We start from the raw sequence: 113032 nt of genomic DNA on the forward strand, positions 1-113032 counted from the left end.
AAGCGGTACTCGACAGAGATTTTGGGCTTCGTTCAGAAAGCATCCTTTCACATACTGCTGTGTTTGAAGTACCTGGCTATAACAGACCGATTTTAGTCACCGATGCAGCCATGAACATTGCACCTGACTTGGCAGAAAAAGCCGCCATTGTTAAAAATGCGTCCCTATTGGCTCAATCAATCGGGATTTCCGTTCCGAAAGTGGCGCCGATTTGCGCAGTAGAAACCGTAAATTCGAAGATGCAAGCAACACTTGACGCGGCATCACTTGCTGCAATGAATCAGAGAGGCCAGATTAGCGGATGCATTATTGATGGGCCTCTGGCACTTGATAATGCAGTATCATCCCTCGCTGCTGAACATAAAGGCATAACTAGTGATGTCGCTGGTAAAGCGGATATCCTGCTTGTCCCTACCGTTGAAGCAGGGAATATTCTATACAAATCACTTGTTTATTTTGCAAGGGCGAAAGTCGGGGCCGTTATTTGCGGAGCAAAGGCACCAATCATCTTAACATCAAGGTCCGATTCTTCGGAAAGCAAGCTTTATTCACTAGCCGTCGCACTTTGCTCATCAACACATATACGAGACTAAGGAGGAACAAACATGGAAATCTTTAAATATTTGGAACAATATGATTACGAGCAAGTAGTATTCTGCCAGGACAAGCAATCAGGTTTAAAAGCCATCATTGCCATTCACGATACAACATTGGGACCTGCTTTGGGCGGAACCAGGATGTGGACATATGAGTCTGAAGAAGCGGCAATTGAAGATGCATTGCGCCTTGCACGCGGGATGACCTATAAGAACGCAGCAGCCGGACTTAACCTTGGCGGCGGAAAAACAGTCATCATCGGAGATCCTAGAAAAGATAAAAATGAAGAAATGTTCCGTGCCTTTGGCCGATATATCCAAGGGTTGAACGGCCGCTACATAACTGCCGAAGATGTGGGTACAACAGTCGCGGATATGGATTTAATCCATGAAGAAACAGATTATGTCACCGGTATATCACCAGCATTCGGCTCTTCCGGCAATCCGTCTCCTGCTACTGCTTATGGGGTATACAGGGGAATGAAAGCTGCTGCCAAAGAAGCCTACGGCTCAGATTCTCTTGAAGGAAAAACAGTCGCAATCCAGGGAGTCGGGAATGTAGCCTACAATCTTTGCCGCCACCTTCATGAGGAAGGAGCAACTTTAATTGTAACGGATATCAATAAAGAGGCCGTCCAAAGAGCGGTTGAGGAATTTGGTGCCAAGGCTGTTGAACCGGATGAAATTTATGGTGTTGACTGTGACATTTACGCCCCGTGTGCTCTGGGAGCTGTCATCAATGACGAGACCATTCCGCAATTGAAAGCAAAAGTCATTGCGGGTTCAGCAAATAACCAGTTGAAGGATACACGTCATGGGGACATGATTCATGAACTCGGTATTGTTTATGCTCCCGATTATGTGATCAATGCAGGCGGGGTCATTAATGTTGCAGATGAACTATATGGCTATAACCATGAACGGGCTATGAAAAAGATTGAAACGATTTATACAAACATTGAAAAAGTCATTGAAATCGCAAAACGGGATGAAATTCCTACTTACAAAGCCGCAGATAGGTTGGCGGAAGAGCGGATTGAAAGAATGCGCAATTCCAGGAGCCAGTTTTTGCAAAATGGCCACCATATTTTAAGCAGGCGCTAATGGGGGAACAAGGCCGATTTTATGAACCCATATTAGGCGGCCTTGCTTCTCGCCAAATACGTAGGAAACTGGGGTTTCCGAATTATTGCTATACAAACCGAACGAAAGAATGGTACATAGTTGATTGGAACGGAAGGCGCGAAGACTCCTCGAAAATGCCTATTCGAGGAAGCTGTTTGTCCTGCGGGATGCAGCGGCAAGGTGGAGACCCCACAGGCGCCTAAGCGCCGAGGAGGCTCCACTGACGCCCCGCGGAAAGCGAAGCGCCTCGTGACAGGCAAAAAGCTGCCTGTCCCTGCGATGTCTATTCAAGGAAGCTTCCCTTTGTGGAGTGTAAATCAACACGTTCGTAAACTAAGTTTGTTTTATATATACTTGGAGGTCCGAATGGTGCAGAACAAAGATTATCGGATCCTGGTCATCAATCCGGGCTCTACTTCAACCAAGATTGGCATCTATGACAACGAGCAGCCGATACTGAAAAAAACGATCCGCCACGACTCTGAAAAGATAAATTCCTTTGACAGCATCATTGATCAATACGCATTCCGTAAAGATACCATTCTGGAAACGCTTGATAATGAAGGAATCAATATTTCAAAATTAAGTGCCGTTTGCGGACGTGGCGGCCTGCTCAGGCCAATCGAAGGCGGAACGTATGCTGTCAACGAAAGGATGCTGGAGGATTTAAAATCAGGCTTTTCCGGACAGCATGCTTCAAATTTGGGCGGAATCATTGCCTATGAAATCGCGTCAGGCCTTAATATCCCGTCCTTTATTGTCGATCCAGTTGTCGTAGATGAACTGGATGAGGTCGCAAGAATTTCAGGATTCGCCCTCATAGAAAGAAAAAGCATCTTTCATGCCCTAAATCAAAAAGCCGTTGCAAGAAGGGTGGCAAAGGAGCTTGGCAAGCACTATCGCGAGCTCAATTTGATTGTTGTGCATATGGGAGGCGGAATTACGGTAGGCGCCCATAAAGGCGGCAGGGTCGTTGATGTAAATAATGGACTGCACGGGGATGGCCCGTTCAGCCCGGAACGCGCGGGAACAGTTCCTGCTGGCGACCTTGTCAGCCTTTGCTATTCGGGTGAGTATTACCGGGATGAAATCATGAAAAAGTTGGTTGGAAGAGGCGGTCTCTTCGGCTATCTCGGGACAAATGACGCCGTAAAGGTCGAAAAGATGATTAATAAAGGGGATAAAAATGCGAAACTAGTTTACGAGGCGATGGCTTACCAGGTTGCCAAGGAAATTGGATCAGCAGGCGCTATTCTAGCGGGAAGAGTGGATGCCATTATCCTGACCGGAGGGCTTGCTTATGGGAAGTCCTTTGTGAATATGATTACTGAACGAGTCAATTGGATATCAGATGTCATCGTCCATCCCGGCGAAAATGAACTTCAGGCCCTTGCCGAAGGCGCTCTGAGGGTCCTGCGGGGCGAAGAAGACGCCAGGCAATATCCAAATAAAATAAAAACAGCAACTACATAACAGGGGGAAAAAATCATGGCTCAGGAATACGATTTGGTCATTTTAGGCGGGGGAACCGGGGGATATGTGGCGGCCATCCGCGCTTCACAGTTAGGCCTAAAAACAGCGATTGTAGAAAAGGGGAAACTTGGAGGTACATGTCTCCATAATGGCTGCATCCCTTCCAAGGCTCTTCTTCGGAGCGCGGAAGTATATGCGACCACGAAGAAGAGTGAGAAGTTTGGCATTTTCGCTTCCGATGTGACTTTTGATTTTGGGAAAGTCCAGGAACGGAAAGAAGCAATCGTTTCCCAGCTCCATAAAGGAGTCCAGCATCTGATGAAACAAGGGAAAATCGATGTTTATGAAGGTACTGGCCGGATTCTTGGGCCTTCGATTTTTTCTCCAATGCCTGGAACCATCTCTGTTGAAATGAATAATGGTGATGATAATGAGATGTTGATTCCGAAAAATGTCATCGTTGCCACCGGATCAAGGCCACGTTCCCTGCCCGGTCTTGAAATAGATGGAGAAATGGTTCTTTCATCGGATGAAGCACTGAGGCTTCAGTCTCTTCCTTCTTCAATCATTATTGTGGGCGGAGGGGTAATCGGAATGGAATGGGCGTCCTTGCTTGCGGATTTTGGCGTTGAGGTGACGGTCCTTGAATACGCGCCGAGGATTATTCCAACAGAGGACCACGAGGTTTCAAGGGAAATGCAGCGTTTAATGAAGAAGCGCGGCGTGAAGGTTGTGACCGGTGCGAAGGTGCTTCCTGAAACACTTTCCAAAGATGAGGGAGCTGCCATTTCGGCTGAGGTAAAAGGGACTGACAAGGAATATAAAGCAGATAAAATACTTGTTTCTGTCGGCCGTCAGGCGAATGTTGAAGGATTCGGTATTGAAAATACAGAAATCGAAATCGAAAAGGGCTTTATTGCTGTAAATGAATTCTTCCAAACGAAGGAGTCACATATTTATGCGATTGGGGATGTGATTGGCGGACTGCAGCTTGCCCATGTTGCATCACATGAAGGTATCATAGCGGTCGAGCATATCGCGGGTAAAAATCCGCAGCCGATTGACTATACACTCGTTTCCAAATGCATCTACAGCAGTCCGGAAGCAGCGAGCGTCGGCTTGACCGAGGAAGAAGCGAAGGCCCTTGGCCATAAGGTGAAGACTGGAAAATTCTCCTTCAGGGCTATCGGTAAGGCGCTTGTTTTCGGAGAATCGGATGGATTTGTGAAAATTGTCGCCGATGAAGAAACTAATGACCTTCTAGGCGTCCACATGATTGGGCCGCATGTGACGGATATGATTTCCGAAGCAGGTCTGGCCAAAGTATTGGATGCAACACCATGGGAAATTGCCCATACGATCCACCCTCACCCAACACTGTCGGAGGCTATAGGGGAAGCCGCGCTGGCTGTCGATGGCCGGGCGCTCCACTCCTGATCGGCAGAGGGTTAAAAGCGAACCTAAACTGAATGTTGAATACGAACATAGGAGGTATTTGTTTCATGGCAGAAAATCGCCACCAATCTTTAGGGTTAAGTGACAAAACTGTTCTAGAGATGTACGAAACCATGTTATTGTCACGCCGCCTTGATGAGCGGATGTGGCTTTTGAACCGTTCCGGAAAAATTCCGTTTGTAATTTCTTGCCAAGGGCAGGAGGCCGCTCAAGTAGGTGCAGCATTCGCCCTTGACAGGGACATGGACTATGTCCTTCCATATTACAGGGATATGGGGGTTGTCCTGACTTTTGGGATGACGCCAACTGAACTGATGCTATCGGGTTTCGCGAAAGCCGAAGACCCGAACTCCGGCGGGCGCCAGATGCCTGGCCATTTCGGGCAAAAGAAAAACCGGATTGTCACCGGATCTTCTCCCGTTACAACCCAAGTTCCACACGCTGTCGGAATTGCACTCGCCGGCAAAATGGAAAAAAAGGACTTTCTTACATTCGTCACTTTTGGCGAAGGTTCCTCCAACCAGGGAGACTTTCATGAAGGCGCCAATTTTGCAGGAGTCCATAAGCTTCCTGTCATCTTTATGTGTGAAAACAATAAATATGCCATTTCGGTGCCAATTGAAAAACAGCTTGCCTGTGAAAAAGTTTCCGACCGGGCGATTGGCTATGGAATGCCTGGTGTTACTGTGGATGGAAATGATCCAATTGAAGTTTACCGCGTAGTGAAAGAAGCAGCCGACCGAGCGCGGCGCGGCGAAGGCCCTACACTCGTCGAGACGATAACATACCGTCTGACTGCCCACTCTTCGGATGATGATGATCGGGCTTACCGGGCACCAGATGAAGTGGCGGAAGCAAAAACAAAGGATCCGATTATTACGTTCGGCGCTTACTTGAAGGAAACGGGTGTCATGGACGATGAATTAGAGAAAGAGATCAACGACCGGATTATGAAGCAAGTCAATGAAGCGACTGATTATGCCGAGAAAGCGCCTTATGCCGATCCGGAGCATGCGTTAAAATATGTTTACGCGGAAAGTCAGGGGGATGCATAAATGGCAGTAATTTCTTATATTGATGCAGTGACAATGGCGATTCGTGAAGAGATGGAAAGGGATCCAAGGGTATTTGTCCTAGGAGAGGACGTCGGTCTTAAAGGCGGGGTTTTTAAAGCAACGCAAGGATTATATAATCAGTTCGGGGAAGAACGCGTCATTGACGCGCCCCTTGCCGAATCTGCGATTGCGGGTGTAGGGATTGGCGCGGCCATGTATGGAATGCGGCCGATTGCGGAAATGCAGTTTGCCGATTTCATCATGCCGGCTGTGAACCAGATTATTTCAGAAGCTGCCAAGATCAGATACCGTTCGAACAATGACTGGAGTTGCCCGATGGTCATCAGAGCTCCTTACGGCGGCGGCGTCCACGGCGCTTTATACCATTCCCAGTCGGTGGAGGCCATTTTTGCAAACCAGCCGGGGCTGAAAATTGTCATGCCGTCCACTCCATATGATGTAAAAGGCCTGCTAAAGGCGGCTATTCGGGATGAAGACCCGGTGCTATTCTTTGAACATAAACGCGCATACCGTCTCATTAAAGGCGAAGTTCCCGAAGATGATTATACTCTTCCGATTGGAAAGGCGGATGTGAAGAGGGAAGGCGAGGATATTACCGTTATCACTTACGGCCTTTGCGTCCACTTTGCGCTCCAGGCGGCCGAAAAGCTTGCTAAAGATGGGATTTCCACCCATATTCTTGATTTGAGAACGGTTTACCCGCTAGATAAGGAAGCAATCATTGAAGCTGCTTCGAAAACAGGGAAAGTTCTGCTAGTAACCGAAGACAATAAAGAAGGCAGCATCATGAGCGAAGTTTCGGCAATCATTGCCGAGCATTGCCTGTTTGAGCTTGATGCACCGATCAAGCGGCTTGCGGGTCCAGATGTGCCGTCGATGCCGTATGCACCTACAATGGAAAAGTTCTTTATGCTGAATCCTGAAAAAGTTGAAAAAGCGATGCGGGAGCTGGCTGAATTTTAATGGCCGTTCCCCCTGAAATAAGAATGAAGGAGTGACCTCATTTGGCAGTTGAACAAATTAAAATGCCGCAGCTGGGAGAGAGCGTGACAGAAGGCACAATCAGCAAATGGCTTGTTTCCCCTGGTGACAAAGTAAATAAATATGATCCACTCGCAGAGGTCATGACAGATAAAGTAAATGCTGAAATTCCGTCTTCGTTCACCGGCACCATCAAGGAGCTTGTGGCCGGTGAGGGAGATACACTGGCAGTCGGCGAAGTTATTTGTACGATTGACGCTGGAGGCGACGGAGAAGCGGCTGAAAGCCCAGAACCGGTTCAAGCAGATGTACCAAAGGAAGAAGCGCAAGCATCCGAAGCGCCAAGCCAAGAGAGTGCGCCAGCGGAAAAAGGGAGTAAACTCCGTTATTCACCCGCGGTTCTCAAGCTCTCACAGGAACACGGCATTGACCTTGCCCAAGTATCAGGTACAGGAGCTGGCGGGCGCATTACCCGCAAGGATTTATTAAAACTGATTGAATCCGGCAATATCCCGGTTGCAGGGAAGGAAGAAAAGGCTCAGCGTGAGCAGGCAGCACAAGCAGCTTCTGAACCAGCAGCCGTTTCTGCCGCCAAGCCTTCCGCACCAGTTTCAATTCCTTCAATGCCCGGCGATATAGAAATTCCTGTTACTGGGGTCAGGAAAGCAATTGCGGCCAATATGCTGCGAAGCAAGCATGAAGCACCGCACGCCTGGACAATGGTTGAGGTTGATGCCACAGGCCTTGTCGAATACAGGAATGCCATTAAAGATGAATTTAAAAACAAGGAAGGTTTTAACCTTACATTCTTTGCATTCTTCGTTAAGGCAGTTGCCCAGGCCTTGAAGGAGTTCCCGCAAATCAATTCGATGTGGGCAGGCGACAAAATCATCCAGAAAAAAGATGTGAACATTTCCATCGCTGTGGCAACAGAGGATGCCCTCTTTGTCCCGGTCATCAAGCATGCCGATGAAAAGACGATTAAAGGGATTGCACGTGAAATTACCGAGCTCGCTGCCAAGGCGCGCGCGGGAAAGCTGACAATGGATGAAATGCAGGGTGGCACTTTTACAGTCAATAACACCGGCTCATTCGGCTCAGTCCAGTCGATGGGCATCATCAATTATCCGCAAGCTGCCATTCTTCAAGTTGAGTCAATTGTGAAAAGGCCTGTGGTCATGGATAATGGGATGATCGCGGTCCGTGACATGGTCAACCTGTGCCTGTCGCTCGACCACCGCGTCCTTGACGGCCTAATTTGCGGCCGCTTCCTGCAGCGCGTCAAGGAAATCATCGAACACACATCCAAGTCAACTACATCTGTTTATTAAATAAAATCAAGCCCGCTTCCGGATGGAGGCGGGCATTGTTCGCTTTGCTTTCACATTGCGCCAAAGCGGGGGGCTATACTACAATAATAGCAGTGAGTTGATTGAATTTTCTATATTAAACTTGTCAAGTTAATTGAGTGGCAATCAACCGCCTAGTTTAAAAGCGAAAGGGGGGAGCTGTCTCTCGAGGGAGACAGAATCAATGGGAATAGACGAAATAATGGCTTACCGCTTTCCGGCAAAAACATTTGAAGACTGGAAAGAAAAAGCCGGGCAATCACTGAAAGGCAAATCAGTCGAAACCCTCAAAAGCACTACATACGAAACGATAAAATTGAAACCGCTTTACACATTAGAGGATGGCAAACATGCATGCATCCCTGGAAGCCCGGATTTTCGGAGAGGTTCAAACCCACTTGGCTATCAGGGAAAAGCTTGGCGAGTCGCTCAAGAGATTTCCTGGACAACGGGAGCGAAACTTGCCGAAAAATTGGCAGACAGTTTTGAAAAAGGGCAAACAGCGATTTCGTTTGAACTAAAGAATCAACCAGCAGCCGATGCAGCCCGCATTGCGTCTCGCTTTGCTCCGGAATGGCCATTCGCGATCCATGCGGAAAGCTTGCAGAGCGAATTCATTCACACACTTGATGCGACGGCTGAAGCGGTCGAATTAACCGGTTATATTACTTCTGATCCCATCTCCAGCCTTGCGAAAACTGGGAACGGAGAAGCCGATTTAACGGAATGGGGGAAAACCATTTCGGCATTCGCCAAAAAGCATCCTGCACTGCGGACCGTAATGGTCGATACAAGCGTTTTCCATCATGGAGGTGCCAGCGCCACGCAGGAACTTGCTGCAGCTGCAGCATCTGGTGTCTATTATATTGAACAGCTTCTCGAAGCCGGAATGCAGCTCAATGAAATTTTCCGAAACATTGTGTTCAAATTTTCAATTGGCGCAAATTTCTTTATGGAAATCGCCAAGTTGCGGGCTGCTAGGATCATTTGGAATAGGATTGGTGAACTGTACGGCGTCGATGAAAGTAGCCGCGGCATGATCATAGCAGCCGAAACATCGAAGTTTACAGTCACACAGGCCGATCCGCACGTAAATCTTCTGAGGGCCGGAAATGAAGCGTTCGCCGCTGTGCTCGGCGGCATCCATTACTTACATGTCGAGCCATTCAACGCCCTCGGGGGAGCCACGCCTTTTTCTGAAAGGATAGCGAGGAATGTCCAGTTGATCCTTAGGGAGGAAGCTCTTCTTGACAAAGTAGCCGATCCTGCCGGCGGTTCCTGGTTTATAGAGAATCTTACTGAACAATTGGCCGAAAAAACATGGGCGCTTTTTGGCAAAATTGACTCCCTTGGCGGAATACTCAGTGTCCTCGAATCAGGGTGGCTTCAAAAAGAAATAAACGAGACAATGAACCAGAGGGTTTCGGATGTTAAATCCGGAAAACAAACTATTGTTGGGACGAATCACTATGCAAAATGGTCTGAGAAAATTGAAAAAGTCCCAGACTCCTATCAGGTTGAGGGGAATGAAATTCCCCAAACAAGACTTTCCGTCACATTTGAGGAACTCCGCTTGCGGACAGTTGCCTTGGAGAATGCCGGCAAACAAACCGGGGTAGGGCTAATCTGCTTGGGCAGCCTGAAGGAAAGCAAGCCTCCCGCCGACTTCATTGAAGGCTTCCTTGTACCTGGCGGCATCCATTCAAAAAGAAGTGGCGAGATCCATTCCAAGTCTGAAGCAGAGAAATTTGTAACGGAAACGGGCCTTACCCGTTTTTGCCTATGCTCTAGCGATGAGCAGTACAAGGAAGTAGGTTTTGAGATTTTGCAAGAATTGAAAAAGCGTTTTCCGGGTTTTTCTTTTTATTTGGCCGGGCTGCCGGAGAAAAAAGAAGAATGGCTCGCTGCTGGTATAGAGGAGTTTATTTATCTGAAAAGCAATTGTTTTGAATTTCTTGATCGTTTGATTGGGGAAATGGAGGCTAGGGGACATGACGCAAAAGCCTGACTTTCAGAATTCGGCTCTTTTTGGCGATACCGGACCATCGATGAGCGAAGAATCGAAGGCGCAAATAGGAAAGCTAGATGAGGAAAAAATTGAAGACCTTCTTTTTGAAACGAATGAAGGAATCAGCCTGAAGCCTGTCTATACCGAAAAGGATTTAGAAGGCCTTGAGCATCTTGACGATAAACCAGGCCTTCCGCCATTTACACGCGGGCCTTATCCAACGATGTATGTCAATAGGCCATGGACGGTCCGCCAATATGCCGGCTTTTCAACTGCCGAGGAAAGCAATGCTTTTTATAGAAGAAATCTGGCGATGGGGCAAAAAGGGTTGTCTGTCGCTTTTGATCTGGCAACGCACCGGGGCTATGACTCAGATCATCCGCGTGTAATTGGGGATGTAGGGAAAGCAGGAGTGGCCATTGATTCAATTGCGGATATGAAAATCCTTTTTGACGGGATTCCGCTTGACCAGATGTCTGTTTCCATGACAATGAACGGGGCTGTTCTTCCTATTCTTGCCTTCTTCATTGTCACTGCCGAGGAACAGGGCGTCAGGAAGGAACAGTTAGCCGGAACGATTCAAAACGATATTTTGAAAGAATACATGGTTCGCAATACGTATATTTATCCGCCGGAGATGTCGATGAAAATCATCACGGATATTTTTGCTTATACGTCAAAATACATGCCGAAATACAATTCCATTTCCATTTCCGGCTATCATATGCAGGAAGCTGGCGCCCCTGCGGATATCGAGCTTGCCTACACGTTAGCGGACGGTTTGGAGTATGTAAGGACAGGATTGAAGGCAGGTATTGATATTGATTCTTTTGCGCCTAGGCTGAGCTTTTTCTGGGGCATCGGCATGAATTACTTTATGGAAGTCGCCAAAATGCGGGCTGCCAGGTTCATTTGGGCAAAAATGATCAAAAGCTTTAACCCTAAAAATGAAAAGTCATTGGCTCTTAGGACCCATTCGCAAACGTCAGGATGGAGCCTGACGGAACAGGATCCGTTCAACAATGTAACCCGAACCTTGCTGGAAGCACATGCTGCCGCAATGGGTCATACACAATCTCTCCATACAAATGCACTGGATGAAGCCATTGCATTGCCAACAGATTTCTCTGCACGGATAGCCCGGAACACACAGCTTTATCTCCAGGAGGAAACTGGGATTACGAAAACAATCGACCCGTGGGCCGGCTCTTATTATGTTGAGGCTCTTACAGGCGAGCTTATTAAGAGGGCAACCGTCCATATTAGTGAAATAGAAAGTCTTGGCGGCATGGCCAAGGCAATTGAAACCGGCTTGCCGAAGATGAAAATAGAAGAAGCAGCCGCTAAAAGGCAAGCCCAAATCGACTCGGGCAAGGAAGTCATCGTAGGAGTAAACAAATATAAAGTTGAGGAAGAAGAACCCCTTGAAATTCTTGATATCGATAACACAGCGGTTCGGAAAAAACAGATTGAAAGACTAAATGAATTGAAGGCCGGCCGGAATGCCCAGGCTGTGGAAGAGGCTTTGGCGAGGCTGGAAGATGCAGCGCGGACCGGTGAAGGGAATCTTCTTGAATTTGCCGTTGAAGCGGCCAGGGCCAGGGCAACACTCGGTGAAATATCGGACGCGGTCGAAAAAGCTGCTGGACGCCACCGCGCGCAGGTCCGTTCAGTAAGTGGGGTATATAGCTCCTCCTTCTCAAATGAAGAGGAAATCACGAAGGTTAAAGAAATGACTGATGAATTCCTAGAAAACGAAGGTAGAAGACCAAGAATCCTGATTGCGAAGATGGGGCAGGACGGCCATGACCGCGGCGCAAAAGTCATTTCGACCGCTTTTGCCGATTTGGGCTTTGATGTCGATATCGGTCCGCTTTTCCAGACACCGGCAGAGACGGCTATGCAGGCTGTCGAAAATGATGTCCATGTTGTCGGATTCAGTTCCCTTGCGGCAGGGCATAAAACCTTGCTTCCAGAGCTCGTGGCGGAGTTACAAAAACTTGGGCGGCCAGATATCCTCGTCATCGTCGGAGGTGTCATTCCCGCCCAGGATTATTCATATTTGTATGAACAGGGAGCTGCTGCTATTTTCGGTCCTGGCACTGTTATTCCAGTTGCGGCCCAAAAAGTCATCGAGTCCATTTATGAAGCGCTTGGCTATGAGGAAGTTGACCTGTGATGGAATTTGATGGATCGATGGAAAAGAAAAAGCGGTTCAAGAAAAAGCCTGGTTCTGTTTTGCAAGTCGATGCATTGACGGATGAAATTTTGCAGGGAAATAGAAGTGCGCTTGCAAAGGGGATCACTCTTGTTGAAAGCAATGCCGCCCATCATTTTCGGGAGGCACAGTCCCTTTTGCAAAAATTGCTGCCTTCCAGCGGCAAATCAATCCGGATTGGCATTACCGGTGTCCCTGGAGCGGGAAAAAGTACGTTCATTGAAGCATTTGGCGTCTTTTTATGCGGGCTTGGGCATAAGGTAGCGGTCCTGGCGATCGACCCTAGCTCAACGGTAAGCGGGGGCAGCATCCTCGGCGATAAAACGAGGATGGAAAGGCTCTCCCGCCAGCCGAATGCCTTCATCCGGCCGTCTCCGTCTGGAGGAAAACTTGGCGGTGTCCACAGAAAGACAAGGGAATCGATGCTATTATGTGAAGCTGCTGGCTTCGATGTCATTCTCATTGAAACTGTCGGGGTTGGCCAAAGTGAAGTGGCTGTCAGGGAAATGGTCGACTTTTTCATGCTTCTTGTCCTAACTGGCGCAGGAGATGAGCTGCAGGGAATGAAAAAGGGGATTATGGAACTGGCTGATGCCATTGTCGTGAATAAAGCGGATGGGGCGAATGAGCCTGTTGCGGAAAAAACTCGGCTTGAGTATAAGCGAATCATCCATTTCCTGCAACGGTCGACTCCAGGGTGGGATACGAAAGCTCTCTCCTGTTCCGCTCTAACCGGCAAGGGAATTCCGGAAATCTGGACGGTTGTGAGGAACTTTCGGGATGCTGTTGAAGAATCCGGAGTTTTTGGCGAACGGCGCAAGGAACAGATTCGAGACTGGTTACACACTGTTATCTCTGACCATCTTCATTTCAGTTTCTATCAGAACGTGGGAGTGAAAAGCCTGCTGCCAAAGCTTGAAAAAGATGTCCTGAATGGAGAGAAAACGGCAGCGGGTGCTGCGGATGAGTTATTTGAGGTGTTTTATAAACGGTAGGCCTGTTTTTAAGGAGGGGCGTTTTTTAGCAGTCCGTCCTTCCTTTTCTTTTTTGGGCTGTTGTTAACAAAAATTCCACATCTTTTAAGCCGAATATTTTATAAAATCAAGATAGATTGGGAAAGGATGTGATGTGGCATATGATTTTAAAAAACAGATGTGAATCAAAAGAATTGTTAATTTTGAGAGCTTTAAACAATCGCACCGTGCTTTCGCAGAGTGAAAAGAACCATCTATCGAACTTGGAAAGGGGGTATGAGGGAGAGCTTATACTTGATGAAAAATGTAAAAACATTGAAGGGGAACGGTACATTATTAATGACTTGCTGTTTCAAGTAAATAATTCCTATTTTCAAATTGATTCCATGATTATTTCTCGGGGAGTGATTTATTTATTGGATGCGAAGAATTATCAAAATGATTTTATAATGAAAGGAGACCAATTTATTTGCGTACGGTCCGGCCAGGAATACAAAAATCCGATTGACCAGTTAAAGAGATGTATCCTCCTTCTTAACCAACTGCTACATAATTACAACCTGGATTATCTTGTGGAAGGCTTTGTTGTTTTTGTTAACCCCGAATTCACCTTATATCAGGCATCTATCGATGACCCCATTATTTTACCAACCCAGATAAACAGTTTTATGAGAGACTTGAATAAAACCCCATCTCAGCTAAACGAAGCCCATCGCAAACTTGCGCAAACCATTCTATCACTTCAACAATCCACTAACCCTTTCGCTGTACTTCCTAATTACAACTTCGAAAAGACAAAAAAAGGACTATGTTGTAAGACATGCAATTCTTTTCAACTAGTCAAAAACTATTATGATTTTATTTGCGGTAATTGTGGTGAGCGGGAAACAATTCAATCCGTTATAATACGGCATACTGAGGAGTTTAAGCTTTTGTTTCCTGAACGATTAGTCACGTCAGCTAGCATTCAGGATTGGTGTCAAACAAATTTAACAAAACGCACATTCACCAGAAATTTAAAAAAGCATTATAAGGCGTTGGGGAGTACAAAAGATACTTATTATGAGTAATTTCTTATGTGTTTTGAGGAAGTAGTGGAAGGGCGGGACCGAGCATTTGTTTTTTGAGGAGTATTCGGACACTACCCGGGATTCTGAGGCTCCGGGAGTCCGAATCACCCCCGTATTCGGACACTACCCGGGATTCTGGGGCTGCGGGAGTCCGAATCACCCCGTATTCGGACACTACCTGGGATTCTGGGGCTGCGGGAGTCCGAATCACCCCTGTATTCGGACACTACCCGGGATTCTGATGCTGCGGGAGTCCGAATCACCCCCGTATTCGGACACTACCCGGGATTCTGAGGCTCCGGGAGTCCGAATCACCCCTGTATTCGGACACTACCCAGGATTCTGGGGCTGCGGGAGTCCGAATCACCCCTGTATTCGGACACTACCCGGGATTCTGAGGCATCGGAAGTCCGAATCACCACCTGTTCAGAATTATAAGCATAGGATAGATCCGTATAAAGGACCAAAACTCAAGCAATCACCCTAAAAGATCCCCGAGCAAAAAAAAAGCGGATAGCACTTGATGTGCTATCCAAAAAATTAGGGAGTTTAGGGGTATGGATCTAGCTGTAATTCTACCTTTCCCCATATGAAAAAGAAGTAAACCTATTTGGGATAAATTTCTCTTTGATTGAAAACATGGCTCCTGCCCTGTATGATAGAGTTAGAATTTTTATTCTAGCAAACTAGGGAGTGATTCCATTGAATATGGATTTTAATTTATTTATGAATGATGTTGTCCGCCAAGCCCGCCAGGAAATAGCTTCTTCAGGCTACACTGAGTTGACAACACCTGAGGAAGTGGATGAGGCGTTCAAGAAAGAAGGAACAACGCTTGTGATGATCAATTCAGTTTGCGGCTGCGCAGGCGGGGTTGCCAGGCCCGCTGCTGCACATGCCATTCACTATGATAAGCGGCCGGATCACCTCGTTACAGTCTTTGCCGGCCAGGATAAGGAAGCAACTGAAAGGGCGCGGAGCTACTTTAAAGGTTTTCCGCCATCTTCTCCATCATTTGCCCTTTTGAAAGACGGCGAAATTTGCACAATGGTTGAACGCCATGACATTGAGGGATTTGACCCGATGTCTGTAGTCCAAAAGCTGCAACAAACTTTTGACAAGCACTGCGAAGAACTTTAATCGGTTTTACATGCCATTCATGCTATGCGTGAGTGGCTTTTTTCATTTCTGGATATACTGAGGTTCATAGACTCTTTTGTTTTGCCAGTAAGCATATGTAAAGAATTTTGATGCTCAGTTTTTATTAAAAACTTTCAAAAATAGTATTGCAAAATTATTCATACGTGTTAAAATTCATAAATATGAATATTTATTAGCAAGGCAGCATGCTGATAAAGAGGGATTATCCCTAGGTAAATAGGGTAGGTATCCAGTAGATATGAAATATTCTGTAAATTATAGGAGGAAAGCTTCAATGAAAAAGGGGATTGTTTTATTTTTAACAACAGTTTTACTGGCGGGCATTCTCTCTGCTTGCGGATCAAAGGACGACAATGCCAAAGGCGGCAAAGAAGGAGATAAGAAAACTTTAACGATGGCTACTTCTGCCGATTACCCGCCTTTTGAGTATATCGAAACTGAAAAAAGCAATGAAATTATTGGTTTTGACGTTGATTTGGCAAAAGCTCTTGGTGAAAAGCTAGGTTATGAAATTAAGGTTAAGGATATGGACTTTAATGGCCTTGTCCAGGCGCTTAAATCCGGCCAGGCCGACCTTGTTCTTGCCGGCATGACACCAAATGAGAAACGCAAGAAGAATGTGGATTTTTCTGATATTTATTACACCGCCTCGCACATGATTATTACTAAAAAGGACAGCGGCATTAAAGCACTCGAAGACCTTGAGGGCAAAACGGTTGGCGTCCAGCTTGGCTCGATCCAAAACGACAAGGCAAAGGATATTCAAAAAGAAGTGAAAATCAAAATTGAGGACCGCAACCGAATCCCTGATTTGATCCAGGAGCTTAAATCAGGCAGATTTGATGCTGTTATCATTGAAGATACTGTTGCAAAAGGATTCCTTGAGAAGGAAACCAATCTTGGAGGATTCACCATTTCCGAACAACCTGAAGAAGCAGGATCAGCGATTGCGTTTAAAAAGAACAGTGAGCTGACGAAAAAGTTCAACGATGAGTTGAAGAAAATGAAGGAAAATGGCGAACTCGACAAACTGATTGTAAAATGGTTTGGCGGGAAAGAGTAAGGGGAAAGCAACTAAACGTTCAGGAAGCTTGCCTTTCTGAACGTTTTATAGTTCAAGTAGAGAGGAAGGGTCGTTAGAATGGGATTGGATTTTAGTCAAATTGTCCCTTCAATTCCTTATATATTAGAGGGAATATGGGTTACACTGCGGATTGTGTTTTTTGCGGGTGTCATTGGTTTTGCGCTTGGCATCATTCTTTCTTTATTTAAAATTAGTTCGGTTAAGCCTTTAGGGTGGCTTGCTGACGCCTATACGAGTGTGTTCAGAGGAACGCCGCTCGTGCTTCAGCTAATGATTATCTACTTCGGCTCACCGCAAATATTAGGGTTTCAAATTGAGCCATATGCAGCGGCGATTATTTCATTTGGCCTTAACTCGGCCGCCTATATTTCTGAAATTATCAGGGCTGGGATTCTTGCGGTTGATAAGGGGCAAAGGGAAGCAGCGGAGGCGCTTGGTGTTTCCTATTGGCAAATGATGTGGGATATCATTCTTCCTCAGGCATTAAAGAATATCCTGCCCGCACTCATGAACGAATTTATCACTCTTACAAAAGAGTCAGCCATTGTTACGACCATCGGGGTTATGGATATCATGCGCCGCTCTTACCAGGTAGGAGCAGAGTATTATTCATATTTTGAGCCGCTCCTTTTTGCCGGCTTGATCTATTACTTGATGGTTATTACATTGACCTTCCTCGGCAAGCTGCTTGAAAGGAGGATGAGGCGCAGTGATTAAAGTGGAAGATTTGCGGAAAAATTTTGGCAAGCTTGAGGTTCTAAAAGGCATCACCACCTCGATTAGAGAAGGGGAGGTTGTCGCCATTATCGGTCCTTCCGGTTCGGGAAAATCAACTTTCCTCCGCTGCATGAATTTACTCGAAGTGCCGACTAGCGGACGGATTTGGATTGGTTCGAGTGAAATAACGAATAAGAAAACAAATATCATGAAGGTCCGTGAAAATGTCGGGATGGTGTTTCAGCATTTTCACTTATTTCCACACAAAACGGTCCTCCAGAACTTAACATATGCCCCAATGAAGGTTAAAGGGCTTTCAAAGGCCGAAGCAGAAGAAAGCGGCATGAAGCTGCTGGAACGGGTTGGTTTATCTGATAAGGCATCCGAGTATCCTGGGCGACTATCAGGGGGCCAGAAACAGCGTGTAGCGATTGCAAGGGCACTGGCAATGAAGCCGGACGTCATGCTGTTTGATGAACCGACATCGGCTCTTGACCCGGAAATGGTCAAGGAAGTACTGGATGTCATGAAAGACCTTGCGCAAACAGGGATGACAATGGCAATCGTGACACATGAGATGGGCTTTGCAAAAGAAGTCGCTGACAGGGTCCTGTTTTTGGATGGGGGCGTCCTTGTTGAGGATGCGCCGCCAGAACAATTCTTCACCAATCCACAAAGCAGCAGGGCGCGGGATTTCTTGCAAAAAATGCTCTAATAGGGATATGCTAGAAAAGATGGTCGGGTGATCATCTTTTTCTTTTGCCATTTTTTTCAGGAGGAGAGCTTTTATGAAATACAGGATAGGATACAGGACAACGAAAACAGCGATTGGAACAGCTGCCGCCATCATCATTGCCCAGCAGCTCGGCGCCACTAATTTTGCTGCGGCTGGTATTCTGACAATTCTATGTATTAAACCCACTCAAAGAAAATCATTGAGGACGGCCTGGGACCGTTTCCTTGCCTGCATGCTTGCAATGCCTTTTTCCGCCGCCTTTTTTGAGATATTGGGCTACCATCCTACCATCATTGGACTGATGTTATTTTTCTTTATTCCAACCCTTGTTATGCTGAAGGCCAATGATGGCATAGTTACAAGTTCAGTCATTATTTTGCATATATATTCAGCTGGCCATGTTTCGAAGGATCTTTTTCTGAACGAATTCCTGGTTATTTCGGTCGGGATCGGCGTGGCTCTGTTGATGAATTTGTATATGCCGAGCCTGGACAAAAAGCTGTTTGAATACAGCGCTAAAATCGAGGAAAACTTTCAGAAGATTTTTATGGAAATGGCGAACTATTTACGGACGAATGAAGGTGAGTGGGACGGCAGGGAAATATCCGAAACGGCCAGGCTTTTGAATGAGGCAAAATCACTTGCCTACCGCGATGTAGAAAACCATTTGGTCAGGGAGGAAAACCTGTATTACCACTATTTCACAATCAGGGAAAAACAATTTGACATTATCAAACGCATCTTGCCTATTTCCGCTTCACTGGGCCGCTCTTTTGAACAGGGGAAAATGGTCGCTGACTTTATTGAAGAGTTATCCAAAAATATTCATGAGGGCAATCCCGCGTTCATTCATCTGCATAAACTTAGACAAATGAAAATGGAATTTGAAGAGATGGATCTCCCAAAAACGAGGGAGGAATTTGAAGCAAGAGCGGCACTCGTCCAATTGACGAATGAATTAGAACAATATCTCGTAATTAAAAGCCCGTTCAGAGGATTACATAAGCCCGAAGAGAAGAATCGAAAGGCGAAGATTGGCACAAACTAGGAAAAAAACAAGGGTGATTTGAATGGCAAATGTACTCAATTTCCTGCTAGCAGTGCTGTTTGTCTCGCCAATCTGGCCGCTAGGTCCAAACCCGCTTCCCGGGGATACGTTTCTCATCGTCAATAAAAAGACGAATGAAATGGCTTTCATTGATGAAAATAGGGTGCAGACTGTCCTTTCCGTTGGGACAGGGAAAAGTAATGAACTGACTCCGGAGGGGCTGTTCACGGTCACAGTGAAAGCGGAACATCCATATTACCGAAAAGGGAATATTCCGGGCTCGCATCCAACTAACCCGCTTGGGACGAGATGGATTGGCTTTGATGCGCTCAATACAGACGGAAGGATATACGGTCTCCACGGAACGAACGATCCTTCCTCAATCGGAAAATATGTTTCCAATGGCTGCATCCGGCTGCAAAATGAAGGGATTGAGTCACTGTACCCGTTTATCCCGCTTGGGACAAAATTGCTGATTACCTCATCAGACAGACCGTTTACGGAATTGGCGAATGAATACGGAGCCATCCGGTAATTAGGAAAAGGACTGCCCGGCAACAGGCAGTCCTTTTCGTGGAATCATTTATAGGAAAGTTGCAAGCCCCATTAGAAGTGTTGAGGCGAGCATGGCAAAGAGCATCAAATAAACGATAATTTTTCGAGTATTACGTTTTTTCATGGCTAAATAGTCTCCTCCCTGTAAGAGTTATGGGATACTATTATTGTACCGGGAAAAGGCGCAGTGGACAACCTCTCAAATTAGGAAGGATTTATGACACTTTTAGAGAATACAATAATTGTCGAAATTTTTCCGAGACAAAATGGAAATGGGCAAAGAAAAGGGGCTGTGCCCATTCAAAAACGAAAATAGGGGGTTGAAAGAGATGATTAAGAAGGTGGACCATATCGGGATTGCTGTACAATCCCTTGGGAAAGCGCTTCCTTTCTACACAGACATTCTTAAACTTCCCCTAGTTGGCATTGAAGAAGTCGAAAGTGAAAAAGTGATCGTTGCCTTCCTAGATGCTGGGGGTACAAAGCTTGAACTACTGGAACCCGCTTCGCCAGAAAGTGCGATTGCGAAATTTATTGAAAAGCGCGGCGAAGGAATCCACCATGTCGCATTCGGGGTGACTTCCATCCAGGACAGGATTAATGAGATGAAGGAAAGCGGCATTCGAATGCTGCAGGATGAGCCAAAACCGGGTGCGGGCGGTGCACAGGTGGCGTTCATGCATCCTAAATCGACTGGGGGAGTATTGTTCGAGTTTTGTGAGAAAAAGGGGATGGGCAAGTAATGGCTGACATTTTTGAAAAAATAAATGAATTGTATGACAAGCGCCGTGAAATTGAGCTGGGCGGCGGCGATGAAAAAATAGCCCGCCAGCATGCAAAAGGGAAGCTGACGGCGAGGGAACGTATCAGCCTCCTCGTAGATGAGGATTCGTTTATTGAACTCAATCCGTTTATTGAGCATCGAAGCACCGATTTCGGCATGGACCGCCAAAAAGGACCCGGTGATGGGGTCGTAACCGGTTATGGAAAGATAAATGGCCGTCCGGTTTATGTTTTCTCACAGGATTTTACCGTGTTTGGCGGCGCGCTTGGGGAAATGCATGCGAAAAAGATCGCCCATCTGATGGATTTGGCAGCCAACAGCGGGGCGCCTGTGATTGGGCTCAATGATTCAGGCGGGGCAAGAATTCAGGAAGGCGTCGTTTCATTGGACGGGTATGGCCAGATTTTTTACCGGAATGCGATTTATTCTGGCGTTGTCCCGCAAATTTCTGTCATCATGGGGCCATGTGCTGGCGGAGCGGTTTATTCACCGGCGATTACGGATTTCGTGTTCATGGTGGAAGGAACGAGCCAAATGTTTATCACCGGCCCGAAAGTAATTGAAACGGTGACAGGTGAGAAGATATCCGCTGAAGACCTTGGAGGAGCAAAAGTACATAACTCGATTTCAGGAAATGCCCATTTTATGGGGGAGACAGAGGAAGAAGTGTTGCAGTCCGTCAGAAAACTATTAAGCTACCTGCCGCAGAGTTCGAGGGAAAGGCCGCCTCATGTGGAGAATGAAGAGACTGGGGATGACTACCGTCCTAATCTTGTCGACTGCATTCCATTTGACCCAATCAGGCCTTACGACGTAAGAGTGGTCATTGACCAAGTTGTGGATAAAGACAGCTTCATGGAAATCCACCGCGATTTTGCCAAAAATATCGTTGTTGGGCTCGCTAGAATGAAAGGCGATACTGTAGGCCTTGTCTGCAATCAGCCGAAATTCTTGGCTGGCGGCCTTGATATTGACTCTTCCGATAAGGCAGCAAGGTTTATCCGCTTCTGTGACTCCTTTAATATCCCGATTATTACATTTGAAGATGTGACCGGGTTCTTCCCGGGAGTCAAGCAGGAACACGGGGGAATCATCCGCCATGGCGCGAAAATTCTGTTCGCCTATTCGGAGGCGACCGTCCCGAAAATGACGGTCATTACCCGAAAGGCCTACGGGGGCGCGTACGTTGCCCTGAACAGCAAATCAATTGGCGCCGACCTCGTTTTTGCGTGGCCGAATGCTGAAATCGCTGTCATGGGACCACAAGGCGCGGCGAACATTATTTTTGCAAAAGAGATTGCGAATAGTCCGGATCCTGACAAGGTACGCCAACAAAAAATTGAAGAATACCGCGAAAAGTTCGCAAACCCGTATGTCGCGGCAGCGCGCGGCATGGTCGACGATGTCATTGACCCGCGCGAAACGAGGATTAAGCTTCTCCAGGCACTGGAAATGCTAAGGAATAAGCATGAAACCCGCCCTCCGAAAAAGCACGGTAATATTCCACTCTAATTCGCTATATTGAAGATGGAGAAATGGAAAGGTATACTAAAATAGCGAGTACATCTATTTCCGACGGAGGTTCGAAAAAATGATTAATAGCGAAAGATTGTTAAATGAATTTCTTGAGCTTGTGCAAATCGATTCCGAAACAAAATTCGAAGCTGAAATTGCCAAAGTATTGAAGGAGAAGTTCAGCCAACTTGGCCTTGATGTTTTTGAAGATGATACGACTTCCATTACCGGCCACGGGGCGGGCAACCTGATTTGTACGTTGCCAGCGACAAAGGACGAGGTGGACCCGATTTATTTCACAAGCCATATGGATACCGTGACCCCTGGCAAGGGCATAAAGCCTTCCGTTCAGGATGGGTACGTCGTTTCGGACGGTACCACCATTCTTGGCGCGGATGACAAAGCGGGATTAGCCGCAATGTTCGAAATGATTCGGATTCTAAAGGAAAAGTCGTTTCCACACGGAGAAATCCAGTTTATTATCACTGTGGGCGAGGAATCGGGGCTGATGGGCGCCAAAGCACTCGATCCATCTAAAATCACAGCCAAATTTGGCTATGCACTTGATAGCGATGGAAAGGTAGGGAACGTTGTCGTTGCGGCGCCAACCCAAGCCCGGATTAGCGCTGTGATTTATGGAAAAACAGCTCATGCGGGTGTCGCGCCTGAAAAGGGCGTCTCCGCTATTACGATTGCAGCTAAGGCCATTGCAAAAATGCCTTTAGGCAGGATTGATAGTGAGACGACCGCAAATATTGGGAGGTTTGCAGGCGGACAGGCAACCAATATCGTTGCTGACCGTGTGGACATTCTGGCTGAGGCAAGATCACTCATTCCGGAAAAAATGGAAGCCCAGGTTGCAAAAATGAAGGATGCGTTTGAAACCGTTGCCGAACAGATGGGCGGCAGGGCAGAGGTTGACGTCGAGGTGATGTACCCTGGCTTTAAATTTGGCGAAGGCGACCATGTGGTCGAGGTGGCCAGGAAAGCCGCTGCAAGAATCGGGCGCAGCTGCGAACTCCAGCAAAGCGGTGGAGGAAGCGACGCGAATGTGATTGCTGGCTTCGGTATCCCGACCGTCAACTTAGCGGTAGGCTATGAAGAAATCCATACAACGAACGAGCGAATTCCGGTAGAAGAACTGAATAAGCTTGCCGAAATGGCGATTGCAATTGTTGAGGAAGTCGCAACTTTATAAGAGTTTTACCTAAAAACAGCAAAGGGAGCCCAGTGGGTTCCCTTTTGTCTTAAAATATAAACTTAATCAGCTGCTTCCACTTTTTCAAGCTCTGTCGTGACCACCGTTTCATTTCCGGAATCGTCTTTCAGGTAAAAGGACTTTTTAACAATTCCAAGGCCGGGGGCCCAGTAATTTTGAATGGTACTGCCATCTTCCCCGGTTTTCTCCAGAACAATTACCTTGTTTATTTTGCCATATGGGACGGCAACGGCCGCATCAACCATCTTCACGATCCAATCATCAAATCGTTGATTGAGTGTGACCGGATTTGGAAGAATGACTTTCGGTCTGAAAGCTTGCTTCAACGAGCCAATATCCGGCGCGTCCTCATCATAATATTCCGGCTCTTCATAAACAATTGAGATTCCTTTGTTATCCAACTGGAAGATTCTAAGGATTCTCGTGCCGCCGTTATCACTTACTGTTGCAAGATAATTTCCTTCCCGGGTAAAGGCCGTTTCCACCTCGCTAGCAAACTCATTTCCTGATCCCTTGTAAGTCTTTATTTGCTGCGCTTTAGGGAAATACGTGGTGGTCTGAATGGAGGTTTCAGCCCCTGAGGCGGAATTCGAACCGTTTTTTGACTCTTGCTTTCCGCCATCACCGCCACCGCAGCCAGCTAAAAGAATGAATACTGTGAGACAAGCCGTTAGTACCTTCATCATTGACATCGGCCTTTCTTGTTAAAATATTGTTAGTGAATTTAACAATTTTTATCAGCAAATGATCCCTGTCCCCAAAAAAGAGTTACCTGTTTATCCTTCTTATTATGATATTCGATTTTTCTTATCCCTATCCAAGCTGACAAAAAATTAGGGGAGGAGGGTGCTTCCAGCCTCTAATTTTGCTAAACTGAAAGAATGAGGGGGTGATGGCCATGAAAGAAATGTATCCAAAAAAGGGAAGGGTTATTTTGCATGTGGATATGAATAGTTTTTATGCATCTGTTGAAACAGCGTATGATCCCTCCCTTAAAGGGAAGCCGCTGGCCATCGCCGGAAATCCGGAAGAGCGGCGCGGAATCATTGTGACGTGCAGCTATGAAGCGAGGAAGCGGGGCGTGAAGACGACCATGCCTTTATGGGAGGCAAAAAAGCTTTGTCCCGAACTGATTGTCATGAAGCCGAATTTTGACCGGTATCGGGCAGCTTCAACGGCCATGTTTGAAATTTTGGCCCAGTTTACCGAGCTTGTTGAGCCTGTTTCAATTGATGAAGGATATTTGGACATTACAGACAGCTATGAGTTGGGAAGCCCGCTCGATATAGCCCGGACGATTCAGAAACGGATTCTGAATCAACTTGACCTTCCATGCAGCATTGGCATTGCACCGAATAAATTTTTGGCAAAAACAGCGTCGGACATGAAAAAGCCGATGGGGATCACGGTCTTAAGAAAGCGGGATATACCGTCAATTCTCTGGCCAAGGCCTGTAGGCGAAATGCATGGAGTCGGGTCGAAAACTGCGGAAAAGCTAAAAGGGATTGGAATTGAAACGATTGGGGATTTGGCTGCGGGAAATGAAGTACAGCTTAAAATGGTGCTTGGCATAAACGGCCAAAGGCTGAAGGACCGAGCGAATGGAATCGATTCGCGGCAAGTTGACCCAGACTCGATTTCCGATTTCAAGAGTGTTGGCAACTCCACAACGTTGCCAAGGGATATTTCCAATCAGCGGGAGTTATTTAAAGTGCTAGACGGCCTGGCAGATAAAGTGGCGACCAGGCTGAAGCGCAAAAACGTCGTTGCCCACTCGCTTGGAATCACAATTCGCTATAAGGACAGGAAAACCGTCAATCGGGGGAGAAAGCTAAGAAATCCGGTCGGTGGGAAAGAGGAAATAGCCGAATTGGCTAAGCAGTTCCTTGTCAGTAACTGGAATGGAAATCCAGTCAGGCTGCGTTAAAGGAGAAATACGGAAAAAATATTATCTCCAATGCCGCTTCCAAAAAAGTGCTTGACGCAAATAAAGGGACCCAAACGAGCTTCAATAAAGATTTCCTGCGTGGATTTAGGCCTGGTGGCAAGGTTAATTCTACGGAAGTGGATTAGAAAAACAAATGCCGCCCCGGCCGGGACGGCATTTTTATCTATTATTTTAGTCCTTCAAGCAGCAGGATCCTAGCAGGTGAAGCGTCGGTTCCTTGCAGTTTCAGCGGTGCGGCAACCATGAAATACTCGCCTGCTTCAACATCTTTCAGGCGGAGGCCTTCGATAATAATAATATCGCGGGTCATCAACGTCTTATGGGTCGGATGGCCTTCCTGGGCACGTTCAATGCCAAGCGAGTCAATACCAACCCCGGCGACGCCAATTTCGGCAAGCCGCTCTGCGGCATCCTGGGCAACATAAACAAATTCAAAATTAAACTCCTCATCATAAGAGTTTTTTGTTTTGAAAAGGACAAAGTCGCCTTTCACAAGATCGAGACCTTCGAGTTCCGCTGCTGTAATCTTATCTGAAACCCCTGTCATGTCAAACACTTTAGTTGACCTGACAAGCTCTTCAATTGCAATCGTTTCAAATGTTTTTCCATCATTGATCATGTGGAGTGGCGCATCAATATGAGTGCCTGTGTGAACATCGAGGCTGAGTCTTGATTCAGTCACATGAGCGTTCGTTACCGTTTCAAGCTTCGGCTGTTTCTCGGGCTTGTTTTTGTAAACGGGCATCCCATCAAAAATTGGTGCAGTAATGTCATAAATCTTCACTACATTCCCTCCGCTTTTAACAGTTCTCTACGTTTAAATCCCTTACACGCCACCAGAAGAAGCCGTCCTTTTCGAGAAGCTGCTCTGCTGCTTCCGGGCCTCTGGAACCTGGCGCGTAATTCGGGAAGCTTTCTTCCTTCGTGCTTTCCCAGTAATCGGAAATCTTATCCACGAAGCTCCATGACAGAGCCACTTCATCCCAGTGCGCAAAGTTTGTTGCGTCACCGCGCATGCAGTCATAAAGGAGCAATTCATACGCTTCGGGCGTGTTCATTTCATTTACGCTCGTATTGGCAAAACTTAATTTTACCTCAGTCGCATCCATGCCTTGGCCAGCTTTCTTTGCGTTCAGATGAAGGGTAATCCCTTCCTCAGGCTGAATATGAATGACTAGCAAATTCGGATTCAGCGGCTTATTCGGCTGATAATAAAGGTTCATCGGAATATCCTTGAACTGGACAACGATTTTCGTCGATTTTGCGCCAAGCCTCTTTCCTGTCCTGATATAGAAGGGAACGCCTGCCCACCGGGCGTTGTCAATCATCAGCTTCCCTGCCACATACGTTTCCGTGTTGGAATGAGGATCGACCATCGGTTCATCCCTGTAGGCAGGAACCGGCAGACCGTTCATTTCTCCGGCACCGTATTGGCCGCGGACGAAGTATTTCGCTACTTCATCCCCTTCGATTTCCCTGAGAGAACGGAAAACGCGGATCTTTTCCGAGCGGATTTCATCGGTGGTGAGCTTAATAGGCGGTTCCATTGCCAAAAGCGCGACCATCTGGAGCATATGGTTTTGGACCATATCTCTGAGTGCGCCGCTATTTTCGTAATAGCGGCCGCGCTCCTCGACCCCGAGCGTTTCACTCGATGTCACTTGAATATTGGAAATATAGCGATTGTTCCAGAGTGGTTCAAAGAGAGCGTTGGCAAAACGGATAACCTCGATATTTTGGACCATCTGCTTGCCAAGGTAATGGTCAATCCGGTAAATTTCATCTTCGCTGAAGGCTTTTCGGATTTTCTCGTTTAGTTCTACCGCAGATGCAAGATCATGGCCGAATGGTTTTTCAATGACGAGCCTCTTAAAGCCTGGAACATCAGTAAGCCCATCCGATTTCAGGTGCAGGGCAATGGTACCGAAAAATTCAGGCGCCATGGCTAGGTAAAAGATTCTGTTGCCCCCAAGTCCGTATTGATTGTCGAGATCCTCTGCCATTCTTTTTAACACTGTATAAGAACCCGAGTCAGTGACATCATGGGAGTGGTAATAAAAATGGGAGGCGAACTCCTCGATATTGTTTCCGGTTTCTTTCGCTTCAAGAACCGAGTTTTTTACGTTTTCCTGAAATTGTTCATTCGTCAGCGGCCTTCTGGCAACACCAATGACGGCAAAACGTTCCGATAGTAGACCTTTTCTAAACAGCCTGTATAAAGACGGGTACAGCTTCCGGTTTGCAAGGTCGCCGGTCGCCCCAAAAATCATAATTAGCGAGGTTTGTTCCTTATATTTTGCCAAGGATAAAGACTCCTTTACGTATAGATAGTATCTGATGTGAAAAATTTACCTGTCAAATACAAAATTGTAGCGGTTATTCTTAGCTTTCGCAAATGTTATGCAATTAATGTAAGATGCTGGAAAACGGTTCGTTCATTGTATCTGGTCTTTTTCTCCATCCTATGAAGGCGGCTGCAGGTAATTATGGTATAGTAGAAAAAACAGACAATGATCCAGCCGGGATAGGCAGGATAACGATTTAGGCTTACTTTTGCAAAAGAAAGAGGTTTTCACGTTGGAACTATTATTCCTTGGAACAGGAGCAGGCGTGCCGGCCAAACTCCGCAATGTCACATCGATGGCATTGAAGCTTCTTGACGAGCGCGGCGCCATTTGGCTTTTCGACTGCGGAGAAGCGACCCAGCATCAAATTCTTCATACATCGCTTAAGCCGCGGCGGATTGAAAAAATTTTTATCACGCATCTTCATGGTGACCATATATATGGGCTTCCTGGGCTTTTATCGAGCCGTTCCTTCCAGGGCGGGGAGTCGGAGGTTGAAGTCATCGGCCCTAAAGGAATTGGCCAATATATTAAAACAAGCCTGTCCATCAGTGGAACGTACTTAAAATATCCGATTACGATCACTGAATTGGAGGAAGGGGTTGTTTTTGACGACGGCGAATTCCGGGTGGAGGCTCTCCTCCTTGACCATGGAATTCCGTCATATGGATATAGAATTACCGAAGCCGACCGGCCAGGGACACTGCTTGCGGATAAATTGGCGGAGGCAGGGGTGCGGCCAGGCCCGATTTACAAAAAAATTAAAAACGGAGAGCCGGTCATTCTTGAAAATGGGACGGTCATCAATCCCGAGGAGTTTCTCGGTCCACGGCAAAAGGGCAGGGTAGTCACCATATTAGGTGATACACGCTATTGTGAAAATGCTGTCAACCTCGCCAAGAAAGCCGACCTTCTCGTTCACGAAGCAACCTTTGCCGCTGGTGAAGAAGCGATGGCTTATGAATATTTTCACTCAACAACCGCCCAGGCCGTCGAGGTGGCAAAATTGGCGAATGTAAAAAAGCTTTGCCTCACCCATATTAGTTCGCGCTATGACCGTCAGGCTGCAAAGGAACTTCTTAAAGAAGCGCAAGGATTTTTTGCAGAGACGGAAATAGCCGAGGATTTTAAGGAGATTGAGATTCCCTTGCCAAATTCAAAGGATTGAGCCGGTCCATTTTGGGGCCGGTTTTTTATTTTTCTTTTCTATACGCTTTCCAAGAGGTTTTCATGGCTGCGTAACTGCCAATGGCCGCATAGCCGTAGAACCAGCCCATAAACAGTCCTGAAAGGACGCTGTATTGGTGGCTGACCAGGACGGATAATAAAAGTCCTGCTGCCAGCGCTATTGTTGGGACAATGGGTTTAGAGATTTTAAAATACAGTTTCAGCAGTTGGGTAATGCCGATTATCGCCGGAACCGCAATTATTACATCCCAGATATTTGTATGAATAACAGGAAACTCCAACATGGCTACCCTCCAGAGAAAGGTCTTTTTATTTAGTGTTGCCAATTCTCCTCAGGTCAACCGACTAGACAGTCCTGCATGGCTCACACCCGTGGTTAGTGTAAGGAAAAAATGTATACCCGGTTTAAAACTGGAAAATAGGGTAAAGGAACAAATAAAAATACATATTTTCCAGGGGGAGACGAGCATGGAATTTTTGATTCTTACAGGCATATTACTTTTCATCATGGGATCGCTCGTGTTATTAGTTAGCGGCCTTATTACGTTCTTTTTTTCAAAAGTCCATTTTCTGTACATATTGGCCGGCAGCGCTACAGTCGGCGCCGCGGTTGGAATGTTTTACGGATTCGGCGGATTCACCGTCGTTGCGGTAGTAGTGAATATTATTCTGTCATCGATTGCGATTGGCCTCGCAAAATACGGTTTATACTTGAAAGCAAAAACGGATATTGAACCGGAGAGTTTGCTGAGTTAAAAAAGTGGCGCCTTTCATTATGAAAGGCGCCGTTTTTTGATTGGTGGATGATCAATCAGGGCTTTGCGTATAAATGTCCGGGATGCGTGGCAGCAAACGGCCAAAAATCCGGTTTAGTTGTCACTCAAAGCCCGGATGCGTGACAACAAACGGCCAAAATCCGGTCTAGTTGTCACGCAAAGCGCCCGGCTTAGCGGACAGCGGCAAACCAGTCTTGCCTAGCTTCCTTATCTCCACCCGCGTTCGTATTGCTTTGGTGCTTCGATTTCAACGCCAAGCTCTTTTGCAGCGGTCCTCGGCCAGTATGGATCGCGGAGGAATTCACGGCCAATCAGCACAAGGTCCGCGCGCTCGTTTTGGAGAATTTCCTCTGCCTGGATGCCTGAAGTAATCAGCCCGACAGCGCTGGTCGCTATTCCGGCTCCTTCCCGGATCGTTTCCGCAAATTTAACCTGATAGCCAGGGTAAACATTTATCCTTGCAGGGACAACAGCGCCGGAGCTGACATCAATCAAATCGACACCCTGATCCTTCATCCATTTTGCAAGAGGGATATAATCTTCAACCGTCAATCCGCCCTCTGTGTAATCATTGGCTGAAACCCTCACAAACAGCGGCCCGTCCCAAACCGTTTTCACTGCATCAATAATCTCGCGGAGGAAGCGATAGCGGTTTTCGGCCGAACCTCCGTATTCATCTGTCCGCTGATTTGAAAGAGGGGAGAGGAACTCATTAATCAGATAGCCATGGGCTCCGTGTAATTCGATTACATCAAAGCCGGCTTCTTTGGCGCGCTGGGCTCCTTTTTTGAACGCCTCGATCGTTTCCTCAATATCCGCCTTCGTCATTTCCTTTGGCGTCTTTGATTTTTCATTAAAGGCCAACGCGGAAGGGGCAAGGATTTCACCTTCAAGCACAGCCTTCCTGCCCGCATGCGCAAGCTGGATGCCAATTGCAGTACCGTGTTCCTTCACAAGGCCGGTCAACTCTTTCAATCCCGCAACGTGATCGTCACTCCAAATTCCAAGATCCTGCGGAGAAATCCTTCCTTGTGGAGTGACGGCAGTCGCCTCGACAATAATAAGCCCAGCCTGCCCAACCGCCCGGCTCGTATAATGAGTCCGATGCCAATCCTCAACCATCCCATCCTCACGATGGCAAGAATACATACACATCGGCGACATCACAATCCTGTTCTTAAACGTTACCCCCTTAACCGAAAACGGAGTAAATAACTTTGCCATTTTGCAGCCTCCCTTTCTGAAGCAGGGGACGGTTCCACTGCCTTACTCGTCCCCCTTATGTGTAGAATCAACAAATTTAGTATAGCAAAGCCCGGTCTTTTTTATCTAAATTACGGCTTGCGCAATTCCTTCAGGCTGTATTTCGTGCCCCGCCAGATGATACCGCCGCGTTTGAGCGTCAGGTAGCTCGCACGGATGATACTGTAAATGAAAATCGAGGCTGTCAGCGGGAAGGCAGCAAACAAAACAGGGGAAAAACGGGTCATCTTCCGCAATACAAGCATGTAAAGTACGGCAATTCCAATGATATTCCCAAGGCTCAGTAAAACAATAGTCCGGTCGGGTATAAAGAGGGTAAAAAACGGCAGTACCTGTGAAACAAACGTACCGAAAACAGCGAACACAACCATGGAAAGTCGGTAATGGAGTCCGGCAAACGTATTCTTTTCAAGCCCGGCAAGTGCTTCCCTAAGTGTCCCGTACCATTCCACTTCAATAAGCGTAAGGGCGCTGGCAATCCGCTGCTTCAATCCTGCTTGTTTCATTTTCAGGCCGAGCTGCAAGTCGTCGTCCGGCCTCATTTTAATTGCTTCGTGGGTTCCGAATGATTCGTAACCAGCTTTCGAAACGAGGTTAAAGGCTCCGATACCAATCCCAATTTTCGATTTTGGGTTATTTGCCGCCCACGGACGCTTATAGTAAGAAAAGCCGAACAGAAAAAACGCTACAAATGACTTTAGCCAGAAGCCGTCTGCTCTCATATTCGGAGCTGCAGTCAGGTGGTCGAGCCCGTTTCGTTCGAAATAGCCAAGCGCTTTTGCAAACGCATACTTGTTAGACTCAACATCTGCATCGGTAAACAGAATCCGGTCACCTTTAGAAGCGAGATACCCTTGATACAGAGCATGATTTTTGCCAAGCCAGCCTTCGGGCAACTCTTCAATGTGGATAACCTGTACCCGGTCATCCATCAATTTTAGCTCTTCCATCACTTTACCAGTCTGGTCCGTGGACCTGTCATTCACAAGCAGCCACTCCACATTCCGGTATGTCTGGTTCAACTGGCTCAAAACACTTTTCTTAATATGGGCCTCCTCATTCCTCGCCGCCACCACAACCGAAAGCAGCGGCCCCTCCCCAAGAGGCACCTCATCCTCCAACCGATCAAGCGATCTAAACCCAATCAAAGCATCAATTAAAAACACAATCCAAATCAACAAACTCAACGACAATAAAAATATAAGCATACAAAAATCCCCATCGCTTTTTTCTTTCATTGTACCATTCGGGTGATGCAGGGGACGGTTCTACTGCTTCATTTTGATAATCCCCTAGCTATGCGGAAATAATGACAATAAGTTCCTAAAACAGTAAACTTAAACCTAGGCAGCAAATGAAAAAAGCTGCATCTTTATCGGAAAATAATTTTGCGGGGGAAAAGGTATGCCTGAATGGAAAAATAATATAGCAAAAATCACCATCCCAACTCCATTTGCGGTAGGGGATGTAAATGCATATTTAATTAAAGGGGACAGACTCGCACTTGTCGACACGGGCCCCAAAACGGACGAAGCGTGGGCTGCGTTAAATAAACAACTGGCCGATCTCGGTTATGCGCCAGATGATATTGAAATGGCCGTCCTTACCCATGACCATCCAGACCATGCGGGACTGCTTGATTATTTTCCGCAAACACTTGATGTGCACGGGCACCGGCTGAATGAGCGATGGATCAATCGGACAGACGAGTTCCTGACAATGCACGACCGGTTTTATTTAGGCCTGTTCGACGAGTTTGGAATTCCGGAGAGCTTTCACCGGCTCGCTGGACAGCTGAAAAAATCACTTAAATTTTCATGTAATCGTTCACTCACTGGGGAACTTTCCGAAGGAGACACACTCCCTGGGCTCGAGGACTGGCGGGTCATTGAAACTCCTGGCCATGCGCAGAGCCATGTTTCCCTATACCGGGAAAAGGATGGGGTGCTGCTAGCAGGTGATCATGTCCTGGCCCATATCTCGCCGAATCCTTTGCTTGAGCCTCCTATTAACGAGGGGGAGGAAAGGCCAATGCCGCAGCTCCAGTACAACCACTCTCTTGCAAAACTCCGCGACTATCCAATCGGCCTTGTTTATACCGGGCATGGAACAGAAGTATCCAAGCTGCCGGAGCTGATTGAGCGGCGGCTTACACGCCAGCATGAAAGAGCGATGAGTGTAAAGGAAATGCTAAAAGACGGACCAAAGACGGTATTTGACTTATGCCGACAGCTGTTCCCGGCCGCTTTTGAACGGGAACTGGGCCTGACTTTATCTGAAACTGCTGGCCAGCTTGATTATTTGCAGTCATTAGGGGAAATCGAATTTTCCTTCGAAAGCAAAACGAAATATTATCGGGTTAGGTGAGGTGAAACAATGGAGAATTTATCTGGCAAAAATGTTGTCATCACGGGCGCATCTGGCGGCATTGGTGCCGAAATCGCGAAACTGGCGGCAGCCAGAGGGGCGAACCTTGCACTGCTTGCGAGAAGCCGGGATAAGCTTGAAAAGCTAAAAGCAAAGCTGGAGTCCTCTTACAGCAGCAAAATACTGATATACAAACTTGATGTTTCTGAAACAGATAACGTGAGCGCCACATTTGCCCGGGTCTATCACGAACTCGGGGAAATCGACCTTCTTGTCAATAATGCTGGGTTTGGCATATTCCGCCATGCGCATGAGGCGGATATTGAGGAAATCAAGGCAATGTTCGATGTCAATGTCATTGGCCTGATCGCCTGCACGAGTGCGGTATTGCCAAAAATGCGGGCCCGCCGGTCTGGCCATATTATCAACATCGCTTCCCAGGCAGGGAAAATCGCCACTCCGAAATCGAGCGTCTATTCGGCAACAAAGCATGCCGTCCTCGGCTATACGAACAGCCTTCGGATGGAGCTGTCCGATTACAATGTTTATGTAACTTCCGTCAATCCCGGGCCGATTGCCACGAACTTTTTCAACATCGCCGATGAAAGCGGGTCATATGTGAAAAATGTCAAGCGCTGGATGTTGAAGCCTGAATATGTCGCCGAAAAGGTTGTTGGCAGCATGCTGAAGCCGGTGCGCGAAGTCAACCTGCCTGGCTGGATGAACGCGGGGAGCATTTTTTATGCACTGTTCCCACGGATGTTTGAAAGGCTTGGCAAAAAGGCTTTTAATCAGAAATAGTCGTTATAAGCGCAAAAAACAATGCCCATTCGTAAGTTTCGGAATGGGCGTTTCATATTTTGTTCTAATAGGCTCATTTGTTAGTTTGATGCAAAATTCATTCCTCGCCTTGATACCCGTTTGTTTCCCTCCCGGCTTCAAGCTTCCACTTAAACCATCTGCCACGGCCGTCCGTTGGGGCAACGAGCTGGCGGCTTCTTTGTCCATCCATAAAAGAATCTCCATGAAGATCCCGATCCTCCATATTATTCTTTAGATAAAAAATATCCTGATTCAGCAATCGCTTCAATCGTTTCGCGCAGCTTCAGCTTTGTTTCGAACGGCAGTTGATTGACGACATGGGTATGATAGACCACAATCGGCTTTTGCATTTTATAGAAAATATCACACTGTTATTTAGGTTGTTAAATTGATTGTTAATTGACTTTCAACTTGAAAGGGTAAAAGGGAAATTCTACTTATATGTTAAAATAAGTATATAGATTTTGAAGAGTTGAAACGAAGTAGTTTAGCTTTAAATTGATTGAAAAGGGGGTTTAATAATGAAAAGGATTTGCAATCAATGCCAAACTGAAATGATAAATGATTGTAAAGTAAATGTTGAATATGACTTGTCTGGAATTACGATTAGTCAAAAGCGTAAAGGACTTTTCAAAAATGTTTCCGCAAAGACTAAAGCAGCTGTATGTCCAAATTGCGGTAATGTAGCTTTCTATATTGATGATTACCAAATATTTAACAAATAATTACTTCTTTTTCACTCAATTTTGACCTTGGAATAAGCTCGATCAACGTAATGATGAAGTTGTGGTAATACCGCTTTTTGGAGCATAAAAAAGAGTACCGGCCATTCCGGTACCCTCGTTCTATTTCACTGCCAGCTCGGCCTCATCAAGAAATCCGGCCACGACTTCCCTGTACTCTTCCGGCTGCTCGCGGTAAGGCGAATGCGCGCTTTTCTCAAAAATATGCAGCTTTGAGCCTGGCACAATGCTGCTGAAATAACTGGTCGATTCCGGGGTCGCCTCGTCATAGCGGCCGCACAGGAACAGGGATGGGACCTCGATTTCGTGGAGTTTTGGCGTGCAGTCGAACTCTTTCAGGTTGCCGGTTACGCAAAATTCGGACGGACCCCACATCGTGTTGTATACTTCCAGGTTGCCAAGTTTCGACGTTGCTTCTCTTTCCTCAGCGCTTATCTCAATCCGGCAGACGAAATTTTTGGCAAATACCTGCATCGCCTGTTTGTATTCCTCGGAATTAGTTGTACCGTCCGCTTCGCAGCGCGCGATTGTCTCCTGTGTTTCTTCTGGCAGCTGTTTTAAGAGGCGCTCCTGGTCTTTTGCCCAGCGGGGCGCACTCAGGCAGGGGCTTGAGAAAATCGCGCTTTTTACGCCAGCCGGCTTTGTCAGCAAATAGGAAGCAAGCAAGGTGGTTCCCCAGGAATGACCAAGGATATGTACTTCATCAAGCCCCAACCGCTCGCGTACCTGTCCAAGCTCTTCCACATAGCGGTCCAAATTCCATAGCGCTTGATCTGTCGGACCCTTCGAACGGCCCGCACCGAGCTGATCATAATAGACAACCATCCGCCCGTCCGGCCCGTTTGCAAGCTTGTCCAGACGCTGCAAAGGATAGCATGAGCCGCCCGGCCCGCCATGCAAAACCAATAAAGGAGCAGTTTCAGCCGCGCCTTTTACTCTTCGGTACCAAACTTTGCCCCACGTTACATCCACAAACCCTTCTTCCTTGTTCAAAATCCGTCTCCCCCTTGTTTAAAGTAAATTCATTTTTTGTTCCTTGCATTATTTTCATGCTGTTAAGAACTCATACACAACATCATTAACAAGTTCAAATAGACGTGCTTCAGGTTCTAGTTCTTTCAGCCTATATACCCGCTCGCAAATTTCCTTCAAGTCACTTTCACTGAGCGGCTGACTCTCTTCTCCGTAATATTGCTTCAGGCAGTTATTGACCATTTTTCTTACCAATTTTTCTTCCATGAAAAGCACCTCAAGCCCTATTATATCTCTTTTTCTTGCAGCCTGAACTGGAAACAGCCCCTTTTTCTATGAAACCTTCGTAAAATTTCCATTGAATACGAACGCATATTCGCTTAAGATATGGGTATAATGATACGGAACAAACGTTCTTATTTTGGGAGGGTGGTGATTCTCATGGTCGATTACAGCACATTGCCGCAGCACAAAATTCTGTGCGTGGATATGAAAAGCTTTTACGCCAGCTGTGCGGCAGTCATGGAGGGGCTTGATCCACTCGGCTGCTATCTGGCTGTAGTCGGCGACACGAACCGGGAAGGAAGTGTTGTCCTTGCCGCTTCACCGCTTTTAAAAAGAGAATTTGGCATCAAGACGGGTTCGCGTAAATTTGAAATTCCGAAAGATCCAAAAATCCTTGTTGTCGAGCCCAAGATGGGCATGTTTCTCAGGATTTCCACCGAAATCAGCCGCGTTTTCCACCGCTACGTCCCGAAAGAGGCCATTCATACATACAGCGTCGATGAAAGCTTCATTAAAGTCGACGGCGCGGTCAATTTGTGGGGGGATGCCCAGACGATTGCTAAAAAAATTAGGGATGATATTGAACGTGAATTTCAGCTTCCATGCGCGATCGGTATTGGCCCGAACATGCTCCTGTCCAAGCTCTGCCTGGATCTTGAGGCAAAGAAACACGGAATTGCCGAATGGACGTACGAGGATGTCCAGAAAAAGCTTTGGAAGGTTTCGCCGCTCCGGGAAATGTGGGGAATCGGCCGCAGGGTCGAGCGGACGCTGAACGGAATGGGGATTTTTACGGTTGGCCAGCTTGCCCGCTATGACCTTGAAAAGCTTGAGAAGAAATTCGGCATCATGGGCAACCAGCTTTATTACCATGCCTGGGGTGTTGACCTTTCGGAAATGGGCGCGCCAATCATCGAGGGCCAGATCAGTTTTGGCAAAAGCCAGATTCTTCTAAGGGATTATAAGGATGAAGAAGAAATTAAACACGTTATTCTTGAGATGTGCGAGGAGGTGGCGCGGAGGGCGCGGACGCACCGGAAGGCGGGGAGGACCATCACGCTTGGCATCGGCTACAGCCAGGATGAATTCGGCGGAGGATTCCACCGGGCGAAAACCATTTTCGAACCGACCAATGTGACGATGGATCTTTATCGTGTCTGCCTTGATTTGTTCCAACAGCATTATTCTGGCAAAACAGTCCGGCAGATTTCCATCTCGCTCGGGAATATTGTCGATGATGTCGAACTGCAGATGAGCCTTTTTGATATGGGAGCGGGAAAAAGAAGGGAGCTCGGTTATGTGGTGGACCGCATCCGCAGCCGGTTTGGGTCAGGGGCGCTGCTCCGCGCTGTTTCCTATACTGCAGCAGGAACCGCCAAGCACCGCGCATCACTGCTCGGCGGACATAAAAAGTAACCGGAAGAGAGGGAGAAAACGTGATTCGAGACCGCGGCAGAATAAAATGGACCTCCATGATGCTCCCTGAGCACGTGAAGATGCTCCGGGACTGGGTGAAGGAGGATTCCTATGAACAAAAGAAGGAACTTGATGAGCAGCAGCTCGAAATGATGAACGAAACCCTTATGGAAGCAATGGAATTTAACCAGGCAGTGGCAATCACCTACTACCGCGGCCGCAACTACGAACGTTGCACTGGAAACGTCCACTACTGGGACGAACTCGCACACAAGCTCCACATGATCGACTCCTCGGGCAACGCCCATCTGATCCCAATTAACACCATCGCCGACATCCGGCTGGCGGAGAAATAACCCGCCGGCTATAGGCAAAAGACAAGCAGGTTCGCATGTGAACCTGCTGTTTAAATGATTCCTAAGCTAAAACCACGAATTATAACCTACCTTCAATCCAATCGCCAAAAAAATTGTCGAAAACAAATGTAACCAAAAAGGAACTTTTAGTGTAAAATTACACTAAAATATGGTGAGAGGTGAAAAAATGAAGCGGAAAACAATTTTTTCAATTACCGCAATTGCTTTGCTGGCGGCAGGGTTATTTATGCTTGGAAATCCTATCACACGCGTTAAGAGCAAACAGGCAGCAGAACAATACCTCAAGAATACGTATCGAGACCAAACCTATGAAATAGAGAAAGTAGGCTATTATCCGGGCGAGGGAACCTATGTCATCCATGTGAAATTCGAGGATGGGCAAAGGGTAAACCTTGATGTCAAAAACGGCAAAGTAATCGGTCAGGAACCATGAATACTTGGAGGTGCTTCAGATGAACCGAAAAGTGACATTCACAATCATCGTCATAACCGTATTAATCATAATAAGCATTCCGGCAGGCTTCCTGTATGTCCTCAATAACGGCAATCCGTACACAAAACTCATCACTTCGCATTATGTACCATCGTATTTGGAAGAAAAGGGCTATACAGAAAAAGATATTCTGGACAGCCACTTTGTCGAACCAAAACATTTAATCAATCAGGACGTGTACCATGGCCATTACATGGTCATTTTTAAAGATGAACCCACGACCACTTATTATTACGGAGTGACGAAACGGGGGAAAAAGGTCGTCCAGTTTTGTGAAAAAGATGTTCAATTATCAGATGGAACAATGAACATATCGACCGAAAGAACAATGCATAGCGAGGAAGAGTGCCTACAGTCTTTGGAAAACAGATAGTCGCTATTAATGCTGTTAAAATGCGGTTTTAAGTGCCTCGTATTCCCTGTCCAAAATGCTCATGATGACATCTGTTTCAAAGCGCCCTTCGATAAGGGCGCCTTCCCGCTCTTTCCCTTCAATAACAAACCCGCATTTCTGATAGCAGGCAATGGCACGGTGGTTATATTCTAAAACCCGTAAATCCACTCGGTGGAGATTCAGCTCTTCAAATGCATACTGTAGAACAAGCTGGGTTATTTCGGTTCCAAGCCCTATTCCCCAAACAGAAGAATCAAATAGCCCGACTGCATAGCGGGCCCGGCAATCCGCTTCACTTACAGTCAGCCGCGCCTGGCCAATACAGCGACCGTCATATTCCACGCACCACTCAAGATTATTTCTTAAAATATTATCGATGAAGTTTCTGGCATCCTCCATTGTCAGTGGCTGAAGGTTCCGTGTATCCCCACCATACATTCTTACAAGCTCTGCATTTCGCCCGCATTTAAAAAAATCGAGCGCATCTGTTTCAATCGGTTTTCTTAACAAAACTCTCTTTCCTTGGATAGCAGGAGATTGGTTCATGGCGTATACCTCTTTCAAAAATATCTTGTATTTTAATAAAACTTTGATAGGATAATTTTAACAAAAAGATGTGGGGGGCGCCCGATGGAGATTGAGAAAATTTATGGCGATTTGCCAGTCCTGGAAACAGACAGGCTAATTTTGAGAAAAATGACGATGGAAGATGCCGAGGATATGTTTTCCTATGGCTCAAAAGAGGAAGTTGCAAAATATGTGACCAAAACAAAACAACCGCAAGCCCCTGTATTCATGCATGGGGTTAGGTTGTTATTTTCTTTTTTAGAACAAACGTTCCTAAAATAATTGTATTCGATTTATCCATTTGTTATTATAGAAGTATGAAAAGTCTAATAATTATAAAGGCAATTATAACGTAGTATACTCTTGAAAATTAAAAAGGAGTGTAAGGCCATGGGTGCACCAAAAGACCGGACTCCCTCTTTTATTGCCACGATCCGGCTAAAAACGGATAAAAAAGCAGAAAAGCAGCTTTTGGTGTTGTCAGAATGCGCCCGACAACTTTATAATGCCTGTCTCGGGGAAAGTTTGAAGAGACTGAAAGCGATCCAATCCACTGAATTGTATAAAGAGACGGTTCAATTATCAAAAACTGCGGAGGAAGAGATTGAAAAACGCCGGGCAAATTTTAAATATCTTAATGAAACATTTGGTTTTACCGATTATTCGATTCAATCCTTCGGGACAAAAACGAAAAATGATTCAAAGTTTATTGCCGAGCATTTAGGGACGCACATCTGCCAAAAAATCTCGACCAGAGCTTTTAAAGCGGTGCAAAAATTGGCCTTTAAGAAAGCGAAAAAGGTATGGTTTAAACGAAAAGGAGAGTTTGTCTCTTTAGAGGGCAAAAACAACAAAACCTTTCTTACGTACGCCAATGGTTATCTCTTCATCGGTAAGATCCTTTCATTCAAGTGCTTAATCGACCCCAAAGACCAATGGATGCAGCACGCCTTAAAGCAAAGAATAAAGTATTGTCGACTGATTAAAAAGGAAGTAAAGGGGAAAAATCGGTTTTATGTCCAATTAATCCTTGAAGGACACCCCTACCGGAAATATCAATTGGGAAAAGAAAAAGTCGGGCTGGATATCGGTCCATCCACAATCGCGATTGTTGGGGAAACCAAAGCAGAATTAAAGGAATTTTGTGAGGAAGTGGTTTACCTTGATAAAGAAAATAGAAAACTCCATCGTAAGTTGGACCGCCAGCGCCGGGCAAACAACCCAAACAATTACCAAAGTAATGGCGTTGTGAAAAAAGGAAAAAAGAAATGGACCAACTCCCATCGTTACATCAGGACCCGTTCAGCATACAGGGAATTGGAACGCAAGATAAAAGAAGTGAGAAAACAGCTCCATGGACGGGATACCAATCAAATCCTTCAACTAGCCTCCTCCATCCACACAGAAAAACTCTCTTATAAAGCATTTCAGAAGATGTTCGGCAAAAGTATTGGCAGGAAAGCACCAAGTATGTTTTTGAGCATGTTAAAGAGAAAAGTACAATTGCAAGGTGGAAGTTTCAGAGAATTCCCTACCTACTCAACAAAGTTGTCCCAGTCATGCCATTGCGGTGCAGTGAAGAAAAAAGGACTAAGAGAACGTTGGCATAATTGTGCATGCGGTGTTGAAGCACAACGCGATTTGTACAGTGCGTTTCTAGCCAGGTATGTTACCACAACTAATAGTCTGGGGATCAAACAGGCGAAAAGGGAATGGGATCGATTCTCCACGGTTTTGAAAGAGTGTATAACTAAAATGAAAAAAATAAAGCCAGAAAAGAAGTACATCTCTACATTTGGATTATAACCTTTGAGAACAGGTTAACTCTTTCGGTGCAGACGTACCCCGAAACAGTCAATAAGTTGTGAGCGGCAAGGGAATCCAAGCCCGTGTAAATAGTCCTGTTTCGATTATTTGCATTAGAACGATTTCGGCTGTCGAAGCCTTTTAGACCAAAGTGAAGTTCTGCTTCTGGATGTTTTCCAGGAGTGGGAAAAGCCGAGGTTGTTTAAAGGTGGAACCCCCTCCATTTAAGGATGGGAGAGCGTCAGATGGGAAGCACACAAAACCATTGAAGATACACGCGCCTTTATCGACTTTGTTTTAAATCAATACGAAAACAAAAAAGTCGCCCCATGGGCAATCGAGTTCAAAGAAAACGGCCGGATGATCGGCACAATCGACTTTGTCTGGTGGCAGCCAAGGCACCATAGCGCCGAAATCGGGTATGTCATTGCCCCGGAGTATTGGGGGCAGGGGCTCATGACCGAAGCAGCCTCGGCGATCATAAAACTTGGCTTTGAAAAGATGGAACTTGTTCGGATCCAGGCGAAGTGCTTTGTCGAAAACTTCGGATCGGCCCGAGTTATGGAAAAGGCGAGGATGTCATTTGAGGGGATCAACCGGAAGGCCATGTACATTAAAGGTAAGCACCGCGACCTGAAGACATACTCAATCCTCAAAGAAGAATTTGTTCTTTTGCAAAAGAAAGAAGAAGACAAAGCATTATAAAAGGTGGCACACATGGATATAAAACAAATTGACATTACTCGCTTCGAGAAGTGGAAGAGAGGTTAAAAGCAAAAGCCACGCATCAAACGGTGGCTTTCGCTGCGAAACGGCTGTTTTTAAGCAAATGGGAAACTCCCCATGCAAGCAGGCCTGCACTCACAGACATATACCATGGGAACTCGATAGCAGGGCCTGAATCCGGCAAAAGAATAATGGCGGCCATAATAATCGCCATTACAGCTGCACCGGCTGTTCCTACTACAATCATATTTTTCCTATGGTTTTGTTCTTCAGTAAAAAGAGTATTCCTGGCGATTTTAAAAATAAGCCAGGTAACAAAAAACGTCCCAAGAGCAATCATCAGAAAAGTCAGCCCGCTCTTTAGTAGATAGAGGACGTTTTCTTTTTTGCCAAAGAAGGAGACAATCAGGGAAATGATTCCGTTAGCCAACAAAAAGTAACTCAGCAGCTGGAAAACGAGTCCGGAAATAAACGACACTGCATTTTTCCTGTTTTCTTTCGGAATATCGGCAATCAGCTCATCCGTGAATTTCTTCGGATCATTGCCGAACAGGACATTGGCGGGCTTTCCTTCGGTTTGCGCTTCAATTAAATGGTCAAGGATCTCCATTAGCAATTCCTCGGACTGTTGTTCCGAAAGAGTAAGCTGAAGCCTAATATAAACCATAAAGTCAGAATAGATTTTTTCGTTTTCCTTTGTAAGCTCCCCGCGTTTTTGATTGTTAAGCTCGATTAATTGTTTAGCTTCCATGATTAAAGCCCCCCTTTTTTAAAAGATTGCTGACCGGACCCGCAATTTGATCCCATTCCTCTTTAATGAGCGCCAATGCTTCAATTCCAGCGTCCGTTAAATAATAATACTTGCGGTTCGGACCGGCAGGTGACGGCTGCATTTCACCGCGGATTAAACCGTTTTTTTGCAGGCGAAGGAGAACAGGGTATATCGTACCCTCGCTTACGTCCATGAGCCCCGCTTCCTGGAGCTTGGCAGACAGCTCATACCCGTAAACAGACTTCACAGCTATGACAGAGAGTACACAACCATCCAGGATTCCCTTTAAAAGCTGGGAACGTATCGACATAGCAACACCTCCAAACCGCTACATTGTATAACAAGATAGTGACGATAAACTCAGCTACCTTGTATTACAAAGTAGCTAAATTTACTATAAATCTTTTCACGAGCATCTGTCAACTAAAAAATGGGTAATTTTCAAAAAAATCACTCGTACTCTTTTATCTTCTTGCCACTTTTTAATAGCGTATATAAGGCTTTCCCATCACTCGGGTTGTCTTTTCCGTATTCGATTGGCAGCAGGGCAAAAAAGATAAAGTAAACCGAAAAATAGACAAACTGGTAAAAAAACAAGTGTTTCGGCCAGATGCCCATATGGATCAGTGAGTTCACAACTAAAATGGAAAGGGCATTAAAGATGACGCCTCCGGCATAAATAAGCGCATATTTCCAACGCGCTTCTTTTTTGATTTTATCGTACTGGCAGGAGGCATCGATAAAGTAAAGACTATGAACATGGAAAGTCCCAAGAGAAAAGAGCTTTCGCCCCCGGCCCATGGTCATTACGGGCTTGCCGCCAAAAAGGACAACGAAGAAGGTATGACCCGTAGCATGGACGAAAGATGTTAAAGGCAGGACAATAAAAAAAGCCCAGCAAAAGGTAACTAAGTCATTCCAAGAAAACATACTTTCACCTCACATATCCGTACATAGGGCTAATTCCTCAAAAACGGCGATTAAAACGTGTTAATATCTGCTAACGGCAGGCAAAACAGAAGGCACCCGCCGAATGGATCTCGGCAGGTGCCTTTTAGTTTTGTTCGTTATTGTCCCTAAACTTCCTTAGGAACACGGACCGGGGAGTCGAATTTGCCTTTATGCGTTCCATCGCAGAACGGCTTGTTTGAAGACAGGCCGCAGCGGCAGAGCGAAAAAGCCGGCTTTGTTGGGTAAGCATTCCCCTCGCCATCGAGCAATTCCACATCTCCGGTAATCCGGATTGAGCCGTTGTCATTTACTTTTATTGTTACCTTTGACATTATAAATCCCCCTTTGGAACTTTCTAACCTAAATGGTAGAGCGTTAAGATGGAAAACGCAACTATTTAGGAAACGATAAAGGCCCGGCATAGAGCCCGAAAGACCGTAAGCGCGATGCTATTCGGTCGCTAAATCTTCTTTTAGGCCCGTCTGCTTGTTAGTTGTGCGGATTCCCCAAGCAAAATTGATTAAGCCTTTTCAGTCATTTTCCAGAACTGGATCCGGATTATCCATCCGCGGCCGGACAACGAGATTTTCCAAAAACTCGTCTACCGCTTTTTCATATTCCTTCTGGTTTTCATTAAACGACTGGGCGTGAAGGCCTTTGTCGGCCATGAAAAGCATCTTCGGCCCTTTTTTCTTTTCGTATAGCGCTTCCGTCATGTAAGGGAGGATGAAATCATCTTTGGCGCTATGGATGAACAAGATCGGATTTCGAATATTATCGATAACTGAAATAGGGGAAACCTCCCTGATCGAATATTTGTCCCGGAAACGGAGAAAAACATCTCCTAAAGGCAATACAATTCCAGCCGGCAAGTTCATCTCTTCCTTGAGGTGGTAGGCAAGCTGCTCCCTAAAATCCGAAAAAGGACAGTCGGCGATATAAAAGTCCGCACCGTCTTCAAGCATGCCGGCATAAAGGATCATTGTCGCCGCACCCATTGATTCACCGTGGATCCCAAGTAAAAGTTCCGGCCGAATCTCGTTTTTCAGCCAGTCGACAACGGCTTTCAGATCGAATTTTTCATAATGTCCATAGCTCGTTGTTTTGCCTCCCGATTCACCGTGGCGGCGATGGTCGAATATAAGGACATTGAAGCCCCGCTCAAGAAACAGATTCATATATTTGATTGAACTATATTTGCTTTCTGTCACGCCATGGCTGATGATAATGTATCGGTTTGTTTCATGGGGTTCGGCCAAAACACCCTTTAGGTCATAACCGAAAGGCGAAGGAATGAGGACATCCCTTTTTTTCAATGATTCATACTCTTCATCAATAATCCTTCCAGCCTCACGTTCCCGCTTCAGGATGAATTCATCTTCTTTTTTCTTCATATACATAAGGCGATTTGTAAAGTAAACCCCGATTGCCGAAACAATCGCGAGAATAGAAACGAAAACCCTTACTGCTTTTCGCAAAAAAATCCCTCCGCTCTATTTGCATCCCTTTCATTATTTTACCAAACGGACTGTTTTAAAACACGAATGGCAGAAAAAAACCGCCCAATCTGGACGGTTAATATCCTTCACTGTTTGGAGTTCTGCCTGTTCGTTGGATGAATCTCTTTTTCCAACTCTTCTTTTGCAATCATCCCGCGTCCGTCCTTGGCAGACGGCTGCCCCTTTTGGCTGTATCCTTTGTCGCGTTTCTGGCTCATTGTCCGTATCTCCCTTCAGCTCATTAAGTATAAGATGAGCGTTACCAGGGAGGCTTATGCACCGGCACCAATATGCATCTTGTAATACATGCTCTCAATTGACCTGCTGACGTGCGGGCGGACAAGCTCAACCGCACCCATTAACTTTTCAAGCGAAATCCCTGTTTCAATCCCCATCCGTTCAAGCATGTATACAACATCCTCGGTGGCGACATTGCCGGTTGCACCTGGGGCAAACGGACATCCGCCAAGCCCTCCGGCGGAACTATCGAACCTGTCAATCCCCGCCTGCATCGAGGCAAGGATATTGGCAAGCGCCAGCTTCCTTGTGTCGTGGAAATGCGCGGTCAGCAGGATTTCCGGGAGGCAGGCTTTTAATTTTGCAAAAAGGGAATAGGCTTCCGTCGGTACAGCCATGCCAATTGTATCGGCGACACTCAGTTCGTCAACTCCAGATTCTGCAAAATCGCTGCAAAGCCTTAAAGTATCTTCCTCGGAAATTTTACCTTCGTACGGGCAATGCCACGCTGTCGAGATACAAGCCCTGACAAAATAGCCCTTTGCCTTCAACTCACCGATCAGCGGCCGGAGCTCATCCATACTTTCGGCAGTTGTCTTATTGATGTTCTTTTTATTAAATGTGTTGCTGACGCCAACGAAAACGGCCACAGCTTTACATGAGGTTTCCTGAACTCGCTCAATTCCTTTTTTATTTGGTGCCAAAACAATTGAACGCAAAAGCCCTTCCGGGGAACCGCTTACAATTTCCGCTGCATCTGCCATTTGCGGCACCCATTTCGGCGAAACAAACGAAGTAAGCTCCATCTCCCAGATGCCGGCATCCCGCAGTGCCCCGATAAACTGTTTTTTTACCTCAGTCGGTATGAACCCTTTTTCATTTTGCAGCCCATCCCTTGGGCCAACTTCAATAATTGTAACGTTTCCAGGCAAGTTTATTGCCATAAAACTCCCCCTCCATTCATACTCATTTTAAGTGGAATTTTTTAAAAAATGCAAGTAATGGTTCGATTTTGACAATTTTAAAGGATTTTCGCATTAAATCGAGAAATAAGTTAAGGAAAGCAATAAAGAAAGGGGCAATAAAATGGAAGTAGTGATTGTTGCAGCCGCCAGGACGGCCATCGGCAGTTTTAATGGAAGCCTGAAGGGAATCGCGGCTCCACAACTTGGGGCTGAAGCGATTAAGGGAGCGCTGAGCCAGGCGGGGCTTAAACCGGAGCAGGTGGATGAAGTGATTTTAGGGAATGTGCTGCAAGCAGGGCTTGGGCAGAATCCAGCAAGGCAGGCTGCTATTCGAGCGGGCGTTCCTGAAAGCGCTTCCTCTATGACGATCAATAAAGTATGTGGCTCGGGATTGAAAGCGGTCCAGCTTGCAGCCCAGGCAATTATCGCCGGAGATGCCGAAGTCGTCGTGGCTGGCGGAATGGAAAATATGAGCCAGTCACCCTATCTTTTGAAAAATGGCCGGGAAGGGTTCAAAATGGGCGATCAGAAGCTGATCGACAGTATGATTAGCGATGGCCTTTGGTGTGCGTTCAATGATTATCATATGGGCGTCACGGCTGAAAATCTGTGTGAGCGTTATGAGTTGACCCGCGAGGAGCAGGATGCATTTGCCGCGGCAAGCCAGGAAAAAGCGGCCCGGGCTATTGAGGAAGGAAGGTTCAAGGATGAAATCGTTCCGATACATATTCCGCAGCGGAGAGGCGAGCCAATCGTTTTTGATACGGATGAATATCCGAAAAAAGGAACAACAACCGAAAAGCTTGCCGGGCTTCGGGCCGCCTTTAAAAAGGACGGGAGCGTGACAGCCGGAAATGCGTCAGGAATCAATGATGGGGCAGCAGTTGTTATTGTGATGAGCAGGGCAAGAGCTGATGAACTTGGCATTAAGCCGCTCGTTGCAATTAGAGGAAATGGCAGCGCGGGAGTCGACCCGAGTGTGATGGGGATTGGCCCGGTCGAGGCGGTAAGGAAAGCGTTGAAAAAAGCAGGCACATCGATGGAGGAAATCGACTTGATCGAGGCCAACGAAGCATTTGCCGCACAGTCGCTGGCAGTCAGCCGCGATCTGCAGTTCGATCAGGAAAAGGTAAATGTGAACGGCGGAGCGATTGCGCTTGGCCACCCAATTGGCGCCAGCGGGGCAAGGATCCTTGTTACGCTCATCCATGAAATGAAACGCCGGGAAGCGAAAAAAGGTTTGGCAACGCTGTGCATTGGCGGCGGGCAGGGTGTCGCGACTGTTGTGGAGTTAGTTTAATTTAGCCAGAGAGAGGAGAAGTTCAATGAAGATGATTAGTACGTCTTTCCAGGAGGCAGTAGCGGATATTCAGGACGGAGCCACCTTGATGGTTGGCGGTTTCGGCCTGTGTGGAATTCCGGAAAACCTCATTCTCGCCCTCGTTGATAAAGGCGTGAAGGACTTAACGGTGATTTCCAATAACTGCGGGATTGATGAGTGGGGATTGGGCCTGCTTTTGCACAACAGGCAGATTAAAAAGATGGTCGGTTCGTATGTTGGCGAGAACAAAGAATTCGAGCGCCAGGTGCTGGCCGGCGAGCTTGAAGTGGAATTGCTGCCACAAGGAACACTTGCTGAAAAAATCCGCGCGGGCGGAGCGGGAATTCCGGCGTTTTATACACCTGCGGGGGTCGGGACACCCATTGCAGATGGCAAGGAAACTCGGGTATTCAACGGCAAGGAATATTTGCTTGAAGAAGCGCTTGTTGCTGACTTCAGCCTAGTGCGGGCGTGGAAGGGAGACAAGATGGGGAACCTTGTCTATCGGAAAACGGCCCGAAACTTCAATCCAATGATTGCCGCAGCCGGTAAGGTGACGATTGCTGAAGTGGAAAATCTTGTGGAGACCGGGGAGCTTGATCCGAATACGATCCACACACCGAGCATTTATGTCCAGGCCATCATCCAGGGTGACCAGGAAAAGCGGATTGAACGGCTGACAGTGAGGAAATAGGGGAAAGGAGAGACAAAGATGTCCAACGATAAAGCAAATGTGCGTGAAAAAATTGCGAGAAGGGCAGAGCGTGAGATTCAGGACGGATACTATGTGAATCTCGGAATCGGCATGCCTACGCTTGTAGCAAACTATATTTCTGACAATAAACAGGTTGTGCTCCAATCGGAAAATGGTCTGTTGGGAATTGGCCCGTATCCAGTGGAAGAAGAGGCAGATGCGGATCTGATCAACGCCGGGAAGGAAACGGTCACGGCGATTCCGGGCGCGGCTTATTTTGACAGTGCTGAATCATTCGCGATGATTCGCGGGAGCCATGTCGATATTGCCATCCTAGGTGGAATGGAAGTTTCCGAGAATGGCGATCTGGCCAACTGGATGATTCCCGGTAAAATGATCAAAGGGATGGGCGGTGCAATGGACCTTGTCCACGGTGCCAGAAAAATCATCGTCATCATGGAGCATACAAACAAAAAAGGTGAATCCAAAGTGCTAAAGGAATGCACCCTGCCGCTGACAGGCAAAGGGGTCGTCACCCGCATCATTACCGAGCGGGCTGTCATGGACGTGACCGATTCCGGCCTGAAGCTTGTTGAGGTAGCCGAGGGTTTCAGTGTTGAAGATGTAGTTAACGCAACGGAAGCACGCCTTGATACAAGCGGGGATGTTCAGTTGAATGCTTTTTAATGAAAGGGCGGAAGCAGTGGTGCTTCCGTCTTTTTGTCCGGTAAAAATGATGTATAATAGGGATATCTGTTTAGAGGAGAGGTTATATATGGCGAAGAAAAGACAGCCGCAAAAGGCAAGACAAACGAGAGAAGATAAACCGCTGACCCTCGGGGACATGATTAACCAGGATTTGTTCAACCAGCTGAAAAACCGCCAGCAGGAATTAAAGGCGGAAGAAGCACGCAAAGCGGAAGAAGAAGAAAAGCGCAAACGCGAGGAGCGCCGGCTGAAGGAGAAAAATAAGAGCTTCGAGGAGCTTCTGAATGAGAGTGGCATGAATTGGAAGGAATTCAAATAAGAATTCCTCCCGTTCAACATAAAAAAGCCTGTCCCCAAATGAACTGCACCCCAATTGTTAGACACACCTAACAATTGGAGGTGCAGTTTTTTTATGGCTAAGTTTACTTCAAAAGAAAAGTTAAATGCAGTTAAAAGATATCTAAATGGCAATGAGGGGCACAAAACAGTGGCTAAATCCATTGGGGTTCATCATAGTGTTCTTTCCAATTGGATCAAACAATATGAATTCACTGGCGAAGCTGCTTTTGAAAAACCCTATACAACCTACTCCCTAGAGTATAAACTGGACGTACTCAATTATATGAACGACCAAGGGACATCCTTTAGGGAAACAGCTGCCATTTTTAATATTTCCTCTCATGAAACACTCCGGAAATGGAAGCTTGCCTTTGATACAGGAGGACTGGATGCCCTTAAACCATTGAAAAAGGGGCGTCCAGGCATGAATAAAGATTCAAAGAAATCAACACCTGCAGAAGGATCTGTAGAAGCACTCCAAGCTGAATTAGAACGTTTACGTATGGAGAATGCGTATTTAAAAAAGTTGAATGCCTTAGTTCAAAATAAGGAAAAATCACCAAAGAAGACAAAGCGCAAGTAGTCTATGAATTAAGGCATGAATTTCCGGTGAAAGCACTTTTGAAGTTCGCAAAAATCCCTAGAAGCACGTATTATTATTGGGTGAAAAACATGGGAAAGCCCGATCCAGATGCAGAATTGAAGAAAATGATCCAATCGATTTATGATGAACATGAAGGCCGTTTTGGCTATCGCCGTATTCGGGATGAATTAAGGAATCGGGAGCTCAAGGTAAACCACAAAAAGGTACAGCGCATCATGAAGGAATTAGGCCTAAAATGCCTGGTACGTATGAAGAAATACCGTTCATATAAGGGAACTGTAGGTAAGATTGCCCCCAACATCCTAGACCGCAACTTCAAGGCTGATAAACCAAATGCGAAATGGGTAACCGATATCACTGAATTTAAACTGTTTGGCGAGAAGCTTTACCTATCACCGATTCTCGATTTATATAACGGTGAAATCATCACCTATACATTAGGTTCAAGACCAACATATTCCCTTGTTTCCACTATGTTGGATCAAGCTTTTGAGAAATTGACAGGGGAGGAAACTCTTCTCATTCACTCAGATCAAGGCTGGCATTACCAGATGAAGAAATACCAGCTTTCTCTAAGCGAACGAAAAATCACGCAAAGCATGTCCCGTAAGGGAAACTGCTACGATAATGCCGTGATTGAAAATTTCTTCGGAATTATGAAATCTGAGTTTCTCTACTTCAAAGAATTTGATAGTGTCGAGCACTTTAAACAGGAACTGGAAAAATATATAGAATACTATAACCATAAACGGATTAAGGCAAAATTAAAGGGCATGAGCCCGGTGCAATACCGAGTTCATGCCCAGTTAGCTGCCTGATGAAATACCCGTGTCTAACTTTATGGGGTCACTTCAAAAGGGCAGGCTTTTTCCAATTCTATCGATGCTCCGCATAAACATTCGCTTTCGTCAGCTCGCGAATCAGGCTAATTTCTTCATAAGAAAGCGGCTCAGCCCTTACCGCGCTGGCATTTTTCTTTACCTGTTCCACACTGCTCGCGCCAGCTACAACCGCGGCAACGGCCGGATGCGCCAAATTGTATTGAATGGCAGCCTCTTCCAATGGACGGGCAGCGAGTTTCTCCTTAAGTGCCGGCAGCAATTCTCTAAGCTCCTCATACTGATAGTCGAGAAAGCCTTTTTCAGAAGCCTTTTCAAGCATCCGGCCGCTCAAAAGCCCTTTCGCGACAGTTCCTCTCGTCACCGCGCTCATTCCGCTCCGCTCCAGCAATGGTAGAATTTCTTCTTCAGGCCGCCTATCGAGCATGCTGTACTGGACCATGACAGAAACCATTCCACTTCTGTCGACATATTCTCTGACGACGTTTGGCCGGATGGAAGAAATGCCGTAATAACGAATCAAGCCTTCGGCTTTCAATTCCTCGAACGCTTCAATCGTCTCGTCGATTGGATCGTTTATCGTCCCGCCATGAAGCTGATACAAATCAATATAATCTGTTTGCAGCCGTTTCAGACTATCCTTCACAGCCTGTTTAATATGTTCTTTTGAAGGATCCCAGTTCCAGCCACTCTGATCAGCACTCCAACGATTACCGGCCTTCGTGGCAATAATGACTTTGTCGCGCCGCCCCTTCAGGCACTCACCGACAATTCTTTCATTTTCACCGAAATCATAGAGATCCGCTGTGTCAAAATAAGTGATCCCCTCATCAAGCGCAGCGTCAATGATTAAGCGGGCCTTGTCCAAATCTGTGCCAAGTGACATGCAGCCCAATCCAAGCGCGCTTACCTCCAGGCTTGAATTGCCAAGCTTATTTTTTCTCACCGTCATCCACTCCTTCTGGGTCCTATTCTACCCGTACGGAGGAATTAGCGGCAACTCGCATGCTTTTTGGTTTCTGTTTTAATTAATTCAGCGACAGTTAGATGAACTGTGCTGCATTCTTTTAATAAATAAAGGATTTCCGAAGCCTTCCCAGTTAAAACAAACCCTTTATCATGCATATATGCCTTCATGTCCAAGCGCCCCCAATAAAAAGTATGATAAAATGTATGAGCAAATAATTGGGAATAGAACAGGAGTGGCATAGATGGAACGACTCGAGGAAAAAACGATTAGCAGTAAAGAAATTTTTAATGGCAAAATCATTTCCGTCAGGGTGGACGATGTTGAGCTCCCGAACGGAAAAACGTCGAAACGGGAAATCGTTAAACACCCTGGTGCGGTAGCAGTTATCGCAGTGACCGACGACAACAAAATTATTTTGGTTGAGCAATATCGAAAGGCAATGGAAAGAACAATGGTTGAAATTCCCGCCGGAAAGCTTGAAAAAGGGGAAGATCCTAAAGAATGCGCGCACCGGGAGCTTGAAGAAGAAACGGGGTATGAATGCAAGGAGCTGGAATGGCTCACTTCATTCTATACCTCTCCGGGCTTTGCGGATGAAATCATCCATCTTTATATCGCAAAAGGGCTTTCGAAAAAGGAAAATGCGGCTAGCCTCGATGAGGATGAGTTCGTAAACCTGGAGGAAGTGACACTCGAACAGGCACTCGAATATGTAAAAGAGAAGAAAATTTACGATGCCAAAACAGCTTATGCCATTCAATATCTTCAACTCCAGGAGGCGCTGTCTAAATAATGGAACGTTATTTTGCCGACTTGCATATCCACATCGGGCGGACCCGGACCGGAAAGCCAGTTAAAATAACCGGAGCAAAAACGCTGACATTTACGAATATAATTGAACATGCGAGAGATGAAAAGGGCCTCAACATCATCGGGATTATCGATTGCCATTCACCCGAAGTCATCGCCGAGATGGAGAGCCTGATTGCTTCAGGCGACATGGCTGAACACCCGGAAGGCGGCCTCCTCTACGGAGAAATGGCGGTCATACCGGGCTCGGAACTGGAAATTTATGATGAACAATGCCGCGGGCCGATCCACGTGTTATGTTTTTTGCCGACGCTTGAAAGAATGAAAGAATTCTCCATGTGGCTGTCAAGCCGAATGAAGAATATAACCCTTAGTTCCCAGCGAATTTATGCGTCTGGGAAGGAACTTCAGAAAATCGTGAAACGACTTGGCGGTCTGTTTATCCCGGCCCATGTTTTCACTCCTTTCAAAAGCCTTTTTGGTAAAGGGGTCAATCAATCACTGACAGAAGTGTTCAACCCGGACATGATTGACGCAATTGAGCTTGGATTAAGCTCAAATACAAGGATGGCGGATGGACTGGAGGAATTGCACCGTTATCCTTTTTTGACGAACTCTGATGCCCATTCCCTGGCTAAAATCGCCCGCGAATATCAGGCGCTCAAACTTAGTGAACCGTCATTCACGGAACTGGCACTTGCATTAAAAGGGGAAGGGGGCAGAGAAATACTCGCGAATTATGGACTTGATCCGTTGCTAGGGAAATACCATGGGACCGTATGCGCTGAGTGCCTAACCCCCTTAGTTACAGCTGGTCTGCCATGCACTCATTGTGGTTCAGTGAAAACGGTCAAAGGAGTAGCGGACCGGATTGCCGAGCTCTCTTCTTCAAAAGAAAGACCGGAGGACAGGCCGCCTTACGTCCACCAGGTTCCGCTTGAGTTTATTCCAGGCCTTGGGCCGAAGATGCTTGAGAAACTGCTTTCCCACTTTGGGACGGAAATGGACATCCTTCATCATGTCCCCGAGGAGGCGATGGAAAAGGTGATTCCGCCCAAATTAGCCGGACTCATTATCAAGGCAAGGGAAGGGCGCCTGAACCTAAAAGCCGGTGGAGGCGGGAAATACGGGAAAGTAGACATATAATACAATGTCAAACCGGTTTTTCAGTCATATTGAAAGTGGACAGGCATACAATGGTACAAACTACCATAGGGGGAAATGCCATGAAAAAACGTTTGAACCAGTCCATCGCAGCTGCATATTTAGGTGAGCACTCCTCAATTTTTTTATTTGTATCGATTTTGTTTATGATGGGAGTCATATTCGGGGCGGTCATCGTAAACAGTATGAGCTTTACGCAAAAGGAAGATTTATTTTATTATTTGTCCCAGTTCTTCGGCCAAATCGCCATTGGAAAAACTGAGGGTTCAAGGGACATTTTTGTCCAAAGCCTTCTCCATAACAGCAAATTCATCGGGTTGATGTGGGTGCTAGGCATCTCAATCATCGGTTTGCCTGTGATCCTCGTACTTTTGTTTATTAAAGGAATGGTCGTAGGCTTTACCGTCGGTTTCCTGGTGAGTCAAATGGGCTGGGACGGATTTGTGTTTGCCTTTGTGTCGATTTTTCCGCAAAATGTCTTCATTATCCCTGTGTTTATCATGATGGCTGCTGTTTCGGTTGTTTTTTCTTTAAAAATGATTAGAAGGCAGTTCTTCAAAAAATATGGACAGCCTGTCCTGCCGCTCTTTGGACGATATTTTCTCTTTTTGGCCGCGGCGATTTTACTTCTTTCAGCAGCATCAGCCATTGAGGCTTACTTGTCTCCAGGCTTTATGAAATCGGTAGCGGAAGGTTTTAAATGATAATCAATTCCACTTAATAATCATTATTAACTCTTATTTATAATGATTTTAGTTTTCATCCTTCTTTCTATCTGTTATAATGAGAAATGACAGTTGCGAGGGAGGACGACCGCATGGAAACGAGAATCGAGAGAATAAAAAAACAATTGCATTCATCGAGCTATAAGCTTACTCCGCAACGTGAAGCTACCGTTCGAGTACTACTTGAGAATGAAGAGGATCATTTAAGCGCTGAAGATGTCTACCTGCTCGTAAAGGAAAAGTCACCTGAAATAGGATTGGCAACTGTTTATCGGACACTTGAACTGCTTACTGAACTTAAAATAGTCGATAAAATCAATTTCGGAGACGGGGTTTCGAGATACGACCTTCGCCAGGAAGGCGCGGCCCATTTCCATCACCATCTCGTTTGCATTGAATGCGGAGCGGTCGATGAAATACAAGAAGACCTCCTCGAGGATGTCGAAGAAATTGTTGAAAGGCGCTGGAACTTCAAAATCAAAGACCACCGCCTGACATTCCACGGAATCTGCCACCGCTGCCAGGACAAAGTTGAAGCGGCAGAATCCTGACACAAACAAAATTAAACCGTAAGTAACGGCCCTTTCAAAAATTGAAAGGGTCTTTTTAAGTTCTCACTAAGCTAAAGAGGTATAAAATACAGCAAAATTGGCATACCTTGTACTAACATCTGCTTTTTTGGGAGGTTAATATGGTTTCATTTTGCAAAGCCGTCTATCATACGCTGAAAGTATTAATCCTTTTTATTGCCTCCACGCTGCTCTTTTATTATGGTATGATGTGGATACATGAGGAGTATCAGAGCTACCACCGGTACGATAAGCCGAAGGGGGCAGCTGTAAAAGTTTTCAATTCAGAGGAAACAGGCAACCCCGAATGGCTGGACCGGCTGTTATTGTTCTATATGAGCGGGGAGTAATGCACAATGATAGAAGATCATTTAAAGGATTTTATCCACTTTTTAATGGTGGAAAAAGGTCTCTCGCAAAATACGCTAATCGCTTATGAGAGGGATCTAAAAAACTATTTGCGGCACTTGAAGTCTTCAAATGAAGTTTCAGCAATAGATGAAGTTCAAAGAACCCATATTTTGCAATTTCTGGGCGCCCTGAAGGCTGAAGGGAAATCAGCAAGGACGCTTGCCAGGCATGTGGCTTCAATCCGATCGTTCCACCAGTTTCTGCTGAGGGACAGAGCGGCAACCCATGACCCGACGGTCCACATTGAGTCGCCCCAACTGGAGAGGACTCTGCCAAAGGTTTTGAGTATGCAGGAGGTAGAAACCCTGCTGGAAGCACCGGCAAAACAGGACCATTTTGGATTAAGGGATAAAGCGATGATTGAAACCCTTTATGCCACGGGCATCAGGGTTAGTGAACTAATCGGCTTGAATATGGATGATCTGCATTTAAGCATGGGATTTTTACGCTGCATAGGAAAAGGAAATAAAGAAAGAATCATTCCGGTGGGAAGAACCGCGGCCGAGGCACTGGAGTTGTATTTAGCGAAAGGAAGGCCGCATTTTATCAGCAAAAAAGTTAGAGAAGATGCATTGTTCCTGAATCATCAGGGAAAACGATTGACAAGACAAGGTTTTTGGAAAATTCTGAAAAAACTCGCCACAGAAGCGGGAATTGAAAAAGAATTGACTCCACATACACTTCGACATTCTTTTGCCACCCATTTGCTTGAAAATGGCGCGGACCTCAGGGCTGTCCAGGAAATGCTCGGGCATTCCGATATCTCCACGACACAGATTTATACCCATGTGACGAAGGTACGACTAAGGGATGTTTACAGCAAATTTCATCCAAGAGCTTAATAAATTCATTGTTTACCAGAGCCAGACAAAACGTCTGGCTTATTTATATTTAATGCCTTTCTTAAAGCATTATTATAATAATTAAACATCTTATTTTTTCTCTGAATTGCTTGTATTTTTATGTTGATTTAGTAAAATAAAGATGTCAGACTTCTGACGTTTACACTATGGTTAATGGAATTTCATAAGAGGGTATACTATCTTTATTATTGTTGTCTCCATCATAAAGGAGGAAGGAAGAATTGAGTAAAGCTAATGCATTTAAACGCATTTTTTTGGTTGTAATGGATTCGGTCGGGATTGGTGAAGCTCCTGATGCCGAAAAATTCGGTGATAAAGGGTCTGACACTTTCGGCCATATTGCTGAAGCAATGAATGGACTGAATATGCCGAACATGGAAAAGCTTGGTTTAAGCAACATCAAGGAAATCAAGGGCATAAATAAGCAAGAAAAGCCGTTGGCTTTCTATACGAAGATGCAGGAAGCATCGAATGGAAAGGACACAATGACAGGTCATTGGGAAATCATGGGCTTGAACATCCAGACACCTTTCCGAGTATTTCCGGAAGGATTCCCGGATGAGTTACTATCCGACCTTGAATCCCGTACAGGCAGAAAAATCATTGGTAACAAGCCTGCAAGTGGCACAGCCATCCTTGATGAGCTTGGCGAGGAACATATGAAAACCGGTGCGCTGATCGTTTATACCTCTGCCGATTCAGTCCTCCAAATTGCCGCGCATGAGGAGGTCGTTCCTATTGATGAATTGTACAAAATTTGTGAAATCGCCAGGGAACTGACACTGGATGAAAAATACATGGTCGGACGAATTATTGCGAGGCCTTTTGTTGGCGAACCTGGTAACTTTAAAAGGACGGCAAACAGGCATGACTATGCCTTGAAGCCATTTGGGCGCACGGTCATGAATGAACTGAAGGATGCTGGCTTAGACGTCATTGCAATAGGCAAAATTTCGGATATTTATGATGGCGAGGGTGTGACACAATCACTTCGGACTGTTTCCAATATGGATGGCATGGATAAACTCATCCAAACATTGGATATGGACTTTACGGGGCTCAGCTTCCTAAATTTGGTTGACTTTGATGCACTTTACGGGCACCGCCGCGACCCAATCGGATATGGAAAAGCGCTCGAGGAATATGACGCCCGCCTAACGGAAGTGTTTGATAAGCTCCAAGACGATGATTTATTAATTATCACAGCGGACCACGGGAACGATCCAGTACACCCTGGAACAGATCACACAAGGGAATACGTACCGCTTCTCGTTTATTCAAAGAAAATGAATGGCGGAAAAGAACTTCCAATCCGCGACACATTCGCTGACATAGGGGCAACCGTTGCAGAAAACTTCAACACAAAATTGCCTGAATTCGGCAAAAGCTTCTTGCAGGAAATCAAGTAAAATAGAACAAAGAACCGATGATTTAGCAGGCGGGAAAAAGGGAAAAACAGAAAAGGGAACTTTAATAAGGCTTTCTGAAATGGAAATTCACAGTCGAGTTGAAGCTTTCCCTTTCTGTTTAAATTTGCAGTAAAAATACATGAATTGTGGGTGAATCATATGAGAATGGTAGATTTAATTGAAAAAAAGCGGGACGGATTGGAGCTATCAACAGAAGAGGTCAATTATTTTATTAAAGGATACACGGAAGGTTCCATACCTGACTATCAAGTAAGCGCAATCATGATGGCGATCTACTTTAACGGAATGACAGAAAGAGAACGGGCCGATTTAACAATGGCTATGGTCGAGTCTGGTGATCAAATCGATCTGTCAGAGATTGAGGGTGTGAAAGTCGATAAACACTCTACAGGAGGAGTCGGCGATACGACAACACTCGTCCTTGGCCCGCTTGTTGCGGCAGTTGACGTTCCTGTAGCAAAAATGTCCGGGCGCGGCCTCGGTCATACAGGGGGCACCATTGATAAATTGGAATCAGTTTCCGGTTTTCATGTGGAAATTGAGAATGCCGAATTTATTGACTTAGTAAACAAAAATAAAATTGCAGTCATCGGCCAGAGTGGAAATCTAACACCAGCAGATAAAAAACTTTACGCCCTTCGTGACGTGACTGCTACAGTTAACAGCATCCCACTCATTGCAAGCTCAATTATGAGTAAAAAAATTGCCGCCGGCGCCGATGCAATTGTCCTGGATGTAAAAACAGGCGCGGGCGCATTTATGAAAACGCTTGATGATTCGAGGGAACTGGCAAAAGCAATGGTGCGAATCGGCAATAATGTAGGCCGCAAAACAATGGCGGTGATTTCTGACATGAGCCAGCCGCTCGGGTTTGCGATTGGCAATGCACTTGAAGTAAAAGAAGCGATTGATACATTAAGAGGGGAAGGGCCTAAAGACCTTACCGAACTCTGCCTGACCCTTGGCAGTCATATGGTTTATGTCTCCGGGAAAGCTTCTTCTCTTGCCGAGGCAAGAGCGATGCTTGAAAATGCAATTAAAGATGGTTCGGCCCTTGAAAAGATGAAACAATTTCTTTCCTCACAAGGCGGGGACGGTTCGATTGTCGATGATTTATCAAAGCTCCCGCAAGCGAAATATATTTTTGAATTGGAAGCTGAAGAAGATGGCTATGTTTCAGAAATCATAGCCGATCAAGTTGGAACAGCCGCGATGCTTCTCGGAGCGGGCCGTGCGACAAAGGAGTCGGAAATCGACCTTGCTGTTGGGATTCTCTTAAGGAAAAAGATTGGCGACCAAGTTAAAAAAGGAGAATCGCTCGCAACCATCCATAGTAACTTCGAAGATATCGCACAAGTGAAACAAAAGCTCACCCAAAGCATTAAACTGTCCGAAACCAAACCAGAAACACCAACTCTCATCCACGAAGAAATTACAGAATAAACACCAAGACTCCGATAGTTCACTTTCAAAGCAGAAGCAAACTGCCGTTTTCGGTCGCTTGCTTCTGCTTTTTTGTGTTTCCTCATTGTATAAAACAACCATTTTTGGAAAAAATGGAGCGTATAAAGAATGGAGGGTTATGTACATGAAACGATTAAGTTCAATAATGCTGGCAGGAATCCTTTCACTTACAATTGTTTTGCCGGGGGTGTCCGCGCAGGAAACAAAAAATACGGACCTTGCCAAGGATGTCAGGTCGGCCATTCTGATAGAAAGGGATACCGGTACTGTCCTTTATGAGAAAAACAGCCAGGAGGCGCTTCCCCCCGCTAGCATGACAAAGGTTATGACGATGCTCCTCATTATGGAGGCAATGGATCGGGGCAAGCTTGATATTAATGAAAAAATCAGGGCAAGCGAATATGCAGCTTCGATGGGAGGTTCACAGATTTTCCTTGAGGCCGGCGAAGAGATGACGACAAGGGAATTGCTAAAAGGGATCGCGATTGGTTCGGGGAATGATGCTTCCGTAGCCATGGCTGAAAGAATTGCCGGATCGGAAGAAGCATTTGTCGATATGATGAATAAAAAGAGTAAGGAGCTCGGGCTAAAAAATACGGTTTTCAAGAACACGACAGGGCTGCCAGCTGAAGGCCATGTCAGCACAGCCGCCGATATGGCTGTAATGGCAAAAGAACTTTTAAAATATGAGGATATCACCAAATATACCGGAATGTATGAAGCGTATTTGCGCGAAAATACAGATAAAAAGTTCTGGCTTGTGAACACAAATAAGCTCGTCCGCTTTTATCCCGGGGTGGATGGATTAAAAACGGGTTTTACTGCTGAAGCGAAATATTGCCTTACCGCTTCAGCACAAAAGAATGGTATGAGGGTAATAGCTGTTGTGTTTGGGGCGCCAACTTCAAAAGCGCGCAACGCGCAAATTTCAAAAATGTTCGATTATGCTTTCGGCCATTATGAGACACATCCTTTATTTCAAAGGAATGTAGCAGTAGGCCAGGCTCAAATTAGTAAAGGCAGCATGAAAAAGATTGAGGCTGTCACAAGTGAGCCAATTTCAATTTTGACAAAAAAAGGGGAAAAAACAGCGGATATACAAAAAGTTATATCGATTAAGAAAAACTTGAATGCCCCTCTAAACAAAGGTGACAAGGTGGGTACGATCAAAATAATAAAAGATGGAAAGGTACTCCAGGAACGTGCGTTAGTATCGAACCAAACTGTTAAAAAGGCGGACTGGTGGACGCTCTATAAAAGGACGATGGGAATGTTTACGAGAGCCGGCCAATAGGCGTCTGTCGAATTAAAAATATATTCCACTTTCTTTAGCGAATAGCCACTAGTTTTGTCCGTGGTGAAGGATTTAGGCGTAGTGATATCGAATTGACTCACTGTAAGGCAGCCAGCCCGGAATTAAGCGGGCTACATTGGCCTGGGTAAACAGGCAAATAGGCATAGTTTATGATAGGAGGCCGGGACAGTGAGTCTGAACATTGAAATGGAAGTGAAAGGCGAAGTACTATGCATCCGGTTAAGCGGGGAGCTTGATCACCATACTGCGGAGGGGCTGCGCACAAACGCAACCGAAGCAATCGAGGCGCATGGCATTCGTCATATTGTATTGAACCTTGAAGGGCTGTCATTTATGGACAGTTCAGGGCTAGGGGTTATATTGGGCCGGTACAAACAGTTGAAGCAGCTTCACGGGGAATTGGTCGTATGCGCAGTTACCCCTTCTGTTGAAAGGCTGCTTGAAATGTCGGGACTCTTTAAAATTATCAGAATGGAACCAACAGAAGAGTATGCACTTCTGAGACTGGGGGTTGCCTAATGAGAAATGAAATGAGCCTGCAGTTCCGTGCGTTAAGCCAGAACGAGTCGTTCGCAAGGGTCACCGTCGCTGCTTTCATTGCCCAGCTGGATCCTACCATGGATCAGTTAACTGAACTGAAAACAGTTGTTTCAGAAGCAGTGACAAATGCAATCATTCATGGATATGACAATCATCCCGACGGTATCGTCCATATTGATGTCGCTATTGAAGGTGAATGGGCCGAAATTACTATTTGGGATAAAGGAAAAGGTATCGGCGATGTGGAAGAAGCCCGCCAGCCTCTTTTTACAACCAAGCCTGAATTGGAAAGGTCGGGTATGGGTTTTACGATTATGGAAAATTTTATGGATGAGGTAGAAATTCAATCTGAAGAGGGCAAAGGAACAACCGTCCGCATGCGCAAGAACTTATCCCGAAGCAAGATGCTTTGCAATTAAGGAGACCCGCCTATGGATGTTGAGGTCAAAAAAGATCGTAGCCAACCGTTTCTTAAGGACCATGAGGTAAAAGACTTAATTAAGAGGAGCCATGAGGGAGACCAGGGCGCACGGGATATGATTGTCGAAAAAAACATGAGGCTTGTCTGGTCTGTCGTTCAGCGATTTATCAATCGGGGATATGACCCCGATGATCTTTTTCAAATTGGCTGTATCGGCTTGTTGAAATCAGTTGATAAATTCGATTTGTCCTTCGATGTTAAGTTTTCTACCTATGCTGTTCCGATGATTATTGGAGAAATTCAGCGCTTTATCAGAGATGATGGAACGGTTAAAGTAAGCCGCTCCTTAAAGGAAACTGGCAATAAGATCCGCCGTGCCAGGGAAGAATTATCGAAAGACCTTGGCAGAACACCGACTGTAAATGAACTGTCAGCCCATCTTGGTCTTACGCCGGAGGAAATTGTTCTTGCGCAGGAAGCCGCGAGAACTCCTGCATCCATCCACGAAACAGTTTATGAAAATGACGGTGATCCTATTACTCTGCTCGACCAGATTGATGACGGCAATGAAGGTAAATGGTTTGATAAAATTGCCCTCAAGGAAGCGATTGCCGAACTCGATGAGCGGGAAAAATTGATCGTTTATTTAAGGTATTACAAAGACCAAACACAGTCTGAAGTAGCCCAGCGGCTGGGGATTTCCCAGGTACAGGTTTCAAGGCTGGAAAAGAAAATATTGCAGCAAATGAAGAGCCATATGGATCAATGAATCCATATGGCTTTATTTTTTGAGACATAATAAATTTTGTATATCTCGAAAAGTTTGTAATCTAGCTCCAGCGCCTAGCCCCTCGAGGTCTTAAGCCGATTCCCTCCGGAGGGCAGGCCCGTCCTCGGAAATGCTCGCATTTCCTTCGTGCGTGGGTGAATTCTGGGATGCCATTCAGTGTCCTGCGGGACTCGTCTTAAGCTTGGCTACGCTTCGCTCGCATTAAGGGCGACTAAGGTTTTGCTAGGGCAAAACCAAGTCTTTCTATATCGGGGCTGAACAAGGCGCTTGTGCTTTTTAATCGGTAATTATTGGCTATCATGAGTGGGTGCCATTAGTACCATACTAGCAATACAAGGAAAACAATGTCTGGAAGTGAGTGTTTTGGAAAAAACGGTCTACATTCGCATGAGAAACAGAATTCTCGTCCAGCCTGGCCAGGACTTATCCATTGGCGATATCGCGCAAGTCCTTGCGCCCGAAAGTCTTGTGGCAGCAATAAAAAAAATGGACATTTATCAAGTTACTCAAAAAGATAGCAATTTTGTCGTTATTGATGCCATGAAGGTAATTAAAAAGATAACAGGAGCCTTCCCGGATGCCGATATACAAGCAGTAGGCCCGGCACAAACATTGATAGAAGTTGTGGTGAAAAATAGAAAAAGGCTTTCCTTCTCTTTCTTTATTTTGATTTGGCTTTTATTATTTTTCGGCTCGGCCATGGCGATTATGAACTTTCATGATGATGTAAGCATGAAAAGTGTCCAATCTAAGCTCTATACCATCATTACTGGTGAAAAGTCCGAAAAGCCGCTATTATTTCAAATTCCTTACTCCTTAGGTCTAGGGGTGGGGATGGTTTTATTTTTCAACCATATTTTCAAAAAGAGGATAAATGAAGAGCCCAGCCCACTTGAAGTCGAGATGTTTAATTATCAGCAGGCGCTCGATTCGTATGTCATCCTCCACGAAAATAAGGAGAGCATGAAACGGCTTGACAACGATTGAGGTCGTTTTCACGTTATTTATCGCTTTTAGCGGCGGCTTGGCGGTAGGTTCGGGCTATGTAGCATTCCTTACAGTGCTTGGCATTCTCCCGCGTCTGGCACAAATTTCAAAGACAGCAGACAAAATTGTCTGGTATGAAGCGGCGATCATTTTAGGAACGATGGCTGGCATATACGGAGGGCTTAGAGACCCGGTTTTAGGGATATCCCCCTATTTCCTCCTAATTATGGGGCTGGCAGGCGGAATTTTTGTTGGATTGATTGCGGGAGCGCTAGCGGAGGTTCTAAATGTAATTCCTATATTGGCAAAAAGGCTGAATATTGATGGGAAAATTATTGTCCTTTTAATGGCAGTTGTTTTTGGCAAAATATTTGGTTCTCTTTTTCAATGGCTTTACTTTATTAGACAGTAAAAACCCATGGAAGGAGTGATCTTGCTTCATGACTAGGCGGGTTATTCTCGTTACCGATGGCGATGACTATGCAAAACGGGCTGTGGAATGTGTGGCTGAAGAAATCGGAGGGCGGGCCATTTCCCTTTCTGCGGGGAATCCATCCGTGCTTAGTGGGCCAGAAATAGTCCGATTAATTAAAATGGCGAAAAACGATCCTGTCTTTGTCATGTTTGACGATAGCGGCCAGGCCGGGGAAGGGCCCGGAGAAACAGCCTTGAAATATGTAGCCGGCCATCCTGATATAGAGGTACTGGGCGTAATAGCCGTTGCCTCTAACGCACACCACTTGGAATGGACCAAGGTGGATGTGTGTATTGATAGGGAGGGAGAATTGACCTCAAGGGGAGTGGATAAATTCGGGATACAAGAGTTTGAAACCGGAAGAATTAATGGCGATACGGTCTACTGTCTGGACAGCCTGAAAGTGCCGATTATTGTGGGAATTGGGGATATAGGAAAAATGGCTCGGAAGGACCATTACGAGTACGGTGCCCCTATTACAAAAAAAGCGGCCAAGCTTATTCTTGAAAGGAGCGGTTATTATGATAGGAAATGAGGAAAATAAAAAGCTGCTTCCAAAGTCTTTAACAGAAATTGAAAACTATATGAAGGAACGCGCGGGGCTCGGGAAAAGCTTCGACCTAGGGGTAAGAAAGCTCAAAATCCTTCGAAAAGATGTCCATTTTTACTATGTGAACGGCCTATGTGAAACCGCTTTTATTATAGAGATCCTAGAGGAACTAAATGAATCACATTCAAACGGGAAGCTAGCGACAGGAATAATGGGCTATCTTGAACAAAATTTGGCCCATCAATCAGTGGAAAAACTCTATACGATGGAAAAACTTGTTCTGTCTGTTCTATCCGGCCTGATTGTTTTCGTGATGGAGGGAGAAGGAATTGGGCTCTCGGTCGACACGAGGGGATATCCTGGGAGGCAACCCCAAGAACCCGATACTGAGAAAGTGGTCAGAGGATCAAGGGATGGTTTTGTTGAAAATATTATTCTTAATACTGCGCTGACAAGAAGGCGGATTCGGGATGAGCGTCTCCGCTTTGAATTAATTCATGTAGGGAAAAGATCCAAAACAGATATCGCCATCGGCTATATTGAAAACGTCGCAAATCCACTGCTTGTTTCAAGCATTCGCAAAGAGCTGGAAGGCATAAAAGTGGATGGCTTACCGATGGCGGATAAAACGATTGAAGAATTTATTGTAAGGCAAGGTTTCAATCCATATCCCCTTGTAAGGTATACAGAACGCGCGGATGTTGCATCTGTTCATCTTTTGGAGGGACATGTTTTGATTTACGTAGACACTTCACCGAGCGTTATTATTACGCCTGCAACCTATTTCCATCACGTACAGCATGCTGAGGAATACAGGCAGTCACCAGCCGTCGGAACATTTGTCCGCTGGTGCAGGTTTCTGGGAATACTATCTTCCATTGTCCTGCTGCCGTTATGGTACTTATTTGTTGTTGAACCGGGGATGCTGCCTGAACACCTATCCTATATCGGCCCAAATGAAAAAAGCAGCATTCCGATCTTTGTACAGCTTTTGCTTGCGGACTTGGGCATTGAATTTTTGAGAATCGCTGCAATCCATACGCCAACCCCTTTATCAACCGCCATGGGTTTAATTGCTGCGATACTGATTGGCCAAATTGCTATAGATGTTGGTCTGTTCGTTCCAGAGGTCATCCTTTATGTTGCCGTTTCTGGGATAGGAACTTTTACAACGCCTAGCTATGAGCTGAGTGTCGCGAATAAAATAGTCAGATTCATGCTGTTAATAGTCGTTGCTATTTTTCATACCCCTGGCTTTGTCATAGCCACGACAATTTATTTATTGTTTCTTATCCAAATAAAAACGTTTGGTACGCCTTACTTTTGGCCTTTTGTCCCGTTTGAACCAAAGGCTTGTATGCAGATCTTAATTAGAAGGGCTGTCCCGGGATCCATTCTCCGACCAAAAATTATGAAGGCGGACAACCGCACCCGCCAGTCTGCCAAATAACGATTATTGCGGATTGGCACATGCTATGGTAAAGTATTTTTAATTAAAAGGGACGGGAATCTTTATCAGACAGAACCATCCTGGGGCCTGTCTTTTTTCTTTATCCCGAATATCCATATGACACTTTACTTGATGCGATTCTTAACAGGGAGAGGGATTATATGCACTTTTATGGAACAATCGGGGTCAACCAGGCGGGAAACCTGGAAATAGGCGGATTGGACGCAATAGAACTTGCGGAGGAATATGGAACTCCGCTCTATGTGTATGATGTTGCATTGATCAGGGAAAGGGCAAGAGGATTTAAACGTGAGTTCGATGAGCAAGGAGTTAAAGCCCAGGTCGCCTATGCGAGCAAAGCCTTCTCTACCATTGCAATGATTCAGCTTGCGGCTGAGGAAGGCCTTTCCCTTGACGTTGTGTCAGGAGGAGAGCTGTATACAGCTAAAGCTGCTGGCTTTCCGATGGAAAAAATCCACTTCCATGGGAATAACAAAAGCAGAGAAGAGCTTGAAATGGCTGTAAGTTATGGTATTGGCTGTATCGTTGTGGACAACTTTCACGAGCTTGAAATGCTGAAAGAAATTTGCGGAAGCAAAAGGAGAACTGTGGGCATTCTTTTAAGGGTAACTCCAGGAATTGAAGCCCATACACACGACTATATCCTGACCGGACAAGAAGATTCAAAGTTCGGCTTTGACTTGCAAAACGGCCAGGCTGAGCAAGCATTAAGCTCATCACTGGAGTGCCCTTTCTTAAATGTGCTGGGCGTCCATTGCCATATCGGTTCCCAAATATTTGAAACAACAGGGTTCCTCCTGGCAGCCAGGAAAATTGTTGGAAAACTGGCGGAATGGAAAGATAAACTTGCCTATAAAACGAAAGTTCTAAATTTGGGCGGTGGTTTTGGAATTAGATATACGGATGAGGATAAACCTCTTCCTCCAGCCCATTATGTAAATGAGATAATAAGCGAAGTGAAGATCCTCACCGCCATGTATGCTCTTGATATGCCTGAAATATGGATTGAGCCAGGCCGCTCACTTGTCGGGGACGCGGGGATTACCTTATACAAAACCGGCTCCCGTAAGGACGTGCCTGGGGTCAGGAAGTATCTGGCTGTAGATGGAGGAATGACTGATAATATCAGGCCCGCGCTTTACCAGGCTAAATATGAGGCTGTTTTAGCAAGCCGTCCTTTGGCTGAGCCGCAGGAAACAGTTTCAATTGCAGGCAAATGCTGCGAATCAGGGGATATGCTCATTTGGGATTTGCCGCTGCCGGAGTCCGGCCACGATGAAGTGCTGGCTGTATTTTGTACAGGTGCCTATGGATATTCAATGGCCAACAATTATAACCGGCTTCCAAGACCAGCCGTCGTATTTGTAGAAAATGGACAGGCAACCCTTGTTGTTAAAAGAGAAACCTATGAAGATTTACTTCAATATGATTTGCCGTATGTTACAACAAATAACAGAGAAGCTGCCCGTAAATAGGGCAGCTTCGTTTTTTATAAGTTTTTGCAAAAACGTTGTTGATTTGCGCTCCAGGCACTTCGCTTTCCGCGGGGCGTCAGTGAAGCCTCCTCGGCGCTTTAGCGCCTGCGGGGTCTCCACCTTGCCGCTACATCCCGCAGGACAAACAGCTTCCTCGAATAGGCATTACACGAAGGAAATGCGTAGCATTTTCGAGGAGTCTTCGTGCCTTCCGCTCCAATCACTAAGCATAACTCTTTAGTTCAACCTATTTAAACAGGCCTACTCGAAGAAGCTGCGGATTGCGTCGGCTATACTTGTGAAGAATTTTTTTAGACTGGCCAAAATTCCTTTTCCTTCCTCGGACTCGAGAAATTTGGAAAACTTGTCTTTTGCCTTGTTTAATTGGTCGCCTACCTGGTTCCAGTCAATATTTAAATCCTTAAGCTTATTGAATAGAGCTGTCAGTGATTGAAGTTCTTCATTTGTCAGGTCTACTTTTAAGTCTTTTGCAGCTTGTTCGATGACAGATTTCATTTCGGCTTCATTCTTTGGTTTGTCTTTTGCAATTTCCTGTTTTACCTTTGCAATTAGGGCGGCTGCATTTTCTTTGCCGATGGAGTCTCCTAGCTTGGCCGTTTCGACCATTTCTTCATTTGCAGCCTGCTTAATTTCCTCTGGAATGGTTTCATCTGCTGAAATTTCATATGCCTTGATAATCCCGGTCAGGGCCGCTGTTCCGGAAACAGGGATAGGAGCAGTAATATAGATATTTGCATCCTTTACACCGGCCGTCATCAGGGCATTTAAATACATTTCGTCTGTTACCCAAGTAATATTTTTTGTTTTGACAGTCAGGCCTGTATCCTTCTTGCTCACTGTTGTCGCCGAGGAGGAAATCGCCCTTGTACCAATCATGGCTTTCGGGACATATTTTCCTAAGTATTGATGTTCTTCTTTATTGCTGACTGTGATTACCTGCACATCGCCAGGTGCCTCCATTTCCTTCAATAACTCGGCTTTTTGAGCTTCGGTTAGGTTTTCCCCTAAAGTAACAATCATATCTCCCTCGGCCAAATCGGCGAAAGCGCGGCCAGGAATAAAGACCATGCTTGCAGCAAGGAATAGGCTTAATATTTTTTTCATAGTTCCTCCCATGTAAAAACTGATTTTTCTATATAACATGAAGTTTTACCTGTTTTCATTGTATCAAGTTAGCGCGAGTTGGCAATAGTGTAGATAATTTAACCGATATAGTGTAGAATGTTCTGCATTGGCATCCATTATCACCTGGAGGTGCAGTCTCCTTTGCAGGACAAAAGCAATTTGCTACTGCTCGCCATCTTAGTCGCTATAGCGTTAGGATGGGGGATCATTTACTGGTTATTCATTGTTTAAAACCAATTCCCCTGGATTGTTGAATACATACACGTGCGATATGAATAACTAAGCTCTTGCCCCGTCGTTTTAAATTCTGTATGATGGTTGATAGCGTAACTTCTATGTAAGGTTAACATATAATAGTCATGTAGCCATTCTTTATATGGATGGGCTTATTACAATAATGAGGGATCAAAATGTTAATTCGCTATAAAAAACAGTTTGAGAAAATTGCTATGGGCCTAATGTCATTCATGCCCGGCGAAAAAGATATTAAGAAATTGCAACAATCCATGAAGCAATATGAAACCGATGAAGCATGGCAGCTTTTTCTCTGGAAGGAAGAGGATATCATTGGCCTCATCGGGATTGTTCATACGAGCGAAAACGTGGCCGAGATTCAGCATATTTCGGTGAATCCTTCGCATCGCAGGCAAGGAGTTGGGCGGAATATGGTGCTGTCAATCCGTGAAATGTTCCCTGAAAAGACGATTGATGCGAATGAAGTCACCGCTCCATTTTTTGAAAAGTGCGCAGAAGAAGAAAGTGCAGGAAGTGAATGTTAATCATTCCCCGCACTTTCTTTTTGTTTATTCCCCAGTTCCTGTATCTGATTTTTCCTCTTTAATGCCATTTCCCTTTCCTCGATCACTGAGGTACGATCCCGTGTTTTATGGCGGTCTATTATGGCTTCTGTGGGGAAATAGTCACTTCTACACCAGTTAAAACCTTTTTCAACACAGGCATCTAAGCACAGTTCTTTCAGTTTAGGGTCTTTGATGGGAATGATAAAACTTTTATAAGCCCGGCCTGCCGACAAAGAGGATATGAATTCCTCTAGTTCTGACAGCAGTTCATCTGTATGGATGCCCAAGCTGTCCAGCTTCTTTTTTTGCCCATGAAAAATGGCCAATGCTTTATGAAGCGTCCTTTGAGCCCCCGGAGCGTTACCCCTCCGGTAATGATAACAGCCGACAGCAAGTTGAATGAATGCGGCCCAGATGGAGTTCTTATTGCCAGGCTCATGGTCCTTCCAGTAATCTTCGAGAATTTCGTGGCATTCAAAATAATCCCGGTCACCATGGAAATGGACCAGATAGTCTACATAGCTTTTAGGGTACATGTATTCCTCCGGTAAAATAGATTATTTCATTAATAAGTTTACCATAGGAAACAGCTGGAAGCCCGCAAGTCTAATTGCGGGCTACAACAGTCTAAATTATCGGTTCCTAATACCAGGATGCACCAACAATGACCAACAGAATAAACAAGACGACGATTAAAGCAAAGCCCCCTCCAAATCCAAAACGTCCACCACTCATTTATAAAACCTCCAATTCGTTTCGTATCTATTTTCCATACATGGTATGAAGGAAGGGACCTAAATGTCTGGGCGGATGACCTAGTTAGCTCGATATCGATTGAAAGAAGGGCACAAGGCAGCAAAAACAAGCGTTTTTCAACCTGAACCCGTTAATTTCTTGTTGGAATAACCTGATTCAATCCTCTATACTAAGAGTAGCCTACGAAAAAAAGCAGAACTTTGGTGAATAAGATATGCAATATAATGTGAAAATTGATACATTTGAAGGTCCTTTGGATTTGCTGCTCCATCTAATCAACACACTTGAAATCGACATTTACGATATCCCGGTAGCGCAAATAACTGAGCAGTATCTTCTCTATATCCATACGATGAAAGAACTTAAGCTTGACCTGGCCAGCGAATATTTAGTCATGGCGGCAACTCTTTTGGCGATAAAAAGTAACATGCTCCTTCCTAAACAGGAAGAGGAATTGTTTGATGAGGGGTTTGAAAGCGACTATGAAGCCGATCCGCGTTCCGAACTTGTTGAAAGGCTGATTGAATACAGAAAGTATAAAGAAGCCGCAATTGATTTAAAAAGTCTGGAGGAAGAGCGCAGCCTTATTTATACGAAGGCCCCGAGTGATTTATCCGAATTATCCAAGGGAAAGGCGGGTCCGAAAACTGCCGGACCATCTGCATCACTATATGATATGCTTGGTGCTTTTCAAAAATTGATGAGAAGGAAGAGACTGAAAAAGCCTCTTGCCACTAAAATTGCCCGCCAGGAAATTTCTATTGAAAAGAGAATGGAAGAAATTATTGATCTATTGAAAAATCGAACGGATGTTGTTGATTTTAATGAACTCTTTCCTTATCCGGAAAAGGAGTACATTGTCGTAACGTTCCTGGCTGTACTTGAGCTAATGAAGCGGAACGAAATCATTGCACAGCAGACCGAGAATTTCGGGGGAATCCAGGTCATTCCGGTACAGAGAGGAGCAGCAGCGGTTGGATACTATTAATTATTTCAGCATCTTGGAGAGCTTATTATTTGCTGCTGGGGATGAAGGGCTTTCCATCAAGCAGATTGCCGGTGCTTTGGAGGTTGACGAACAGAAGGCTTCATCACTAATTGAAGAACTTAAATCAAGGTTTGACCAAGATGAAAACAGGGGGCTTATGGTTATTTTGCTGGCGGGAACAGTTCAGCTTGCTACAAAAAAGGGTAATGCGCCTTTTTTAAGGAAGCTTGTAGAATCACCTGAATCCTCCAATCTGTCTCAGGCAGCTTTGGAAACATTGGCCATCATTGCCTATAGGCAGCCAATAACGAGGGCTGAAATTGAGGAGATCCGCGGCGTGAAAACCGAGAGGGCCCTACAAACACTAATGGGAAGAGCTTTAATTAAAGAAGCAAGCAGGGCGGAAGGGTCAGGCAGGGCTTATCTATATGGCACGACGAAAGAATTCCTTGATTACTTTGGGTTGAAGAGCCTTAAAGAGCTGCCGCCATTGCCGGAAAAAAATGAAGATGAATTCATTCAGGAAGAAGCAGACCTGTTTTTTGGGAAATTCCAGGAATTATAATTGGATGTTTTTATAGGGCCTATTCCAAAATGACTTTATATTCAAACTAAAGAGAGGGGAGTTTGCTATGATTATCAAAAAATGCACCGGATATGAGCTTGAAAAAGAAAAATCCAACACGTCGGAGGATTTCTTTAACAGAAGCGAGTTAACCTTTATCGACGAGGGTGTTGAAAAAACACTGCATGTTTTATACTTGCGCTATTTTGATGAGAACTTTTCTCAGTTCGTCCCTTTTGAAAAAGACCCGCTTTTTCAGGCCGATGGCAAAGACATTTATTTTAAGGATATTGTCGCGCTTGTCTGCATGATAAAAAATCCGGGCCTCCGGAGCAGAAAGCGCCTTTATGTACATACGCAAAAAGAATTCGCTGCCTTTTTTAACGGTATCGATTTTGCGAAAATCCCGGAAATCTTCCAATCACTTGAGACAAAAGGAAGTTATGATATGCAGTCCCCGCTTGAGTTTGTGCTGCAGCACAAGTAAAGCTGTCAGAACAGAAATAATATGATGACGATAGATTAACATCGCGGAGGCCTGGCTTCCGTGATTTTTTTTGGATGAGAAGTGTTTACATGTCAGGGTTTCGGTCATATTGAAAGCGAAAAAGCATAAACTTGTACAAATAAAAGAAGGAGACCGAGCCCTCGATGAAAAAGTTACTTCATTCTATTCTTTGGCTTCTCAGTCTGGCCTTAATCATGGGCGCTGTCCCTGCCAAAGCGTCTTCAAACCTTTCGGTAAGCGGAAGGGCGGCTGTTTTAATGGAACAAAAAACGGGCCGAGTTTTATTTGAAAAGCAGGCCCACACGCCAATGAGGATTGCCAGCATTACTAAAATAATGACTGCTATTCTAGCGATTGAATCAGGAAAAATGGAAAAAGAAGTACTGGTCACTGAACGGGCAGTAAGAACGGAAGGATCTTCAATCTATCTAAAGCCGGGGGAAAAAATTAAACTAAAAGATCTCGTATATGGGTTAATGCTTCGTTCAGGAAATGATGCAGCAGCTGCAATTGCAGAGTATGTGGGAGGAAGCGAAGAAGGATTTGCTTTTTTGATGAACCAAAAAGCAGCTGAAATTGGCATGCTGAATACGTATTTTTCGAATCCTCATGGGCTGGACAATAAAGAAAAACATTTTTCAACAGCATATGATATGGCACTGTTGACTAGATACGCGATGGGAAATGATGAGTATAAAAAAATTGCAGGAACAAAGGTTCACCATTTCCCCGATCCTGAAGAAAACTGGGACAGGGAATGGAGAAATAAAAACAGGCTGCTCTCTATGTATCGTTTTTGTACAGGTGGAAAAACCGGCTATACAAAACGGGCAAAACGAACCTTAGTTACGACTGCAAAAAAAGGGGACATGGAATTAATTGCAGTGACCCTTAATGCGCCGGATGACTGGAATGACCATATTCAACTGTTCGAATCAGGATTTGCTAGCTTCAGGATGGCTGAAATTCTTCCAAAGGGAAAACTGGATTTTCAAAAACAGCCCTATAAAGATGGGGAGTTATATATTGACAGCCCAGTTTTATATCCTGTGACGAGCGGAGAAGAAAGTAAGCTGACAATAGATTATAAGCTTTTAGAACCAACAGAAAACAAATTTCCAGGAGGCTCAAAAAAGCAAGGTGCATTGGCAGGAAAAGCGATTATCTTATTGGATGGACGTGCTATTAAAACGGTGCCGGTTTATTTCAACCCAAAAAAAAATAGAAAAACAGGTTATCTAGATGAATTTAAGCATTTCATAACACTTGCGATTGGCATAAAAGGCAATGGTTAATTATATTTGGGTTTTTCTTACCGTAATCGGGATTGTTTTTGCGATGTTTAATGGTACGATGCACGAAGTAAACCAGGCCATTTTCCAAGGAGCGAAGGACGCTGTAACATTATGCATCGGCCTCATCAGCATCCTTGTTTTCTGGCTGGGCATGATGAGAATTGCAGAAGAAGCGGGCATCCTTAAAGGGCTGGCTAAATTATTTAAACCGATCGTAAAACCTCTTTTCCCTGAGGTGCCAGAAAATCATCCTGCCATGGGGTACATCCTCTCGAACATAATTGCCAATATGTTCGGTCTAGGGAATGCCGCTACACCGCTTGGGCTCAAAGCCATGGAACAATTGCAGCATTTAAATAAAAAAAAAGACATGGCAAGCCGCTCAATGGTTACCTTTCTCGCTATTAATACGGCGAGTGTAACCATTTTGCCGACCACTGTCATTGCGATTCGGATGAATTATCATTCGGTGTCACCGGCAGAAATCGTCGTTCCAACGCTCATCGTGACACTCCTCTCGGCAATCGGCGCGGTCGCAATAGATAGGTACTATTTCTGGCGGAGAAGCCGCAAGGGGTGAATGCATGGGAATCATTGCTGACATTTCACTTTGGTTTATCCCTTTGACTATAGCAGCCATTCTTTTAGTGGGTACCTTTAAAAAGGTACCTACTTATGAGAGTTTCGTAGATGGCGGCAAAGAGGGAATTAAAATAGCTGTTTCGATTATCCCCTTCCTTGTAGGCATGCTCGTTTCGGTCTCCATCTTTCGGGCTTCAGGTGCATTGGATGCTCTTACAGGCTGGATCAGACCGTGGCTGGCTGAAGCCGGCATTCCGCCAGAGATTGTTCCGCTCGCCCTGATTCGGCCGATTTCCGGAACCGCGGCTCTTGGAATGACAAGTGATATTATCGCTGTTTATGGTCCCGACTCGTTCGCCGGAAGGCTTGCTTCCATTTTGCAAGGAAGCACAGACACAACCTTCTACGTGCTGACTGTTTATTTCGGATCAGTCGGCATCAGGAAAATGGGAGACGCCCTCAAGGTAGGGCTTCTGGCAGATGTATTTGGCATCATCGTCGCCATCGTCGCCGCCATCCTTATTTTTTAAAAATATCTATATAGGCTAAATTAAAGAATAGAACATTAGTTGATTGGAGCTGAAGGCACGAAGACTCCTCGAAAATCGTGAATTATGCTATCGCATAATTCCTGCGAGGCCAATTCACGGAAGCTTTCCTTGTGCTATCGCATTTCCTTCGTGCAAAGCCCATTCGAGGAAGCTATTTGTCCTGCGGGATGAAGCGGCAAGGTGGAGACCCCACAGGCGCCATAGCGCCGAGGAGGCTCCACTGACGCCCCGCGGAAAGCGAAGTGCCTCGTGACAGGCAAAAGCCGCCTGTCCCTGCGATGATAATTCTCAGAAGCTTTCCATTGTGAAGCGCAGATCAACGGCAATGTACGAAAATTAAGTTGGTTTTATATAGAATAGAAAATCCGCCCTCATCCATCAAGGGCGGATTTTTTTTCTTGACAGGAAAACACCGGGAAGGCTGGGTGGTTTATGCAAAAAGGCTCTGATACTTTGAAATTAGGCATAATTGTGTCATAATTCATTAGAAAACAATTTCAACATAATTATGAACCAATTAACTGAGGTGGCAGAAATGGAAAGACTGCAAAAGGTAATTGCCCAGGCCGGTATCGCGTCAAGAAGAAAAGCGGAAGACCTGATTAGAGAAGGAAAGGTTAAAGTTAACGGCAAGGTCGTGACGGAACTTGGGACGAAAGTTTCACCCAATGATAGAGTAGAGGTAAATGAAATTCAGATAGAGCGCGAAGAACCGGTATACCTGCTTTTTTATAAGCCCAGAGGTGTCATTTCAACAGTGAAGGATGAAAAAGGCAGGAAGGCCGTTACTGATTTTTTTCCTGAGATCAAAGAAAGAATCTTTCCAGTTGGAAGGCTGGACTACGATACATCAGGCCTGCTGTTGCTGACAAACGACGGTGATTTCGCAAATTTACTCATGCATCCAAGGAGTGAAATAGAAAAAGTATATGTTGCCAAAACAGAAGGCATACCTCAACGGGAAGATTTGAGGAAACTCGAACGTGGAATCAAGCTCGAAGACGGGAAAACGGCTCCTGCGAGAGTAAAGCTGCTTTCAAGCGAGAGAAAAAAGCAAACAGCCATTATTGAGATGTCCATACATGAAGGAAGGAATAGGCAGGTAAGGAGAATGTTCGATGCTATTGGCTATCCGGTCAGCAAATTAAAGCGCGAACGATATGCATTCCTGACACTTGGAAACTTGAGACCAGGTGAAATGCGGGAACTGACTCCCCACGAAGTCAAGCAGCTAAGGGCGCTGGCCATGCAGTCGAACAGTAAAAAGTCATAAAAACGTCACAATTACTATGGCGTTTACAATGTGACTATGTTGAAAAGTGTTATAATTTAGCAGAACATTGCGTTGAATTTGGGGGAAAGGAAATGAAGAAAAAGCGATTGGCAATTAGAACAGTTATTTTAGTTCTTCTGGCTGCAGCGGTTGCTTATACATTGTATGCGAGTCTTACAAAAGAAAAGCGATCCCGTGCCGGAGTAGGTGAAATCGCGCCTGATTTTGTTCTGATGGATTTGGACGGAACGAAACACAGGCTCTCCGATTACAAGGGGCAAGGCGTTTTTCTTAACTTCTGGGGAACGTGGTGCAAACCATGTGAAAAGGAAATGCCTTATATGAATAATCAATATAAACAATTTAAAGATAGAGGCGTCCAAGTTCTCGCAGTTAATATTGGTGAATCAAACCTTGCAGTCCAGGCTTTTTCCGACAAGTATCAACTCAGCTTTCCAATTGTTCTTGATAAGGACAGGCAAGTGATGAATGCTTACGGTGTCGGCCAGCTGCCGGCAACTTTCCTTGTAAACAAAGAGGGGAAAATTGTCAGGTACCATACAGGCCAACTTACGGAACAAGCGGTAAAGCAATTTATGGAGAGTATAGAACCTTAAATGAAATTAGGGAGTTTTTATAATGAAGGATGTAAAGTGTGAGTGCGGTCATGTAAATCCACATGGCACTGTACTTTGTGAAGCGTGCGGAAAAGCACTTGAAGAGTCGGCTGCTTCTGAAAAGCTTCATGATATGCGGTATGAAGGAAGCTCCCGCCGCTCGCAAACTTACAACAAAACAATCGTTGATAAAATATGGAACTTTTTCTCTTCGGTCAAAGTCGGGATTTGGCTTATTATTATTACGTTAGTTGCATCTGCTGTCGGGACAATTTTTCCACAGGAAATGTATATCCCCCCGGTGATGCCTGCTGAAGAATATTATGCAGACCAGTATGGCTGGCTTGGGGAAATGTATTACCAGCTTGGTTTTCATAACCTGTACAGCTCCTGGTGGTACTTGATCCTCATTGCAATGATCGGGATTTCCCTTGTTATCTGCAGTCTTGACCGGGTGATTCCATTATATAGAGCCCTGAAAGCGCAACGAGTGATTAGGAATGACGGATTCCTGAAAAGACAAAGGGTTTTTGGGATTACCGAGGATGTTGCTAAACCTGAAGTAACAGATGAAGTGAGAAAGAGGCTACTTTCAAAAAAATATCATGTCCGCGAAGAAAATGGAAACCTGCTTGCTGAAAAGGGCAGGTTCTCAAGATGGGGTCCATATGTGAACCACGTTGGGCTAATCATCTTCTTAATCGGAGGCATGCTCCGCTTCGTTCCGGGGATGTATCTAGACAAGATCCTATGGGTTCGGGAGGGGGAAACGGCGGAAATTCCGGGTACAGACAGTCAATATTACCTGGAAAACAAACAGTTCATCCTTGAACTATATGATAAGGACAAAGATGACGAAGTATTTAAGCAGGCTCTGGAACGGGCAGGGACTGTCGCTAAAAACTTCCAATCAAATGTAATATTATATAAAAAATCGTCTGACTCGCTTCCGGGAGAAGAAGCGAAATTGGAAAAAGTAAAAGATTATGAGATTAAAGTGAACGAACCTTTGAAATTCGAGGGCTTTGCCTTGTATCAGTCTAGTTACAAACTTGACGAACTTAGCAGCATGTCCTTTTCATTAACCGATAAACAAACAAAACAGTCATATGGCGATATAAAAGTAAATTTATATGAGCCTGAAAAAAAATATGATCTTGGCAAAGGTTACTCTGTCCAGATTCTCGGATATTACCCCGATTTTGAGTTTGGGGAAAACGGGGAGCCGATTACGAAATCACGTATCCCAAATAATCCGGCATTTGTCTTTAAAATGAAAACCCCTGATAAACCGGATGGTGAGGTCAGCTTTGCCGCCATAAGACAAACCATTGAGCCAGAAGGAACTAATAAATATAAAATGGAATTTAAAGCGGCGGAAACGAGAAATGTAACCGCGCTGACTGTCAGAAAGGACAGGACGCTGTGGCTGATTAGTCTCGGCGGCCTCATTTTCATGATAGGTGTTATCCAGGGTTCCTATTGGAATCACCGGAGAATCTGGCTTCAGGTGAGAGATGGGGATGTATGGGTCGCGGCTCATACAAATAAAAATTGGCACGGCCTTAAACGTGAAATAGGCCATATTTTAGAGAATACTAGAATTTCTCTTCCTGATGACCAGCTTCAGGGCGATAAAACGGAAGGAGAGGCAGACCTTGGCGGAACTGAGCAGTAATTTGCTTTATATAGCGTTCATTTTATATTTGATTGCTACGCTATTATTTGGCGGATCGATTAAAACAGGAGAAAAAAGTAAGTGGAGAATACTTGCAATTGGAACTTCAATTGCAGGTTTTCTGGCCCAACTCGGGTATTTTATTACACGGTGGATTGCAGCGGGCCACGCGCCAGTTAGTAACTTGTTTGAATTTACCACTTTTTTTGGTATGGCTCTTGTAGGCGCATTTATTTTAATCTATTTTATTTATAAAACCCCTTTACTTGGATTATTCACAATGCCTGTAGCATTGTTGATTATTGCCTATGCGAGTATGTTTCCTCGTGACATCAGCCCGTTAATTCCGGCTCTAAGAAGCGACTGGCTCCATATCCATGTCATTACCGTAGCACTGGGTGAAGCGATACTTGCGGTAAGTTTTGCAGCTGCGCTGATTTACCTGCTAAGAGTTATCGATCAATCAAAATCTACTAAAAGGACATTTTGGCTTGAGACAGTTATGTTCTCCATCGTGTGTGTCCTTGGATTTATTGCCGTTTCTGTCGGGTTCTCTGCCGCCGGATATGAGGCGAAATTTAACTGGGTGGACAAAGCAGGAGAAAGCGCGGTGGCTGAATACCATTTGCCGGCAATAACCGGCCCTCATGATGGTGAAATGATTACAGAAGGCAAAATCAAACCATTGGTTGAAATGCCGGCGATCATCAATGCGAAAAAATTGAACACAGTTATTTGGGCGCTAATTGGCGGAAGTTTATTGTACGGGCTAATCCGGCTAGTGACGCGCAAACGGATTTCAGCATTGCTTCAACCGCTCGTCCGCAATATTAACTTGGACTTGGTCGATGAAATCAGTTACAGATCTGTTCTGATCGGCTTTCCGGTTTTCACACTTGGAGGCCTGATATTCGCTATGATATGGGCCCAAATTGCATGGACAAGGTTTTGGGGATGGGATCCGAAGGAAGTTTGGGCACTCATTACATGGCTGTTTTACGCTGCTTTCCTTCATTTAAGGCTTTCAAAAGGATGGCACGGCGAAAAATCAGCGTGGCTTGCAGTCGTCGGATTTGTTATCATTATGTTTAACCTAATTGCTGTCAATCTCGTAATAGCTGGACTCCATTCATACGCCGGATCTTAAAAAAGTGCTTAGTGGGTATCGGCTTTCAAACAACTTATCTACAAGAGCCCCGCATGCAAATGCAGAGGCTGATTAAGTTGGTCAATAATTAATTGATTTTATAAACTATTTGCATGGGGGGAATTATTAATGGAAAAAGACGTTAAAATTCTTGTAGTTGATGATGAGGAGCGTATCCGCAGGCTTTTGAAAATGTATCTTGAGAGAGAAGAGTTCCTGATTGATGAGGCTGAGGATGGAAATGAAGCACTTGCCAAAGCGATGGACAATGACTATGATGTTATTTTGCTGGATTTGATGATGCCTGGAAAGGATGGCATTGAAGTCTGCCGTGAGCTGAGGGAAAAGAAAGCAACCCCAGTCATCATGCTGACAGCCAAAGGTGAAGAAGTCAACCGTGTCCAGGGCTTTGAAGTAGGAACTGATGATTATATAGTAAAGCCTTTCAGTCCAAGAGAAGTTGTACTCAGGGTGAAAGCACTTCTCAGACGCTCGTCCCAAACGAGCTATTTGCAAACGGACACAACGACGAAGGATGTAATTGTCTTTCCTCATTTGACGATTGATAACGACGCTCATCGGGTCACTGCCGATGGCAAAGAAGTCAGTCTTACCCCGAAAGAATATGAACTGCTTTATTTCCTGGCCAAATCCCCTGATAAAGTGTTTGACAGGGAGCAGTTGCTAAAGGAAGTTTGGCATTATGAATTCTTCGGTGACCTTAGGACGGTTGATACACATGTAAAGCGCCTTCGTGAAAAACTAAATAAAGTATCCGAACAGGCTGCCCGTATGATTGTCACTGTATGGGGAGTGGGTTACAAGTTTGAGGTCGTGAATGAATGATTCTGTTACGAAGCGTAGTAGGTAAACTTTGGTTTACCATCCTCTTGCTAGTTTCCTTTGTGCTGTTTATTCTTACTGTCATGCTGCTTGAGTTTTTTGAGAATTACAGCATGAAGGAAACAAGAGATAATTTAACACATACAGCGGAGAAAATTGCTTATGTGCTTGAACAGCATGAGCATGAGGACACCTCGCTTGGAATAGAAATCTCATTCGAGATACTTGATAATTCCACAAGGGCGGTTATCGTCAAAAGCCCTACCGAGGTTTACTACTCTCCCAATTCGAATGATCAAGAAACTCTAAAGCTTACTGATATATACAATGACCCCGATCTGTCGATCGTATTGAGAAAAGGAGAGACTGTTGAGAAAGTTTCCAATCTCTCCCCTAGGACGGGTCAGGAGGGCGTAAACTATTCCATTATCGGTGTTCCTTTGAAAATTACAGGCCACGATAATGGAGCTGTTTTTATTTACCAATCTATTGAAGTCGTACAAAAAACGACCCGTTCTGCTACTAAGTTCATTCTTCTGGTGGCGGGAGTCGCTATTGTTCTCACCACGATATTCGCCTTTTTTCTTTCTACACGAATCACTGCTCCGCTCAGAAAAATGAGGGAAGCGGCTTTTGAAGTGGCAAGGGGAAAGTTTGATACAAAAGTGCCAATTCTCACCACTGATGAAATAGGTGAGCTTGCCACTGCATTCAACCAGATGGGCAGACAGCTAAAATTTAATATGAATGCGCTAAACCAGGAAAAAGAACAGCTTGCGAGTATTCTTAGTTCAATGGCAGATGGTGTCATTACCTTTAACCGGGATGGAACGATCCTGATTACCAATCCACCTGCCGATCGATTTTTACAGTATTGGTATTATGAAAATGGAAACCAATCTGTCAAGTCGGAGGAGATTCCTTCTAAGGTCATGGAATTGTTTAAACTGGCTGTTGATACTGAGAAGGAACAAGTTGGTGAACTGTCCTTGCTGGGCAGGCACTGGGTCATCCTCGTTTCTCCTCTGTACAGTTCAAAGTTTATACGCGGTGCGGTCGCGGTTCTTAGAGATATGACAGAGGAACGGAAACTCGATAAACTTCGTAAAGATTTCATCGCAAACGTTTCGCATGAATTGAGGACGCCAATTTCTATGCTCCAGGGATATAGTGAAGCAATAATTGATGACATTGCAGGAACTGATGAAGAAAAAAAGGAAATGGCTAAAGTCATCTATGATGAATCCCTTAGGATGGGGAGGCTCGTAAATGAGTTGCTGGATCTATCAAGATTGGAAGCTGGCCATATACATTTGAATGTCGATGAAGTAAATTTACCTTCATACATTTCGAGGATTATCCGGAAGTTTCAAGGGATGGCAAAGGACAATGAGGTCTATCTGTCGGCTGAAACAAATCCTTCAGAGTATAGAATTTCCCTTGATGCCGATCGGATTGAACAAGTGTTAACCAATTTGATTGATAACGCAATGAGGCATACTCCAAAAGACGGGACCGTCAAGGTAGTTGCCACAGGGGATGAGAAAGGCCTCCTAGTCCAGGTTGCAGACTCAGGCTCAGGAATTCCTGAAGAGGATTTGCCATTTATTTTTGAAAGATTTTATAAAGCTGATAAAGCGCGTACACGCGGAAGAGCTGGGACAGGCCTTGGGCTCGCCATCGCCAAGAACATTATTGAAGCCCATAAGGGGCATATTTCAGCCCAGAGCAAAGAAGGCCAAGGTACGACATTTTCCTTCTTTATTCCTCGAAAATAAGAAAATAGCCATGATTGGTGACTAAAAATCTTGTTACATGCGAAACATTTTTCCGCCCTCTTGTAAAAGAGCGGCTTTTTTATTGGCATTCCTCTAGTATTGTCAACCCGAAAAATAGAAATGAAATCGTTTTGTAATATTTTCCTTTATTTTTGTAACAAAACGGACTATATTTAATAGTGTAACTTTTGAGGATATCGTGCGTCTAAAATATTGAACGGGGAGGAAAAAAGGGTATGGACTCCGTTTTTACTGAACTTTACGAAAACTACCACCAGGATGTGTTTCAATTCCTTTTTTACATGGTTCGCAGTAAGGAACAGGCAGAAGACTTGGTACAGGAGGTTTATATAAGGGTATTGAAATCCTACTCCCGTTTTGAAGGGAAGAGCAGTGAAAAAACCTGGCTATTCTCAATTGCTAGAAATGTAGCCATTGACCATTTTCGTAAACAAAAAGGCTGGAAACAGAAGTTGCTGGAAAAATTCGACTGGAGCACAGCTCAAGTAAAGGATCACCAGCCTTTGCCTGATGAAATAGCCATTCAAAGAGAAGAAGTACAAGGGATGTTTAAAAGCCTTGATTTGTGTACAGTTGACCAGCGCGCGGTCATCATTATGAGATTCCTGCATGACTTATCAATTGCTGAGACAGCCAAAGTTCTTGGATGGTCTGAGAGTAAGGTAAAAACGACACAGCACAGGGCTATTAAAGTTCTAAAGGCTCAAATGGAGTTGCTTTTTGAAACGGAGGGATTTAAGGATGAAAAAGCGAGGGTGGAGCGATAAAGAGGTTGAAGATTTCATAAAGGTACTGCCACAGGTGACCGACAATCGCAACCCGCGGGAAATTTATCAGAATGTTTCCCTTAAATTGAAGAAACAACGTAAAAGAACGTGGATGATTCCTAGTTTTGCTGCCGCCGCTGCTGTGATGCTAGCCCTGATACTCGTTTCTCCTGGGCTATTCAATTCAAATCCTGAAAAGGAAATAGCTATTGAAGACCGGGAAAATATCAAATCTTCAAATGGTGCCGGTTCCGGTGATGCGGAGCAGGAGCAAAAGAAACAGCAGGCGGATCATGATAAAGCAGATGAAGTGAAAATTGCTTTAAATAATGAAGGAGATGCGGATCTCTTTGAAAAATCTGCTACAGCCGTATATGAAGAAGAACTTGGAGATCATGAAGCGGTAACGCTGTGGGTGCCAGAGCAGAATGCGAATTTTGTCATCCCAGTCAGTGTAGTCGTTCCAAAAGAGGAAGGTAAGAACTGGCTAGATTTTCTCAGTGTTGCGATAGCGGGTTTGCAAAAAAATGAACCTGATTTGTTAGAGGGATTTCCTAGTGATGCCGAACTTGCCTTGGAAGGAAATGACACGCTTGTTGTTAATGTTCCTGCCGGACATACCTACGGAAATGGCAGTACGCAGGAAAAGATTTTTCTTGATTCTTTAAAAGGAAGTGTCAGTTCCAACAGCGAAATAAGGAAAATTAAATTTGCAACAGATGGACAGCCGGGTATAGTGCTCGGAAATACTGGCGAACTGAAAGAGGAAGCCGTTAAAAAGCCGAAAAACAGAGCTTATATGTTCGTCTATCAAAATGGACAAGAAACCCCTTATATGGTTCCTTCTAATAAAGAATTTAAAAAAATCGATGATGCCCTGAATGCCATGAAGAGCGGAATCGAGAATGAAAACCTGCTTAAACCTTCCCTGCAGCCTGAATTCCGGTTAGTGAAAGTCGCATCTGAGGGTGAAGTACTTACTATCTATCTGGCAAAGGATGCCGGCATTCATAATGATTTAAAATCGTTGTATTCATACGAGGCAGTCCTTCTCACTGCCAAGGAATTTGGCTATAAAGCAGTAAAACTTGAGAATCCGCCAATTGAAAAACTTGGTCCTTTTAACTTGGAAACTGAAAATAAAGTTCCAGATGGCCCAAATAAAAAAAATATTGAAAATTAACAAAACCTGCCATCCCGGCAGGTTTTTTTATGCAAAATTCTTGAAAAACGAATAAGACTCGTTGCTGCTCCAAATTATAACAAATATGCAAATGGGGGTTCTTCCTTAAACCCGATTTGCATATTGTATTGAGGACGCTTGTGAATGAGGAGGATAAAAGTGAAGGAATATTTAGTTAGGTTTTTGATTGTCGGGATAATGGCTGTTTGTATTACGTTGTTGTTTTTGGGAGGAAGGCAGGCAAACGCTGAAGCATTAAATACAGAACCAGAGTGGATCTGGCCGGCAGAGGGTATCATTTCCGATACCTTTGGCACAAGAGGGGGCCGGCACAAGGGGATAGATATTGCCGGGAATCAAGGCGCGGTCGTAAGGGCAGCCAACGAAGGGAAAATAGAAAAATCTTATTATTCCTCTACATATGGAAATGTTATATTAATCAATCATCCAAATGGGTATGTTTCTGTTTATGCCCACCTTGATAAAAGGCTCGCTGATGAAGGAATGATCGTTTCAAAAGGTGAACAAATCGGCACAATGGGCAACACTGGGTACTCAACAGGAGTACACCTTCATTTTGAATTACATAATGCGGAGTGGACAACAGATAAGAAAAATGCATTTAACCCCTCTTCCTTATTAGGCACAATTGGGACAGGCGATTCGATTGCATTTAATGGTTTGAAAAATAGAGTCGCAGCTGAAGTAGACGAGGGAACAGGGGTGAAAATGACGGGTGCAGCGGGTGACATCCTGATCCATACTGTGAAAGATGGAGATACTCTCTGGGCAATATCCATAAAATATAATGTCAGCATTGGCGAAATTCAAAAAAAGAACTCTATAAAAGGGAGCAAAATCTATCCTGGCCAAGAACTTTCCATTAGCGGGCAAGGGTTGGAAACAGCACATCTCAAAATAAAAATAATGAATTGAAGATTAAAAATGACACGAATAAAAAGATTTCACCAAACCATCACAATTGTTATAAGCTAAACTCCTTTTCAAATGGTTTGTTTTTCAGTATAATGAAATAGTAAGATAAATATTGTCTATCTTCGGGGCTGGGTGAAATTCCCGACCGGCGGTGATGAGTTTAAACTCTAAGCCCGCGAGCCGTAGTTTGGCAGGATTTGGTGAGATTCCAAAGCCGACAGTATAGTCTGGATGGGAGAAGATGGAGGTTCTGCAGGCGTTCAAGTTTTGTTGAATTGAACGTTTATTAAGCATGCCTTTGTTATTTCTCCCTCAAGCTGCCGGGCTTGGGGGATTTTATTTGCTATGGCTGCTTATGCCGAACCTTTCTTCTTTGGTGATGGACACAAAAGGAGAGAGGAAAGTATGAAGAAGTTAAATTTGAAGGCTATGGTGGTCATTGGAATGTTGAGCAGCATCTCGTATATCCTTATGCTGCTGAATTTTCCACTACCGGTTTTTCCAAACTTTTTATTAATTGATTTTAGCGACATCCCGGCATTAGTTGCAGCATTGGCCTTTGGGCCGCTTGCTGGCATATTGGTGGAACTCTTTAAAAATCTGCTGGACTATTTTATGACTGGCAGCCAGACTGGGGTTCCGGTTGGACATATGGCCAACTTCATTGCAGGTGTGCTTTTTATCCTGCCAACGTATTATGTTTATAACAGAATAAAAACGAAAAAGGGATTGTCTATAGCACTCATTGCAGGCACAATCTTTATGGGCGTTATTATGAGTGTATTAAACTATTATATATTCCTTCCAGCGTATACTCTGTTTTTAAACGCGCCAGCCATGGCGGATTCAGAAGCCCGCAAACTGGTTGTTGCGGCAATCTTGCCGTTTAATATTCTAAAAGGGTTTATTGTTTCCATATTATTCATCCCGCTGTACATTCGGATGAGGTATTGGATTAATCGCCAGCATGCTTCCCTATAAATGAAATTCAAACAATGCAGCGGCTTCGGCCGCTGCTTTTCGTTTTAGTATACTTATAGCCTGTTTTGAAAAAACAATCCAATCTCCATTAAAAAACCCCCGGCAACAGGCCGGGGATTTTATGTACATCCTGTGACGATTATTCGAACTTCAATGGGTCTCCATCAAACGGTCCATCCGCTACTTTGATGGAATCAGTTGGACAGCCCTCAAACGCATCCATCATATCATCGATCAGTACATCTGGAATTTCAACAATGCCTTCATTGTCATCCAATGTTACGTATGCAATGCCTTCATCGTCATAATCGTAAATGTCCGGTGCTGCAGCGCCACAAGCTCCGCAGGCAATGCAAGTTTCTTTGTCTACAATCGTATACTTTGCCATGAAAAAACCCTCCCGTTGGTTTAAACAATATTTTACAGATTAAAAAAATGGAAACGTGTACTGCAACTCTATTGTAAAAAAGAAATGGAAACTTTTCAATAGATATTGCACTGATAATACTTATCATTGCAATAAGGTTTCGATAATAATCATGAAAATCAGCCAATATACGACAGAGTTTCATGGTAAAATAAAGCTAATACAGAGTGGCTTGGTGATGAGATGCAAAAAAATGATAGGAAATCACGGTTACAATATTTTGAGGTAATCACTTTATACTGCCTTGCCCGATTACAAGGTGAGCGGACGATGTACTCAATATTCCATTTGCTTAAAGGAAAAAAATCTGCTCAAACCATCCAGGATGCCCATCTTTTTTCATTAACAGAGCTGTTTCACACGTATAGTACACTGGATAGACGGCAGCTTGAAATCACAATCGGCAAATTGCTGAATGAAAATCTTATAAAAGAAAATTTCGGCCAGCGGTACTTCCTTACAGATAAAGGGACAGGCTGTCTCAGATTGGCACTTGAATCCACTCCTCTGCCACTACATTTAAATGGCTTAAAATATCATCAATCTGGACAAAAAGTTTGGGAGAGGCTTTCCTTGCTTGTTCAAGTTTGTTCATATTTTTCCAGGGAAGACTCGAGTTATGTACCTATTCAAAAGAACCGTGACACCCAGAAGTGGCTGAAATCTTTCATTCGCAACATGGACCAACAAGAACGTGCAAATCTGCCCGGCAGGCTGCTTAATGAACTAATAAGCCTATTGGAGGAGGAAAGAAATGTAATCCCCGAAGTGCTGGTGCTGCGACTTTCCGGATACCGGTCAGCAGGTATGACACCACATCAGGCTGCGATTGAACTGGATATGGATGTATTTCATTATCATCTTGAATTTATGGGTACTCTTCATTACTTATGCAAAATTTCCTCAAAGCAAAGAGATAAATACCCTCTATTAAGCCTTTTGGACGAAGAGACAGGTGAGGGCCGTTCGCTGACTCATTCTGCAAAGCAAACTTTTAAATTTTTAAAAGAAGGATTAAATGTTGCTTCTATTGCAGCAGTAAGAGATCTGAAGGTCAATACAGTTGAGGACCATATTGTTGAAATTGCTTTGAACATAAAAAACTTTTCAATCGACCCTTTTGTTTCAATTGAAGAACAGAAAAAAATTATTGACTTGGCATCTCGTACCGCTACAAAGCAGCTTCGGATTTTAAAAGAGCAGGCAGGAGAAACCTCCTATTTCAAAATCCGCCTGGTTCTTGCAAAGCTTGGTGACCAATCATGCTAGATCAAATGTTATATAAATACTATGGATATACATCCTTCAGAACTGGGCAAAGGGAAACCATCCAATCATTATTGGATGGCCACAATACGCTTGCTATGCTTCCAACGGGTACTGGAAAGTCCATTTGCTTTGAGCTTGCCGGTTATATGATGGAAGGAATTGTGCTGATCATTTCACCGCTGTTGTCGTTAATGCAGGATCAGGTTGAGCAGATGATGAAAAGAGGAGAAAAAAGAGTGGTGGCCCTGAATTCCTTCTTGAGCCCGATTGAGAAGAGACGTGTCTTGGCTAATCTTCAAAGCTATAAGTTTATTTTCCTCTCACCCGAGATGCTCGGCTTTGGAAACGTAATAGAAAAGCTAAAGAATCTGAAGCTTTCGTTGCTTGTAATAGATGAAGCACACTGCATTTCCCAATGGGGATATGATTTCAGGCCTGACTATTTAAAGCTAGGAACGTTCAGGGAAAGGATTGGTTCCCCACTTACGCTAGCTCTGACTGCTACCGCAACCCCTGAAGTTAGAGATGACATTTTAAAGAAATTGTGTGTTAGGGATGCCACTAGGATAGAGGCGAGTGTGAACCGGCCGAACATAGCATTCCATATTGAAAAGATGGAACATGAACACGAAAAAAAACAGAGAGCAATAGACTTGGCAAAAAGTTTAAAACAACCAGGTATCATTTACTTTTCAAGTAAAAAGGCCGCTGAGCAACTGGCACAATTATTAAGGGAAAACGGATTGACGCGTACCATGGCCTATCATGGAGGCCTCGATCAGGAGCAGAGAATTCTTATCCAAGAGCAGTTCATTAATGGCCAGCTTGATATTATTTGCGCCACAAGCGCTTTCGGGATGGGGATAAACAAAGTGGATATCCGTTATATTATCCACTACCATATGCCAATGCAAATTGAATCATACCTTCAGGAAGTGGGAAGGGCAGGAAGGGATGGGGAGCCTTCTGTCGCCATATTGCTATATGCCGAAGGGGACGAGCAGCTTCAGTTCTTTTTAGCGGAAGGGGAGTTACCTTCCATTCGCCAGTTGGATGATTTCTTTTCATACATGCAATTGAATAGCATGGAAAAAGAGGATGAGCGCATCTTTGAGGAGGCCGCAACAGCGAACGGGCTAACAGAAACCCAATGGAGGTGGTTGGCGGCATATCTTAATGATGAAACTGCTACTACTTATGAGGAGATCGCAGATAAGGCAAAAAGCTATGTGATAGCGAGAAACTCAGCGAAGATGGAAAACATCAAACGAATGAAACAATGGATTAACACGGATGGATGCCTTCGGAATTATTTATTGAGATATTTTTATGAAAGTGAACTGCCTGAGTTGGGGACTCATTGCTGTGATTTTTGCGGACTCGATCTTCATTTCTATAAAGGAAGTGTGACAGGGTTGCCACGTAGGCAGGAAAACACGAATTGGAAAGAAAGGCTGACGGTACTGCTGATAGGTGAATTACATGAAGAATAAACACAAGGAATTAATAGGGCAATTAACAGACAAGGAACTGCTTTTCCACTTGTATGCAACCCAATTGTTTCTCCTTGCAATTTCATTAGTATTGAGTATGGTCCTACCCGGGAAAACAAGGATTCTTGGGTTGTTTGACTGGGGAGACAAAGCCGTTATTACAATTGGGATTCCTGCGGGGTTGGCTATCGTTATCCTTGATCTTATATTAATGAAAATACTTCCGCCTTCCTATTTTGATGATGGTGGATTAAATGATAAAATTTTTTCCGGAAGAAGCCTTCCCCATATTGTTTTTATAGCCGGGGTTGTTGCTGTTAGTGAAGAAATTCTTTTTAGGGGAATTATTCAGGAAAAAACCGGTTTGTTTATCGCAAGTATCATTTTTGCCGTCATTCATTACCGTTATTTGTTTAATTGGTTTTTATTTTTGAATATTGTGGTGCTCAGCTTTTTTATCGGAGCCATTTATTACTGGACAGGGAACCTTGCTGTTACAGTTACTATGCATTTTGTTATAGATTGCTTCCTGGGGATGATATTGAAAGTGAAAAATGGAAAAGGGGGTTTGGGAAATGAATCATGACGAATCCTATCGTGAACAAATCGAAAAACATCGGCAGAGGATTGAAAAGGTAAAGACGCCGGACCCAATATCCTCAGCGCTCCCTCCAAGGGAAAGAGCCCATCGCCATAAAAAAAAGAAAACAGCTGTGAAACTAAAATATCCAGTCATCCGGCTGCTTGTTCTGTTCTTTATCCTCCTGCCTCTTACTGTATTTTCCATTATCTCTTATATGAGTGAAAACAGAGCAAAGCCAACAAATGTAGTTGGAGGGTATGATACGGTAAGCTTGGATGATGGGGAGAAGCAAAGCGTGAAAACGTCTGGGAATGGCGAAAATGACCAAGGATCAATCGATGAAGAGAATCCGGGAGTTGGGCCTGAACAGCCGGAAAGAAACAAGCCTGGTATGGAAGAGGTCACTCCAGCACCGCCAGCCAAGGATTCCTTATCAGGTTCCGATGGGAAAGATGGAGAACAGCCCGAAAAACCTGCTGTAAAACCAAGCTCATCGAACAAAGCCGAGGCCGGACAAGGGAGTTCTGATGAACAGTCGAATAAAAGTGGTGAAAAGACCATTTTTCATACTGTTAAACCGGGTGAAACATTGTTCAGAATTGCAATGACCTATTATAAGTCCCAGGATGGGATCGAAAAAATACGTGCTGCAAACGGAATTAACGGCAACGAAATTCAAGTAGGCGAAACGCTTAAGGTTCCCATTCATTGAACTACCCACCTACCAGCTAACGCTGGTTGAGGAAGGGGATTCTAACCACCTTACGGCGGTTAAAACCTTAACCGTTCAACGGGTTAAGTGTTCTGAACGATTACCGGACATGCAGAATGTTACCACTCTACGACCTTTGCAAGCCCTACAACCCATAGGGGTTTTCAAACAAACATCGGTACACCATCCGTTCGTCGGACAGACATATGGGTAAGAGGAACCTATCGCAATGCACCCGATTCCCTAGACCGGCGATTGTTACCCAGGACAATCTCAACATCTGCACTGGTGTTGGGAGTAAAGAACCGGTGCGACAGGTTCCATTATGCATTATGCTAACTTGGACAACAATTTCCGTTCGTTCTCTCGGAGAGAGGGCAGCTTCGTGTTGATCCCCTTAAAAGGCTTGTTCACGTTGTAAAGCTCATAGAACGCATTTGTGCTTATTTTTATCCGTTTGTTTAAAGTGGACCATTTCTTCCAATGGTGTGCATCTTTCTTTCCAACATAGTCTTTAAGCACCTTTGGTGCTTTTTCTTTATATCCCAATCCACGCCGGCCGATGGTGAAGGCTGCCGACTGGTGGATGGAAATGCCCAATTTACGCATATACTTCATTTTCCCTGAAATGGACGTGAAAGCCGGATGGACGATGATGACTTCGACCCCCATCTTTTCGGCACGGTTTAAAATCGCATTGGACATTTTGCGATAGGCGAATACACTCTTTGAGCGAATGGCATTTTTGTTGCCATATGCATCGCCAGTTTTAGATAGGCTGGTGTCGATATCTTCGATGACAATGGGTTTGTTGTTCTGTACTGCATAATCCACCAAGGCAATCGCTTCCTGTTCAATAATTTTGACAGACTGTCCGCTGGATTTACCTTTTAAAGAAAAGGAAGCTTTTTCTGTGCCTAGTAAATTTCCATCCTTTTTCACGTTTGCAATAGCGAAGTGGTCTACGTTAAGATCCACTCCAATGACGCCATCCGAAGTAGAAAAATTGATATACTCCTTATTTTCTACATCGACCAAGCACTTGATGATGAAATAACCGCCATAGCCTTCAATGGACCAGGAGATGGGTTTGCCGAACTCTTTTTTGTTTTTGCAGGAAGTTTGGTTCAGGATGGCCTTATCAACACGTTCCTGGCCGTATGGGAATACGACATTTGGGAACGTGACAATGTTCCCTCTGGTTGAACGCATACTCAGTTCTTTCTTCTCGAGATTATAGCTAAATACAAAATTCCCACTGCCGGCATCTTTCCGGCCGGAGATCAGGATCCGTTTGTTCCGCTTTTGTATATATAGGGATTTCCATTCTTCGTGGGAAGAATAGGAATCTTTCTTCGTGAATTGGGATTTAAATAGCTTTTTCCCACCGAACACAACGCTTGGGATATGTTTGCCACGATTGAAACGTTTTTGTTCTAAACGAAAAAGGCGATGTTCCAAACGCCCGATTTTTGCTTTCAATTGTTTTATTCTGATTTCCAAATACTGATGTTCGAATAGATACGAGTTTAGCCAAATAAGGGTTTCTTTCTTTTTAGTTAGAGACCCCACTTGGATGAAGCTTGTATTTGAGGTTCTTGGGAAACCGCAGGTTTACATTGATAAGACTATCTTTAATGGAAAGGAACTGAGTCGGGATTCTTCTTTCGTTCTGGAGTTTCTTCTTTAATTTGGTTATCTTCGTTTCATCTTGCTTTATGTAGAGTTTTTGTAATTCTTCCTGGGAGGAGAAAAGAGCTCTTGCTTCTCGGACAGCACTGTTTGCATAATAATCATTCAGGCCAAATTTTTGTTTTACAACGAGGTGAATGCTTTTTTTATGCAACTTCTTTTTTAAGCGTTTCTCACGGACTAGTGTTTGAAACACGAAGTGTTTCGCCTGGTTGAAAAGGTGCATATTGTGTTCGATTTGAACAAGGAAAGACGGTTCCATTTCGGTTTTACGGATTCGTCTTGAAAAAAAGGTTTTCTGCATCCTTTCTCCTCCCTTCAGGAACATTTGTTCGTTGATATTATTATAGCAGGAGAAGAAGGGTGACACCTAACAAAACGAGTAATTTTTTTACAAAACACCTTTTGAAAAGCGAAGCCGAATCATCCCCCACCTATTCCCTGGGCTAAGCCCTTCCAGCTCCTTGAGGAGGGGGTCTTCTCGGCTGTAATGATAAATACTGCAAAATGCCTTCCGTTCTCCTTCATAATCAGCTGGACATGTCCATATAGTGTAACTAGAAGGCCGATAATAGATTGTCCTATGCCGGCCAATCGAGGTGATTGGGGGGAGAGTATGGAAGAACCCATTAGAAAGCTTGATGAGCGAACAGACTACGCAACGAAACAAATGCTCGATAACGTAGTCAAGCGAAAGAAAAAGTTCGAAAAGGCAAAATTGAAGCATCATGTATCGATTGCAGCGGCACTTATGGTGGCCGGCGTATTTCTCGCATATACCTACTATACGGTAGTCCTGAATTATTCTTATTCTTTTTATTCGATGTTTTCAGCTTTTGTTCAAAAAGGGACGAATTTTTATTTACTTATTACGACATTTTCACTTTATGGGATGATGATCATCTTCAAGGAACAAAGGGATAAAAAGGAAAAGGAATATCACGAATTAAGGTGCGAAATTGTTGACAGAAGTAAAGATCTCTGGAAAAAAGAAGATGAGTGGAAATCAAGGCATCTAGTTTTCGAGATGATGAAAAGAGAATATGATATTAATCTATATCATGAGAAAAAATAACATCAGCCCGGGGGTTAATCCTAAGGGCTGTTTCTGTTAGCGGAGATGATAAGATTCTTTTTTAAAAAAGGATTTGCCTTACGATTGTTGAATATTAGATAAAGGACTTTAAAAAGAGGTGATGAAATGTTTGTTAAAAGCATTATGATTCCTAAACACGATACCCATACTGTCCAGAGTAGTGAAAATGTAAAGAAAGCACTGGAATGCCTGGAAGAGCATCAAATTGATGGCTTGCCTATTCTTGATGGTGAAAATTATGATGGAATTATTACCCGCGCTGGAATTTATGAAGAGTTTTTCCTGTCTGGAAAGCCGAAAGAAGAGTTTCTGAAAGAAACGTCTGTTGCGGATATCGCGACGCATAGGGATGTTTTTCTTGAAGGCAGTGAGATGTTAGAGAACACATTGATGACCCTAAGGAAGTTCCCCTTGTTGGCGGTTGTGGACCAAGAGCGGAGATTTCTTGGGGCTGTTACTAGGTACGAAGTTCTTAAACAATTCGAAAGCGCATTTGGTATGAATCGCCCCGGTGTTAGAATCGCTTTCACGTCCGTGGAAACGGAAGGAAGAATTGCCCGCCTGGCCGAGATTGCCCATCAATTCCATGAACATATTATTTCACTTGTTACGTTTGATGAAACAGACAAACTGGTGAGAAGAATTGTCATGAAGGTTGAGAAGAAAGACAATATTGATCGGTTTATTAAAAAGCTGGAGGAACACGGTTTTCGGATTCTGAATATACATGAAGACTTTTAAAAGGTAAATTTGTCCGGCATCCCTCATACATTTGTGTATGGGGTTTTTTTATGATTTATTCCATGTGGGGTTTGGTTCTTTCGTATATATGTGGTTATTTATTCATTGAATGGGCTGCCCTTGAGGGTGCTTTCACGATTGATGCTATATTATAAGAGCTCATCTTACATCCTGTTAAATATCTTGCATCCACTATTGCAGGTTTCACAGGAATCGCGATCAATGCTCGTCTTATCAGGAGAATCATAAATTGGCGAAAAAGCGAAGGGGAATATTCCACCCGGCATGCTTTTATGGTAACGGGGTCTTGTCTTGCTTTAGTATTTACGGCACTTTATGCGTTCTCCCCCATACACGCTCTTCTTTACTTCGGATTCAGCCTGATTTATGGTATTCTTTCCATATACTTTTAGTGTGAGAGGGGCAATTAGGATGCAGACGTTTATTTTAACTGCTATAGTTTTTGCAGGATTAGCGCTCCTCATTTATATGGGTTTTCTGGCGTTTGAAGAAAACATACTTGAACAGGAATTGCGGTTTTCAAATTTCCCGAAATCTTTTGGAACATTAAAAATATTTTTTATTTCGGACATTCACAAGAGGAAGCTTTCGGAACAATTTATTTCCAAGGCAAAAGGAAAAGCGGATATCGTTATTATAGGCGGGGATTTAAAAGAGAAAGGTGTTCCCATAAAAAGAGTTAAGGAAAACGTTGAAATGCTTAATACAATTGGCCCGGTTTATTTTGTGTGGGGCAACAATGATTACGAAGGGGACTATAGGGAATTAGATGCGCTATTGCTTGATTTGAAAGTCAAAATTCTTGATAATACTGCAGCTTTATTCGAATCCAAAACGGGAGATAAGCTGACTTTATTGGGAGTAGATGACGTAGGATTAGAAAAAGACCGCCTGGACTTTGCATTGAGTGATGCAGAGCGGGGATGGTTTACGATCCTGGCAAGCCACAACCCAAAAATCATTGAAAAAATCACCCCTGAAGACAACATCTCCCTCGTATTGAGCGGCCATACCCATGGCGGGCAGATTAGGATTTTCGGTTTTGGCCCATATAAAAAAGGCGGAATTGAAGAAAGGGGTGGCACCATCCTTCTGACTAGCAACGGTTATGGGACGACCGGAATCCCGTTTAGGCTCGGTGCTCGGGCTGAAAGCCATCTTCTGTCTATACGGAATCAAGAAAAGAATTCGATTAAACGAATTGGAGGTCAAGAATCTTTGTGAAACACGGGAAAGGAAAATACAATATTAAAGCAGCATCCGCAATATTGGGAATCAAACCAGGAACATTAAGAGCCTGGGAAAATCGTTATAAAATAGTGTCACCAGATCGGAATGAATCGGGACACCGGCTTTATTCCGAAGATCAAATTTCACAATTGAATAAAGTACTCGAAAAGCTTGAACAAGGATTCACAATTAGCCAGGCAGCCGTCATGCTGGAAGAACGAGATAATCGTCCCCGAGCAATGAAAACCTCACAAACACAAATTGACCAATATATTCAGAACTTGATTGAAGCCTTTCATCATTTTGATGAAGAAAGTAGCCATTTCGTTTTGGACAATTGTTTCAAATTATTCACGATAGAGACCGTATTAGCGGATTTAATTCTTCCTGTCATAAAAGAATTGGATGCCTTAAGAGAAACAGGACAAATAGCTGAATCAAGCTATTATTTTGGATTGGCTCTACTTCGTACAAGAATTGACAGTCCCCTTTTTTGTACCGGCAACAATAAAAGGCAGCCTAAAGCATTGGCTATTTGTGTACCAGGTCAAAGCAATGAACTGGAGCTTCTGTGTCTTTTATGTTACTTGAAACTGAAAGGCTTTCAAGCAATTTTTCTAGGCTGCTCGGTTGACGAAAAGGATTTAAGCTTTGCGATCAAAAAATTTAAGCCGCACTATCTTTTCCTTTCGATGTCTCCTGGCGAAAATATTGACACTTTCCTTTCCAGCGCAGCTCAATTCGGCAAGTCGTTTCCTTGGTTAAAGATTGGACTGGCCGGTTCGGGTTTTCTCCTGTCAAATATGAGCCAAAGTGAAAAGGTGAAAGACAAGCTAATTGGCGCTTCTCCTGAAGAATGGGAGAGGTGGCTTGTGAATAAAAACGCTTTGAACGAATGATTCACCAACCCCGTGCCCCGTCATAAACTGTAACCAAGAGTAAAGTCTTGGCAGGGGGCGGGAGCATGCGTCTGGAACGTTTAACAGCAAATAAAATCAAAATTTTTATTACCTCTGATGATCTATTTGAAAGGGGATTGTCGAAGGAAGACATCATGAAGGACTCGCTCAAATGGCGGCAGCTTTTTCAAGATATGCTTCAGGAAGCAAGTGAGGAACTTGAAGTTGAGATTCAAGGTTCCGTAGCCGTTGAAGTATTTTCGCTCCAGGCCCAAGGAATGGTTTTAATCATTACAGTCAATGCTGTTTCAGATGAAGAGGATCACCTTTACGATGGTTTTATTGAAATGCAGGTAACGGTTGAAGGTTATGATAAGCTCTTATTTCAGTTTGAGACGATTGAAAATGTCATTCAGCTGGCAAAACGGCTTTCACAAATCTCCACTGGTGGGGGGAGCCTTTATTTTATGAATGGCTTATATTATATGGTATTTGATGCACATAACGAAAAGTCCGAGAGAAATGCGGCAATCATGGCAGAATACGGGCATGCTTCCATACTTAGTCCATATATGCTTGAAGAATACGGAAACCTGATCATTCAAAACAAAGCGGTTGAAATAATTCTTCAGCATTTTAACTAAGCGGCAACCCTGGGAAAAATGGGTCCGCTTTTTTTGTTTTTTTCTTCTCGAGACATAAAGAAGGGGACTGAGAACGCTTACAAAAATACCGCCAAAATAGACAGAATTGCCATTTTTTATCCTTGCATTAATTATCCAAAAGTGTATACTATGTCATGAAAGCCAAGGACTTTAGAGCAGTGATATCATAGGAGGTTTATAAATGGCAGCGGGGAAAGCTAATGAAAGTCAGAATCTTGAGAAACATGATGTTCTAAAATCCACGCAGACGGTTATTCATAAAGCGTTGGAGAAACTGGGATACCCCGAAGAAGTGTTTGAGCTACTGAAGGAACCAATTCGGATGATGGTCGTAAAGATTCCAGTCCGAATGGATGATGGTTCCACAAAAATTTTTACTGGGTACAGAGCCCAGCATAATGATGCAGTCGGCCCAACAAAAGGGGGAATCCGTTTTCACCCCAATGTAACGGAGAAGGAAGTAAAAGCCCTTTCCATTTGGATGAGCCTAAAATGCGGGATTGTCGATCTTCCTTATGGGGGAGCTAAAGGCGGAATTATCTGTGATCCCCGCGTAATGTCGTTCAGGGAGCTTGAGAGGCTAAGCCGCGGCTATGTTCGAGCAGTCAGCCAAATTGTTGGACCAACAAAGGATATACCGGCTCCTGACGTATTTACAAATTCACAAATCATGGCATGGATGATGGACGAATATAGTAAAATTGATGAATTCAACTCACCAGGATTTATTACGGGTAAGCCGCTTGTACTTGGCGGATCCCATGGCCGTGAGTCTGCAACTGCAAAGGGCGTTACCATTTGCATTCGAGAGGCTGCAAAGAAAAAAGGGATTGAACTTGTTGGAGCAAGGGTAGTCGTTCAGGGATTTGGAAATGCCGGAAGTTATTTATCAAAATTCTTGCATGATGCAGGAGCAAAAGTCATCGGCATTTCAGATGCATACGGAGCCCTGTACGATCCAGACGGCCTGGATATTGATTATCTTCTAGACCGCCGCGATAGCTTTGGGACTGTCACAAAGCTGTTCAATGATACAATTACGAATAAAGAATTGCTGGAGTTGGATTGTGATATCCTTGTACCAGCTGCGATAGAAAACCAGATTACCGAAGAAAATGCGCATAATATCCGCGCGTCCATCGTAGTAGAAGCAGCCAATGGCCCTACTACACTTGAAGCCACACAAATTCTTACCGAAAGAGGGATCCTACTAGTGCCTGACGTACTGGCTTCCGCAGGTGGGGTCACCGTTTCCTATTTTGAATGGGTTCAAAACAACCAAGGATATTACTGGGCAGAGGATGAAATCGAAGAGAAACTCGAAAAAGTAATGGTTAAATCATTTGCTAATATTTTTGAGACAGCGCAAAATAGACGGGTCGACATGCGGCTCGCCGCATATATGGTTGGGGTCCGAAAAATGGCTGAGGCCAGCCGTTTCAGGGGCTGGATTTAATCCAAAGCTGCTTTTCCCCCCAAGGACAGCCGTGACCATTGAAACTTCCAAGGAAATCTCCTATCATTAATTGATGGGAGATTTTTTATTGGTTAAGCAGTTTAGTGAATTGGAGTGAGCATTTTGCAAAAGGAAGATGTGATTATCATTGGCGCCGGCCCGTGCGGATTGGCTGCAGCCATTGATTTAAAAGATATAGGAAAAAACCCATTGATTATTGAAAAAGGAAACATTGTGAATTCAATCTATAACTACCCGACACACCAGACATTTTTCAGTACAAGTGAAAAGCTGGAAATCGGCGAAGTTCCTTTTATTACTGAAAACTATAAACCAGTCCGCCTTCAGGCACTCGTATACTATCGGGAAGTAGTAAAAAGAAAGGAATTAAGAATCAACTCGTTCGAAAAAGTGATTGATATTACACCGGCAGGCAGTTCCTACCTCGTTGAGACCAACAAGCAGGTCTATGAGGCTCCATATGTCATTATTGCAACTGGCTATTACGATAACCCAAATTTATTGGGGGTGCCCGGTGAGAGCCTGGATAAGGTTTTCCATTATTTCAAGGAAGGACACCCTTACTTTGATAAAGATGTTTGTGTCATTGGAGGTAAAAATTCCAGTGTCGATGCTGCCATCGAGCTTCATAAAGCGGGTGCAAGGGTAACAGTTTTATATCGCGGAAGTTCATATTCCCAGAGTATTAAACCATGGATTTTACCTGAATTTGATTCCCTCGTCCGTAATGGTGCAATTCGACTTGAATTTGAAGCGCATGTTGAAGAAATTACGAAAAACTCAGTTGTCTTCCGAAAAGGGAATGAGCAAATCACGCTTAAAAATGATTTTGTGTTTGCTATGACTGGCTACCGGCCCGACCATGGATTTTTAAGGAAGATCGGGGTCCAAATTGATGAGGACTCAGGCAGACCTTTATTTCATCCAGAAACAATGGAGACGAATTTACCTGGAATATTTATCGCGGGAGTAATAGCCGCCGGGAATAACGCTAACGAAATCTTCATCGAAAATGGCAGATTCCATGGCGGCCAAATCGCCACAGCAATTTCGGGCAGAAGCAGATAATTATACAAAGATTCAACTTCGTTTTTATTCAAGGCAAGGTCTACAAAGCTAGTTGATTGGTACAGAAGGCCCGTAGACTCCTCGAAAATGCTATCGCATTTTCTTCGTGCAAAGCCTATTCGAGGATGCTGTTTGTCCTGCGGGATGCGGCTCCACTGACGCCCCGCGGAAAGCGAAGCGCCTCGTGACAGGCAAAAACCGCCTGTCCCTGCGATGTTGATTCAATGAAGCTTTCCTTTGTGGAGTGGAAATTAACCGCAAGGTTTAAAAGAATGAAAAAACTTTTGAAATATATATGAAAGTGTTTTATGATAGGCCAAAAAATAAATCGCAGGTGATCCGAATGAAAAAGGTAATCTTATTGACAACAGGCGGCACAATAGCCAGTAAACCAAATAAAGCCTCAGGAAAACTTGCCTCCGGGGAACTGACAGGCGAAGAACTGGCAGGAATGTGCAACTTGCCGGATAACATTGAAGTCATTGTTGAATCGGTATTTCAAAAAGCAAGCATGCATATTACCTTTGAAGATCTAGTTCATTTAAAGAACAAAATAGAAGAATATTTTGAGGATGAAACGGTTTCCGGAGCAGTTGTCACACATGGAACCGATTCACTTGAAGAAACAGCTTATTTTTTGGATCTGACTGTGAATGACGAACGTCCCGTTGTCGTAACAGGCTCACAGCGCTCGCCGGAGGATATGGGGAGCGATGTATATATTAACCTTCGCCATGCGATATACAGTGCCTGTTCCCCAGACCTAAAGGGAGCTGGCACTGTGGTAGTATTCAATGAGCGGATATTTGCTGCCAAGTATGTAAAAAAGGAGCACGCATCCAATATCCAAGGTTTTAACTCCTTTGGCTTTGGTTACTTGGGCATTATCGACAATGACGAAGTGTTCATCTACCAAAAGCCGATTAGGAGGGAAGTTTATAAACTGAAAACAAGCATCCCAAAAATCGAATTAATCAAATGCTATATCGGCGCTGATGGTACCTTCATTAAAGCTGCAAGGGAAAATGGCGCTAAAGGGATTGTATTGGAAGGGGTAGGCAGAGGTCAAGTTGCACCATTGATGATGGATGAAATTGAACGGGCAATTGCAGAAGGCATCATCGTGGTCATCACAACAAGTGCCGAAGAAGGCGCAGTTTATCCAACTTATGATTATAGGGGAAGTGCCTATGAGCTTGTAACAAAAGGAGCGGTCCTTGGCAGCGATAATGATCCGAAAAAGGCAAGAATGAAGCTGGCTGTAGTTTTGGCGAGTGGCCTGAGCGAGGCTGAATTTTAATTTCTTCTATATTCCATTTTCTTTCCGGTTAAGCCATGATACGATAGAAGAAATAATTACAGTTTTCCCACTTTGGAAAGAAATGAGGGCAGTGCATGCTGGGGATTTTTTCTGCCGGGATTGCACCCGGCCTCGCGTTACTAAGCTATTTTTATTTAAAAGATGAAGTTGAAACTGAGCCAATTCCGGTTGTTTTCAGGACTTTTCTATATGGCGCTTTACTAGTTTTCCCAATCATGTTTATGCAGCATGTTTTGGAAACGGAGAATATTATCACTTCGGGCTGGATGGAAGCATTCTTTTCTTCAGGGCTTTTTGAGGAGTTTTTTAAGTGGTTTATTCTATTCTACGCCGTTTATCAGCATGTTGCTTTCGATGAGCCCTTTGATGGAATCGTTTATGGGGCTGCTGTTTCCCTTGGATTTGCAACAGCTGAAAATATTTTTTACCTAGTTGGCAATGGTCTGGAGCACGCCATTGGAAGGGCACTCCTTCCTGTGCCAAGCCATGCACTTTTTGGCGTCATTATGGGCTATTATATGGGCAAAAGCAAATTCAGCAAGGCTGGCGGTAAGAAATGGATCTTGCTATCTCTCTTTGTGCCGGTCATCCTTCACGGAAGTTATGATTATATTTTGATTACACAGGAACATTGGCTTTATTACATCATGCCTTTTATGGTTTTCCTTTGGTGGTTTGGTTTAAGAAAAGTCAAAAAGGCCAGGGCTCTAAGCGCAGCCTATCTCAAAAATCAATATCAGCATCAAAAACCTCTTCAAACTTAGCGAAGAGGTTTTTTCTTTTCCATTGACTCTAACCTTTGTGTATAAAAAACTCCTTTCCACAAAAAATAGCTTTAATGGAAAAAAGAAATGGATTTGGAGGTACTATCCATGTATGTTATTCAAAAGACTGCGGCCTTGAAATTTGTTTCAATTCTTTTATTCTTCTCGATTTTAATGGGGGGAGGAGAGAAGTCCCATGCCTTCACCAACCAGGTCATACAGTACGGATCTGTTGGAGAAGACGTAATCGAGCTTCAATCAAGGCTGAAATATATTGGCTTTTACAGTAAAAAAATCGATGGGGTTTTTGGATGGAGCACGTACTGGGCACTAAGGAATTTTCAATATGAATTTGGCCTGCCAATTGATGGGCTCGCCGGCAGTGCAACGAAGGCCAAGCTTGTGAAAGCGACAAAGTACAATAAGGGGAGTGCGGCAGGAGGGAAAAAGGCTCCTGCAAAGCCGAAAGCAACAAACGTGCCAAATGGATTTTCGCAAAATGATATAAAGTTAATGTCAAACGCGGTTTATGGCGAAGCAAGAGGGGAGCCTTATATTGGTCAAGTAGCTGTAGCTTCTGTTATTTTGAACAGGCTGGAAAGCTCAACTTTTCCCAATACAATTTCAGGAGTTATCTTTGAACCGCTTGCTTTCACTGCTGTCGCAGACGGGCAAATATGGCTGACGCCAAATGATACTGCCAAAAAAGCTGTGATGGACGCGATAAACGGATGGGATCCGACAGGCAATGCCCTTTATTATTTTAATCCCGAAACAGCAACGAGCAAATGGATCTGGTCCCGGCCACAAATTAAGCGGATTGGTAAACATATATTTTGCAAATAAGCGGGTGAAAAGATGATTAGAAACATTATTATTGGTGTTTTAGTACTTGGTATTGCCGGTACAGCATATTGGGGATATCAAGAAAAGAAAGAGAAAACCGCTGTTCTTTTGAACGCTGAAAATAACTACCAACAAGCTTTCCATGATTTGACTTTCCAAGTCGATTTGCTCCATGACAAGCTTGGTACAACACTTGCCATGAACTCGCGAAAATCTCTCTCTCCGTCGCTTGCTGACGTGTGGAGAATCACTTCTGATGCCAGGCAGGATGTAGGAAGGCTGCCTCTCTCCCTGCTCCCGATTAATAAAACGGAAGAATTTCTTAGCAATGTAGGGAACTTTAGCTACAAAACGGCAGTCAGGGATCTTGAGAAGGAGCCTTTAAGCAAGAAAGAATACAAAGCATTGCAAAATTTATATCAGCAAGCAGCAGATGTACAAAAAGATTTAAGGCAAGTACAACATTTGGCTCTAAAAAATAACCTGCGCTGGATGGATGTAGAGTTGGCGCTCGCAGCCGGTAAAGAGAATGCCGATAATACCCTCATCGACGGCTTTAAGACAGTCGAGAAAACAGTATCAGGGTATGATAAAACTGATTTCGGTCCTGGCTTCACTGATCTGAAGGTGAATGACAAGAATATCAGTAAACTGACTGGCAAAAAAATTACCAAAAACGAAGCGATTGCCACAGCTAAGAATTATATTGGCTTCGATGGAAATTCGGAAGTCAAGGTCACTGAAAATGGCAAAGGCTCTGATTATGGATTTTATTCAGTATCCATTTCCAACAAAAAAGCTAATTTAGAGGCAAGTATGGATATCACCAAAAAAGGCGGGTATCCAATCTGGTTTTTGAACAATCGGCCGGTGAAAAAACAAAAATTGTCTTTAAACGAAGCAAGTAATCGCGCTTTGAAATTCCTGGGGGATAATGGATACAAATCAATGGAACTTTTCGAAAGCGCACAATACGACAATATAGGCGTTTTCACTTTTGTGACGAAAACAGGGAACGTAAGGATTTATCCTCAATCAATAAAGATGAAAATCGCTCTTGATAACGGCTTGCCAGTAGGCCTTTCAGCTGATGATTACTTAAAGAATTATAGGAAAAGAGATATTAAAGGTGCTTCGTTAAGCAGCCAGCAAGCCAGGCAAAAGATAAACCCGCAAGTGAAAATAATGGAGGAACGGGAAGCGGTTATCTTAAATGACTCCAGCCAGGAAGTGCATTGCTATGAATTTTTGGGAACGATGGGTGAGGACTCCTACCGAATATTCATCAATGCCGATAGTGGGGAAGAGGAAAAAGTCGATAAATTAAAGGATGCGGAAGAGATGTTCGAGGATACTCTCTAAAAGGGTGAAGAGCGTATTAAAATTTCCCAACCCGGGCAAAACTTGATAAAAAACAGGGTGGTGCAATATGGCCAATATAGAACGAATCGTATTAAAAATAGCTGTTATACAGTTCCTCTTCCTGTTAATTGCCCAGATTTTCATCCACAGATTCGATTTTCATCCTGAACTTAAGACAATCAGCAAGTATGAAGGGACAGAAAGTAAAACGTATACTGAAATTCTGGAAACCTTCCAGGGGAAATAAGGGCAGGAATATTCCTGCCCTCTTCCTATTCTATCCATTCTATATGAAATAGGGCGAGAGCTATTTTTCAATCTATGGTAAAATGGTTTATTGAAGGCAAAAAGAAAATACATTCGTTTTTGCTAAGACTATATATGGCCATGTAACAGGAGGAACTATGGAGAAGAAAATATCAATTGCAATTGACGGACCCGCTGCGGCAGGTAAGAGCACCGTAGCAAAAATAGTCGCAGAAAGTCTGTCTTATATTTATATCGATACTGGAGCAATGTACCGGGCACTTACATATAAAGCACTCGAAATGGGGGCAGACATTGAGCAGGAAAGGGAACTAATGGACATTCTTCTGTCTAGTAAAATAGAACTATTCCCTTCTGAAAAGGGTCAGTTGGTGGTTCTGGACGAAAAAGATGTAACAAATGCGATACGCACAGCAAATGTTACGAACTCTGTTTCAATTGTGGCGAAACATCGGAAAGTTAGAGAGGAAATGGTTAAAAGACAGCAAAAGCTTGCATTAAGCGGCGGAGTCGTCATGGATGGCCGGGACATTGGCACCCATGTCCTCCCGAATGCTGAAGTGAAGATTTTTCTGCTTGCCAGTGTTGAGGAAAGGGCAGCCAGAAGGCATGCGGAAAATATTGATAAAGGGTATGAATCCGACTATGAAACGCTGAAAAAGGAAATTGCTGCGCGGGACAAGTATGATTCTGAGAGGGAAGTCGCTCCATTGACAAAGGCTGAGGGGGCGACGGAAATTGATACAACTTCCCTTTCAATCGAAGAAGTTGTAGATCGCATCATGACACTTGTTAAGGAAAGAGTGGAACAGTTATGACTTTTTATTCTTTTGCTAGATTTGTCGCTAATGCAGCTTTAAAACCGTTATACCGTTACAAGGTATATGGCCTCGAAAACTTCCCTAAAGAGGGTGGAGTCCTTTTGTGCTCCAACCATATAAATAATCTTGATCCACCCGTTGTGGGCATCACCTCGCCGCGTCCAGTCCATTTCATGGCAAAAGAGGAACTTTTCACGGTACCGGTTCTCAAGAGCATTATCAGGGCGTGCAATGCATTTCCGGTAAAACGTGGGATGAGTGACCGAGAAGCATTAAGGAAAGGACTCGGGGTATTAAAAGCGGGCGAGGTTTTAGGACTGTTCCCAGAGGGAACAAGGAGTAAAACAGGGGAGATAGGAAAAGGCCTCGCTGGTGCAGGTTTTTTTGCCCTCCGGTCTGAAGCGCATGTTGTGCCGTGCGCCATTATTGGTCCTTACAAAGCGTTTCGGAAATTGACGGTCATTTATGGGGAGCCGATTGATATGGATAGCCTACGAAAAGAAAAAGCTTCTCCCGAAGTGGTGACAGAATTAATCATGTCGGAAATACGCAAACTTATTGAGAAGCATAAAGGGGTTTCCGCTTGACAAAAATGTCCTTTTATAAGAAGTTAGTAAAAAGGATATTATTTTGAATATTCTTAGAATCGCAGCCGCTATGATGGGCGCCGCATGCCACGCATGTGCCGCATCTATATATTTTATAAGGGCAGCCAATGGTTAAGGAGGAGTACATATGTCGGAAGATATGAATCAGATTGAAGTAGGAAATTTTGAAGTTGGAGACAGAGTGACAGGACAAGTTACCAAAGTGGAAGAAAAGCAAGTTCTTGTCGATATCCAAAACAGCAAACTCGATGGAATCATTCCAATCAGCGAATTGTCGAGCATCCATATTGAGAAGGCCTCAGATGCAGTTGCCGAGGGCGACAGCCTCGATCTTGAGGTATTGAAAGTAGAGGAAGAGGCCCTAATCCTTTCCAAACGCAAAGTTGATGCGGAGAAGGCATGGGATGAACTTGAACAGAAATTCCAAGGCGGGGAAGTGTTCAATGCGGAAGTCAAAGATGTTGTAAAGGGCGGCCTTGTCGTCGATCTCGGCGTACGCGGTTTTGTACCCGCATCTCTGGTAGAAGCATATTTTGTAGAAGATTTTTCCGATTACAAAGGGAAAGAACTTTCCTTTAAAATCGTTGAACTCGATAAGGAAAAGAACAGGCTGATTCTATCCCATAGAGCAGTTGTCGAAGAGGAAAAAGGCAGAAAGAAACAAGACTTGCTTGAGACAATCCAGGCCGGTGAGGTCATCGAAGGAACTGTTCAAAGGATTACAGACTTTGGGGCTTTTGTTGACATTGGAGGAATTGATGGTCTTGTCCATATTTCCCAACTCTCCCACGAACATGTGGAAAAGCCAGGAGATGTGGTTGAAGAGGGTCAAAAAGTGAATGTTAAAGTTTTGAATGTTGACCGCGATAACGAAAGGATTTCCTTGTCCATTAAGGAAACCTTACCAGGACCTTGGGAGAATATAGCTGAAAGAGCACCAAGGGGAACTGTTTTGAACGGAACTGTCCGCAGGCTTGTTTCCTATGGAGCATTTGTAGAAGTATTCCCGGGTGTTGAAGGTTTAGTGCATATTTCTCAGATTGCCCATAAACACATCGGAACTCCTCATGAGGTCCTGCAAGAAGGGCAGGAAGTAGAGGTTAAAGTACTTGATGTCAATGAAAAGGAGCAGCGCCTGTCGCTGAGTATCAAGGACCTTCTTGAAAGAGATGTTGAAGAGAACGTCGACTATGAGCTCCCTGAAGAGTCAAAAGGCTTCCAGCTAGGCGAACTACTCGGTGATAAGCTTAAGAACATTAGGAACAAATAAAATATTAAGAGGCTTCCGCTCTTACAGCGGAAGCCTTTTTCAATTTTTAGGAAACTATAGATTTCGCTACTGTGGATAACTTACTTATCAGGCGTGGCTACATCTAGCTTCAGCGCCTACGCGTGCGCAAACTTCAGGTCTCCTCCCTACGATAAGTCATCATCGATTCGCTAGCGCTCTTCGTGATTCCTTTATCTCAGTCGAAGCCCTTCCAGTTTGTACGGCGATGACCAAGGCGCTTACGCTTTTGTTCTTGTCTAGGACTGTTTATTGTCATTAAGCTTTCTCGCTTCTTCAGGAGTTTGAAGGCCGGTTGCTCCAGGGTAATGAAGCGATTGATCCCGGTCTGATTGTACTCTCCTGCTTTCGCGCAATTTTTTCTCCTGCCTGTCTTTTCCCATTCTTTTTCACCTCCCCTATTCAAATAATTCCACATCCATTCTTCTTTCATCCTGGTATGAAAATACATAGGCTTTACCCATAATGGTAAAGATAGGAGGAGACAAGGATGGATGGATTAATATTTTTTCTAAATGCCTGGATAATTTGGATTTATTTAATATTTTTTGCCCAAGGAAAAGCTGGAAAAAGTAAAATAGCGGGGGGTGTCCTCTTACTGTCAATTATTTTGTCCCCTCTGTATGTTGAAGTGGGAGGAATAAAAATTTATGGTGGAGGCTTATGTTTATTCTTCTGCTCAGTTTCCTTTTTATACAAAGCTAAACTGAGAAAAATTATCTTTTTAACCATATGCTCCGTGGTCCTATCGGCTATTTACAGTTCCCTAAAGTTTTTTGAACTGTTTGATCCGGTCATTTTTATCATAAATAGGGAATGGATCGTATCAATCATCTTGGCAATCGTCGCAATTATTCTTCAAAGGTCAGTAAAATGGAGGCTCATGTTGGTTGCGATAGGCACTTTTCAAGGTGAAGTGTTAGTTTCGATGGTACTAAGAGATACATTTTCCCTTGATATAGGCGGGTACGCTTATTTGGATGCATTATCTATGACTGCGGCTTTCGTTCTATTTTGGAGCTTTCTTGAGGCAGCGAAGACATGGTTGAATTCGTCAATCGTTGTTTTTGAAAGGAATAAGAAGTCTTCTTCATAAAATAAATTCGATAACGTTTTGAGAAAAGGGTTAGTTAGTAAATAGCTTTTCATTGCGCAGAAGGTATAAGATTGATACTATAATTAAGTTAAGCCCTTCAAAGAGATAGAAGGGTTTCTTTTATAGAATACAGGAATGGCAGTTCAGCCTGTATTGAATGAAGCTTATGAAGTGAGTTTATTATGAGATAGTAAGGGTGAGCATAATGGCAAAACCAACAGTTGCAATAGTCGGCCGTCCGAACGTTGGTAAATCAACGATTTTCAATAGAATCGTCGGAGAAAGAATTTCAATAGTTGAAGATATTCCTGGGGTGACAAGGGACAGGATATACAGTTCTGCGGAATGGCTGACACATGATTTTAATATTATTGACACCGGTGGAATCGACCTTGGTGACGAGCCTTTTCTGGAACAAATACGCCAGCAGGCTGAAATTGCAATAGACGAAGCTGATGTCATAATCTTTCTTGTAAACGGCAGGGAAGGTGTTACAGCCGCGGATGAAGAAGTTGCAAAGATTCTTTATAAGACGAAAAAACCAGTTGTCCTGGCTGTAAATAAAATTGATAACCCAGATATGAGGGCGGATATATTCGATTTTTACGCCCTTGGCTTTGGTGATCCTTTCCCAATTTCCGGCGCGCACGGCCTGGGACTTGGCGATCTTCTTGATGAGGCAGCTAAGCATTTTCCAAAAACAGACACAGAAGACTATCCGGAAGATATTATTAAGTTTTCCTTGATTGGAAGGCCGAATGTTGGAAAGTCTTCACTCGTAAATGCGCTTCTTGGTGAGGATAGGGTCATCGTCAGTAACATTGCCGGAACTACCCGCGATGCAATTGACTCGCTGTATGAATATGAAGGTCAGGAGTATGTCATTATTGATACAGCCGGTATGAGGAAAAAAGGGAAGGTTTATGAAAGCACTGAGAAGTACAGTGTTCTTCGCGCTTTAAGGGCGATTGAAAGATCAGATGTCGTTCTCGTTGTATTAGACGGCGAAGAAGGAATTATTGAGCAGGATAAGAAAATAGCAGGCTATGCGCACCAGGCCGGCAGAGGCGTTATTATCGTTGTGAATAAATGGGACGCCGTTGAGAAAGATGAAAAAACAATGAAAGAGTTCGAACAGAAAATCAGGGAGCATTTTCAGTTTCTTGACTATGCCCCAATTGTATTCCTGTCTGCAAAAACGAAGAAAAGGGTTCATACATTACTGCCAGCCATTCAAATGGCTAGTGAAAACCATGCCATGCGCGTGCAGACAAATATCCTAAATGACATTCTCATGGATGCAATTGCAATGAATCCTACTCCAACAGACAAAGGGCGCAGACTGAAAATTTATTATGCAACCCAAGTTGCAGTCAAGCCTCCAACGTTTGTTGTTTTTGTTAATGATCCTGAGTTAATGCACTTTTCGTACGAGCGGTTTTTGGAAAATCGAATCAGGGATTCATTTGGTTTTGAAGGAACCCCAATCCGGATTTATTCCAGAGAAAGAAAATAATGTGAGGGGCGTGAGTTGAATGGGGACAACTAAAACAGTCGTACTTGGAGCCGGGAGCTGGGGAACAGCGCTTGCACTTGTACTTGCTGATAACGGGAAAAAAGTCTCCTTATGGAGCCACAATCCAGATCAAGTTAGAGAAATAAATGAATCCCGTACAAATAAAAGATATTTGCCAGGTATTGAAATACCGGAATTGATTATTGCTACTTCCTCACTTGGCGAGGCACTTAAAGGAACAGATACTGTTATACTTGCCGTTCCTACAAAGGCAATCAGGGAAGTGTCTGGGAAAATAAGTGAAATATCTAACGCTCCCCTAACCATTGTCCATGTTAGTAAAGGAATAGAACCGGATACGCACCTAAGAATTTCTGAAATGATTAAGGAGGAAATGTCTCCTGAATCGTTAAAAGCCATTGTTGTTCTTTCAGGGCCTAGCCATGCTGAAGAGGTTAGCTTGAGGCATCCAACGACGGTCGCGGTTTCCTCGGAAAATATGGACGAAGCAGAAAGGATTCAAGACCTTTTTATTAATCAAAATTTCAGAGTTTACACGAATCCGGATATCGTCGGTGTTGAAATTGGCGGGGCGTTGAAAAATATTATCGCGCTTGCTGCAGGCATTACAGATGGCCTCGGTTTTGGAGATAACGCCAAAGCTGCACTCATGACAAGGGGATTGGCGGAAATCTCAAGAATCGGTACAAAAATGGGCGCGAACCCTTTAACCTTTGCTGGCCTAGCCGGAATTGGCGATTTAATCGTGACATGTACAAGTGTTCATTCACGAAATTGGCGGGCGGGAAACATGCTTGGCAAAGGCCAATCTCTTGATGAAGTACTCGACAGTATGGGCATGGTAGTTGAAGGGGTAAGGACAACTAAGGCGGCATACCAGCTAGCAGCCAAATATGAAGTGGAAATGCCTATAACGGAGACCTTGTACAAGGTGCTTTTCGAAGATCTACCAGCGAAAGAAGGAGCAGAACTTCTGATGGCGCGTGATAAAACACATGAAATGGAAGATTTGACAAATATACTGAATGGGAATTAACGGGCATTCGCACAAATTCATATGCGTGGGCTTTTTGGCGATGCAATCATGATTCTATCTGCATACAATGCAACGAATCAAATGGCAAGTGAAGCGTTGCATGGGTATATTAGTCATGTGGATGAGCAGGGGATTTCCTGCTCTTTTTTTTGTTTTTTAATTTTGGATGTTGATTTACACTACGGGCACACGCTTTCCGCGGGGCGAAGCTGCTACTTGAATTAACTCGTGCTGCTTTGCGGCTGAAGGTTCGAATTCTCGAATATTCTATGGCGCAGGAGCATCCTTTGTGGAGCCTCCTCGCTGTTTGGCTAGCTCCAGCGCCTAGCCCCTCGAGGTCGCTTCGGTCTTTCAGGTGAAGTCGAAGAATGCCTTCTCCTTCAGGCCATCCAGCGCCTGGCTACGCTGAGCATCCCGACGGAGTCGGTGCCTTTCGTTTCAATCAACGTAGACATTTATCAATATTACTACGGTAAATAACGTTCTATTCCATCTCTTTGGCCGGCTGTGATATAATTACTTTTTGAAGAGGGGGAGATTATTTTGTCACCGGCATTAATGAAAATGTGGGTATCGCTGGCAGCAATGGGGTTTATGTTTATTTCAATTGTCAGCATTTATTTCAGCCGCTATAAACTAAAAGGAGCTTTCAGAATGATTACGGCTATTTTTGCATATGCCCTGATGATTCTGGCAGGCATCATTATTTTCATTGTTGTTATGAGCGGCCCGACAGCAGACTAGAAAAAATAGATAATTAGAGGGTTGATTGTATGCGAAAAACCTTGAAGGTTGCCTGGCTGTTTTTTGCATTATTGCTGCTGAATGGATGTATGTATCCGAGCGGTGAACTGGCAAAAAACCAGATTCCTTATGAAGAGCAGCTAAAGTCTGTTCAGGCTGCCGTAGAAAGCTTCCAAAAAGATAATGGCGGCATCCTTCCTATCAAAACAAAGGAAGCGGAGACGCCCATTTATGAAAAATATGTGATTGATTTCAGTAGGATATCGCCTCGCTATTTGCAAGAACCGCCAGGAAATGCTTTTGAGAATGGCGGGGTTTTTCAGTATGTCTTGATTGATGTGGAAACAAAGCCGACTGTTAAACTTCTTGATTTAAGAGTGGCCGATCAAATCCGTGACATAAAAATGAGAATAAGGGCGAATGGGTATCCACCCTACAAGGAGAAACTAGCCGATAACGTTTACACGATTAATTTTTCCAGCCTCGGATATAAAGAACCGCCACATGTGGTAAGCCCCTATACCCAGCAAAACTTATCTTTTGTTGTGTCAGGAAACGCTGAAGTCTATGTGGATTATCGGAGTGATTTATATCAGGTGTTAAAAAAGTCAACGAGAAAATTTAAGGAAGGAGAAGATATCCGCTTAGTTCTGATGGACGAATCTATGTTTGTTCCCGGGTATTCCCTTCCGTATACAATTGACAATAATGGGGAACCGGTCTTTCTTAAAAAGCAATAAAGAGAAACAAACCCGAAATTATTATATAACAAAGGCATAACCCTTTTCCTGAAAAATATACTTACAGGAGAAGGGTTTTTGTTTTTATTCCGCTGATTCTCATTAACTGTTTTTACTGAACAGGAGGTAAAAATAAATATCTCAAATATAAGCATAATCAGATAGGACAACATCATAAACATATACTGTCCAAAATTATCTAAATGGATACTATTATCCCACTTACTCTAGGATCGGGAGGGGATCACTTGGAAAAGGTAGATATTTTCAAAGATATTGCTGAACGGACTGGCGGCGATATTTATCTTGGAGTTGTTGGGGCGGTGCGCACCGGCAAATCCACTTTTATCAAAAAGTTTATGGAATTGGTTGTACTGCCGAATATGAGCAATGAGGCGGACAGGGCAAGGACGCAGGATGAATTGCCGCAGAGTGCTGCGGGAAAGACGATTATGACAACAGAGCCTAAATTTGTCCCAAATCAGGCTGCAACGGTATTTGTCGATGAGGGGCTTGAAGTAAATATCAGGCTTGTCGATTGTGTCGGATACACTGTGCCGGGGGCAAAGGGCTATGAAGATGAAAACGGGCCAAGAATGATTACAACTCCGTGGTATGAAGAGCCGATTCCGTTCCATGAAGCTGCGGAAATAGGTACGCGGAAAGTCATACAGGAGCACTCCACCATAGGAGTTGTTATCACAACTGACGGAAGTATTGGAGAAATTCCTCGCAGCTCCTATCTTGAAGCAGAGGAAAGGGTCATTAATGAGTTAAAGGAAGTAGGGAAGCCTTTTATAATGGTTGTAAACAGCGCTCAGCCACATCATCCTAATACAGAGACACTGAGGGCTGGCCTATCGGAAAAATATGATATTCCGGTAATTGCCATGAGTGTTGAAGGGATGAGGGAATCAGATGTCTTGAATGTCCTCCGTGAAGCACTTTACGAGTTCCCGGTTCTCGAGGTGAATGTGAATCTTCCTAGCTGGGTAATGGTATTAAGGGAGAATCATTGGCTCCGTGAAAGTTATCAGGAAGCTGTCAAGGAAACAGTCAAGGATATTAAAAGACTCAGAGACGTGGATAGAGTCGTTCACCAGTTCAGTGATTTTGAATTCATTGAAAGAGCTGGCCTGGCGGGAATTGATATGGGGCAGGGGGTCGCAGAGATTGATTTATATGCCCCTGATGAATTGTATGATGATATTCTAAAAGAAATAGTTGGCGTCGAAATACGGGGCAAGGATCACCTTCTAGAGCTTATGCAGGAATTTGCCCACGCAAAGGCGGAATACGATCATATATCGGATGCATTGAAAATGGTGAAGCAGACTGGTTATGGCATTGCCTCCCCTACCTTGTCGGACATGAGTCTTGAAGAACCTGAGATTATCAGGCAAGGGGCCCGCTTTGGAGTGAGGTTAAAAGCAGTCGCACCATCCATCCATATGATTAAAGTCGATGTAGAATCCGAATTCGCTCCAATTATTGGGACTGAGAAACAAAGCGAAGAGCTTGTTCGTTATCTGATGCAGGACTTTGAAGATGACCCTCTGTCCATCTGGAATTCGGATATTTTTGGCCGAAGCCTTAGTTCTATTGTCCGTGAAGGCATTCAGGCAAAGATTTCACTGATGCCTGAAAATGCCCGATATAAACTGAAAGAAACACTGGAGCGGATTATTAATGAAGGTTCTGGCGGTCTAATCGCCATTATATTATAACACCTAGTCTTCTGTGCCAGAATTACCCCTTCCAGCCTTTCATATAACTTTGTTGAGGTTCCCGAGCGGAGCCTCTTTTTTACGACAATTTTTGCA

Annotated in this window: 121 protein-coding genes, 3 pseudogenes and 1 riboswitch (1 of these 125 only partly in view); of the genes and pseudogenes, 97 read left to right on the forward strand and 27 right to left on the reverse strand. The window is 44.4% G+C overall.

The annotated features are described in order from the left end of the window. The 17 genes from yqiS to D1B31_RS09400 form a co-directional block, all read left to right on the forward strand. Positions 1-593: the 3' portion of a phosphate butyryltransferase gene (yqiS, locus tag D1B31_RS09320; protein ID WP_118920504.1), read on the forward strand. Its footprint begins 322 nt before the window's first position; the window shows 593 of its 915 coding nt (coding positions 323-915); the start codon falls outside the window, past its left edge; its stop codon occupies positions 591-593. Positions 594-605: 12 nt separating this feature from the next. Continuing rightward, on the forward strand, positions 606-1700 hold the full coding sequence (gene bcd, locus D1B31_RS09325; RefSeq protein ID WP_118920505.1) for a branched-chain amino acid dehydrogenase: 1095 nt from the start codon (positions 606-608) through the stop codon (positions 1698-1700). 387 nt (positions 1701-2087) lie between these two features. Next, the gene (gene buk, locus D1B31_RS09330; protein WP_420846085.1) at positions 2088-3194 is read left to right on the forward strand and encodes a butyrate kinase; all 1107 of its coding nucleotides are present in this window, start codon (positions 2088-2090) and stop codon (positions 3192-3194) included. Between the two features lie 15 nt (positions 3195-3209). Next, a complete protein-coding gene (gene lpdA, locus D1B31_RS09335; RefSeq protein ID WP_118920506.1) occupies positions 3210-4631 on the forward strand; it encodes a dihydrolipoyl dehydrogenase in 1422 nt (473 codons plus the stop codon). A gap of 65 nt (positions 4632-4696) precedes the next feature. Beyond that, positions 4697-5704 (forward strand): thiamine pyrophosphate-dependent dehydrogenase E1 component subunit alpha, encoded by a 1008-nt coding sequence (locus D1B31_RS09340; protein ID WP_118920507.1) that lies wholly within the window; start codon positions 4697-4699, stop codon positions 5702-5704. Further along, complete coding sequence (locus D1B31_RS09345; RefSeq protein ID WP_118920508.1) at positions 5705-6688, forward strand: alpha-ketoacid dehydrogenase subunit beta; 984 nt, start codon at positions 5705-5707, stop codon at positions 6686-6688. Between the two features lie 41 nt (positions 6689-6729). Beyond that, positions 6730-8037 (forward strand): dihydrolipoamide acetyltransferase family protein, encoded by a 1308-nt coding sequence (locus D1B31_RS09350; protein ID WP_118920509.1) that lies wholly within the window; start codon positions 6730-6732, stop codon positions 8035-8037. 202 nt (positions 8038-8239) lie between these two features. Then, positions 8240-10063, forward strand: coding sequence for a methylmalonyl-CoA mutase family protein (locus D1B31_RS09355; RefSeq protein ID WP_118920510.1), 1824 nt, complete (start codon positions 8240-8242; stop codon positions 10061-10063). A 40-nt stretch (positions 10064-10103) separates the two neighbouring features. After that, positions 10104-12242, forward strand: coding sequence for a methylmalonyl-CoA mutase (gene scpA, locus D1B31_RS09360; RefSeq protein ID WP_420846087.1), 2139 nt, complete (start codon positions 10104-10106; stop codon positions 12240-12242). Further along, entirely contained in the window at positions 12242-13276 is a 1035-nt protein-coding gene (gene meaB / locus D1B31_RS09365; protein WP_118920512.1) for a methylmalonyl Co-A mutase-associated GTPase MeaB, read from the forward strand. The genes scpA and meaB overlap by 1 nt, the downstream gene beginning before the upstream one ends. Before the next feature lie 140 nt (positions 13277-13416). Next, positions 13417-14325, forward strand: coding sequence for a nuclease-related domain-containing protein (locus tag D1B31_RS09370; RefSeq protein ID WP_118920513.1), 909 nt, complete (start codon positions 13417-13419; stop codon positions 14323-14325). A 708-nt stretch (positions 14326-15033) separates the two neighbouring features. Then, positions 15034-15465 (forward strand): BrxA/BrxB family bacilliredoxin, encoded by a 432-nt coding sequence (locus D1B31_RS09375; protein WP_118920687.1) that lies wholly within the window; start codon positions 15034-15036, stop codon positions 15463-15465. A gap of 295 nt (positions 15466-15760) precedes the next feature. Next, positions 15761-16549, forward strand: a complete 789-nt coding sequence (locus D1B31_RS09380; RefSeq protein ID WP_118920514.1) for a transporter substrate-binding domain-containing protein — start codon at positions 15761-15763, stop codon at positions 16547-16549. Between the two features lie 78 nt (positions 16550-16627). After that, positions 16628-17287 carry an amino acid ABC transporter permease gene (locus D1B31_RS09385; RefSeq protein ID WP_118920515.1) on the forward strand — a complete coding sequence of 220 codons (660 nt, stop codon included), beginning with the start codon at positions 16628-16630 and terminating at the stop codon, positions 17285-17287. Next, positions 17280-18002 carry an amino acid ABC transporter ATP-binding protein gene (locus D1B31_RS09390; RefSeq protein ID WP_118920516.1) on the forward strand — a complete coding sequence of 241 codons (723 nt, stop codon included), beginning with the start codon at positions 17280-17282 and terminating at the stop codon, positions 18000-18002. Before D1B31_RS09385 ends, D1B31_RS09390 begins: the two co-directional genes overlap by 8 nt. Positions 18003-18075: 73 nt before the next feature. Next, positions 18076-19071: an aromatic acid exporter family protein gene (locus D1B31_RS09395; protein ID WP_118920517.1), complete on the forward strand. Its 996-nt coding sequence runs from the start codon at positions 18076-18078 to the stop codon at positions 19069-19071. Between the two features lie 22 nt (positions 19072-19093). Continuing rightward, the gene (locus D1B31_RS09400; protein WP_118920518.1) at positions 19094-19606 is read left to right on the forward strand and encodes a L,D-transpeptidase; all 513 of its coding nucleotides are present in this window, start codon (positions 19094-19096) and stop codon (positions 19604-19606) included. A 48-nt stretch (positions 19607-19654) separates the two neighbouring features. On the opposite strand, the gene prli42 is transcribed toward D1B31_RS09400, so the two are convergent. Further along, complete coding sequence (gene prli42 / locus D1B31_RS24225; protein WP_158587511.1) at positions 19655-19750, reverse strand: stressosome-associated protein Prli42; 96 nt, start codon at positions 19748-19750, stop codon at positions 19655-19657. 205 nt (positions 19751-19955) lie between these two features. Here prli42 and mce point away from each other — a divergent pair, with 205 nt between their 5' ends. The 3 genes from mce to D1B31_RS09415 all read left to right on the forward strand — a co-directional run bounded on the left by mce (position 19956) and on the right by D1B31_RS09415 (position 23123). Next, positions 19956-20369: a methylmalonyl-CoA epimerase gene (gene mce, locus D1B31_RS09405; protein ID WP_118920519.1), complete on the forward strand. Its 414-nt coding sequence runs from the start codon at positions 19956-19958 to the stop codon at positions 20367-20369. Then, a complete protein-coding gene (locus tag D1B31_RS09410; protein ID WP_118920520.1) occupies positions 20369-21922 on the forward strand; it encodes an acyl-CoA carboxylase subunit beta in 1554 nt (517 codons plus the stop codon). The genes mce and D1B31_RS09410 overlap by 1 nt, the downstream gene beginning before the upstream one ends. A gap of 79 nt (positions 21923-22001) precedes the next feature. Continuing rightward, on the forward strand, positions 22002-23123 hold the full coding sequence (locus D1B31_RS09415) for a M20/M25/M40 family metallo-hydrolase (protein WP_118920521.1): 1122 nt from the start codon (positions 22002-22004) through the stop codon (positions 23121-23123). A gap of 62 nt (positions 23124-23185) precedes the next feature. On the opposite strand, the gene D1B31_RS09420 is transcribed toward D1B31_RS09415, so the two are convergent. After that, a complete protein-coding gene (locus D1B31_RS09420; protein ID WP_142922578.1) occupies positions 23186-23830 on the reverse strand; it encodes a hypothetical protein in 645 nt (214 codons plus the stop codon). 212 nt (positions 23831-24042) lie between these two features. On the opposite strand from D1B31_RS09420, the pseudogene D1B31_RS09425 reads away from it, so the two are divergent. Further along, positions 24043-25217 (forward strand): annotated as a pseudogene (locus D1B31_RS09425) (DNA polymerase IV). A gap of 41 nt (positions 25218-25258) precedes the next feature. Here D1B31_RS09425 and D1B31_RS09430 read toward each other — a convergent pair. Further along, the gene (locus D1B31_RS09430; RefSeq protein WP_118920523.1) at positions 25259-25876 is read right to left on the reverse strand and encodes a cyclase family protein; all 618 of its coding nucleotides are present in this window, start codon (positions 25874-25876) and stop codon (positions 25259-25261) included. Positions 25877-25892: 16 nt separating this feature from the next. Continuing rightward, on the reverse strand, positions 25893-27395 hold the full coding sequence (zwf, locus tag D1B31_RS09435) for a glucose-6-phosphate dehydrogenase (protein WP_118920524.1): 1503 nt from the start codon (positions 27393-27395) through the stop codon (positions 25893-25895). 274 nt (positions 27396-27669) lie between these two features. Between zwf and rnz the strand changes: the two genes are divergently transcribed. After that, positions 27670-28605, forward strand: coding sequence for a ribonuclease Z (gene rnz / locus D1B31_RS09440; RefSeq protein WP_118920525.1), 936 nt, complete (start codon positions 27670-27672; stop codon positions 28603-28605). Positions 28606-28630: 25 nt separating this feature from the next. Here rnz and D1B31_RS09445 read toward each other — a convergent pair whose 3' ends face one another. Continuing rightward, positions 28631-28906, reverse strand: a complete 276-nt coding sequence (locus D1B31_RS09445) for a hypothetical protein (protein ID WP_118920688.1) — start codon at positions 28904-28906, stop codon at positions 28631-28633. Between the two features lie 187 nt (positions 28907-29093). Between D1B31_RS09445 and D1B31_RS09450 the strand changes: the two genes are divergently transcribed. Further along, positions 29094-29381, forward strand: a complete 288-nt coding sequence (locus D1B31_RS09450; RefSeq protein WP_118920526.1) for a hypothetical protein — start codon at positions 29094-29096, stop codon at positions 29379-29381. Positions 29382-29608: 227 nt separating this feature from the next. Here D1B31_RS09450 and namA read toward each other — a convergent pair whose 3' ends face one another. Together namA and D1B31_RS09460 are read right to left on the reverse strand one after the other, a co-directional pair. Further along, positions 29609-30625, reverse strand: coding sequence for an NADPH dehydrogenase NamA (namA, locus tag D1B31_RS09455; RefSeq protein WP_118920527.1), 1017 nt, complete (start codon positions 30623-30625; stop codon positions 29609-29611). 110 nt (positions 30626-30735) lie between these two features. Beyond that, a complete protein-coding gene (locus D1B31_RS09460; protein WP_118920528.1) occupies positions 30736-31872 on the reverse strand; it encodes a glycosyltransferase family 2 protein in 1137 nt (378 codons plus the stop codon). Positions 31873-32068: 196 nt separating this feature from the next. Here D1B31_RS09460 and D1B31_RS09465 point away from each other — a divergent pair, with 196 nt between their 5' ends. Together D1B31_RS09465 and D1B31_RS09470 are read left to right on the forward strand one after the other, a co-directional pair. Further along, positions 32069-33031, forward strand: coding sequence for an MBL fold metallo-hydrolase (locus D1B31_RS09465; RefSeq protein ID WP_118920529.1), 963 nt, complete (start codon positions 32069-32071; stop codon positions 33029-33031). A gap of 9 nt (positions 33032-33040) precedes the next feature. Beyond that, positions 33041-33832, forward strand: a complete 792-nt coding sequence (locus tag D1B31_RS09470; RefSeq protein ID WP_118920530.1) for an SDR family NAD(P)-dependent oxidoreductase — start codon at positions 33041-33043, stop codon at positions 33830-33832. A 245-nt stretch (positions 33833-34077) separates the two neighbouring features. Here the strand turns inward: D1B31_RS09470 and D1B31_RS24850 are convergent, their stop codons facing one another. Further along, complete coding sequence (locus tag D1B31_RS24850; RefSeq protein WP_240035229.1) at positions 34078-34203, reverse strand: DUF2332 domain-containing protein; 126 nt, start codon at positions 34201-34203, stop codon at positions 34078-34080. A 171-nt stretch (positions 34204-34374) separates the two neighbouring features. Here D1B31_RS24850 and D1B31_RS09480 point away from each other — a divergent pair, with 171 nt between their 5' ends. Continuing rightward, on the forward strand, positions 34375-34578 hold the full coding sequence (locus D1B31_RS09480; protein ID WP_118920532.1) for a nucleic acid-binding protein: 204 nt from the start codon (positions 34375-34377) through the stop codon (positions 34576-34578). Between the two features lie 120 nt (positions 34579-34698). Here D1B31_RS09480 and D1B31_RS09485 read toward each other — a convergent pair whose 3' ends face one another. Then, the gene (locus tag D1B31_RS09485; RefSeq protein WP_118920533.1) at positions 34699-35589 is read right to left on the reverse strand and encodes a proline iminopeptidase-family hydrolase; all 891 of its coding nucleotides are present in this window, start codon (positions 35587-35589) and stop codon (positions 34699-34701) included. A 54-nt stretch (positions 35590-35643) separates the two neighbouring features. Continuing rightward, positions 35644-35835 (reverse strand): YqzH family protein, encoded by a 192-nt coding sequence (locus D1B31_RS09490; RefSeq protein WP_118920534.1) that lies wholly within the window; start codon positions 35833-35835, stop codon positions 35644-35646. Positions 35836-36009: 174 nt separating this feature from the next. Between D1B31_RS09490 and D1B31_RS09495 the strand changes: the two genes are divergently transcribed. The 4 genes from D1B31_RS09495 to D1B31_RS09510 all read left to right on the forward strand — a co-directional run bounded on the left by D1B31_RS09495 (position 36010) and on the right by D1B31_RS09510 (position 38512). Continuing rightward, entirely contained in the window at positions 36010-37269 is a 1260-nt protein-coding gene (locus D1B31_RS09495) for a Y-family DNA polymerase (protein WP_118920535.1), read from the forward strand. 20 nt (positions 37270-37289) lie between these two features. Further along, the gene (locus D1B31_RS09500) at positions 37290-37625 is read left to right on the forward strand and encodes a YolD-like family protein (protein WP_118920536.1); all 336 of its coding nucleotides are present in this window, start codon (positions 37290-37292) and stop codon (positions 37623-37625) included. Between the two features lie 187 nt (positions 37626-37812). After that, complete coding sequence (locus D1B31_RS09505; protein WP_118920537.1) at positions 37813-38079, forward strand: YfjL-like protein; 267 nt, start codon at positions 37813-37815, stop codon at positions 38077-38079. Positions 38080-38098: 19 nt separating this feature from the next. After that, the gene (locus D1B31_RS09510; RefSeq protein WP_118920538.1) at positions 38099-38512 is read left to right on the forward strand and encodes a DUF3139 domain-containing protein; all 414 of its coding nucleotides are present in this window, start codon (positions 38099-38101) and stop codon (positions 38510-38512) included. Between the two features lie 15 nt (positions 38513-38527). Here the strand turns inward: D1B31_RS09510 and D1B31_RS09515 are convergent, their stop codons facing one another. Continuing rightward, positions 38528-39079, reverse strand: coding sequence for a GNAT family N-acetyltransferase (locus D1B31_RS09515; RefSeq protein ID WP_118920539.1), 552 nt, complete (start codon positions 39077-39079; stop codon positions 38528-38530). A gap of 84 nt (positions 39080-39163) precedes the next feature. Here D1B31_RS09515 and D1B31_RS25180 point away from each other — a divergent pair, with 84 nt between their 5' ends. The 3 genes and pseudogenes from D1B31_RS25180 to D1B31_RS09530 form a co-directional block, all read left to right on the forward strand. Beyond that, complete coding sequence (locus D1B31_RS25180; RefSeq protein WP_118920540.1) at positions 39164-39382, forward strand: GNAT family N-acetyltransferase; 219 nt, start codon at positions 39164-39166, stop codon at positions 39380-39382. A 108-nt stretch (positions 39383-39490) separates the two neighbouring features. Then, positions 39491-40906, forward strand: coding sequence for an RNA-guided endonuclease TnpB family protein (locus tag D1B31_RS09525; RefSeq protein WP_118920541.1), 1416 nt, complete (start codon positions 39491-39493; stop codon positions 40904-40906). Between the two features lie 240 nt (positions 40907-41146). Then, positions 41147-41611 (forward strand): annotated as a pseudogene (locus D1B31_RS09530) (GNAT family N-acetyltransferase); the annotation flags it as partial. A gap of 82 nt (positions 41612-41693) precedes the next feature. Here the strand turns inward: D1B31_RS09530 and D1B31_RS09535 are convergent. The 7 genes from D1B31_RS09535 to D1B31_RS09560 form a co-directional block, all read right to left on the reverse strand. Beyond that, complete coding sequence (locus tag D1B31_RS09535) at positions 41694-42383, reverse strand: DUF1129 family protein (RefSeq protein WP_118920543.1); 690 nt, start codon at positions 42381-42383, stop codon at positions 41694-41696. Then, positions 42373-42714, reverse strand: a complete 342-nt coding sequence (locus D1B31_RS09540) for a PadR family transcriptional regulator (RefSeq protein ID WP_118920544.1) — start codon at positions 42712-42714, stop codon at positions 42373-42375. The genes D1B31_RS09535 and D1B31_RS09540 overlap by 11 nt, the downstream gene beginning before the upstream one ends. Positions 42715-42854: 140 nt before the next feature. Continuing rightward, positions 42855-43334, reverse strand: a complete 480-nt coding sequence (locus tag D1B31_RS09545; protein ID WP_118920545.1) for a hypothetical protein — start codon at positions 43332-43334, stop codon at positions 42855-42857. A 146-nt stretch (positions 43335-43480) separates the two neighbouring features. After that, positions 43481-43687: a CDGSH iron-sulfur domain-containing protein gene (locus D1B31_RS09550; RefSeq protein WP_118920546.1), complete on the reverse strand. Its 207-nt coding sequence runs from the start codon at positions 43685-43687 to the stop codon at positions 43481-43483. 198 nt (positions 43688-43885) lie between these two features. Then, positions 43886-44833, reverse strand: a complete 948-nt coding sequence (locus D1B31_RS09555) for an alpha/beta hydrolase (protein ID WP_118920547.1) — start codon at positions 44831-44833, stop codon at positions 43886-43888. Positions 44834-44940: 107 nt separating this feature from the next. Then, positions 44941-45072 (reverse strand): hypothetical protein, encoded by a 132-nt coding sequence (locus D1B31_RS25030; RefSeq protein ID WP_269429801.1) that lies wholly within the window; start codon positions 45070-45072, stop codon positions 44941-44943. A gap of 54 nt (positions 45073-45126) precedes the next feature. Continuing rightward, positions 45127-46035 (reverse strand): hydroxymethylglutaryl-CoA lyase, encoded by a 909-nt coding sequence (locus D1B31_RS09560; RefSeq protein WP_118920548.1) that lies wholly within the window; start codon positions 46033-46035, stop codon positions 45127-45129. A gap of 142 nt (positions 46036-46177) precedes the next feature. Between D1B31_RS09560 and D1B31_RS09565 the strand changes: the two genes are divergently transcribed. The 5 genes and pseudogenes from D1B31_RS09565 (at position 46178) to D1B31_RS09585 (ending at position 50540) form a co-directional block, all read left to right on the forward strand. Further along, entirely contained in the window at positions 46178-47356 is a 1179-nt protein-coding gene (locus tag D1B31_RS09565) for an acetyl-CoA C-acetyltransferase (protein ID WP_118920549.1), read from the forward strand. A gap of 25 nt (positions 47357-47381) precedes the next feature. Then, on the forward strand, positions 47382-48071 hold the full coding sequence (locus D1B31_RS09570; protein WP_118920550.1) for a CoA transferase subunit A: 690 nt from the start codon (positions 47382-47384) through the stop codon (positions 48069-48071). Between the two features lie 18 nt (positions 48072-48089). Beyond that, a complete protein-coding gene (locus D1B31_RS09575) occupies positions 48090-48758 on the forward strand; it encodes a CoA transferase subunit B (protein WP_118920551.1) in 669 nt (222 codons plus the stop codon). Positions 48759-48846: 88 nt separating this feature from the next. Beyond that, the gene (locus tag D1B31_RS09580; protein ID WP_118920689.1) at positions 48847-49098 is read left to right on the forward strand and encodes a YqkE family protein; all 252 of its coding nucleotides are present in this window, start codon (positions 48847-48849) and stop codon (positions 49096-49098) included. Between the two features lie 93 nt (positions 49099-49191). Beyond that, positions 49192-50540: pseudogene (locus D1B31_RS09585) on the forward strand (IS3 family transposase). A gap of 58 nt (positions 50541-50598) precedes the next feature. Here D1B31_RS09585 and D1B31_RS09590 read toward each other — a convergent pair. Beyond that, the gene (locus D1B31_RS09590) at positions 50599-51507 is read right to left on the reverse strand and encodes an aldo/keto reductase (protein ID WP_118920552.1); all 909 of its coding nucleotides are present in this window, start codon (positions 51505-51507) and stop codon (positions 50599-50601) included. A gap of 44 nt (positions 51508-51551) precedes the next feature. Beyond that, positions 51552-51698, reverse strand: coding sequence for a Z-ring formation inhibitor MciZ (gene mciZ / locus D1B31_RS09595; protein WP_158587512.1), 147 nt, complete (start codon positions 51696-51698; stop codon positions 51552-51554). Between the two features lie 74 nt (positions 51699-51772). Here mciZ and D1B31_RS09600 point away from each other — a divergent pair, with 74 nt between their 5' ends. The 17 genes from D1B31_RS09600 (at position 51773) to lysA (ending at position 66991) form a co-directional block, all read left to right on the forward strand. After that, positions 51773-52324, forward strand: a complete 552-nt coding sequence (locus tag D1B31_RS09600; RefSeq protein WP_118920554.1) for an NUDIX hydrolase — start codon at positions 51773-51775, stop codon at positions 52322-52324. Continuing rightward, on the forward strand, positions 52324-53487 hold the full coding sequence (locus D1B31_RS09605; RefSeq protein WP_118920555.1) for an endonuclease Q family protein: 1164 nt from the start codon (positions 52324-52326) through the stop codon (positions 53485-53487). Before D1B31_RS09600 ends, D1B31_RS09605 begins: the two co-directional genes overlap by 1 nt. 80 nt (positions 53488-53567) lie before the next feature. Further along, entirely contained in the window at positions 53568-54209 is a 642-nt protein-coding gene (gene spoIIM, locus D1B31_RS09610; protein ID WP_118920556.1) for a stage II sporulation protein M, read from the forward strand. Positions 54210-54322: 113 nt separating this feature from the next. Continuing rightward, positions 54323-54781, forward strand: a complete 459-nt coding sequence (gene fur / locus D1B31_RS09615) for a ferric iron uptake transcriptional regulator (RefSeq protein WP_118920557.1) — start codon at positions 54323-54325, stop codon at positions 54779-54781. A 140-nt stretch (positions 54782-54921) separates the two neighbouring features. Next, on the forward strand, positions 54922-55149 hold the full coding sequence (locus tag D1B31_RS09620) for a YqzK family protein (RefSeq protein ID WP_118920558.1): 228 nt from the start codon (positions 54922-54924) through the stop codon (positions 55147-55149). A 9-nt stretch (positions 55150-55158) separates the two neighbouring features. Then, the gene (xerD, locus tag D1B31_RS09625) at positions 55159-56052 is read left to right on the forward strand and encodes a site-specific tyrosine recombinase XerD (RefSeq protein ID WP_118920690.1); all 894 of its coding nucleotides are present in this window, start codon (positions 55159-55161) and stop codon (positions 56050-56052) included. Positions 56053-56294: 242 nt separating this feature from the next. Beyond that, positions 56295-57482 carry a phosphopentomutase gene (gene deoB, locus D1B31_RS09630; protein ID WP_275670711.1) on the forward strand — a complete coding sequence of 396 codons (1188 nt, stop codon included), beginning with the start codon at positions 56295-56297 and terminating at the stop codon, positions 57480-57482. A 159-nt stretch (positions 57483-57641) separates the two neighbouring features. Further along, positions 57642-58946 (forward strand): pyrimidine-nucleoside phosphorylase, encoded by a 1305-nt coding sequence (locus tag D1B31_RS09635; RefSeq protein WP_118920559.1) that lies wholly within the window; start codon positions 57642-57644, stop codon positions 58944-58946. 145 nt (positions 58947-59091) lie between these two features. Beyond that, entirely contained in the window at positions 59092-60261 is a 1170-nt protein-coding gene (locus D1B31_RS09640) for a D-alanyl-D-alanine carboxypeptidase family protein (RefSeq protein ID WP_118920560.1), read from the forward strand. 189 nt (positions 60262-60450) lie between these two features. Beyond that, positions 60451-60801, forward strand: a complete 351-nt coding sequence (gene spoIIAA, locus D1B31_RS09645) for an anti-sigma F factor antagonist (protein ID WP_118920561.1) — start codon at positions 60451-60453, stop codon at positions 60799-60801. Beyond that, positions 60801-61241: an anti-sigma F factor gene (gene spoIIAB, locus D1B31_RS09650; protein ID WP_118920562.1), complete on the forward strand. Its 441-nt coding sequence runs from the start codon at positions 60801-60803 to the stop codon at positions 61239-61241. Before spoIIAA ends, spoIIAB begins: the two co-directional genes overlap by 1 nt. Positions 61242-61253: 12 nt before the next feature. After that, the gene (gene sigF / locus D1B31_RS09655; RefSeq protein WP_118920563.1) at positions 61254-62012 is read left to right on the forward strand and encodes an RNA polymerase sporulation sigma factor SigF; all 759 of its coding nucleotides are present in this window, start codon (positions 61254-61256) and stop codon (positions 62010-62012) included. 384 nt (positions 62013-62396) lie between these two features. Continuing rightward, positions 62397-63020 carry a stage V sporulation protein AA gene (locus tag D1B31_RS09660; protein ID WP_118920564.1) on the forward strand — a complete coding sequence of 208 codons (624 nt, stop codon included), beginning with the start codon at positions 62397-62399 and terminating at the stop codon, positions 63018-63020. Next, positions 63007-63432, forward strand: a complete 426-nt coding sequence (locus D1B31_RS09665; protein WP_118920565.1) for a stage V sporulation protein AB — start codon at positions 63007-63009, stop codon at positions 63430-63432. Before D1B31_RS09660 ends, D1B31_RS09665 begins: the two co-directional genes overlap by 14 nt. 28 nt (positions 63433-63460) lie before the next feature. After that, on the forward strand, positions 63461-64030 hold the full coding sequence (spoVAEA, locus tag D1B31_RS09670; protein WP_118920566.1) for a stage V sporulation protein SpoVABEA: 570 nt from the start codon (positions 63461-63463) through the stop codon (positions 64028-64030). After that, complete coding sequence (locus D1B31_RS09675; protein ID WP_118920567.1) at positions 64017-65495, forward strand: spore germination protein; 1479 nt, start codon at positions 64017-64019, stop codon at positions 65493-65495. Before spoVAEA ends, D1B31_RS09675 begins: the two co-directional genes overlap by 14 nt. A gap of 161 nt (positions 65496-65656) precedes the next feature. Continuing rightward, entirely contained in the window at positions 65657-66991 is a 1335-nt protein-coding gene (gene lysA / locus D1B31_RS09680) for a diaminopimelate decarboxylase (protein ID WP_118920568.1), read from the forward strand. 261 nt (positions 66992-67252) lie between these two features. Here lysA and D1B31_RS09690 read toward each other — a convergent pair whose 3' ends face one another. Beyond that, on the reverse strand, positions 67253-68116 hold the full coding sequence (locus D1B31_RS09690; protein WP_118920570.1) for a DUF1002 domain-containing protein: 864 nt from the start codon (positions 68114-68116) through the stop codon (positions 67253-67255). 431 nt (positions 68117-68547) lie between these two features. Between D1B31_RS09690 and D1B31_RS09695 the strand changes: the two genes are divergently transcribed. Continuing rightward, entirely contained in the window at positions 68548-68916 is a 369-nt protein-coding gene (locus D1B31_RS09695; RefSeq protein ID WP_118920571.1) for a GNAT family N-acetyltransferase, read from the forward strand. Here the strand turns inward: D1B31_RS09695 and D1B31_RS09700 are convergent. Both D1B31_RS09700 and D1B31_RS09705 read right to left on the reverse strand, forming a co-directional pair. Next, positions 68913-69473, reverse strand: a complete 561-nt coding sequence (locus D1B31_RS09700; protein ID WP_118920572.1) for a DUF309 domain-containing protein — start codon at positions 69471-69473, stop codon at positions 68913-68915. The two genes, D1B31_RS09695 and D1B31_RS09700, sit on opposite strands and share 4 nt — an antisense overlap. A 106-nt stretch (positions 69474-69579) precedes the next feature. Continuing rightward, on the reverse strand, positions 69580-69672 hold the full coding sequence (locus D1B31_RS09705) for a YjcZ family sporulation protein (protein ID WP_118920573.1): 93 nt from the start codon (positions 69670-69672) through the stop codon (positions 69580-69582). Between the two features lie 235 nt (positions 69673-69907). Between D1B31_RS09705 and D1B31_RS09710 the strand changes: the two genes are divergently transcribed. From D1B31_RS09710 to D1B31_RS09785, 16 genes are all read left to right on the forward strand, one after another. Further along, the gene (locus D1B31_RS09710) at positions 69908-70681 is read left to right on the forward strand and encodes a segregation/condensation protein A (RefSeq protein WP_118920574.1); all 774 of its coding nucleotides are present in this window, start codon (positions 69908-69910) and stop codon (positions 70679-70681) included. Next, on the forward strand, positions 70668-71246 hold the full coding sequence (scpB, locus tag D1B31_RS09715; protein ID WP_118920575.1) for an SMC-Scp complex subunit ScpB: 579 nt from the start codon (positions 70668-70670) through the stop codon (positions 71244-71246). Before D1B31_RS09710 ends, scpB begins: the two co-directional genes overlap by 14 nt. A gap of 67 nt (positions 71247-71313) precedes the next feature. Next, positions 71314-71733, forward strand: coding sequence for a hypothetical protein (locus tag D1B31_RS09720; protein ID WP_118920576.1), 420 nt, complete (start codon positions 71314-71316; stop codon positions 71731-71733). 164 nt (positions 71734-71897) lie between these two features. Next, entirely contained in the window at positions 71898-73049 is a 1152-nt protein-coding gene (locus tag D1B31_RS09725) for a D-alanyl-D-alanine carboxypeptidase family protein (RefSeq protein ID WP_118920577.1), read from the forward strand. Continuing rightward, on the forward strand, positions 73042-73629 hold the full coding sequence (locus D1B31_RS09730) for a nucleoside recognition domain-containing protein (RefSeq protein ID WP_118920578.1): 588 nt from the start codon (positions 73042-73044) through the stop codon (positions 73627-73629). The genes D1B31_RS09725 and D1B31_RS09730 overlap by 8 nt, the downstream gene beginning before the upstream one ends. Before the next feature lie 4 nt (positions 73630-73633). Beyond that, positions 73634-74161, forward strand: coding sequence for a spore maturation protein (locus D1B31_RS09735; protein ID WP_118920579.1), 528 nt, complete (start codon positions 73634-73636; stop codon positions 74159-74161). A 556-nt stretch (positions 74162-74717) separates the two neighbouring features. After that, positions 74718-75455 carry a pseudouridine synthase gene (locus tag D1B31_RS09740; RefSeq protein ID WP_118920580.1) on the forward strand — a complete coding sequence of 246 codons (738 nt, stop codon included), beginning with the start codon at positions 74718-74720 and terminating at the stop codon, positions 75453-75455. A 92-nt stretch (positions 75456-75547) separates the two neighbouring features. Next, positions 75548-76072: a thiol-disulfide oxidoreductase ResA gene (gene resA / locus D1B31_RS09745; protein ID WP_118920581.1), complete on the forward strand. Its 525-nt coding sequence runs from the start codon at positions 75548-75550 to the stop codon at positions 76070-76072. 22 nt (positions 76073-76094) lie between these two features. After that, positions 76095-77750, forward strand: coding sequence for a cytochrome c biogenesis protein ResB (gene resB, locus D1B31_RS09750; RefSeq protein WP_118920582.1), 1656 nt, complete (start codon positions 76095-76097; stop codon positions 77748-77750). Beyond that, a complete protein-coding gene (gene ccsB, locus D1B31_RS09755) occupies positions 77731-78897 on the forward strand; it encodes a c-type cytochrome biogenesis protein CcsB (RefSeq protein ID WP_118920583.1) in 1167 nt (388 codons plus the stop codon). Before resB ends, ccsB begins: the two co-directional genes overlap by 20 nt. 129 nt (positions 78898-79026) lie before the next feature. After that, complete coding sequence (locus tag D1B31_RS09760) at positions 79027-79743, forward strand: response regulator (protein WP_118920584.1); 717 nt, start codon at positions 79027-79029, stop codon at positions 79741-79743. Continuing rightward, entirely contained in the window at positions 79740-81518 is a 1779-nt protein-coding gene (locus tag D1B31_RS09765; protein ID WP_118920585.1) for an ATP-binding protein, read from the forward strand. The genes D1B31_RS09760 and D1B31_RS09765 overlap by 4 nt, the downstream gene beginning before the upstream one ends. Positions 81519-81730: 212 nt before the next feature. Then, on the forward strand, positions 81731-82306 hold the full coding sequence (gene sigX, locus D1B31_RS09770; RefSeq protein WP_275670714.1) for an RNA polymerase sigma factor SigX: 576 nt from the start codon (positions 81731-81733) through the stop codon (positions 82304-82306). Then, the gene (locus D1B31_RS09775) at positions 82281-83489 is read left to right on the forward strand and encodes a GerMN domain-containing protein (RefSeq protein WP_118920587.1); all 1209 of its coding nucleotides are present in this window, start codon (positions 82281-82283) and stop codon (positions 83487-83489) included. The genes sigX and D1B31_RS09775 overlap by 26 nt, the downstream gene beginning before the upstream one ends. Positions 83490-83648: 159 nt before the next feature. Continuing rightward, the gene (locus tag D1B31_RS09780; RefSeq protein WP_118920588.1) at positions 83649-84425 is read left to right on the forward strand and encodes a peptidoglycan DD-metalloendopeptidase family protein; all 777 of its coding nucleotides are present in this window, start codon (positions 83649-83651) and stop codon (positions 84423-84425) included. A gap of 114 nt (positions 84426-84539) precedes the next feature. Continuing rightward, positions 84540-84672: riboswitch (FMN riboswitch) on the forward strand. Between the two features lie 158 nt (positions 84673-84830). Next, positions 84831-85406, forward strand: a complete 576-nt coding sequence (locus D1B31_RS09785; RefSeq protein ID WP_118920692.1) for an ECF transporter S component — start codon at positions 84831-84833, stop codon at positions 85404-85406. Between the two features lie 139 nt (positions 85407-85545). On the opposite strand, the gene D1B31_RS09790 is transcribed toward D1B31_RS09785, so the two are convergent. Then, positions 85546-85794, reverse strand: coding sequence for a ferredoxin (locus D1B31_RS09790; RefSeq protein ID WP_118920589.1), 249 nt, complete (start codon positions 85792-85794; stop codon positions 85546-85548). Between the two features lie 309 nt (positions 85795-86103). Between D1B31_RS09790 and D1B31_RS09795 the strand changes: the two genes are divergently transcribed. The 4 genes from D1B31_RS09795 to D1B31_RS09810 are packed head-to-tail and all read left to right on the forward strand — an operon-like array spanning position 86104 to position 89890. Continuing rightward, on the forward strand, positions 86104-87102 hold the full coding sequence (locus tag D1B31_RS09795) for a YpbB family protein (protein WP_158587513.1): 999 nt from the start codon (positions 86104-86106) through the stop codon (positions 87100-87102). Further along, positions 87096-88595: a RecQ family ATP-dependent DNA helicase gene (locus D1B31_RS09800; RefSeq protein WP_240035230.1), complete on the forward strand. Its 1500-nt coding sequence runs from the start codon at positions 87096-87098 to the stop codon at positions 88593-88595. The genes D1B31_RS09795 and D1B31_RS09800 overlap by 7 nt, the downstream gene beginning before the upstream one ends. Further along, a complete protein-coding gene (locus D1B31_RS09805; protein ID WP_118920592.1) occupies positions 88585-89181 on the forward strand; it encodes a CPBP family intramembrane glutamic endopeptidase in 597 nt (198 codons plus the stop codon). Before D1B31_RS09800 ends, D1B31_RS09805 begins: the two co-directional genes overlap by 11 nt. Beyond that, on the forward strand, positions 89171-89890 hold the full coding sequence (locus D1B31_RS09810) for a LysM peptidoglycan-binding domain-containing protein (protein ID WP_118920593.1): 720 nt from the start codon (positions 89171-89173) through the stop codon (positions 89888-89890). The genes D1B31_RS09805 and D1B31_RS09810 overlap by 11 nt, the downstream gene beginning before the upstream one ends. Positions 89891-90220: 330 nt before the next feature. Here D1B31_RS09810 and D1B31_RS09815 read toward each other — a convergent pair whose 3' ends face one another. Next, entirely contained in the window at positions 90221-91351 is a 1131-nt protein-coding gene (locus tag D1B31_RS09815; RefSeq protein WP_338036465.1) for an IS200/IS605 family accessory protein TnpB-related protein, read from the reverse strand. 94 nt (positions 91352-91445) lie between these two features. Further along, positions 91446-91886: a hypothetical protein gene (locus D1B31_RS25120; protein WP_338036466.1), complete on the reverse strand. Its 441-nt coding sequence runs from the start codon at positions 91884-91886 to the stop codon at positions 91446-91448. A gap of 312 nt (positions 91887-92198) precedes the next feature. On the opposite strand from D1B31_RS25120, the gene D1B31_RS09820 reads away from it, so the two are divergent. From D1B31_RS09820 to rpsA, 15 genes are all read left to right on the forward strand, one after another. Further along, complete coding sequence (locus D1B31_RS09820; protein ID WP_118920594.1) at positions 92199-92657, forward strand: YpbF family protein; 459 nt, start codon at positions 92199-92201, stop codon at positions 92655-92657. A 126-nt stretch (positions 92658-92783) separates the two neighbouring features. Continuing rightward, on the forward strand, positions 92784-93419 hold the full coding sequence (locus tag D1B31_RS09825) for a CBS domain-containing protein (RefSeq protein WP_118920595.1): 636 nt from the start codon (positions 92784-92786) through the stop codon (positions 93417-93419). A gap of 432 nt (positions 93420-93851) precedes the next feature. Continuing rightward, positions 93852-94664: a metallophosphoesterase gene (locus D1B31_RS09830; protein WP_118920596.1), complete on the forward strand. Its 813-nt coding sequence runs from the start codon at positions 93852-93854 to the stop codon at positions 94662-94664. Continuing rightward, entirely contained in the window at positions 94661-95569 is a 909-nt protein-coding gene (locus tag D1B31_RS09835; RefSeq protein ID WP_158587514.1) for a MerR family transcriptional regulator, read from the forward strand. The genes D1B31_RS09830 and D1B31_RS09835 overlap by 4 nt, the downstream gene beginning before the upstream one ends. Positions 95570-95634: 65 nt before the next feature. Continuing rightward, positions 95635-96213, forward strand: coding sequence for a genetic competence negative regulator (locus tag D1B31_RS09840; protein WP_118920598.1), 579 nt, complete (start codon positions 95635-95637; stop codon positions 96211-96213). A gap of 202 nt (positions 96214-96415) precedes the next feature. Further along, on the forward strand, positions 96416-97690 hold the full coding sequence (locus tag D1B31_RS09845; protein ID WP_118920599.1) for a Glu/Leu/Phe/Val family dehydrogenase: 1275 nt from the start codon (positions 96416-96418) through the stop codon (positions 97688-97690). A gap of 123 nt (positions 97691-97813) precedes the next feature. Continuing rightward, a complete protein-coding gene (locus tag D1B31_RS09850; RefSeq protein ID WP_118920600.1) occupies positions 97814-98779 on the forward strand; it encodes a YpdA family putative bacillithiol disulfide reductase in 966 nt (321 codons plus the stop codon). Positions 98780-99122: 343 nt separating this feature from the next. After that, positions 99123-100079 carry an asparaginase gene (locus D1B31_RS09855; RefSeq protein ID WP_118920601.1) on the forward strand — a complete coding sequence of 319 codons (957 nt, stop codon included), beginning with the start codon at positions 99123-99125 and terminating at the stop codon, positions 100077-100079. A gap of 95 nt (positions 100080-100174) precedes the next feature. Beyond that, the gene (gene prsW, locus D1B31_RS09860; protein WP_118920602.1) at positions 100175-100864 is read left to right on the forward strand and encodes a glutamic-type intramembrane protease PrsW; all 690 of its coding nucleotides are present in this window, start codon (positions 100175-100177) and stop codon (positions 100862-100864) included. Positions 100865-101038: 174 nt separating this feature from the next. Next, positions 101039-101710 (forward strand): spore cortex-lytic enzyme, encoded by a 672-nt coding sequence (gene sleB / locus D1B31_RS09865; RefSeq protein WP_240035237.1) that lies wholly within the window; start codon positions 101039-101041, stop codon positions 101708-101710. Positions 101711-101722: 12 nt separating this feature from the next. Beyond that, on the forward strand, positions 101723-103072 hold the full coding sequence (gene ypeB / locus D1B31_RS09870) for a germination protein YpeB (protein ID WP_118920604.1): 1350 nt from the start codon (positions 101723-101725) through the stop codon (positions 103070-103072). Between the two features lie 67 nt (positions 103073-103139). After that, on the forward strand, positions 103140-103319 hold the full coding sequence (locus D1B31_RS09875) for a YpfB family protein (protein WP_118920605.1): 180 nt from the start codon (positions 103140-103142) through the stop codon (positions 103317-103319). A 157-nt stretch (positions 103320-103476) separates the two neighbouring features. Continuing rightward, positions 103477-104157: a (d)CMP kinase gene (cmk, locus tag D1B31_RS09880; protein ID WP_118920606.1), complete on the forward strand. Its 681-nt coding sequence runs from the start codon at positions 103477-103479 to the stop codon at positions 104155-104157. Then, entirely contained in the window at positions 104154-104747 is a 594-nt protein-coding gene (locus D1B31_RS09885) for a lysophospholipid acyltransferase family protein (RefSeq protein WP_118920607.1), read from the forward strand. Before cmk ends, D1B31_RS09885 begins: the two co-directional genes overlap by 4 nt. A 148-nt stretch (positions 104748-104895) precedes the next feature. Further along, on the forward strand, positions 104896-106038 hold the full coding sequence (rpsA, locus tag D1B31_RS09890) for a 30S ribosomal protein S1 (RefSeq protein ID WP_118920608.1): 1143 nt from the start codon (positions 104896-104898) through the stop codon (positions 106036-106038). A 257-nt stretch (positions 106039-106295) separates the two neighbouring features. Here rpsA and D1B31_RS09895 read toward each other — a convergent pair whose 3' ends face one another. Beyond that, complete coding sequence (locus tag D1B31_RS09895; protein ID WP_118920609.1) at positions 106296-106439, reverse strand: YpzI family protein; 144 nt, start codon at positions 106437-106439, stop codon at positions 106296-106298. 107 nt (positions 106440-106546) lie between these two features. Between D1B31_RS09895 and D1B31_RS09900 the strand changes: the two genes are divergently transcribed. The 6 genes from D1B31_RS09900 (at position 106547) to spoIVA (ending at position 112936) form a co-directional block, all read left to right on the forward strand. After that, entirely contained in the window at positions 106547-107152 is a 606-nt protein-coding gene (locus tag D1B31_RS09900) for a YphA family membrane protein (protein WP_118920610.1), read from the forward strand. Positions 107153-107357: 205 nt separating this feature from the next. Continuing rightward, the gene (gene der, locus D1B31_RS09905) at positions 107358-108668 is read left to right on the forward strand and encodes a ribosome biogenesis GTPase Der (RefSeq protein WP_118920611.1); all 1311 of its coding nucleotides are present in this window, start codon (positions 107358-107360) and stop codon (positions 108666-108668) included. A 19-nt stretch (positions 108669-108687) separates the two neighbouring features. Continuing rightward, entirely contained in the window at positions 108688-109725 is a 1038-nt protein-coding gene (locus D1B31_RS09910; RefSeq protein ID WP_118920612.1) for an NAD(P)H-dependent glycerol-3-phosphate dehydrogenase, read from the forward strand. A 543-nt stretch (positions 109726-110268) separates the two neighbouring features. Next, positions 110269-110469 (forward strand): DUF2768 domain-containing protein, encoded by a 201-nt coding sequence (locus D1B31_RS09915; RefSeq protein ID WP_118920613.1) that lies wholly within the window; start codon positions 110269-110271, stop codon positions 110467-110469. Between the two features lie 29 nt (positions 110470-110498). After that, positions 110499-111209, forward strand: coding sequence for a hypothetical protein (locus tag D1B31_RS09920; protein ID WP_118920614.1), 711 nt, complete (start codon positions 110499-110501; stop codon positions 111207-111209). Positions 111210-111457: 248 nt separating this feature from the next. Next, the gene (gene spoIVA / locus D1B31_RS09925) at positions 111458-112936 is read left to right on the forward strand and encodes a stage IV sporulation protein A (RefSeq protein ID WP_118920615.1); all 1479 of its coding nucleotides are present in this window, start codon (positions 111458-111460) and stop codon (positions 112934-112936) included. Positions 112937-113032 lie beyond the last annotated feature (96 nt).

Source organism: Neobacillus notoginsengisoli (genome assembly GCF_003515685.1).
In the GTDB taxonomy this organism is placed as follows: Bacteria; Bacillota; Bacilli; order Bacillales; family Cytobacillaceae; genus Bacillus_D; species Bacillus_D notoginsengisoli.

What these genes read in the sequence shown, in the direction of transcription:
- bcd (WP_118920505.1), top strand. Translation starts at nt 606, where the DNA reads ATGGAAATCTTTAAATATTTGGAACAATATGATTACGAGCAAGTAGTA.
- buk (WP_420846085.1), top strand. Translation starts at nt 2,088, where the DNA reads ATGGTGCAGAACAAAGATTATCGGATCCTGGTCATCAATCCGGGCTCT.
- lpdA (WP_118920506.1), top strand. Translation starts at nt 3,210, where the DNA reads ATGGCTCAGGAATACGATTTGGTCATTTTAGGCGGGGGAACCGGGGGA.
- D1B31_RS09340 (WP_118920507.1), top strand. Translation starts at nt 4,697, where the DNA reads ATGGCAGAAAATCGCCACCAATCTTTAGGGTTAAGTGACAAAACTGTT.
- D1B31_RS09345 (WP_118920508.1), top strand. Translation starts at nt 5,705, where the DNA reads ATGGCAGTAATTTCTTATATTGATGCAGTGACAATGGCGATTCGTGAA.
- D1B31_RS09355 (WP_118920510.1), top strand. Translation starts at nt 8,240, where the DNA reads ATGGGAATAGACGAAATAATGGCTTACCGCTTTCCGGCAAAAACATTT.
- scpA (WP_420846087.1), top strand. Translation starts at nt 10,104, where the DNA reads ATGAGCGAAGAATCGAAGGCGCAAATAGGAAAGCTAGATGAGGAAAAA.
- meaB (WP_118920512.1), top strand. Translation starts at nt 12,242, where the DNA reads ATGGAATTTGATGGATCGATGGAAAAGAAAAAGCGGTTCAAGAAAAAG.
- D1B31_RS09370 (WP_118920513.1), top strand. Translation starts at nt 13,417, where the DNA reads ATGATTTTAAAAAACAGATGTGAATCAAAAGAATTGTTAATTTTGAGA.
- D1B31_RS09375 (WP_118920687.1), top strand. Translation starts at nt 15,034, where the DNA reads ATGGATTTTAATTTATTTATGAATGATGTTGTCCGCCAAGCCCGCCAG.
- D1B31_RS09380 (WP_118920514.1), top strand. Translation starts at nt 15,761, where the DNA reads ATGAAAAAGGGGATTGTTTTATTTTTAACAACAGTTTTACTGGCGGGC.
- D1B31_RS09385 (WP_118920515.1), top strand. Translation starts at nt 16,628, where the DNA reads ATGGGATTGGATTTTAGTCAAATTGTCCCTTCAATTCCTTATATATTA.
- D1B31_RS09395 (WP_118920517.1), top strand. Translation starts at nt 18,076, where the DNA reads ATGAAATACAGGATAGGATACAGGACAACGAAAACAGCGATTGGAACA.
- D1B31_RS09400 (WP_118920518.1), top strand. Translation starts at nt 19,094, where the DNA reads ATGGCAAATGTACTCAATTTCCTGCTAGCAGTGCTGTTTGTCTCGCCA.
- prli42 (WP_158587511.1), bottom strand. Translation starts at nt 19,750, where the DNA reads ATGAAAAAACGTAATACTCGAAAAATTATCGTTTATTTGATGCTCTTT.
- mce (WP_118920519.1), top strand. Translation starts at nt 19,956, where the DNA reads ATGATTAAGAAGGTGGACCATATCGGGATTGCTGTACAATCCCTTGGG.
- D1B31_RS09410 (WP_118920520.1), top strand. Translation starts at nt 20,369, where the DNA reads ATGGCTGACATTTTTGAAAAAATAAATGAATTGTATGACAAGCGCCGT.
- D1B31_RS09415 (WP_118920521.1), top strand. Translation starts at nt 22,002, where the DNA reads ATGATTAATAGCGAAAGATTGTTAAATGAATTTCTTGAGCTTGTGCAA.
- D1B31_RS09420 (WP_142922578.1), bottom strand. Translation starts at nt 23,830, where the DNA reads ATGATGAAGGTACTAACGGCTTGTCTCACAGTATTCATTCTTTTAGCT.
- D1B31_RS09450 (WP_118920526.1), top strand. Translation starts at nt 29,094, where the DNA reads ATGGAATTTTTGATTCTTACAGGCATATTACTTTTCATCATGGGATCG.
- namA (WP_118920527.1), bottom strand. Translation starts at nt 30,625, where the DNA reads ATGGCAAAGTTATTTACTCCGTTTTCGGTTAAGGGGGTAACGTTTAAG.
- D1B31_RS09460 (WP_118920528.1), bottom strand. Translation starts at nt 31,872, where the DNA reads ATGCTTATATTTTTATTGTCGTTGAGTTTGTTGATTTGGATTGTGTTT.
- D1B31_RS09465 (WP_118920529.1), top strand. Translation starts at nt 32,069, where the DNA reads ATGCCTGAATGGAAAAATAATATAGCAAAAATCACCATCCCAACTCCA.
- D1B31_RS09470 (WP_118920530.1), top strand. Translation starts at nt 33,041, where the DNA reads ATGGAGAATTTATCTGGCAAAAATGTTGTCATCACGGGCGCATCTGGC.
- D1B31_RS24850 (WP_240035229.1), bottom strand. Translation starts at nt 34,203, where the DNA reads ATGCAAAAGCCGATTGTGGTCTATCATACCCATGTCGTCAATCAACTG.
- D1B31_RS09480 (WP_118920532.1), top strand. Translation starts at nt 34,375, where the DNA reads ATGAAAAGGATTTGCAATCAATGCCAAACTGAAATGATAAATGATTGT.
- D1B31_RS09490 (WP_118920534.1), bottom strand. Translation starts at nt 35,835, where the DNA reads ATGGAAGAAAAATTGGTAAGAAAAATGGTCAATAACTGCCTGAAGCAA.
- D1B31_RS09495 (WP_118920535.1), top strand. Translation starts at nt 36,010, where the DNA reads ATGGTCGATTACAGCACATTGCCGCAGCACAAAATTCTGTGCGTGGAT.
- D1B31_RS09505 (WP_118920537.1), top strand. Translation starts at nt 37,813, where the DNA reads ATGAAGCGGAAAACAATTTTTTCAATTACCGCAATTGCTTTGCTGGCG.
- D1B31_RS09510 (WP_118920538.1), top strand. Translation starts at nt 38,099, where the DNA reads ATGAACCGAAAAGTGACATTCACAATCATCGTCATAACCGTATTAATC.
- D1B31_RS09515 (WP_118920539.1), bottom strand. Translation starts at nt 39,079, where the DNA reads ATGAACCAATCTCCTGCTATCCAAGGAAAGAGAGTTTTGTTAAGAAAA.
- D1B31_RS25180 (WP_118920540.1), top strand. Translation starts at nt 39,164, where the DNA reads ATGGAGATTGAGAAAATTTATGGCGATTTGCCAGTCCTGGAAACAGAC.
- D1B31_RS09525 (WP_118920541.1), top strand. Translation starts at nt 39,491, where the DNA reads ATGGGTGCACCAAAAGACCGGACTCCCTCTTTTATTGCCACGATCCGG.
- D1B31_RS09535 (WP_118920543.1), bottom strand. Translation starts at nt 42,383, where the DNA reads ATGGAAGCTAAACAATTAATCGAGCTTAACAATCAAAAACGCGGGGAG.
- D1B31_RS09540 (WP_118920544.1), bottom strand. Translation starts at nt 42,714, where the DNA reads ATGTCGATACGTTCCCAGCTTTTAAAGGGAATCCTGGATGGTTGTGTA.
- D1B31_RS09545 (WP_118920545.1), bottom strand. Translation starts at nt 43,334, where the DNA reads ATGTTTTCTTGGAATGACTTAGTTACCTTTTGCTGGGCTTTTTTTATT.
- D1B31_RS09550 (WP_118920546.1), bottom strand. Translation starts at nt 43,687, where the DNA reads ATGTCAAAGGTAACAATAAAAGTAAATGACAACGGCTCAATCCGGATT.
- D1B31_RS25030 (WP_269429801.1), bottom strand. Translation starts at nt 45,072, where the DNA reads ATGAGCCAGAAACGCGACAAAGGATACAGCCAAAAGGGGCAGCCGTCT.
- D1B31_RS09560 (WP_118920548.1), bottom strand. Translation starts at nt 46,035, where the DNA reads ATGGCAATAAACTTGCCTGGAAACGTTACAATTATTGAAGTTGGCCCA.
- D1B31_RS09565 (WP_118920549.1), top strand. Translation starts at nt 46,178, where the DNA reads ATGGAAGTAGTGATTGTTGCAGCCGCCAGGACGGCCATCGGCAGTTTT.
- D1B31_RS09570 (WP_118920550.1), top strand. Translation starts at nt 47,382, where the DNA reads ATGAAGATGATTAGTACGTCTTTCCAGGAGGCAGTAGCGGATATTCAG.
- D1B31_RS09575 (WP_118920551.1), top strand. Translation starts at nt 48,090, where the DNA reads ATGTCCAACGATAAAGCAAATGTGCGTGAAAAAATTGCGAGAAGGGCA.
- D1B31_RS09580 (WP_118920689.1), top strand. Translation starts at nt 48,847, where the DNA reads ATGGCGAAGAAAAGACAGCCGCAAAAGGCAAGACAAACGAGAGAAGAT.
- mciZ (WP_158587512.1), bottom strand. Translation starts at nt 51,698, where the DNA reads ATGAAGGCATATATGCATGATAAAGGGTTTGTTTTAACTGGGAAGGCT.
- D1B31_RS09600 (WP_118920554.1), top strand. Translation starts at nt 51,773, where the DNA reads ATGGAACGACTCGAGGAAAAAACGATTAGCAGTAAAGAAATTTTTAAT.
- D1B31_RS09605 (WP_118920555.1), top strand. Translation starts at nt 52,324, where the DNA reads ATGGAACGTTATTTTGCCGACTTGCATATCCACATCGGGCGGACCCGG.
- spoIIM (WP_118920556.1), top strand. Translation starts at nt 53,568, where the DNA reads ATGAAAAAACGTTTGAACCAGTCCATCGCAGCTGCATATTTAGGTGAG.
- fur (WP_118920557.1), top strand. Translation starts at nt 54,323, where the DNA reads ATGGAAACGAGAATCGAGAGAATAAAAAAACAATTGCATTCATCGAGC.
- D1B31_RS09620 (WP_118920558.1), top strand. Translation starts at nt 54,922, where the DNA reads ATGGTTTCATTTTGCAAAGCCGTCTATCATACGCTGAAAGTATTAATC.
- D1B31_RS09635 (WP_118920559.1), top strand. Translation starts at nt 57,642, where the DNA reads ATGAGAATGGTAGATTTAATTGAAAAAAAGCGGGACGGATTGGAGCTA.
- D1B31_RS09640 (WP_118920560.1), top strand. Translation starts at nt 59,092, where the DNA reads ATGAAACGATTAAGTTCAATAATGCTGGCAGGAATCCTTTCACTTACA.
- spoIIAB (WP_118920562.1), top strand. Translation starts at nt 60,801, where the DNA reads ATGAGAAATGAAATGAGCCTGCAGTTCCGTGCGTTAAGCCAGAACGAG.
- sigF (WP_118920563.1), top strand. Translation starts at nt 61,254, where the DNA reads ATGGATGTTGAGGTCAAAAAAGATCGTAGCCAACCGTTTCTTAAGGAC.
- spoVAEA (WP_118920566.1), top strand. Translation starts at nt 63,461, where the DNA reads ATGACTAGGCGGGTTATTCTCGTTACCGATGGCGATGACTATGCAAAA.
- D1B31_RS09675 (WP_118920567.1), top strand. Translation starts at nt 64,017, where the DNA reads ATGATAGGAAATGAGGAAAATAAAAAGCTGCTTCCAAAGTCTTTAACA.
- lysA (WP_118920568.1), top strand. Translation starts at nt 65,657, where the DNA reads ATGCACTTTTATGGAACAATCGGGGTCAACCAGGCGGGAAACCTGGAA.
- D1B31_RS09690 (WP_118920570.1), bottom strand. Translation starts at nt 68,116, where the DNA reads ATGAAAAAAATATTAAGCCTATTCCTTGCTGCAAGCATGGTCTTTATT.
- D1B31_RS09695 (WP_118920571.1), top strand. Translation starts at nt 68,548, where the DNA reads ATGTTAATTCGCTATAAAAAACAGTTTGAGAAAATTGCTATGGGCCTA.
- D1B31_RS09700 (WP_118920572.1), bottom strand. Translation starts at nt 69,473, where the DNA reads ATGTACCCTAAAAGCTATGTAGACTATCTGGTCCATTTCCATGGTGAC.
- D1B31_RS09705 (WP_118920573.1), bottom strand. Translation starts at nt 69,672, where the DNA reads ATGAGTGGTGGACGTTTTGGATTTGGAGGGGGCTTTGCTTTAATCGTC.
- D1B31_RS09710 (WP_118920574.1), top strand. Translation starts at nt 69,908, where the DNA reads ATGCAATATAATGTGAAAATTGATACATTTGAAGGTCCTTTGGATTTG.
- D1B31_RS09720 (WP_118920576.1), top strand. Translation starts at nt 71,314, where the DNA reads ATGATTATCAAAAAATGCACCGGATATGAGCTTGAAAAAGAAAAATCC.
- D1B31_RS09725 (WP_118920577.1), top strand. Translation starts at nt 71,898, where the DNA reads ATGAAAAAGTTACTTCATTCTATTCTTTGGCTTCTCAGTCTGGCCTTA.
- D1B31_RS09730 (WP_118920578.1), top strand. Translation starts at nt 73,042, where the DNA reads ATGGTTAATTATATTTGGGTTTTTCTTACCGTAATCGGGATTGTTTTT.
- D1B31_RS09735 (WP_118920579.1), top strand. Translation starts at nt 73,634, where the DNA reads ATGGGAATCATTGCTGACATTTCACTTTGGTTTATCCCTTTGACTATA.
- D1B31_RS09740 (WP_118920580.1), top strand. Translation starts at nt 74,718, where the DNA reads ATGGAAAGACTGCAAAAGGTAATTGCCCAGGCCGGTATCGCGTCAAGA.
- resA (WP_118920581.1), top strand. Translation starts at nt 75,548, where the DNA reads ATGAAGAAAAAGCGATTGGCAATTAGAACAGTTATTTTAGTTCTTCTG.
- resB (WP_118920582.1), top strand. Translation starts at nt 76,095, where the DNA reads ATGAAGGATGTAAAGTGTGAGTGCGGTCATGTAAATCCACATGGCACT.
- D1B31_RS09760 (WP_118920584.1), top strand. Translation starts at nt 79,027, where the DNA reads ATGGAAAAAGACGTTAAAATTCTTGTAGTTGATGATGAGGAGCGTATC.
- D1B31_RS09765 (WP_118920585.1), top strand. Translation starts at nt 79,740, where the DNA reads ATGATTCTGTTACGAAGCGTAGTAGGTAAACTTTGGTTTACCATCCTC.
- D1B31_RS09775 (WP_118920587.1), top strand. Translation starts at nt 82,281, where the DNA reads ATGAAAAAGCGAGGGTGGAGCGATAAAGAGGTTGAAGATTTCATAAAG.
- D1B31_RS09785 (WP_118920692.1), top strand. Translation starts at nt 84,831, where the DNA reads ATGAAGAAGTTAAATTTGAAGGCTATGGTGGTCATTGGAATGTTGAGC.
- D1B31_RS09790 (WP_118920589.1), bottom strand. Translation starts at nt 85,794, where the DNA reads ATGGCAAAGTATACGATTGTAGACAAAGAAACTTGCATTGCCTGCGGA.
- D1B31_RS09795 (WP_158587513.1), top strand. Translation starts at nt 86,104, where the DNA reads ATGTACTCAATATTCCATTTGCTTAAAGGAAAAAAATCTGCTCAAACC.
- D1B31_RS09800 (WP_240035230.1), top strand. Translation starts at nt 87,096, where the DNA reads ATGCTAGATCAAATGTTATATAAATACTATGGATATACATCCTTCAGA.
- D1B31_RS09805 (WP_118920592.1), top strand. Translation starts at nt 88,585, where the DNA reads ATGAAGAATAAACACAAGGAATTAATAGGGCAATTAACAGACAAGGAA.
- D1B31_RS09810 (WP_118920593.1), top strand. Translation starts at nt 89,171, where the DNA reads ATGAATCATGACGAATCCTATCGTGAACAAATCGAAAAACATCGGCAG.
- D1B31_RS25120 (WP_338036466.1), bottom strand. Translation starts at nt 91,886, where the DNA reads ATGCAGAAAACCTTTTTTTCAAGACGAATCCGTAAAACCGAAATGGAA.
- D1B31_RS09820 (WP_118920594.1), top strand. Translation starts at nt 92,199, where the DNA reads ATGGAAGAACCCATTAGAAAGCTTGATGAGCGAACAGACTACGCAACG.
- D1B31_RS09825 (WP_118920595.1), top strand. Translation starts at nt 92,784, where the DNA reads ATGTTTGTTAAAAGCATTATGATTCCTAAACACGATACCCATACTGTC.
- D1B31_RS09830 (WP_118920596.1), top strand. Translation starts at nt 93,852, where the DNA reads ATGCAGACGTTTATTTTAACTGCTATAGTTTTTGCAGGATTAGCGCTC.
- D1B31_RS09840 (WP_118920598.1), top strand. Translation starts at nt 95,635, where the DNA reads ATGCGTCTGGAACGTTTAACAGCAAATAAAATCAAAATTTTTATTACC.
- D1B31_RS09845 (WP_118920599.1), top strand. Translation starts at nt 96,416, where the DNA reads ATGGCAGCGGGGAAAGCTAATGAAAGTCAGAATCTTGAGAAACATGAT.
- D1B31_RS09855 (WP_118920601.1), top strand. Translation starts at nt 99,123, where the DNA reads ATGAAAAAGGTAATCTTATTGACAACAGGCGGCACAATAGCCAGTAAA.
- prsW (WP_118920602.1), top strand. Translation starts at nt 100,175, where the DNA reads ATGCTGGGGATTTTTTCTGCCGGGATTGCACCCGGCCTCGCGTTACTA.
- sleB (WP_240035237.1), top strand. Translation starts at nt 101,039, where the DNA reads ATGGGGGGAGGAGAGAAGTCCCATGCCTTCACCAACCAGGTCATACAG.
- ypeB (WP_118920604.1), top strand. Translation starts at nt 101,723, where the DNA reads ATGATTAGAAACATTATTATTGGTGTTTTAGTACTTGGTATTGCCGGT.
- D1B31_RS09875 (WP_118920605.1), top strand. Translation starts at nt 103,140, where the DNA reads ATGGCCAATATAGAACGAATCGTATTAAAAATAGCTGTTATACAGTTC.
- cmk (WP_118920606.1), top strand. Translation starts at nt 103,477, where the DNA reads ATGGAGAAGAAAATATCAATTGCAATTGACGGACCCGCTGCGGCAGGT.
- D1B31_RS09885 (WP_118920607.1), top strand. Translation starts at nt 104,154, where the DNA reads ATGACTTTTTATTCTTTTGCTAGATTTGTCGCTAATGCAGCTTTAAAA.
- rpsA (WP_118920608.1), top strand. Translation starts at nt 104,896, where the DNA reads ATGTCGGAAGATATGAATCAGATTGAAGTAGGAAATTTTGAAGTTGGA.
- D1B31_RS09895 (WP_118920609.1), bottom strand. Translation starts at nt 106,439, where the DNA reads ATGGGAAAAGACAGGCAGGAGAAAAAATTGCGCGAAAGCAGGAGAGTA.
- D1B31_RS09900 (WP_118920610.1), top strand. Translation starts at nt 106,547, where the DNA reads ATGGATGGATTAATATTTTTTCTAAATGCCTGGATAATTTGGATTTAT.
- der (WP_118920611.1), top strand. Translation starts at nt 107,358, where the DNA reads ATGGCAAAACCAACAGTTGCAATAGTCGGCCGTCCGAACGTTGGTAAA.
- D1B31_RS09910 (WP_118920612.1), top strand. Translation starts at nt 108,688, where the DNA reads ATGGGGACAACTAAAACAGTCGTACTTGGAGCCGGGAGCTGGGGAACA.
- D1B31_RS09920 (WP_118920614.1), top strand. Translation starts at nt 110,499, where the DNA reads ATGCGAAAAACCTTGAAGGTTGCCTGGCTGTTTTTTGCATTATTGCTG.